We start from the raw sequence: 115,343 nt of genomic DNA, 5'->3' as shown, positions 1-115,343 counted from the left end.
TCAGACTTTTGTAAGGTCTAAAGGAAAATCCTTCGGGCTTGCATATTTTAACAAACCCTAACCAGTTAATTCAATGAGTGATTTAGAAAACAAGAATCAGGAAACGGCCGCAAAGAAGCGCCCTTACAACCTGAGAGAAAAAAAAGAGAAAAATGCTGCTTACCGTTCGTTGATTCGTCCGGAATTGGCAGATGAATTGTATGACAGGATCTTGAATATCGTTGTAGTGCAGAAGAAGTACAAAGATCCCGATTACTCGGCTAAAGATTTGGCTAAAGAGTTGAAAACCAACACTCGCTATTTGTCAGCTGTAGTAAATTCTCGTTTTGGTATGAACTATTCATGCCTGTTGAATGAGTACAGAGTAAAAGATGCCAAGCATTTATTGACGGACAAGAGATATGCCGACAAGAATGTAGAAGAAATTAGCACTATGGTAGGCTTTGCCAACCGTCAGTCTTTTTACGCTGCATTTTATAAGAATGTAGGTGAAACTCCTAACGGATATCGTAAAAAACACGCAGATAAGAAACAATAATTCTGCGTTGAAGAATGCATAGATTAAGGAAATATTCCGAGGCGTTTGTTTCGGGATACTTCCTTTTCGTCTTTTTTAATACCAACTCTATATCTCCCGACACATGAAGAAACAACTAATGGCATGTGCCGCTTTTGCACTATTGACAGCTTGTAGCGGCTCAAAGACAACAACTGCCGAGGCAGATAAATTTGATTATACAGTGGAACAATTTGCAGATTTACAGATTCTACGTTACCGGGTTCCCGGTTTCGAAAACTTATCGCTCCAACAGAAAGAGCTGGTGTATTATCTTACGGAAGCTGCTTTGCAGGGCCGTGATATTCTGTTTGACCAAAACGGAAAGTATAACTTGCGGATTCGCCGTACGTTGGAAGCGGTTTATAAAGGATATGGAGGAGACAAAAATGCATCTGATTTCAAGGCGATGGAAGTCTACCTTAAACGTGTATGGTTCTCCAACGGCATTCATCATCATTATGGTACTGAGAAATTCGTACCGGGCTTTACTCCTGAATTCTTCAGGCAGGCTGTGTTGGGCGTGGATGCTTCTACACTGCCATTGGCTGAGGGGCAAACCGCAGAACAATTGTGTGATGAATTATCTCCCGTTATTTTCGATCCTGCGGTTATGCCGAAACGTGTGAATCAGGCAGCAGGAGAGGACTTGGTGCTGACTTCGGCTTGTAATTATTATGACGGCGTGACGCAAAAAGAGGCCGAGGACTTCTATAATGCAATAAAGAATCCGAACGATGAAACACCTGTTTCTTACGGGCTGAATAGCCGTCTGGTGAAAGAGAATGGCAAGATACAGGAGAAGGTATGGAAAGTGGGTGGTTTGTATGGACCGGCTATTGATAAAATCGTATATTGGTTGAAGAAAGCTGAAACTGTGGCTGAAAACCAGGAACAGAAAGCGGTCATCACCAAACTGATAGAGTATTACGAAACCGGTGACTTAAAAACATTCGATGATTATGCCATCTTGTGGGTGAAAGACTTGAATTCCCTTGTGGACTTTGTCAATGGTTTTACTGAGAGCTATGGCGACCCGCTGGGAATGAAAGCAAGTTGGGAATCGTTGGTGAACTTTAAGGATTTGGAAGCCACGCATCGCACGGAGATTATCAGCGGCAATGCGCAGTGGTTTGAAGATCATTCTCCGGTAGACAAGCAGTTCAAGAAAGATGAGGTGAAGGGTGTTTCTGCCAAGGTGATTACTGCTGCCATCCTGGCAGGTGATCTGTATCCGGCAACGGCTATCGGTATCAATCTACCCAACTCTAACTGGATACGCAGCCATCATGGCTCCAAATCAGTTACTATCGGCAACATTACGGATGCTTATAATAAGGCGGCTCATGGCAACGGATTTAATGAAGAATTTGTGTACAGCGATGCTGAATTGAAATTAATAGATAATTATGCCGACCTTACCGGTGAACTTCACACGGACTTGCACGAATGTCTGGGACATGGTTCCGGCAAGTTGCTTCCGGGCGTCGATCCGGATGCTTTGAAGGCTTACGGTTCTACGATTGAGGAAGCACGAGCCGATTTGTTTGGTTTGTACTATGTGGCCGATCCTAAATTGGTAGAGCTGGGACTGACACCCAATGCAGATGCTTACAAAGCCGAATACTATACTTATCTGATGAATGGTCTGATGACACAGTTGGTTCGCATCGAGCCGGGCAATAATGTGGAGGAGGCTCATATGCGTAACCGTCAGCTTATTGCTCGCTGGGTATTTGAGAAGGGGGCGGCTGATAAAGTTGTAGAGATGGTGAAGAAAGATGGTAAGACTTATGTTGTAGTGAACGATTATGAAAAGTTGCGTGAACTCTTCGGTGAGTTACTGTCCGAAATTCAACGAATCAAGTCTACAGGTGACTATCAGGCTGCCCATGACATCGTGGAAAGCTATGCCGTGAAGGTAGATCCTGTCTTGCATACAGAAATTCTGGAACGTTATAAGAAGTTGAATCTGGCTCCGTATAAGGGATTTGTAAATCCGAAGTATGAAGCTGTGACAGATGTGAATGGTAAGATAACTGATGTAAAAGTGACTTATGACGAGGGTTATGCGGAGCAGATGTTGCGTTACAGCAAGGATTATTCTAATCTTCCATCTGTTAATAATTAACTGTATCAAAAGTCACTCTTTTATGGATTTACATGAACAACTGAAAGATATAAAAACTCAGCTCCGTCTCTCTATGAACGGAGCTGTGTCTCAAAGTATGCGTGAGAAAGGGTTGGTCTACAAGCTGAACTTCGGTGTAGAACTTCCCCGTATCAAGATGATTGCCGAAGGATATGAAAAAGATCATTCTTTGGCACAAGCCCTGTGGAAAGAGGATATCCGCGAATGCAAGATTCTGGCAGGACTGTTGCAACCGATAGATAGTTTTTTTCCGGAAATTGCTGATATTTGGGTAGAGAGCATTCAGAATATCGAGATAGCGGAACTTACTTCTATGAACCTGTTTCAGCATCTTCCTTATGCTCCTGCTAAATCTTTCCAGTGGATTGCAGACGAGCGGGAGTATATACAGACATGCGGTTTCCTCACCATCGCCCGCTTGCTGATGAAGAAAGGTGATATGAATGAACGCACTGCAAACGAGTTTCTTGATCAGGCGGTTTGCGCCTTCTTGACAGGTTCCTACCACGTGCGGAATGCTGTAATGGCAGCCATTCGCCGTTTTATGCAGCACAGCGAAGAACATGCTTTCCGCGTATGCCGTCGGGTGGAAGAGATGGAGCATGCAGAAACGGAAATCGAACAATTGCTTTATAATCTCGTAAGATATGAAGTGGAATAAAATATGAAGTGTGAAGTATAAAGTATACAGTATCATGACGCAACCAGTTAATACCTTTATACTTCATACTTTATATCTTATACTTTCTCCCTTCCCTCTTCCTATCACTTTATTTTTAATTTTTTTCCCTTTCTCATTTGCTTTCCGCAAAAAAGGCTTAACTTTGTTGGCTGTAAAAAACTGCGCCGCCAAAAAATGGAAAGTCAGAATGTGAAAGATACGGTAAAGCAGATATTCACTGAATATCTCAACGCGAACGGGCATCGCAAGACTCCCGAACGCTATGCCATACTCGATACTATCTACTCCATCGAAGGACATTTCGACATCGATACACTCTATTCGCTGATGGCCGACCAGGAAAATTTCCGTGTAAGCCGCGCGACTCTTTACAATACTATTATCCTTCTCATCAATGCCCGTCTGGTCATCAAACACCAGTTCGGAAATTCTTCCCAATACGAAAAGAGTTATAATCGTGATACGCATCACCACCAGATCTGCACACAGTGCGGCAAGGTGACCGAGTTCCAGAACGAGGAGTTGCAGCACGCCATTGGGAATACCAAATTAAGTCGGTTCAGTTTGTCGCACTATTCACTTTATCTATATGGATTGTGCAGCAAGTGCGACCGGGCCAATAAACGTAAGAAGAAAAGTAATAACCATAAGAAAGAAAAATGAAAGTAGATGTTCTATTAGGATTACAATGGGGCGACGAAGGCAAAGGCAAAGTCGTTGACGTGTTAACTCCGAGATACGATGTCGTAGCTCGTTTCCAGGGCGGACCGAATGCCGGACATACGCTCGAGTTCGAAGGGCAGAAGTATGTGCTCCGTTCTATTCCCTCGGGAATTTTTCAAGGTGACAAGGTGAATATTATCGGTAACGGCGTGGTGCTCGACCCGGCTCTCTTCAAAGCAGAAGCAGAAGCGCTGGAAGCATCCGGCCATAACCTGAAAGAGCGCTTGCATATCTCAAAGAAAGCGCACCTTATCTTGCCTACCCACCGCATATTGGATGCTGCTTACGAGGCTGCGAAAGGTGATGCCAAAGTAGGTACAACAGGTAAAGGTATCGGTCCGACTTATACTGATAAGGTAAGCCGTAACGGTCTGCGTGTAGGTGATATTCTGCATAACTTTGAACAGAAATATGCTGAAGCCAAAGCACGCCATGAGCAAATATTGGAAGGCTTGAACTATGAGTACGACCTGACAGAGTTGGAAAAGACCTGGTTGGAAGGTATAGAATACCTGAAACAATTCCCGTTGGTGGACAGCGAGCATGAAATAAACAACTTGCTGAACAGTGGAAAGACTGTGCTTTGTGAAGGTGCGCAGGGTACGATGCTGGATGTTGATTTCGGTTCTTATCCGTTTGTAACCTCTTCCAATACAATTTGTGCAGGCGCTTGCACCGGTTTGGGTGTGGCTCCTAATAAGATTGGTGAGGTTTATGGTATCTTCAAAGCATACTGTACACGTGTGGGTGCCGGTCCGTTCCCGACAGAACTTTTTGACAAGACGGGTGATCAGATTTGTACGCTGGGACATGAATTCGGTTCGGTAACAGGACGTAAGCGTCGTTGCGGATGGATCGACTTGGTTGCGTTGAAGTATGCCATTATGGTAGACGGCGTTACCAAATTGATTATGATGAAGAGCGACGTGCTCGATTCATTTGAGACTATCAAAGCTTGCGTGGCTTATAAGATGAATGGCGAAGAAATCGATTACTTCCCGTATGATATCAATGAAGGCATTGAGCCGGTTTATGTTGAGTTGCCCGGTTGGGAAACCGACATGACGAGAATGCAGAGCGAAGATGAATTCCCCGAAGAATTCAATGCCTATCTGACGTTCCTGGAAGAACAACTTGGTGTACCCATCAAGATTGTTTCCGTAGGTCCCGACCGTGGACAGACTATCGAACGCTATACAGAGGAATAGTAAATTGTTATAAGGCTGCCCAAGAAAGTTTTGCTATTGGGCGGGCGAATATTTTTTCGCCCCTACAGGCAATGTCATAGCGCTTGTAGGGGCGAAAAACGTTTCAATCGGATACACAAAGTTATTCCTTTTTAGACAAACTATTAGTAACCAATCCGTATACTTATGATGAAAACACCTATTATTTTATCTCTCCTGTTTGCAGTCTCCTTTCTGCCTGCAAAGGCGCAGACCTACGAACCGTCTGCCGAAAATCTGAAAGCCCGTCAAGAGTTTCAGGACAATAAGTTCGGAATCTTTCTGCATTGGGGCTTGTATTGCATGTTGGCCACCGGAGAATGGACCATGACCAACAATAATCTGAACTACAAAGAATATGCGAAACTGGCAGGTGGCTTTTATCCTTCCCGATTCAATGCTGCCGAATGGGTGAGTGCCATCAAAGCATCCGGAGCTAAGTATATCTGTTTCACAAGCCGTCATCATGAAGGTTTTTCCATGTTTCATACCAAATACTCTGATTATAACATAGTAGATGCCACTCCTTTCAAACGTGATATTGTGAAAGAACTGGCAGATGAATGCCATAAGCAAGGTATCCGGCTTCATTTCTATTATTCCCATATCGACTGGTATCGTGAGGATGCCCCATGGGGACGCACAGGGCGCGGAACCGGACGACCTAATCCGAAAGGAGATTGGAAGAGTTATTATACTTTCATGAATAACCAACTGACAGAGTTGTTAACGAATTACGGCCCGATAGGTGCCATCTGGTTTGACGGTTGGTGGGATCAGGATGCAAATCCGGATTTTGACTGGCAACTTCCCGAACAGTATGCCATGATACATCGCCTGCAACCCGCTTGTCTGGTTGGTAATAACCATCATCAGACACCTTTCCCCGGTGAAGACATACAGATTTTTGAACGTGATTTACCGGGTGAGAACAGAGCCGGACTTTCAGGGCAAGATGTCAGTCATTTACCACTGGAAACCTGTGAAACTATGAATGGGATGTGGGGATATAAAATTACTGACCAGAACTATAAATCTACGAAGACTTTGATACGCTATCTGGTAAAGGCTGCCGGAAAGGATGCAAACCTGCTGATGAATATCGGTCCTCAGCCGGACGGATGCTTGCCGGAAGTTTCTGTTCAACGCTTGAAAGAAATGGGAGAGTGGATGAAAGTTTATGGTGAGACCATTTATGGTACGCGTGGCGGCATCGTTTCTCCGCACGACTGGGGAGTGACAACACAAAAAGGGAATCGTCTTTTTGTTCATATCCTGAACTTGAAGGATAATGCATTGTACTTGCCTTTGGATGGAAAAATGGTGAAGAAAGCGTTCTTGTTTAAGGATCAATCTCCTGTGCGTGTCGCCCGTGCCGGACAGGGAATTGTGTTGCAATTATCGGAAGCTCCTGTAGATACGGATTATGTGGTAGAGTTACAACTTGTTGGGCAATAGTCCTTTTTCGCTAATTCTTCCTAAAAGATAAGGGAAACTGTAGTAAAGCTCACAGTTTCCCTTTATTTTTGGCAAACAATTTGTATTGTATATAACAAACGACACATTTTTAATTACTAAAAACAGAAAAAGAATATGGAAGGAATGATAGGAATACAATGGATTATCTTTATTGGTATAGCTGTAGTAAGCTGGCTGGTGCAAATGAACTTGCAGAACAAGTTCAAGAAATACTCCAAAATCCCTACCGGTAACGGAATGACGGGCCGAGATGTTGCCCTCCAGATGTTGCATGACAATGGAATCTATGATGTTCAAGTGACACATACGCCGGGACAACTGACAGACCACTATAATCCTGCCAATAAGACAGTGAATCTGAGTGAAGGTGTATACGAAAGTAACAGTATCATGGCTGCTGCCGTTGCTGCTCACGAATGCGGACACGCTGTGCAGCATGCGCGTGCTTATGCTCCGTTGACGATGCGTAGTAAGTTGGTTCCGGTAGTATCATTCGCTTCACAGTGGATGACTTGGTTGTTGCTGGGTGGTATTTTGCTGCTGAACACATTCCCGCAGTTATTGCTGGCAGGTATCATTTTGTTTGCCATGACTACGTTGTTCAGCTTCATTACTTTGCCGGTGGAAATTGATGCCAGCAAACGGGCTTTGGTATGGTTGAGCCGTTCGGGCATTACGAACTCCTACAATCATAAGCAAGCCGAAGACGCACTTCGTTCTGCTGCTTATACGTATGTAGTGGCTGCATTGGGTTCATTGGCAACGCTGATTTACTATATCATGATATTTATGGGACGCAGAGATTAATCTTCGTCTTTATATATAAGCTAAAAAGCAGACCGTCTGTTCCATGTGAATAGACGGTCTGTTTTATAGAAAACAACCTCATCTCTTTTCTTATTTCGATAAAAACCTGTAACTTTGCACTTCGTTTTTAAAAGTAATTGAAACTATTATGGCAGCAAAACCAAGTATTCCCAAAGGAACCCGTGACTTTTCGCCGGTAGAAATGGCGAAGCGTAACTATATATTCAACACCATCCGTGATGTATACCACCTTTATGGCTTTCAGCAGATTGAAACACCTGCAATGGAAATGCTTTCCACACTGATGGGAAAGTATGGTGAAGAAGGTGATAAACTTCTGTTTAAGATACAGAATTCTGGTGACTATTTTTCTGGACTGACTGATGAAGAATTACTGAGTCGCAATGCTACCAAGCTTGCCAGTAAGTTCTGTGAGAAAGGATTGCGCTATGATCTCACTGTGCCGTTTGCACGATACGTGGTGATGCACCGTGATGAAATAACGTTCCCTTTCAAACGCTATCAGATACAACCCGTTTGGCGAGCCGACCGTCCGCAGAAGGGACGTTATCGTGAGTTTTATCAATGCGATGCTGACGTGGTGGGCAGTGATTCTCTGCTGAATGAAGTGGAATTGATGCAGATTGTCGATACCGTCTTCACCCATTTTGGTATCCGCGTTTGTATTAAGATTAATAACCGTAAGATTCTGACAGGTATTGCCGAAATAATTGGTGAAGCTGACAAGATAGTAGATATTACCGTAGCCATTGATAAACTGGACAAAATCGGTTTGGAGAATGTGAATGCAGAACTGAAAGAAAAAGGTATCAGCGATGAGGCTATTGCCAAGCTGCAACCTATCATCCTGCTAAACGGTACGAACGAAGAAAAGCTGGCCACTCTGAAAGAAGTGCTTGCCGGAAGTGAAATCGGTCAGAAGGGCGTGGAAGAGAGCGAGTTCATATTGAAAACCCTTGCTGTTTTCGGTTTGAAAAATGAATTGGAACTAGACTTGACGCTTGCCCGCGGTCTGAACTATTATACAGGTGCTATTTTTGAGGTGAAAGCGTTGGATGTACAAATAGGAAGTATCACAGGTGGTGGCCGTTATGATAATCTGACGGGTGTGTTTGGTATGGCAGGTATATCTGGTGTGGGCATCTCTTTTGGGGCCGACCGTATCTTTGATGTACTGAATCAGCTCGATCTTTATCCGAAAGAAGCGGTAAACAGTACACAACTTTTATTTATCAACTTTGGTGAGAAAGAAGCTGCCTTCTCATTGAATGTACTTGCTAAGGTACGTGCAGAAGGTATCCGTGCTGAAATCTTCCCGGACTCATCTAAAATGAAGAAACAGATGGGGTATGCTAACTCTAAGAACATCCCATTTGTGGCACTGGTGGGTGAGAACGAAATGAATGAAAACAAGGTGACACTAAAAAATATGGAAACCGGTGAACAGAGCCTTGTCACGGCCGAAGAATTGATACAAACTTTAAAGAAATAAAAACTTCATCAAAGAGTAAACCCTTTGTAATCCATCTTGGTTATCTTTGTGGTATTAACCTAACAAAGATAACTATTATGGATGTTTTAGAACCGAAGTATTATGCAGCCATCGGTATGGTGATGACGTTAATAGCCGTAATATTCCTTTTCCTGATGGGGAGTGCTTTGGTACACTCTACCAAGAGTTTCTGGCAGGGATATTCTACGGAGTTAAGTTGTGACCTGGATTTGGATGTCGAATAGACAGACTTAACGTTCCGATTTTATGGAGTTAACTTCTTGTAAATGAGAACTTAATTCCCTGTAGACAAGAAGTTAGCTTCTTGTTATAGTTGTTCTCTTGCCCAGGCAATCATCAATTCATTACGGTCTGATAGCCACGCTAACTGATAGAGTTGGCGAACTACATCCAACCATGCCTGGCTACGGTGTTCCTCATTATCTCCTACGTCTGTTTTACCTCCGTTTTTATAATATTGGGTGCGGTTTGTACTGCAAATGCGGGCATATCTTCCGGTGTTTGGCTTTAAGTCGGCATTTCTCAGGTGCAGATAAAATTCCAGTTGTTCGTTGGTGCAATGTTTGTCTACAGGCATTTTTGTACTGTCTGCCACGTATACGGTTACTCCATCTTTAAAAATGTATGGTTCATAGAAGCCTTTGGTGTACATATCCTCATATACTACTCCCTGCACTGGGAATTGGGCGCCCGATTGACGTTTAATGAATTCGGCAAGTTTATATAGATATGTGGTATCTGTACTTTGTTTCACTTCCCAGCAGGTAGTGGCAATCCATGTGGCAAGTTGTTCTGCACTTGGATTCAGTAGATAAACCAATCCGCGTTTAGGTACTCCTTTTTTTGTATCTTTTCCGGTGTGGTACTCATAGAGTTTCACTGGATATCCTTCCCAACCGGGAATATTTGTGTGTTCACTGATTAGCTTTTGTGCCATATAGGCTGATGAGAGAACTTTGCGGCAACGTTCCACCAACAATGGAAATCCATCTTTTAAAAAAGTTTTTGGCAGGGAATTTAAGGTTATTTCAGCAGGAACGGATACCATTGAGTCAGAAGTAGGAGCAAGTATTACCTGACGATAGGGAGTTAATGCCGATTTTAGCTCATCCCATACGGTCTGATATAAATCACTATTCTGGCTAACCCCTTTATCATCGTAATAATAGACGTATCCGGATTGACTACCTCCCCATTTTTTCTCTTCGCAACGAATATTTAAAGTTATCTGAGATAAGTTCTCATTTATGGGTTTGATGATGAAGTTCAAAGTTCTCCGTTCATTTATTCTGAATACTTTCTTTGCCTCAATAGGTTTCTGAGCTTGTATGAAACCAGCCTGTTTATCCAGTGATAAAATGAAATACTCATCATTCTGTACGAAGTCAATAACCCTGTCAAAGAGGATAGACTCACTGGCATTTATATAGATTGTTTTGACAAGCTTTTCCGATTCTTGGGCAATGGTGGTCAAACTGATAAATGATAATAGTAGTAACCAGAGAAAGTTCTTGTGTTTCATATCGTTGAGGTTTTTAAGATTGCTTCTTGATATATACAAATTTCGGTATTAATTCCGAATAAAGCAAGATTTCTTCTGATTGTTTTTATGGTGCTTTGTGTGAATTATCTTCGTTTCACTACACTCACATATACTAATAATATGACATTCATCATCAGCGCATAAATAATGGCCGGTATAGCAATAATGTCATTATTGAATATGAACGGACTACTTGCGATAGCGATACTCTGCGCAGCATTCTGCATACCTATTTCAATAATGAGTGTACGCTGTTCTTTTCGATTCAGTTTCATCAGGCGGGAGATTAAATATCCGCCACCCATAGCGAGTAATATCATCATTGTGATGCATAATCCTAATCGGCCAATCTGTGCGGCAATCGTTTCGTGATGTTGGATGAAAAAGATAGTAGCCAATAAAATCAGTGCAGGGAAAGCCATTTTGGATAATATTTTGTGTATGCGTTCGGCAACTTTAGGGCAGAAGCATTTTGTCAGAACACCTGTTGCAATCGGGAACAGCATGAGTAGTAAATTTTGGACGATGAGGCTACCAATCGGTAAATGTATGGTTATTCCGCTGTTATCTCCGGCAATCTGAGTAGCAAACTCCATAATGACGGGGAGGGTGAATAACGTGATAATGCTGCTGAGTGCAGTCAGTGATACGGACAATGCCACATCGCCTTTGGCTATCATGGAGAATATATTAGAGGAACTGCCACCGGGGGAACAAGTAATCAGCACCAATCCGATAAAAAATAAAGGCTCCAGATGAAACAAGTGACCTAATGCCAATGCCAATGCAGGCAGCAAAACTATCTGTCCCAGTAATCCTGCGATTACAGGATAGGGGCGTTGGCGAAATAATTTAAAATCTTTAATTTCAAGCGTAAGTCCCAGTTCAAACATTAATAAAGTGAGAATGGGCAAAACAATCCATACTGCATTCATGTTCTAAAATCGTTTTTTGAAGCTGCAAAGATAATGCAAATCAAAAGCAGAACTTTCGTGCTTGCATGAAAAAGTTGTGCTGAAATGCCGCTTATCTTCTCTAAAGATAATGGAATATTGTCTTACTCTTTGCCAAATTGGCAGTTTTACACTGACAGAAGTCCAGCTTTGCCGTTTGGCACGCTTTTCGTAATTTGTTTTACGTCTCGTCAAAAGTGAGACAAGACATTACTATAATATATAAAATGTATAACATAATAAAAAAACAAAAGAACTATGAACATTAAACCATTGGCAGACAGAGTGCTGATACTCCCTGCACCTGCAGAAGAAAAGACAATTGGCGGTATCATTATTCCGGATACAGCAAAAGAGAAACCTTTGAAAGGTGAAGTTGTGGCAGTTGGTCACGGTACGAAAGATGAAGAAATGGTATTGAAGACGGGTGACACTGTTTTGTATGGCAAATATGCTGGTACAGAACTGGAAGTTGAAGGTACTAAATATCTCATCATGCGTCAAAGTGACGTACTCGCTGTGTTAGGTTAATATAGTAATTGTAAAATCATAAAATTGTAAATATCATTATGGCAAAAGAAATATTATTCAATATCGATGCCCGCGACCAATTGAAAAAAGGTATCGATACACTGGCAAATGCTGTGAAAGTAACTCTCGGCCCGAAAGGTCGTAACGTGATTATCGAAAAGAAATTCGGTGCTCCTCATATCACGAAAGACGGTGTGACTGTAGCTAAGGAAGTGGAACTGTCTGATGCATACCAAAACACAGGTGCACAGCTGGTGAAAGAAGTGGCATCCAAGACTGGTGACGATGCTGGTGACGGTACTACTACCGCTACTGTATTGGCACAGGCTATTGTGGCTGAAGGTTTGAAGAACGTAACTGCTGGTGCAAGTCCGATGGATATCAAACGTGGTATTGACAAGGCTGTTGCCAAAGTGGTTGAGTCTATTAAGTCACAAGCTGAAAAAGTAGGTGACAATTATGATAAGATTGAGCAGGTTGCTTCTGTTTCTGCCAACAATGATCCGATTATCGGTAAACTGATTGCTGACGCTATGCGGAAAGTTTCTAAGGATGGTGTAATCACTATTGAAGAAGCTAAAGGTACTGACACTACCATTGGTGTAGTAGAAGGTATGCAATTTGACCGTGGGTATCTTTCTGCTTACTTCGTTACCAACACGGAGAAAATGGAATGCGAAATGGAAAAACCGTATATCCTGATTTATGACAAGAAGATTTCTAACCTGAAAGATTTCTTGCCTATTCTGGAACCTGCCGTACAAACTGGTCGTCCTCTGTTGGTAATTGCAGAAGATGTAGATAGCGAAGCTTTGACTACGTTGGTTGTAAACCGTCTGCGTTCTCAGTTGAAGATTTGTGCTGTAAAAGCTCCGGGCTTCGGCGACCGTCGCAAGGAAATGTTGGAAGATATTGCCGTATTGACCGGTGGTGTAGTTATCAGCGAAGAAAAGGGTTTGAAACTGGAACAGGCTACCATCGAAATGTTGGGTACTGCTGACAAGATAACTGTTTCTAAGGATAACACTACTATCGTAAACGGTGCCGGTGACAAACAAAATATCAAGGAACGTTGCGAACAAATCAAGGCTCAGATTGCTGCTACAAAGTCCGATTATGACAAAGAAAAATTGCAGGAACGTCTGGCTAAGTTGTCGGGTGGTGTTGCAGTTCTTTACGTTGGTGCTGCTTCTGAAGTTGAAATGAAAGAGAAGAAAGACCGTGTAGATGATGCTTTGCGTGCAACTCGTGCTGCTATTGAAGAAGGTATCGTACCGGGTGGTGGTGTGGCTTACATCCGTGCGCTTGATGTGCTGGAAGGCTTCAAGGGCGACAACATCGACGAAACTACAGGTGTTGACATCATCAAACGTGCTATCGAAGAGCCGCTGCGTCAGATTGTTGCCAATGCAGGCAAGGAAGGTGCTGTTGTAGTGCAGAAAGTGCGTGAAGGTAAAGGTGACTATGGTTACAATGCTCGTACTGATGTTTATGAAAACTTGCACGCTGCAGGTGTGGTTGACCCTGCCAAGGTGGCCCGCGTAGCTTTGGAAAATGCAGCTTCTATCGCTGGTATGTTCCTGACTACCGAATGTGTAATTGTCGAAAAGAAGGAAGATAAACCTGAAATGCCAATGGGTGCTCCCGGCATGGGCGGCATGGGTGGTATGATGTAATACCTGTTTTCCCTGAATATATAATATACTAAAGACCACAGCATCTCTCTTTTATGAGAGGGCTGTGGTCTTTTTTTCTGTTTATTGGTCAGTATTTTCTCATATTTTCTGTATGTTATTACGAAACTGTTACAATTTTGATTAAAAAAGATATCTTTTGTTTGTTTTCTGTGTTTTATAAATAAAAAGTGATACCTTTAGGGTGAGAATAGATAACCTAAACAAATCACCAATCAATTATTTAACCTTTTTAATGACGAAAAGAGATGAACAAAAGCGACATCGGCCTGAACGCAGGCAAAGTTTGGAGGTTGCTTAGCAATTATGCCAAATGGGACTATGGGACTTTGAAGAGAAAGTCCGGGCTGAAGGACAAAGAACTGGGAGCCGCCTTGGGATGGTTAGCTTGTGAAGACAAGATTGTATTGCACCAGGAGAACGAAGAGCTCTACATTTTTTTGGGCGTGAATGTTTATATCGGGTAACAAACGAAAAAACCGATTGAAAGCTTGAATGAAGGCGAGGATTTCCAAAAATCCTCGCCTCTTTGCTTTTTAGCTAACAGATTATTTTGTTCCTTTGCACATTCTTAGAAAAGTCAATCAATATAATTATGAGAAGTTTTGCTTCAGACAACAATTCCGGTGTGCATCCATTAGTGATGGAAGCTTTGAACCGGGCAAACCAAAATCATGCGGTAGGTTATGGTGACGACCCTTGGACAGAGGAAGCTGTTCGTAAAATAAAAGAGACATTTACTCCTGATTGTGAACCGTTGTTCGTTTTCAATGGAACGGGCAGTAATGCCGTAGCTTTGCAGTTGGCAACGCGCCCTTACAATTTAATCCTTTGTGCGGAGACAGCACATATATATGTGGACGAATGTGGTGCGCCTGCACGCATGACAGGATGCCAGATACGAACCATTGCAACCTCTGATGGCAAACTTACCCCTGAACTGGTGCGCCCATATCTGAAGAATTTTGGTGAACAACATCATTCCCAACCGGGAGCAATTTATATTTCTCAATGCTCGGAATTGGGCACTATATATACTCCGGAAGAACTGAAAGCTTTGACTACTCTGGCGCATGAATATAGAATGTACGTGCATATGGACGGAGCACGCCTGGCCAATGCTTGTGTGGCTTTGAATCTTAGTTTTAAGGAACTGACAGCAGATTGTGGCATTGATATTCTTAGTTTCGGCGGAACGAAGAACGGGTTGATGCTGGGCGAAAGCGTGATTATTTTCAATCCAGATTTAAAGAAGGAAGCACTTTACGTGCGGAAACAATCGGCACAACTGGCCTCCAAGTTGCGATACCTTTCCTGTCAGTTCACGGCATATCTGACGAATGAACTCTGGAAGAAAAATGCGACGCATGCCAATGAGATGGCGCAGAAACTGTACGAAGGTCTGAAAGCATTGCCCGGAATACATTTCACTCAAAAGATGGAGAGCAATCAGTTGTTCCTGACTATGCCTCGCCCGGCAATTGATAAACTGATGAAATCTTATTTCTTTTACTTTTGGAATGAAGCGGAAAATGAAATTCGCTTCGTGACTTCTTTTGATACGACGGAAGAGGATATTCAATCCTTGTTGCAGGCGGTGAAAGAGGCTTTATAATATAGTAAAGATACCCTTTGGCAATAAGTAAAAAGCCCCGGACCTTCGCAGGCATGGAGCTTTGGTCTGAAACTTTCTCCCTTGGGGGTGGGAGAAAGTTTACTGAAAACAAACCGATTGAATATTTACCTTAAATACCTTTGCATGATAACCTTTAACTAACCTTTTCTATAATAACTATGTGTATGGATTACATCCCTACCGCTTCGAGAACTGGTACAAAAGTGTAGCCTTTCCGTTTCAGCGTCTTAATCATTTTGTTCAGATACCCGTTGTAGAATTTGTCCGTGCGGCGGTCATCCGTACCAAAATGTATCAGTATCAGATGTCCGTTCAGACCTTCCTTTTTCTCTACTTCCATAACCTTGTCATAGATGAATTTACTGCTCCGGTATTTCTGTCCCATGTCCGGGGTAGTGTAATCAGCATTGGTCATGGTGCCGGGGGTGTAGTTGATAACCTGGATACCCATATTTTTTGCCCATGCGGCAATTTCTTTATTATAATATTCGTAGGGTGGGATATAGACGGGAACGTCTTTATACTCGATGCCTGCTTTGCGCAGAACTTCGTAACTTTTCAGCATATCCTGTTCAAACTCCTCACGAGTCACTAACAGTGAGTCGCGGTTTTCCCACGGCATATACAATAAATGTCCATAACTATGGCTGCCTACTAAGTGCCCTTCTTTGCGTAGGCGCTTTACTACATCAGGATAAAGCTCATAAAATTCACCAGTGAAGAAGAAACCACCTTTAATGCCATGCTTTTTCAATGTACTGATGATGGCATCTGCACCGTCAGCCTTATCGGCAGCAGTGAAGACGAGTGTTATCTGTTTCTTTGATGGGTCGGTACGGATAATGCCTCCGTTTACATATACATTCTTATCGCCCTGGATACCTGCTTGCTTCATTCCATCTTTTTGCATGGCAGAGAGATAATAAGTGAGACAAGCTGTTCCGTCCATAGTCGGTTCATTCGTGGAATAATCGTGGATGGCGTCATGATAAACCATCAGGTCGGGCTGGAAGCGTTCGTAATCCTGACCGGGAGTGCCGGGGATACCTGTCATGTTCACTCCACGCAGGCTTTCGAAAATGGTACGGTAAACCGGGCCGTCCACTACGCCGCCTGTAGTATTTCCTACACCTGCATTGAGTAATGAAGAGTGCGGCTGCGAGGGATAATCTCCATAAAGAGGAAGTTCCACAATCATACTAGTGCCCCAGGGATTGCAACCGAATAACCAATCGAGCATGGCGGCTTCCATTTCTTTGTAAGTTTCGTCGCCTGTTGTTTCGCGATACAGACGACATTGCGTCAGCATGGCAGTGGTCAGATTGTTGGAACACCAAGTATAGGGGATGCCGTGCATGAAGGGACTTTCGACAGCTTTTTCATAAGTACGGACGATGCCTGCACGCATGTTACGGATAAATTCTTTACTGAGACGGTCGTTGTTTACGGTTGCCAGGTGGTAGTGTCCCATGTTCATGAATGGATACCATTGATAATGGCGCGCACTGTCGGCACCCATCCACGGAGTGACGGGTTCTCGGCGTCCGTATTCAACGGCTTGTTCCAGGTATTTTAAATCTCCGGTGCTTTTGAAAAGTTCCATGGCACCGAGTTCCATATCATCTACCCAGTTATCTTCTTCATAGATATAGGGTGACTTGACGGATGCTGTCTGACAGGCGCCCGGTTTCTTTACACCTTCCTGATAGGCTGCATCAGCCTTCGCACCGATTTCAGCAGCAAATTCAGGATAAAAATCTTTCAAGAGGCGCGCGCCGAGGGCGAAGCAGGAAGCAAATTTGCCTGCTGTGCTGGCTACACCGGTAGTGGCATTCATAAATTGACCACGCACCTGAGGCTCGCCGCTACAGAAATAAACGGGGCGTCCCTTACCCGGTCCGTAACCGTAATCCACCTCATCTTTGTTGGGCAGGCGCATGCCGGCATGGTCACGGTCGTCAGCAATCTGGTTGTACAATTCGCCGGGAGCCGGATTCATGCGGTTCAGCCAGTCGAGGCCCCACTTTATTTCGTCTACGATGTCAGGAACACCGTTGGCGCCGGGAAGTCCGGCTGCATCGTAGAAGTCACCGAAAGATTCCGGATTTTCCTGATAGGCAAACATCATCTGGTAGATGGTATTTGCGGAAGTAGTGGTGTATTGCAGGTAATCGGTAGCATCGTGCCAGCCACCGCGGACGTCGATCTGCTGTCCTGTCTTGGTGGGGTGATACAGGATATAGCCGTCATGCACATGGCAACTGTCTTTCAGGAAAGGGTTGTAGCCGCAACGCTGCTGGCGCATGTAGTTCAGCAGGAAGTCGGCGGTGCCGTTGTACACGTGGTTGTTGATAGGGAAATTGGGAGAAACGGCTTTGCCTGCTTTTAAATAGTAAGTTCCCGGTTGATTGAAGTCGCTGAAATTCAGACGATAGGTACTTTTCATGAGGCCCATCTTTCCGGTTGCCTTGGTGGAGGTGAAAGTGCGGACAGTTTGTCCGGTGAAAGCATCTACCAGTGCATACTCTTGTATGTCAGCTGGTTCTTCGCTCATGAACACTGCCACTTTTACAGCTTGCGGCAAGTAGCCAAGTTGGTTAATACGTATCCATGCATCTGCTTTTACTTGCAGAGCGATGAAGGTGAGTGCTACCGTAAGTAGCCAATGGTTACTTTTCATAATAAGTCAATATATTAAGGTTGGGGGAAATCTGCTCTCTGTAACTGCATTATTCAAATACAAATAAAGTGTTTTCTGCTTATTTTAGGAACTTTTAGTAGAAATAATTAATTGATGTTATGCGTCGTTTACATTCTTTTGAATTTTAAGTAGTGTTAATGAGGATAGTATGAAAGGGGTAATTTATTGTGTATCTTCATGTTGTAGTTTGTAATACTTCTTTTTAATTTTCGTTTACGTATTTTAGTATTCAAAAAGTGGGCTTGGTGCGTTATTTGTGATAGGGTATATAAGAAAAAACTAAAATTATAGACTATGGCTTATATAGATTATTATCAAGTCCTTGGGGTGGACAAGAAGGCAAGTCAGGATGATATAAAGAAAGCGTTCCGCAAGTTGGCACGCAAGTATCATCCCGACCTGAACCCGAACGACTCTACTGCCAAGGATAAGTTTCAGGCAATTAATGAAGCGAACGAAGTGCTGAGCGATCCTGAAAAGCGTAAGAAGTACGATGAGTACGGTGAGCACTGGAAGCATGCCGATGAGTTTGAAGCTCAGAAGCGAGCCCGACAGGAGGCGGGTGCCGGTGGTTTCGGTGGTTTTGGAGGTGGCGGTTTCGGAGGTTCGGGCGCAGGATATGGCTCGGACGGCAACGGTAGTTACTGGTATTCGTCCGACGGACAAGAGTTCTCCGGAAGTGCCGGTGGCGGTTTCTCTGACTTTTTCGAGTCCATGTTCGGACATCGGGGACGTAGTGGAGGCGCTAATGCCGGTTTCCGTGGGCAGGATTATCATGCAGACTTAAACCTGTCTCTCCGCGATGCGGCACAAACCCACAAACAGGTTCTGACCGTGAACGGAAAGAATGTGCGTATCACCATTCCTGCCGGAGTGGCAAACGGACAAGTTATCAAGTTGAAAGGTTACGGTGGCGAAGGTGTGAACGGCGGGCCTGCCGGTGACTTGTATATCACGTTTGTGATTGCGGATGACCCGGTGTTCAAACGTCTGGGTGATGACTTGTACGTGGATGTCCCCATCAATCTTTATACCGCTCTTTTGGGAGGTGACCAGTTGGTGGACACTTTGAACGGACAGGTGAAACTGAAAGTGAAACCTGAAACCCAGAATGGCACGAAAGCCCGTCTGAAAGGTAAGGGATTCCCTGTATATAAGAAAGAAGGACAGTTCGGTGACCTCATTGTGACTTATTCCGTGAAACTACCGACGAACTTGACGGAAGAACAGAAAGAGTTGTTCCGTAAACTTCAAAGTATGAACTAAAAGGAGGTAGCACCATGCAGAACGAATTAATCATAGTCAGCGAATATTGTCGCAAATGCCACATCGAACCGTCATTTATTGACTTGTTGCAGGAAGGTGGGTTGATAGATGTAACGACCGAAGACGGTGAACGCTATCTGACGTTCACCCAACTGCCGGACGTGGAACGTTACAGCCGCATGTATTATGACTTATCCATCAATATGGAAGGAATCGATGCCATTCATCATCTGTTGCAGCGTATGGAAGAGATGCAACGGGAACTTCATGAGTTGCGTAGCCAGTTGAGGCTTTTCAGATGATATCTGAAAAGAATATTCTTTTACGAAAAGCAAATATCCAACCCAGGTCGTATATTTAGGGTAGTTCAGTCGTATACTTAGGGTACCTCAGTCATATACTGAGATATCCTAAGTATACGACTGAGATAGCCCCTATTTATATGCGCTCATAATCAAATTGTTACATTTTGTTGTTTAGTTGGTAATAAATTTAGGCAAATAGACAAAAACACTTCACTCATTTCGGAGCAGTAATGAATTTAATTCTATTGAAATGCCGATTTTTTATATAAGCATCTTCTTTCCGAAGAAGAAAGGAGAGAGGTGTGCTTTATCCAGACAGAATGCTATGAGAATGCTACCGTACAGGGTGGTGGCTGTGGCGGTGCAGAGAAAGCATATTCCTGTCGGGTCGAACGAAAAGAAAGGCAGAAAGAGTTTGGACAGTGCGGTAAAGACAGGGGAGAAAAGAAGAATAGGCAATGTGTTCTTTCCGATAAACAGGGAAGCCTGTTTCACTGTATGGGGAAGATGTTTGTAGATGTACAGCGAGAAGCTGATGACCAGTCCGGTGATTAATATTCCTCCTAAAGTGCCTCTGTTCAGATTTTCCGGCTGACTGCACAGAAAGATCAGAGGGATAATGGCAAGAAAAGAAGAGGGAAAACAAGACAGGAACGAACGTTTGCCTAGATGGATAGCGGTGCCTGCCATGAAATAGAAAGCATTGGCAAATGTCAGCAAATGAAAGACGTAGGAGAAAAGTAGAAGAAGACCGCCTGTTACCAACAGACGGATAAATGGAGTTGCCCGGAAATAAGTATGCACGAAATAATGGGTTGTACCACATAATATGAATGTGTGTAGATACCAGTAAGGCCCAATGGGATCAAGCAGCACTTTGCTGAATAGAACTGAGGCGCTGATTTCTTTTATCCCGTCCCAAACGGGAAACAGCGTAGACATGCAGGCATAACTGATTTCCATAATGGCGTATGGAATGAATATCCATGCCATCGCTTTCAGAAAAACTTTCGGCTTTTTATGCACATTAATCAGATAACCCGAAATCAACAGAAAGGCGGGCATATGGAAAGTATATACGATGCTTTTGACGTACGGATACTTACCTCCTATATAGCTCAGGTGGAAAATGACCATAAGTATGATAAACAGGCATTTCAGATAGTCCAGCTCCTGGATACGGTTCCTCATAATTGTATCAGATAAAAGCATGAGGTACAGAAATAATTGCGAAGATGGGGTATCGAACTGATGAGGCGTGGCAACTTACGCGGTTTAAGGTGAAATTTCTGTTCGTAATGCGGATTGATAAACCAGAATTGTTTGTGAAGAATTCGATAGCGGGAGGTGCAGAGAAGTTTCTCGAATAGTTCGATACTTGTCCGGCATTCCCGTATGTCGAGAAGTTCCTTGATGCGTGCCTGGCTTTCGCCGAAGCGGTGCAGTAAACCACTGTAGGCACCTGCGGGTAATAAATGGATGAAAGGCAGACGTGAAACACACCTGTTCCGGCAAATCTGCTGATGCCCGCCAAAAGGCATTTGCCAAGCGGGAAAGCTGATGAAGAGGATTCCACCGGGAGCGAGGAAACACTTAATATGCTCCAGAAAGCGTTGTTTTCCGGAGATGTGCTCTATGACATCGTGAATCAGTACGATGTCGAACGCTTCTTCCAAATGTGTAATTTGAAAAATATCCGAAGCAATGAAAGTGGCGGGTATTCCTTCTTCCTGGAAGAATTGGCGGGCTTGCCGAATGCGATTTTCGGATAAATCAATCCCTGTAACCCGACAGCCGAGGCAGGCAAAGGGTAGCAGGTTTCCTCCTTCGCCACAACCGATTTCAAGAATCCGGCTTTGGGGAGTGACGGAGGTGAATCGGCGAATGTAGGGAAGGAAATGAAGTTCACTGGTCGCTGCCAGTTCCTGAAAGTAGGTCTTTCTGTTTTCGTGTCTTTGTTGCATACGTTTAGTTATTGTTTTGATGCAACAAAGTTAAGCTTGTACGAGCAGGGAAAGAAAAAAAACGGATGACATTCGGAAAATGTAATCTGTTGTAAATGAGTGAAATGTTGTAATGAGTTATGACATTTTACTCTTCTTCCGTCTCTTCTGTTTCCATTTTTAGCTTCAATCGGCGTTTGCGTTGGGCAACGATGCCGGTGTCGGTGTTGCCGAAGCAGAGGGCAATGGCAAAAGTGCTTAATCCGGCAGAAGCGAGGCAGGAATAAAGCAAATCTGCTTCCGTCAGTTTGGGGTATTGACTTTGCAGTTGGCTGATGTAATCTCCATAGATTTCGAAGATGACTTGTTTCAACTCGACCTGTTCCTTTTCGGTCATCACTTTGATGTTCTTCTTCTCCTTGCTGTTTTGGGCGGCAAGAGTGTCAAGACGACGGGAAATGGGAGTGCGACGGAAGGAAACGCTGCGCAACTGGCTGATTTGTTCTTCCATTTGTTGAAGCATGTGCTCTTTCTCGTGGCTTTCGGAGTATAGGTTCCCTTTTAGCAAAGTTATTTTCTCGCGGAGATTTTTCAGTTCGTTCTCGTATTCCAGCCGGATGATACGTCTCCGTTTCCGGAGAGTTTGCACGATAAGCAGGAAGATGAAGGCGGCGGTTACGAACACTAAAATGCCTAAGCCGATGTAGAAATGCTGTTTCTCTTTTACCATGCGCACTTTCATTTCGGCTTCGTGCCGGTAAGACAGTTTTTCCAGTTCGGTGGTTTTCTGTTGGGCGTAGATGGTGTCTGCACTCATGGTGTAGGCAAGCAGGTGTTCGTAGGCTTTCTGATGGTTGTCGAGGTGTGATTCCAATTGGGCACTATAAAAGTAAGCCGGCAGCCGTGCATCCATTTCCGGGCAGGCTATTCCTTTCTTATAATAGTAACGGGCGGAGTCTGCGTCGCCTTTCATGCGGTATACCTCACCCAGAACGGCATATTGTTTTGATGGAGATTGGCCTGCGGGGGTATAGCGGATGGCAAGCTGTATGTAGTGGGCTACCGAGTCCCATTGTCTCAGACGCTGGTGTACGTATTCAAAGTGGCTGTACAGTTCGTAGAGCATGGCGGAGTCGTTTACGGCATGTGCCAGACGCAGGGCTTTTCTTTGTAGCCGTTCTCCGTTTAAGGAGTCCTGCATGTGGTTCAGGGCACTCCCCATACAGTTGAGCCGGTTGCTCATGGCGGCGGTATCTTTCAGGATAGAGTCGCAAATGTAGGCCTGATGAAGCATATCATATGCTTTGTCGAATACGCGGTCCCACAGATACATTACTCCTAAATTGTAACATATTACGGATCGTTTGCTCAAGTCTTCCACCTCCGGAAGCACCTGGTAGTAGATTGCCATGGCTTTTTCCGGTTGCTTGTTCTTTTGCAGTTCGATGGCTTCATTGATGCGGTCGTCTATACTCTTTTGGGGACGCAGACCACACGAGATGAGGCATGATAATAATAGTAGAATAGTAAACAGCTTCATAAGACTGTGTATTAAAGTATGCTTGCCTTTATTGCTGGCAGCATGGACAATAGTAGACACTGCCGCCCAGATAGGCTTCTTTTATGATTCGTGAACCGCATTGCGGACAGGGCTTCGTATAGGTATTCTTGGAAAGCCGGGTTATGTACTTACCGGGAATTCCGTAGAAGTCTTTTTCCGTATCGCGTACTCCTTTTTCTATCATATCCGCCAGCGTGCCTTTGACAGCATGAAAAAGCTGTTCCTTATCTTCGGCGGACAAGGTGCTGATTTTTCGTTTGGGATGGATGCGGGCATTGTACAGAATATCCTGCAATACACCGTTGCCCAGTCCCGGAATACGTTGTTCCGTAGCCAGCAATGCTTTCACCGAAATGTCTTTCCCGATACCTGCAATCATGCTTTCAAAGAAAGGAAAGTCGAAACGGTCTTCCATCGGGGAGGTTTTTTCCATGCCGCCACGGTAGTAGATATTATCAAATTCTCCTTTAAAAGCATAGATGGCGCCATACATAGCCACTGTGAAGACGAGATAGGTGTCATCTTCAAAAGCGATGAGTAACTGAAATTTAGTAGGACATTTCTCTGTGGCGGTGTAATATTTCATATGGGTACCGTCACCGATGGCCAGATGGGTATCTTCATTGAAACGGATGTCGATGAAAGAGCCATAACCATTGACAGATTCTATGGCTTTTCCTATCAGGAGCTCCGGATATTTTGTTGCGTCTCCATTGAACCAGGCAAAGCGGTGCGGACTGGTGGCGTTTATTACATCGGCAACGATCTTGTCTTTCAATACGTCTGTAGCCTGGCGGCTAATGGTAGTAGATTCAGGAATTTCTATCATAGCTGTCTAATTTTAGTTTTGACAAATGTACACGAAAAAATCTGATTCACAGACATGCAGCATTATTTTTTTGATTATTTATTCGTTTGCATATCCAAACTTTCCTATCTTTGCGGCGTGAAACTACAAACTTCGAAAATATCCGCGTAATAACAGCCTGGTAATTCTTCTCTCAGGCTGGACTATTCTGTTTTGTTCGACATACTTCATGTCTCGAACAAATTTTTTGCACCCTTTTATTTGAAAACTTTACGGAGAGCATTTCTCTGTAATGATTCAATCTATGTATTATTTAAAAACAAAGAAATATGAAAACGAATATTATAGTAAGACAAACAACAGAAGCGGATTATCCTATCGTATATAATTTGATAAAGACGGCTTTTGAAACTGCCGAACACAGAGACGGCACCGAACAGGACTTTGCCGTAGACCTACGCAATGGCGGAAATTATCTTCCGGAACTGGACTTAGTGGCAGAACTTGACGGGCACCTGGCAGGGCACATCATGTTTACAAAAACGTATGTCGCCCAACCGGATGGCAGCAAGTATGACGTTCTGATGGTAGCTCCACTATCCGTGTTGCTGGAATATCGCAACAAGGGTGTTGGCTCTACACTGATGAAAGAAGGTTTCCGCATTGCCGAAGCGTCAGGCTACGGGGCGGCTTTCCTGTTGGGTGATCCCAGTTATTATCAGAGATTCGGCTATAAGCCATCTTACCTGTATGGCATCGGTCACGAAATTTATCCGGCTGAATACCTTCTGGCTAGAGAAATCATTTCCGGCGCTTTGAAGGACGTTACAGGGACAGTTAATATGTAGTTTACAAACATTTTATATACGAAATATCATGAGTAAAGAAGATATGTTAATCACAGAATTTGATTTTACACTAATTGCCAATTATTTTTCAGCTTTAGACCGTCAGGGACCGGGCGGAAAAGAAGAAACACTGAAAGCCCTGAGCTTTATTACCGACCTTCCCGCCAAACCTAGAATAGCGGATTTAGGGTGTGGAACAGGCTTTCAAACGTCTGTTCTGGCTTCCAGTATGGATTGCTCTGTTATCGCGATGGATCTGCTGCCCGAAATGGTGGAAGGTGTGAAAGCAAGAATCAAGCGGGATAACCTGGAAGATAAAGTCACCGCATTGGTAGGCTCGATGACAGAGTTGCCTTTCCGTCCGAATGAATTCGATGTCTTTTGGGCGGAAGGTTCCATCTATAATATCGGCTTTGAAAAGGGATTGACCGAATGGAGAAAGTTTATCAAGCCCGGAGGTTATGTCGCCGTTTCAGAATGTTGCTGGCTGACGAACAAGCGTCCGGACGATATGGATTACTTCCTTCAAAACTTTCCCGAAATAGACAATGTATCGGAAAAACTGCGGATTATGGAGCAGGCGGGTTATCTTCCGGTAGCACATTTTGTATTGCCGGAATATTGCTGGGTTATCAACTATTATGCCCAGATGGAAACCCGTATGCGGGACTTTCTGGAAGAGAATAACAACAGCATGGCGGCGCAGAAGTTTGTTGATTTGATGAAGAAAGATATTCTTGTCTATGAGCGGCATAAAGAGTATTTTGGTTATGTGTTCTTTATAGGACAGAAATGTGATTAAACAAAACGAGAAGAAAAAATGAATAATTTATTGTTATATGGCTGGAACGATAGTCTGTTCCGGCAGAAACAGTCGACGCCTTTTAGCGGCTTGCCTCACGGGCGGGTTACGGTTACTCATAAGACTTGCTATGAGGTGGTGGCTGAAGACGGCTTATATCTCTGCGAATTGTCGGGAAATATTCTTTATGGCAGAATGCCGAACGAATATCCCTGCACCGGAGATTGGGTGATTTTTCAACCGACGAATGAGGGAAGAGGCATTGTTATGGATGTTTTGCCACGCAGCCGGACGCTTTGCCGCAAAAAGAGCGGCACTGTGTCGGACAAGCAAATGATAGCCGTCCATGTGGATAAGGCGTTTATAGTGCAAAGTCTGGATGCAAACTTCAACGTGCGGAGGGCGGAGCGTTTCATGATTCAGGTGCTGGAAGAAGATATTCAGCCTGTACTGATTCTGACGAAGGCCGACCTGGGATTTAATGAACAGGAAATTGCCGACTCGCTGAAGCATCTGGTAGGGAAAGCACAGGTGTTTACGACTTCCATTCATGCACCGGAAACGATAGAGGCATTGCGCCGGTCTATCGGAAAGGGGGAAACGATTGTATTTATCGGTTCGTCCGGTGTGGGGAAGAGTTCTCTGGTTAATGCCCTGTGTGGGAAGGAAGTGCTGGAAACATCTTTTATCAGTGACTCCACAGGCAAGGGGCGGCATACTTCTACAAGGCGTGAAATGGTGTTGCTTGAACATTCGGGCGTATTGATTGATACTCCGGGAGTCAGGGAATTCGGCATCACTTCCGGCAGTGCTGATGTGCTGTCGTCCATGCTGGATATTTCTGATTTGGAAGGAACGTGCCGTTTTGTGGATTGCACCCATACCAATGAACCCGGTTGTGCTGTGATAGGGGCTGTTGCAAATGGCACTTTGGAACAGGGTGTATACGAAAGCTATCTGAAGCTGCGCAGGGAGGCCCGGTATTTCTCTACCTCAGAGCATGAAAGGAAGGGACAGGAAAAGACGCTTTCGAAGGTACTGAAACATTATGCCAAGAATTATAAGAAGGATAGGTAATTCGAAACCTATGGAAAGATAAGTCTCTGACTTGTATAAACTAAGAAGGCTGTCTCTTCACTTTTGGTGGTGGGAGACAGCCTTCTTTTTCTTATTCGTCAGTCAATTACTTGCGATAACTTTCCAGTTCCTCAGTTTTGAACTTGCGGATGAAGTTGAAGTGTTTTTCTACTTCTGCTTCTGCATAGTTCAGATAAACAACGGATGATTTAGCAAACAGTTCGGGAGCTTTGGTCGCATCCTGAATGAGAAGATGGGACATCACGCATACAGCCGCCATTTCGTAAAGGCGACGGGCAACGAAGTCCAGTAATTCCTGGTTCTGTGCTTCCTTCACTGCATTGGTGGTTGCCTCAAATTTATTCGTCATTTCTTTCAGGCGGTCCATCAACGGCTGCATTTCTTCGCTGCAAGGAATTGTTTCATAATCGCGGAGAGTAGCGGCATATGAACCGTTGGTTACGTAACGGATAGCAGCTACAGTCTGCAACTGTGTAGTACCTTCATAAATGCTCGTGATACGGGCGTCGCGGTAGATACGTTGGCAAGCATATTCTAACATGAAACCGGAACCCCCATGAATTTGGATACAGTCGTAAGCGTTCTGGTTGGCATATTCGGAATTCATACCTTTTGCCAGCGGAGTGAAGGCATCGGCAAGTTTGGAATATTTTTTCTGTTCCTGGCGTTCTTCCGGAGTCAGCTTGCGTTCGCGGGAGATATCTTCCAATGCTTTGTAGATGTCTACGTAACGGGAAGTTTGGTATAACAGGGCGCGGCCTGCATCCAACTTAGCTTTCATGATAGCCAACATGTCATATACTGCCGGAAATTCGATGATAGCTTTGCCGAACTGTTTACGGTCTTTAGCATAAGCCAGCCCTTCATTGTAAGCTGCCTGAGACAAACCTACCGATTGTGCAGCAATACCCAGACGGGCACCGTTCATCAATGCCATTACGTATTTAATCAAACCGAGCTTGCGGTCACCGCAAAGTTCGCATTTTGCATTCTTATAAACAAGTTCGCAAGTGGGAGAGCCGTGGATACCGAGCTTATTTTCGATGCGGCGTACGTCTACACCACCTTCGCGCTTGTCGTAGATGAACATGGAAAGACCGCGGCCATCCTTTGTTCCTTCTTCCGAACGGGCCAATACGAGGTGCAGGTCAGCGTCACCATTCGTGATGAAACGTTTCACACCATTCAGGCGCCAGCAATTTTCTTTCTCGTCGAAAGTAGCTTTCAGCATTACGCTCTGCAAGTCGGAACCTGCATCGGGTTCAGTCAAGTCCATTGACATGGTTTCGCCGGCACAGATGCGCGGAATGAAACGGCTGTGCTGATCTTCGTTACCGAATTCGTACAGCGTCTCGATACAATCCTGCAAAGACCAGATGTTACCGAAACCGGCATCGGCAGCAGCCACGATTTCAGCACACATGGTGTACGGAGTGATGGGGAAGTTCAATCCACCGAAACGGCGGGGCATGGTCATACCGTTCAGTCCGGCTTTCACCATGGCGTCAAGATTCTGTCTCGTGCCGCTGGCATATTCCACGCGGCCGTTGGCACAGTGGGGACCTTCTTCGTCCACGCCTTCGGCATTGGGGTTGATAATCTCTCCGGTGATTTCTCCGGTGATTTCGAGCACCTTATCATAAGAGTCCATCGCGTCCGAGTAGTCCTGCGGAGCGTAGTCAAATTTGTCTTTATCTTCGTATCCGCGCTCTTTCAGCTCGCAGATACGTTCCATCATCGGGTTGTTCAGTTGGAACTTCAATTCAGGAACTTCGGTATAAAAATTAGCCATAGCTTACTTACTGTTCTGTTTGTAGTACTTAATCATTTTCGGAATCACTTCTTCCACCGTGCCGTTGATTACATAGTCGGCGATGGTGTTAATCGGAGCATTCTCATCATTGTTGACAGAGATGATAATGCCGCTCTCCTGCATACCGGCGATGTGCTGAATTTGTCCGGAGATACCGCAAGCGATATAAAGTTTCGGACGCACCGTAATACCAGTCTGACCAATCTGACGGTCGTGGTCGCAGAAACCGGCATCGACGGCTGCACGGCTGCCGCCTACTTCGGCGTGGAGTTCCTTAGCCAGTTCGAACAGCATATCGAAGTTCTCACGGCTACCCATACCGTAACCACCGGCTACGACAATCGGAGCGCCTTTCAGGTTGTGTTTTGCTTTTTCCACGTGGCGGTCGATGACTTTCACTACATAATCCGTAGTGGGTACATACTTGGCAACGTTGTGGTTGATAACTTCACCCTGATAGTTGGCATTGAGGATTTCTTTCTTCATCACACCTTCGCGAACAGTTGCCATCTGCGGACGGTGTTCGGGGTTGACAATGGTTGCCACGATGTTACCACCGAAGGCGGGGCGAATCTGATACAACAGGTTTTCATACGTTACGCCTGCTTTCTTGTCTTCGTGCTCGCCGATTTCCAGTGAAGTACAGTCGGCAGTCAGTCCGCTGGTCAGTGCGGAAGAAACGCGCGGACCAAGGTCGCGACCGATAACGGTGGCACCCATAAGGCAGATTTGCGGTTTTTCTTCCTTGAACAGGTTGATGAGTGCGGAAGAGTGGGGCAGTGAAGTATAGGGGAACAAGCCCGGAGCATCGAAGATGTGAAGACGGTCGACGCCGAAAGGCAATACCTGTTTTTCGATACCTGCAAGATTGGTGCCGGCAACCACGGCTTCCAGTTGGCAGCCCAGTTGATTAGCTAACTTGCGTCCTTTTGTAAGGAGTTCGAGACTTACTTCGGCAACTACGGTGCCTTCAATCTCACAATATACAAATACGTTATTCATAACTTTTATCCGATGGTGTGGTTAGCTAACAATTCAACAATAAGGTCTTCTACATCCTGGTCGCTTCCGGTCAGCGTGCGGCTTTCCTTGGCTTGGAAGGAGATGTTCTGAATGGCTTTCACTTTGGTGGGCGAGCCACTGAGGCCGCATTGTTCCAGGTCGCCGTTGACGTCGGCCACACTCCATTCGGTGATGTTCAGATAAGGATACTTCTCGTAGAGGTCGGCATAGGGCAGGGCAGCGCCTTCTTTGGTGATGGCGGCTTTCTCCTGTGCGCCGAGGGCGCGTTTGTACTTCTGAATCAGTTTGGCGTTGCGCGGACGGCAGGGGGCTGCGCTTCCGTTTACGGTGATGACGATGGGCAGCGGGCCTTCTACGGTTTCCACGCCTCCGTCGATATGGCGTTTCACAACAACGCGTCCGGTGGTCTTTTCAACGTTCAGGATTTCTTCGGCATAAGTAATCTGCGTCAGACCGAGTTTTTCGGCAACTTGCGGGCCTACCTGGGCTGTGTCGCCGTCGATGGCTTGGCGTCCGCCGATGATGATGTCATACTCGCCTATCTTCTTGATGGCAGTGGCAAGAGCGTACGAAGTGGCAAGGGTATCTGCACCGGCAAAAGCACGGTCGGTCAACAGATAACCATTGTCGGCGCCGCGGAACAGTCCTTCGCGAATTACTTCGGCTGCGCGTCCCGGTCCCATAGTAAGGATGGTTACGGTGGAGCCCGGATGTGCATCTTTCAGTCGGAGGGCTTGCTCGAGAGCGTTCAAGTCTTCGGGGTTGAAGATGGCGGGGAGTGCCGCGCGGTTAATGGTGCCGTCGGCTTTCATGGCATCTTTCCCAACATTGCGTGTGTCGGGAACTTGTTTAGCCAATACTACGATTTTCAAACTCATGTTATTAATATTTAGTATTAGTATTTCTCAATGTGTCAGCGCCGGGAATAGGAGTAGGAGGTCATAAAGTCCAGCTACTGAAATTGTCCGGTTAACTAATTATCAGCGTGCAAAATTAGTCAAACTGTTTGTTCTGACAAGAAATGAGGGCAAAAAATGCACATACGGAGAGGTTTTGAGCAAAAGAAAGAGCATAAGTAGAGGGGTTTGCCGTCAAAAACACCCTGTTAGTTGAATTCATTTTCTTCGTTTCGGACTGACGATTACATTTGCCACAGTAACAAAAACAGGTATTGCCATGAAAGAAACTTTGAAAGATATAACAGAAGTGCTGAATATATTTCTCCTCATCACACTGGAAGAAATGAACAGTATCCGCCTGATGAATCGGCCGGACACTAAATACTGCTTCCGTGGAAGGTGAGTTCCGCACCTACGATGGCTTGAAGAACGTAGAACGCTGGGCGGTAGGTGAGGGATACAAGTTCAAGTTCTAAGGAAATAGTTTATTACTCTCAATAAAATAAAACGATGAAAGAAAATAATAGGATGAAACGTATTGGAAGATTATGTGTTTATGTGGTGTGCTTCTGCCTGTGTGCCGTTTCTTGCGGCACCGATAATGTGTTTGATGAATGGGGAGAGAATGGAACGGGTGGTGGAAACACTCCCGGTGGAAGTACTGGAGGTTCGGATGATTCGGGAACATTACTCGACTTTGATATTTCGTGGGCCGACATATCGGATGATTCATACGTTGAAATAGCCGAAACGGTTGTTACCGATAAATCGGATGATGAATATGATGACTTTGTGGAAAACTCAACGTTTGCTTCTGCCATACAGATAGATTATTCGAACGGTTCGGCAGTGGTGACAGGCTCCGTCAGCGGGGTCACGGTAACCACAAACGGGGCACATGTCACGGTAAACTCATCCGTGGCAGGCGTGGAGTATGTACTCAGCGGTTCTGCCTCGAACGGTTCGTTCAAGGCATACAGCGACAAGAAATTCAAACTCACCCTTGCAGGCGTATCACTGACTAGTGGTAGTGGGGCGGCTATTAATATCCAGTCCGGCAAACGCGTCTTTGTGGAACTGAAAGAGGGAACGGAGAATAGCCTGACGGATGCTTCTTCTTATTCCACCGTGAGCGGTGAAGATGAAAAGGCGTGCTTCTTCAGTGAGGGGCAGCTCATCTTTAGCGGTACGGGTGCATTGACTGTAACGGGTAATTATAAGCATGGCATTTGCAGTGACGATTACATCCGTCTGCGCAGTGGAAGCCGTATCACGGTTGCCTCTGCCGTGAAGGATGGCATCCATACGAATGATAAAATCATCATCGGCGGCGGCACACTTACAGTGACAGCTTCCAGCGATGGCTTGGAGTGTGAAGAAGGATTTATCGATATCCGTGGCGGAGTGGTTACCGTCACTTCGGCAGATGATGCTATCGTGGCTTCTTATGAAGATACCGATGCAAGCATCACACCTTATATTAAAGTCAGCGGCGGCCTGCTGAAACTCTCCACTTTCGGTGAGAAAGGCATGGGACTGAAAGCGACGGGAGACATCATCGTGACGGGCGGCATTCTGAAAGCGGAAGTCAAGGGAACTGCATCGAAAGCTATTAAAGCGGACGGAAATGTTTCTCTTACAGGCGGTCAGATGATATTGCTGACTTCCGGCACAGGTTTATACGAAGATAATGATTTAAGTTCTGCCGCAGGCATCAAGTGCGACGGGAATATGACGGTAATTGGCGCCACTCTCTTTATCAAAAGCACTGGAGCTGCTGGTAAAGGCATCAACTGCGACGGCAGCCTGAGCATCGACAACAGTACGGTGAAGATAATTACAACCGGGAAACAGTATGTATATAACCGTCTGGATTCTTCCGCGAAAGGTATCAAGGCGGATGGCAACCTGACCATCAATTCCGGTACTATTTGGGTGAAGACTCCTGGCGGTGAAGGGAGCGAGGGCATTGAGAGCAAGAGCATCCTTACCGTTAATGGCGGAGATGTCAGCGTCTATTCTTACGACGACTGTATGAATGCTTCCAAAAGTATCGTCATCAATGGCGGCAATATCTATTGTTATAGTAGCGGAAATGATGGTGTCGATTCTAACGGTACGCTGACCATTACCGGAGGTACGATTGTCTCCATCGGTACTTCTTCTCCTGAAGAAGGTTTCGATTGCGACCAGAATACCTTTAAGATAACGGGCGGAACTATTCTTGGCATTGGTGGCGGCACCAGTACACCGACGTCCAGTGTCTGTACACAGCGCACGGTTATCTATGGCGGTACGGGCAGTAGCGGCACGCTTCTCAGTATCCTGGGGGCGGACGGTGCACATGTGATGTCCTACACCATACCTCGGTCTTACTCGCAAATGACGTTGTTGTTCAGCAGCGCGAAACTGGCGTCGGGCACCAGCTATACAATTTATACAGGCGGTTCGGTGAGTGGCGGCACAGCCTTCTACGGACTGACCACCGGCAGTAGTTATACGGCAGGTACACAGGTAGCGACTTTCACACCCAGCAGTATGGTGACATCGGTGGGTAATATTTCTTCCGGTGGTCCCGGAGGTGGCGGTTGGCATTGGTAATGAGGATTTTGCCGATAAAAAAGCCTTGTCCGTCTATTTCTTTTGTACGTTAATTGAAAGACTTTTATTTTTGCCATGACATCCCCAAAACGGAAACCATACATGAAGAAAGCAATCTCCCGTACCACTTTTAAGCGCTATCTGCCGGAAATGATGATATACGTTGCCGTATGGCTTATCGTGCTTATGGTGCCGGTGGTGAACAACTTCTTCGAACTCCTGTCGGGCAAGGTGGAGGTGATGCGATGGAAAGGTATTTTGCTTCTATGGCTCAATGTATTACCTTTCTTCCTTCTTTTCATGGTGAACAATCGCGTGCTTGCTCCCTTCCTTTTCCTGAAACAGAAAATTGTGGCATATGTGCTGGCAGCAATCTTATTATCTACCGTCACTTTCTGGGTGGTAGGGATGATTTCGCCCAACCATCCCGGAATACAGCGGCAGAAAGTGGAGCAGAGAATGCGTGAACGGGGAATGGATGCTCCCGGGTCACGTGAGCGTCCTGCCCCGCGGCATTCCGACTTCCAGCGTCCACCCTTCGGAGATATGCCTTTCTTTGTTCCTTTATTCCGGGGGCCTTTTCTGGGGCGTATGTTGATTGCCTTGCTCATGTTCAGTTTCAACATTGCCGTCAAACTGTTCTTCAAATCCATGCGCGATCAGGAAGCCATGAAAGAGTTGGAGCATAACAACCTGCAAACTGAGTTGGAATATCTGAAATACCAGATAAACCCGCATTTCTTTATGAATACCCTTAACAACATACATGCACTGGTGGACATTGATACAGAGAAAGCTAAACAAACCATCGTGGAGCTTTCGCGCTTGATGCGCTATGTGCTCTATGAGGCGAACAACCGCACTATATTGCTTGCCAAGGAAGTGCAATTCCTGAATCATTACGTAGAACTGATGCGTATACGCTACACGGATAAGGTGCGGATAGATGTATCTCTTCCTACTGATACGGGCGAGGTGCAAGTGCCACCCCTGTTGTTCGTTTCGTTTGTGGAGAATGCTTTCAAGCATGGTGTCAGCTACCAGCAGGTATCGTTCGTGTCAGTCTGTTTGCAGGTGATGGGTGATGAGGTGCTTTTCTATTGTTCCAACAGTAACTATAACAAGTCCGAAGACCAGCATCACGGCATTGGGCTTGATAATATCCGCAAGCGCTTGCGCCTGTTGTTTGGCGACCGTTATGATTTGTCTATCGATGAAACGGCCGATTGCTTCAAAGTGCAGTTGTCCCTTCCGGTGAGTTATTAAAAAGAATGGAGGTATGTATGATAAATTGTATAACTATTGATGACGAGCCGTTGGCTCTTGCCCAACTGACGGGATATATCTCCTGTATACCTTTTCTTAATCTTATAGCTTCCTGCCAGGATGCTTTCGAGGCCATGAGTGTACTTTCCGTGCAGAAGGTAGACCTGCTCTTTGTCGACATCAACATGCCCGACCTGAATGGAATGGACTTTGTGCGCTCACTGGCGGAGAAGCCTCTAATCATCTTCACTACCGCTTACTCAGAGTATGCTGTGGAAGGCTTCAAGGTAGATGCTATTGATTATCTGTTGAAACCGTTCGGTTTTCAGGATTTCCTGAAAGCGGTGGATAAAGCGCATAAATGGTGGAATTTCCGTACCAAAGAGCATACCGTTGCGGCTCCGGCGGTATCAGTCTCTCCCGAACTGTCTTTCAGTGACGGTACGCTCTTTGTGAAGAGTGACTATCGTGTCACACGTATCAATTTCATTGACATAAAGTATATAGAAGGAATGAGCGAATATGTGCGCATCTTTATAGAAGGGGAATCGAAACCTATTATGCCTTTGCTCAGCATGAAGCGTCTGGAAGAGACTTTGCCTGCATCCCAGTTCATGCGGGTGCATCGTTCTTATATCGTCAATCTGAAAAAAATAACGGAAGTCTCCCGTTTGCGCATCGTTTTTGGAGAAACATATATTCCGGTAGGAGAGAATTACAAGGATAAGTTTGCGGAATATATTAATAGCAGGATGATGAAATGAGATTAGTGATTAGAGGCTAGTGATAAGTGATTAGTAGCTGCGCTATTACACCGCATGGTACTAATCACTTATCACTAACCTCTAATCACTTATTTAATTCCCAGCTTCTTCAACAGCGCCTTAGGCACTGCATCTTTGTGTACCAGAACGTTGATAGTCTTATAAGCAACGAAGGGCTTAGAAGCATACCAAGTGCCTTTGTATTTGTTGTTGGTACCCCAGGAGTTTTTCACCATGTAGTATTCCTTACCGTTCTGATCTTTGGCGATACCGTAGATAAGCATGCCGTGGTCATCAGTTGTTTCCCAATTGTCGAATGCTGTTTGGCGCATTTCTTGAGTAACAGTGATTTCCGGCAACGGACGAGAAGTCAGTTCTTTGCGCTTGTCTGCGGCAGTAAGACCAGTCCAGCGTGCCATGTCAGAACCTGTGAGTTCTGCGCCACGGTCAGCATCAGGCATTACAGCGATACCGTCACGGGTGAAACCGCTTTCGCTGACGTCGCTCCCCCAAGCTACGGTGTAACCGTTGTTGACAGCATTGTCGATAACAGACATGAATTCCATTAAAGGCAGGTTGTAAGAAAGGCCATTGCGCCAGTTGTCCTGGATTTCGATGTTCATCTGAGTATAGAACGGGTGATGAGTGAATGAAGTCAGAGATACGTAATCATCCGGGTTGATGCCGAGAGATTCGGCAAAAGTCTTCGGAGTATATTCTTTACCTTGGTAAGTGAAAGTTTCGGGGCATTTGCCGAGGTAAGTATCATAGATAGAGCACAAGCCTTTCTTCCATACCGGAGTCAGTTTGGTCAGTTTGCCTTTGGCAATAGCGTTTACGTAAGCACCGGCCACGGCATCCAGCTCGTTGTGTACCGGCAGCGTGTCACCGTACATAATGCCTGGCATAGCTTCCTGCGGAACAAGACCATAGTTTTTCAGGCAGAACATGATGTCGTAGAAGCTTCCACCGGGTGAGAAAGAACTGTCGCCGTGATAGCGTACGTAGTTCACGCCGCGGTCCATCATTGTGTGGTGTACTACAAACATTTCTGATAAATCATACTCTCCCTTGCCCATGCGCAGCAATTCACTTTCGAGGAAACCAAGTGCCGAGAAGCTCCAGCATGTGCTCGAACGGTTTTGGTTTTTAACAGACGTAATCGGGTTTTCTTTAACGGTAGTGAAGATAAAGCCTTCTTCCGTCTTCGGAGTGTCTTGTGCTGACACATTGAAACTTAATAAGCCTAAAGTGGCAATAAGTATTGACTTTTTCATCATGATTAAATTGATTTTAATTGATTGTTACTGGCACAAAGATAGGGAGATTTCGGAAACAAAAGCTATCTTTGGAGCGTTAATTCAGATAATTATGGAGAAAAAGATACATATCAACCCCAAAACTGGATTGGTTCTTGAAGGTGGCGGCATGCGCGGAGTGTTCACTTGCGGCGTGCTGGACAACTTTATGGACCGTGGCATCCGCTTCCCCTATACTATCGGAGTGAGCGCCGGAGCGTGCAACGGACTTTCTTATATGTCCGGTCAGCGCGGCCGTGCCAAGTACAGTAACATTGATTTGCTGGAGAAGTATCAGTACATCGGTCTGAAATATTTGTTGAAGAAACGCAATATTATGGATTTCGACCTGTTGTTCCAGGAGTTTCCCGAACACATTCTACCCTATAATTATGAGGCGTATTTCTGTTCTCCGGAACGTTATGAAATGGTTACCACAAACTGTGTGACAGGTGAGGCTAATTATTTCGAGGAGAAACAGGATAAAGACCGGGTGATTGACATTGTGCGTGCTTCAAGTAGTCTGCCTTTTGTATGTCCCATTGCTTATGTGGATGACGTGCCGATGCTCGACGGCGGTATTGTGGATAGCATCCCCCTGATGCGTGCGCGGAATGAGGGCTTTACTCATAATGTGGTAGTGCTTACCCGTAACCACGGTTATCGCAAAGAAGCGAAAGATATACATGTGCCGTCTTTTCTTTATCGGAAATATCCGAAGATGCGTGAAGCGTTGAGTTGCCGTTGCCGTGTGTACAATGAACAACTGGAACTGGTGGAGCGCATGGAAGAGGCGGGAGAGATTACCGTAATCCGTCCGCAGAAGCCTGTGGTGGTAGACCGCATCGAGCGGGATATTCAGAAGCTGACCGATTTGTATGAGGAAGGTTATGCGTGCGCGGCGAAGTATGATTTTCAGTGATTAATCAGGATATTGTAAACGCATTGCCAAATAATGATTGCCATAAAGTGGCAATCATTATTTGGCAATGCGTTTCTTTATTCTTATCTTTGTCGGACTACAAACTTTAGGAGGTCTGATATGAACAATCCATTTGTAACCAACGGTTATGTTTCTCCGAAGTATTTCTGCGATCGGGAAACAGAGACTAAAGATATTACTACGTTGTTGCTTAACGGAAATAACATAGCGCTTATTTCTCCCCGTCGTTATGGAAAGACGGATTTGATTCGTCATTGTTTTTCCCAACCTGAGGTGGCGGAACACTATTATACTTTTATAGTAGATATTTATGCTACCCGTTCGTTACGTGATTTCGTGAATAAGTTTGGAAAGGTTATTCTGGATGCTTTGAAGCCACGGGGACGTAAAGTCTGGGAGATTTTTGTGAATGCTATTGCTTCTTTACAGGCAGGTATCACTTATGATATAGGTGGAGTTCCTTCCTGGAACATAGGACTTGGTGACATAACCAATCCTGCCGCTTCTCTTGATGAGATATTCCATTATTTGCAGCATGCCGACCGTCCCTGCCTGATAGCTATTGATGAATTTCAGCAGATAGGGAAGTATCCGGAAGATACCATTGAGGCTACATTACGTACCTATGTGCAATATTGCAGTAATGCTCGCTTCGTCTTTTCCGGCTCACAGCGTCATTTGATGGGGACTATTTTCACCTCTCCCTCACGGCCGTTTTACCAGAGTGTCACTATTATGAATTTGCCTCCTATCCCTCTTGAAAAGTATACAGAGTTTGCCATCCGTCATTTTCGGGAACATAAAAAGGTACTTTTGTCCGAGGTGGTGAATGTGCTTTACGACCGTTTTCGTGGCGGAACTTTCTATTTGCAGAAAATAATGAATATCCTTTTTCTGAAAACTCCTGAGGGAGCTACATGTGGTATGGAAATGATAGAAGACGCTATCAACTACATTGTTAACTTCACGGCAGATACTTATGCCGAATTACTATATCAACTGCCCGAAAAACAAAAACAGGTGCTGATTGCCATTAATCGGGAAGGACAGGCGCGCAATGTAGTTTCCGGTGCCTTTTCTAAACGTCATGGATTGGTATCTCCCAGTTCTGTGCGCTCAGCGTTGGCAGGATTGCTTGATAAGGATTTCATCACAAAAGAGCGTGACTCTTATCAGGTGTACGACCTGTTCTTTAGTATATGGTTATCTAAAGAGGAGCATTAATTCATAAGCGTACGAAAATTACACAAAAAATAAAACTTCTCCGGCATTTGTAAGTTCAGTGCCGGATTGAATGGGATTCAGTATACGACTGAATAGGGTTCAGTCGTATACTCATCCCTATTCAGTCGTATACTGATTATACCCCCTCTCAGAATATATTCCAGACGGTCTTCGGGAAAATATACAATGGAGGTAAAATTATCTACATTTCTCTGTTTAATAATAGCTAACCTTTACGTTACTAACCTCTACGCTTCCTGAATAGCTATTAATAGACCACGGATTTTTCTGCATCCCATAGATGCGGTTTGTGTAGGCCACATTATCGTTGATGTAAACCACGCAAATCGAGTTGTCCGTACAGATTGTTACATTATATACATTGTCGGAAGGGGTGGGGAACAGATAACCGTCTATTCCGTCAATGAAACCTTTGCCTTCATCTCCCTCTTCCTCGAAGTTTATCTTCCGCTTGTTATTGTTATCTTCCGGGTTCACTACGATAGTGTAGTACTTTTTAGAGTCAGTACCACGCACCAGAGAAATACCGAATCTATCCGCATTGCTTGCCGTCTTTACTGTAAATGAAATCTTGTTGCATACATTCAGGCGATTGAAAAGCACATACGCATTGTCTGTCAATGTGTAGCTATCGTTACTTTCGGACACTCCGTTACTCTTTTCCATGACCTTAACGGAGGAGCCAGTTGTGTATTTCCGGCTGATACCTTCTATCAGTCCCAAAGACAGTGTTCCGTCTTCATGCTGGATGATTTTGTGCGCAACCAGGCTGCCTGCCCATTCAGGTTCATTGGGAGAAGCACCGACTGCGGTGTTGTCGTTGCCCGAGCGGGTGGGGCACCATCCCCAGATATATCGGTTGGTACCATCCGAAGCTGTTTTCCCGGCATAGAAACCACGGGAATCGAGGAAACCCTCGTGGTCATCGGGCCAGATACCGGCATCATTTGCCGTGGTGGCTTTCAATTCGTCGAGGGTGCGTCCTTTGAAGTATTGCACCTTACGTACGGCTGCATGCATTTCCGAATAAACCAAGTACCACCAGTCTCCCATTTTGAAGACGTCGGGACATTCGTAGAAGCGGTCCCACATCATGGTCATGAATACGCCTGCATGTTCCCAGGTTTTCATATCCGCAGAGGTATATTCCGCCAATACGCCTTTGCCGCTCTTCACGGTGGAAACAAGCATGTGATACTTCCCGTCTTCTCCCTCAAATACAAAGGGGTCGCGGAAATCGTTCTTGCTGTATCCGTCGGTGTCGCCTTTCAGATAGAAAGTGCGGTTTTTGGTCCACGTCTTGAAGTCGGGGGAGGTGGCGTACATTACGACCTGTCCATTCTGGGATGAAGTGGGTTGATACTTGTTGCCCGTGTAGAAGGTGTAATACAAACGGTCCGAAGGATTATAAATAGTGCTTCCCGTTCCGATGGCGGCATCCTGTTCCGCCAGTCCGCCGCAGGAAATCAGTTCGCCCATAGAGGCGTATGAGGCGGCGTCTTTGGTACTTACCGCCCATATAGGGTGGTAAGTACCTGCCTGGTTCGGGCGGTATTCTTGTAGATACATGATTTTGAAGTCTCCTGCCTGTGCGTCGTAAAACGGCATCGGGTCGCCTACATAACCTACATAAGGTTTGTAGTACGTATCGAAATTCATTGCATCCGTCGAAGTAAAATGGGTGGCTGTTCCGTCCCAGTCCTTTTGAGTCAAGACCGGATCGTTGTCATCATTGCAGCTGCTGAAGGAAGCAACCATCATTGCAGCCAGTGTAAGTGAATATATCATTGTTTTCATATATTAGTTTTTTATTTACTCGTTAAATAGTTGATTGCGTTCTCTGTCAGTCTGCCCACATTGCCGTGATACTTATCTGCTGAAGCGTCTACGCCGTAAGCATACCAGTCATAGCATCCCGAACCAATACATATGATGCCGCCTCTGGTGCCCTCTGCCGGGTATTCCCATGCTACGATGGCTCCGTCACCACCATAACCCAGGTCGATGCCGCCGTGGTTTGTTCTCCAGATTTCATTAGTGGCATAGCCGCCCCAGTCGGAACCGATGTGCCATTGTGCCGTACTGTTGGTAGTCCGGTAACCGGCATCGAAAGTGTAAACCTTGTCCGTTTCGCCACTGTTCATTATCAAGTTCTGATAGAGTGCGTGAGATTCGTGTCCCTGAATGAAGAAGTTCCAGGCTCCACCGGTTATTTCACCGCTTTCTTCCGATTGTCCCCAACAGTTGTTAGGATTGTTACCGTCTTTGGTGGCACCCAGTTTGGCGGCATAATAGGTAGCGTAGCGGGTGAGCAACAGATTCATGCCGTTGTTGTACAGTTCTTTCATCTTCACCAGTGCATTGACTGCCGCAGGGGCTGCATTATCAAATTTATCCATATTGTCAATGCCGCCGTCTATGTGCAAGTGCCACCACATGAGTTCGCATTCGCTCAGGTCAACTCGTCCTGCCTGCACATCCGCAAAGGAGATGTACTGTGCGTTGGCAACATTGTTCAGCATCCAGGTGGCTGCCTCTTTTTCTTCCGGGTTCAGTTCATCCAGTGTTGCTGCCAGACCTACATATACGGCACTTGGAGCATCGGTCGGGATAACCGTAACCGTATAAACGGCAGTTGCAGTATTGTATGAAACGGTGAATTCCACAGGGTTGGTAAAGTCGACCGCTTGGCCGGATGCCGGCATAACTACCGCTCCTGCCGAAGTGGTGATTACAGGAACCAGGTTTCTTACATCAACCGTACTGGGGATGCGTACGGTGATTGTGCGCTTGCTTTGGTCAATCACTCCGGCATAAGCATCATTCAGTTTGAATGAGAGAATTCTGGCTTCGTCATGCTTGATGTTGATCGTAAAGTCCAGAAAAACATCTCCGTTGGTCACTTTTATCACTTGCGGGAACGAGAAGTTCAGCACATCGCCCACCTTCACCGAAGCTACGGCGCCTTCGGACACTTCAATGCCCGTGACTTTCATTGCATCCGTATCATATACCTCGGGAACTGCCACGGTTATGGTCTTGTTTGTCCGATCGATTGTTCCTGCATAATTCTCATCCAGCTCAAAAGCGGTCAGCCATGTGTCACCGTCCAGTTGAAGGTTGGATTTATTGTCATCGCTGCATCCCGGGAGGGTGAACACCAGTGTAGTGCCCAAGAGAAGCATATTTAGTTTATTCAATATTGATTTCATGATATTCTTGTTTTTAAAAGGTTACCAGTTACCGCAGTTCTGTGAATAGTTACCATTGCTGGCGCTCATCTGTGCAAACGGAATAGGCAGATACTCATTCTTGTTTTTGGTGAATGCCGCATTGGTATAGATGGTGCAGTCGGCAGCTTCTTCTGCATAGAACTTGTTCAATACTTCTGCCGCTTCTCCCCATCTCACGAGGTCGAAGAAACGCTCCGATTCCAAAGCCAGTTCCACACGGCGTTCAAACTTCAGCAATTTCAGTGCATCCGCCTGCGAATAACTTCCCGTATAGGGCTGCACGTTGAAGCGTACACCATATTCCATTTCGTAGTCGGCAATAGCTGCCGTGCTTTGTTTGGCACGGTTGCGCACTTCGTTTATCAGGCCGATGGCTTCGTCAATGCGGCCGTCATTCAGTTGAATCAGTGCTTCGGCACGCATCAACAGTACGTCTGAGTAGCGCAGAACGATACGGTTCATCGGAGAACCCCACCAGGAACCCTTAATCAGATAACCGCCATCGGGGTCTACATTGTGTTTCAAGGTGACATAGTAGCCGTAAAGTCCGTTGCTACGGCTCCAGGTGGTCGATTCGTCCATCATATACTTTTTGTTGAATTCATAAGGGAATCCGGGCATACCTACCGTGAGGAAAAGGCGCGGGTCGGCATAATCGGATTGTGAATTGTAATCACGACTGTTGAAAGCATCCAGCAACGGATATCCGTTAGCGTCTGTCCTGAAGGCGTTCACCAGGTTCTGGCTGGGCTTGTAGAAGTCGCAACCGCCATCGGTGACACCTGGAATATTGGGGACAATCAGACCGTAAGACCAGTTACAGTTACCGTTTTTGGTACCGTCATTCATGGAGTATTGCATGGCCCACAGAGATTCAACGCCATTCTCGTACTGAGGTTCCGGACGAAAGTTATTGTGGAAGTCCGATTCCAGCCCGTAACCACCTGCTGACATGATGGCTTTGTCTGTGTACTGCACTACTTTCACCAAGTCTTCTGTGCTGATACTCGTCACTTCATGGTTGGCGGCGTTATCCTGATGATAGGCTTTGTAGAGATAGGTTTTAGCCAGATAAGCTGCTGCAGCTGCTTTGGCGGGACGTCCCTTGTCGGCCTGCTTCACGGGGAGGTTGTCATAAGCGAACTGGAAGTCGTCGGCAATCTGCTGCCAGCCTTCGTCGTTGTTATAGACAGTATTGGAGAGATAATTATATTCTTCCGGCGACAGATTGGCGTCGTTGGCAAATACAATCTTCTTGTACAGGCGTTTCAGGAGGAAGTGTCCGTGGGCACGCAGGAATCTCATCTCGGCGATGCGCTGTTGTTTCAGTGAATAGGTGCTTTCGTCCACTTGTTCCAGAAGTTGCAGGGCTGTGTTGACGCGTGAGATACAGTTGTACAAGCGTTGCCACATGTCACTGATGTTCCATGCCGTAGTCATGATGCCCTGCGAGATGTCCAGTGCATGGAATACGTCACCGTCTTCCGTACCGTTTCCACCTTTGTAGGCATCGTCCGAGCGTACGTCATAGTTCCACATGGAGAAAGAAGAGTTGATATCTTCGGCGGTAATCCACACGGCGTAGGCGGAGATTACCAGATTGTCGATGTATGCCGGGTCTTTCAGTTGTTCGTCACTGATGGTTCCCTGGGGGAGCTGGTCTTCCAGGAAATCTGTGCAACTGCCGCACATCAGGGAAAGACCTAAAACTGCTGTATATATTAATTTTCTCATAAGTAATTGATTTATTGATTTAGAAACCTACGTTAACTCCGAAAGTCAGATTCATCGGGATGGGGTAGCCATAGTTGGCATTCTCCGGGTCTACTCCGGTAAATTCCTTACTCTTGATGGTCAGCACATTCTGGGCACTAACATAGAAGCGCAGACGGTCCATTTTCAGCTTTTGGGAGAAGGCTTTCGGAACATTGTAACCTATCTGTATATTACGCAGTTTCAGGAAAGAGCCATTCTCTACGAAATAAGTTGAAACACGTTTCTCGTTGTTTATATCGCTGCGTGATAATGCAGGAATATCAGAATTCGGGTTAGTCGGAGACCAGGCATCAAGCACCCGTTTACCCTTGTTCAGGAAACCGATGTTGAGGCCGCTCCAAAGGTCTGTTTCTTTCTTCAGGTCACTGATTACGTCTACTCCCTGAACACCTTGCCAGAACATGGTGAGGTCGAAGTTCTTGTATTCAAGATAGATATTCAGACCATAGCTGAATGCAGGCGTCGGGTCGTATATCCATTTCTGGTCTTTCTCGTTGATGATGCCGTTATTGTCCAGGTCGCGCCAGCGGATACGTCCCACTCCGGCACCTTCCTGGGTGGCATGGTTGTCAACTTCCTCTTGCGATTTGAAGATGCCGTCGGCCACATAACCCACCTGCGAACCGTTGGCATGACCGATAACGCTTTGTACACCGTTACCGCCGAAAGTACCGTTGGCTGCTACAGTGGCAGGCAGTTTGGTGATTTCATTCCGGTAGGTGGAGACATTGGCATTCAGGTCATATTTCAATCCGAATGAAGTCTGGTTGCGATAACCGAGGTTGAACTCTACACCCATGTTCTTCATCTCTCCGGCATTGATCCATTGGTTGCTGCCTTCACCCATGGCTGCGATACCTGCCATTTGCACCAGGATGTTTGTTGTTTTTTTATAGAACCAGTCGAACGAGCCGTACAAGCTTTGTTTAAGCAGAGAGAAATCGAGCCCCAGATTGGTCTGTGTAGTTGTTTCCCATTTGATGTTGTCATTGCCAATCTGGTTACGCTTGAAACCGGATTGAAGAATGCTTCCGCCATTGGTTCCGGCAATGTCGTAAGAAGTACCGTAACTCTGACCGCCTGATTCCGTCACACCATAGTTGGGAACGTAAATCGTGTAACGGGCGATATTGGAGATTTCCTGGTTACCGGTCTGTCCCCATGAGCCACGGACCTTCAAATCGTCTATCCAGGTGAGATTCTGCATGAACTTCTCACGGTTCAGACGCCATCCCAGTGACACGGAAGGGAAAGTGGCGTAGCGGTTATTTTTGCCGAAACGTGAAGAACCATCGCGGCGAACCGTTACAGAGAACAGATATTTATCATCATATGTATAGTTCAGTTTTCCGAAGAAAGAAACCAGAGAATAACCTTCGCCGGCGCCGTATGACTGGGCAGTACCCGAACCGGCATCCGGCCACATATAGTCGGGAGTGAGGATGGCGTAATCTTCTTTATAACCGGAGAAGTGAATATCATCTTCCCGATTCAGCTCCATACCGATCATGGCATCGCCACGGTGCTTGCCGATTTCCAGGTTATAGGTAGCGATGGCATTCCACATCCATTTCGTCCAATGTTCTTGTTTGGCTTCCACGGCATTCTTGTCATTTGCCACATTGCCTTCGGTAATCGGGTAAGTGAAGATGCGTTGCGATTTTTGTGCATAGTCCAATCCGAATGTGGAACGTACATTGAACCCTTTGAAAGGATTCAGGTTGATGTAGGCGTCACCAAACATACGCCAGTAAGTATAGCGGTTATCAGAGTTACGTTCCAGACGTGCCACCGGGTTTTCACGGTCGGGGTATCCGCCCACCGGACCTGCATATTCTCCGTTAATGTCACGGACCGGCAGTGAAGGGTTGAACTGCAATACATTTTGCAGGAATCCACCCGGTGCCTGTACTTCCGAAGTACGGTTCAGTGTGAAGTGCTCTCCCACGGTCAACACTTTACCAATCAGATTATAACTGGAGTTCATGCGGGCAGAGAAACGTTCAAAGTCACTGTCCTTGATGATACCCAGATTCTTGTAATATCCCAGAGAGAAGAAAGAGGAACCTTTCTCCGAACCGTTACTTACAGATACATTGTATTGCTGAATCACACCTGTGCGTGTCGTTTCATCAAACCAATCCGTATCGGCAGCCGGAACCGTATTGGCAGAATCCAGATACTTGGACATGCTGATACCGTTCAGTTGGGGATAGCCGTTAGTATCATAACCCCAGTTGTATTTGTAACCCAGTGCATTGGTGTTAGGGTCCTGTCCTTCGTTCACGTAAGCCTGCCACATGGCGCGGCCATATTCTTCTGCATTCAGCACTTCCATCTTATTGGTGTACATGGAAGCGGCGACGGATGCGTCGAAGTTGATTTTTACTTGTCCTTCTTTACCTTTCTTAGTGGTGATGATGATGACACCGTTTGCAGCGCGCGAACCGTAGATGGAGGCTGAGGCTGCATCCTTCAATACCTGGATAGACTCGATGTCGTTGCCATTCAGCTCGTGCATACCCGATTTGGTGGGTACACCGTCTATAATATAAAGAGGATCATTGTTGTTCAGGGTTCCTATACCACGGATGCGTACCGTGGTGTTTCCACTGGGATTACCGTCGGCTGTGATGTTCATACCGGGTACACGTCCTTGCAAAGCCTTTATCGGATTGTTTTCGTTTTGTTTGGCAATTTCGTCCATGCTGACTACGGAGATGGCTCCCGTCAGGTCGGCCTTGCGTTGGGTGGTGTAGCCGGTAACTACAATTTCCTGTAGCATTTCGGATTCTTCTTCCAGAGTGATACTCAATGAGGCTTGCGCCTTTACATTCACTGTCTTGAAGCCTATATAAGAAATCGTAAGTTCCGAACCCTGGGCTACGGATAATGTGAATTCGCCATCGATATTGGTAATGGTACCATTGGCGGTCTGATTGGTTTCTATCACAGTTGCACCGATGATTGGCTCTCCATCGGTCTTAGAAACCACTTTTCCCTGTACGGTCAGGCGTTGAGCCTGTACAAGCGTGCACATAAGAAGAAAAAGTGCAAATAGAAGTGATTTTTTTATGCCTTCCATGTTTTTAGATTTTAATTTAATAGTTTACTTTGTTTGTAATCGCAATGGATTACCTCTCAAAACTGGCTTTCCCGAGTCATGTTTTGATGGTGCAAATAAAAGGAATTAAATGAAAAGATACTGTAATTTATGTTTCATAAGCTCGCAAATTTGTAACAAGATGGTGGTGAGGTATCATTTTTACCAGCTTATGAAACATAAATTACAGGCTTTCTTCCTGATATTCGCTTCCTTTGCAAAGTGCTTTCCCGGGCAACTAATTATTAACTGTTTTTTTAATACCAAGAAACATCATGAATCTAAAAAACTATTTGTTAACAGCACGATGGACTTTCGCCTTTATAATAGGTACTGTATGGTCTGTCTTCTCGTGCCAGGCTATTAATCCTCCTTTCGTGATTAAACATTTAGGCGACGGACAGAGCATTGTCCAGATTGAGAATCAAAAGAAATTCCTGTTGCTTCCCGTAGAAGAAGCTTCTCCGGAAGCCAAACTCTATATGATTGCAGACAATGACGTGGTGCGCAACATGAACGTCCGTCTGGCTATCAATAAAGTAGATTATTTTGTTCCGGTAGATCTTTCCGGATTTGATAATAAATCACTCTCCTTTAATTTCCAACTCATTCCTGATACGGCTATTTGCTGGAATGAGATGAAACTTTCCGATACTTTCGATACTGCCAATCGTGAAGACTTCCGTCCGCTCTATCACTTTACACCCCAATATGGGTGGATGAACGATCCGAATGGAATGGTCTATAAGGATGGTGTGTATCACCTGTTTTATCAATATAACCCGTATGGTTCCATGTGGGGAAATATGCATTGGGGACATGCCACCAGTACCGACCTTGTGTCTTGGGAGCACCAGCCGGTAGCTATTGCACCTGATGCATTGGGCACTATATTTAGTGGTTCTTGCGTAGTGGATAAGGATAATACCGCAGGTTTCGGTGCCGGAGCCATCATTGCTTTCTATACCTCGGCAAGTGACCGCCAGGTGCAGAGCATGGCTTATAGTCTTGACAATGGGAAAACCTTCAAGAAGTATGCACGCAATCCGATACTGACTTCCACCCAACGCGACTTCCGCGACCCGAAAGTATTCTGGCACGATGCCACCGACAAGTGGATCATGGTGCTTGCCGTAGGTCAGGAAATGCAGTTCTACTCTTCTGTCAACCTGAAAGACTGGACCTATGAAAGTAGTTTCGGTGAGGGTCAGGGTGCTCATGGCGGTGTCTGGGAGTGTCCCGATCTGATTGAATTGCCCATTGAAGGCACTGAACTGAAAAAGTGGGTATTGATTTGCAACATCAACCCCGGAGGACCTTTTGGCGGTAGTGCTACCCAATATTTTGTAGGAACATTCGACGGAAAGAACTTTGTGAACGAATCTCCGAAAATGACAAAGTGGATGGACTGGGGAAAAGACCACTATGCTACCGTAACCTGGAGCAATGCTCCCGAAGGACGTCATATAGCCTTGGCATGGATGAGCAACTGGCAGTATGCCAACGATGTGCCGACTACGCAATACCGCAGTGGCAACTCTGTTCCCCGCGACTTGAGTCTTTATACTTCGGACGGCGAGACTTATCTGAAGTCATCCCCTTCACGGGAACTCCTGACGTTACGCGGAAAAGGTGAGAAAAAGCGTTCTTTCAAAGTAGACCGTACCTATAATATGGATAAACTTCTTGCCGATAATACCGGTACGTATGAAATAGAAATGACTATCAAGAACAGAAATGCGGAAGTTATTGGTTTCCAACTTTTCAATTCAAAAGGGGAAGAAGTTGATATCTACTATAATTTGGTAGAGAAGAAGTTTGCAATGGATCGTGCCAAAAGCGGAATCGTATCGTTCAGTCCGGACTTCCCTGTGGTAACGTTCGCTCCGATAGAAGATAACTATGAGATGAAGCTACGTATCTTCGTAGATAAGTCCAGTATCGAAATATTCGGTGACGACGGACGTCTGGCGATGACAAACCTGATATTTCCTTCGGAACCTTATAACCGTATCAGCTTCTATGCTAAAGGTGGAAGCTACACGGTAAGTTCATTTCAGGTTTATAAACTGAAATAGCTAAACTTTAAGATACTACCATTTGTGATGAAACCACATTCGTAAGATTGTTCTGTTTTTCCTCTTCCCCGTATCCGGTCCGTATCAACTCCGTATCATCTCCGTAGCTATAGAACCGAATTTGCTACGGCCTTGGTACGGAGTTGATACGGACCGGGTACGGGAAGACCTTTAAATTGTTCTGTTTCTCTTTTATTCCTCTATTTCAATCGTATATTTTCCTCTAAATGTTTCTTCGGGTTGCAAATGCTGCATCCAATCCTTATTTTTATATTCACCTGTGTAGTGAGCTCTGTCACACCGCCCATACCACGGCTCTATGCAGACGAACGGAGCGTTCTTTCCCGGTGGTGACCACAATCCTACCACAGGGGCATCAAAATGCAGGCTAAGGTAAGGTTTCTTCTCCTTATTATATAGTGTCACCCGTCTCACCTGACTATCTTCCAGTATTAGCGCATCCTTATCAAATGTATGTGTATTCAGCGGCAAGAGCTCATCGGTCAGTTTCAAGGGATATTGCGTGTCCGGATCGGCACAGCCTTTTTCGGAAATCAGGATATATTTCAATCCGCTTTTCTTGTTGAAACCGAAGAATCCCCGTTCCTGAGTTTCAGCATCGAAATCCGGGTAATAGAATGCCGGATGTGCACCTATCTGGAAATGCATTTCCTTTTCTCCGGTATTCTTCACTTCCCACATGACGTCGATTTTCTTGTCACGGATGCGGTAACCGATTTCGAGGCAGAACGGGAAAGGATATTTCTTCAGCGTTTCTTCGTTGCTGACTAGTTGATAACGCAGTTCGTCATTCTGTTCTAAGATTAATTTGAATTCCATGTCGCGGGCAAAACCATGTTGTGTGAGAACATAAGTAGAGCCTTCATTCCGGTATTCGTTTTCCCATACGCTACCTACAATCGGGAAGAGTACAGGTGAGTGACGTTTCCAGAATTCCGGTTCTGCCTGCCATAGGTATTCCTTTGCGTTGGCAAAAATGCTGCATAGTTCTGCTCCATGTGCAGAGACTTCAATGCTGAGTCGTCCATTAAAGAGTGTTTCCATCTTGTTGTTTAAAAAGTTTCTTTGTATAATCTCCCACAAAAGTAGACAAAAAGACAGATAATAGCTCTCAAATAGGCTTAAAAAAGAGCTTCGTATCATAATTGCTACTCTTTGTAACAAAAGTGATACCCTATTGTCTTAAGATTCGCTTCCTTTGCAGCGTGCTTTCCCGAGCAGGAATATACTTAAATTAATACCATAGAACAATGAAATCTAATTCTTCGTTATCTAAGCTTATCCCGGTGATGCTCTGTTTCTTCGCCATGGGATTCGTCGATCTGGTGGGCATCGCCTCCAATTATGTAAAAGCCGATTTAGGTCTGACAGACTCACAGGCCAACATTTTCCCTTCGCTGGTTTTCTTTTGGTTCTTGATTTTCTCTGTACCGACGGGTATGTTGATGAGCCGTATCGGACAGAAAAAGACGGTACTCCTCAGTTTGGTGGTGACATTCGCTTCTCTTTTGTTACCCGTTTTCGGTGATAGTTATATGTTGATGCTACTTTCTTTCTCTTTATTAGGTATCGGCAATGCATTGATGCAGACTTCACTGAATCCGCTGCTCTCTAATATTGTCAGGGGTGACCGGCTGGCAAGTAGCCTTACCTTTGGGCAGTTTATAAAGGCAATTGCTTCTTTCCTTGCACCTTACATTGCCATGTGGGGGGCTACGCAGGCCATTCCGTCTTTCGGTATGGGTTGGCGCGTGCTGTTCCCTATTTATATGGTGATAGCTGTGATTGCAGTTTTGTTGTTAGGACAGACGCAAATCGCCGAAGAGAAAGAAGAAGGAAAGCCTTCTACATTTGGTCAGTGTCTGGCTTTGTTGGGCAAACCGTTCATCTTACTTTCTTTCATTGGCATCATGTGCCATGTGGGAATTGATGTCGGTACGAATACTACCGCTCCTAAAATACTGATGGAACGTCTGGGCATGGGACTGGATGATGCCGCATTTGCTACGAGTCTCTATTTCATTTTCCGTACGGCAGGCTGCTTCACTGGTTCTTTTATCCTGCGGAAGATGAATGCGAAATCGTTCTTTGCTATCAGTAGTTTCCTGATGTTGATTGCAATGATCGGACTTTTTGCTTTCCATTCCAAAACAACTATTTATATTTGCATAGCGTTGATAGGTTTCGGTAACTCGAATATCTTTTCGATTGTCTTCTCGCAGGCGTTGCTGTATATGCCGGGCAAGAAGAACGAAGTTTCCGGTCTGATGATTATGGGACTTTTCGGCGGAACCGTATTTCCGTTAGCAATGGGACTGGCAAGCGATGCGGTAGGACAGAGCGGTGCGGTAGCGGTAATGACTGTCGGAGTGCTATATCTGCTGTATTATACTTTGAAGATTAAAAAATAACTTTATATCTAACCATAATTCATAATTATATCGAGTATCATGAATAAAATCATCGTAGGAATGGGTGAAGCACTTTGGGATGTGCTGCCCGAAGGAAAGAAAATAGGCGGTGCGCCTGCCAACTTTGCATATCATGTTTCACAGTTTGGTTTCGACAGCCGTGTGGTGAGTGCCGTGGGGCGTGATGCTGACGGTCAAGAAATACTGGATGTATTTGCCCAAAAGAAGCTGGCTTGCCAGATAGAGCAGGTGGATTATCCTACAGGTACGGTGCAGGTAACTCTGGATGCTGTGGGGGTTCCTTGCTATGAGATCAAAGAAGGCGTGGCATGGGATAACATTCCTTTTACGGACGAACTGAAACGTCTGGCTCTTTCCACCCGTGCCGTTTGTTTCGGTTCGCTGGCACAGCGCAGTGCGGTGAGTCGTGCCACTATCCAGCGTTTTCTGGATATGATGCCCGACGGGGATGAGCAGATTAAGATTTTCGATATCAATCTCCGCCAGGGGTTCTATACGAAAGAGATACTTTGCGAGTCTATGCGCCGTTGCAACATTCTTAAAATCAATGATGAGGAGTTGGTGACTATCAGCCGTATCTTCGGCTATCCGGGGATTGACTTGCAGGATAAATGCTGGATACTCCTGGCTAAATATAATCTGAAAATGTTGATTCTGACTTGCGGCACGAACGGCAGTTATGTGTTTACTCCGGGCGTTGTGTCTTTCCAGGATACACCACGGGTTCCGGTTGCCGATACCGTTGGTGCGGGAGATTCATTTACTGCGGCTTTCACGTCTGCCATACTTAGCGGAAAGCCGGTGCCTGAGGCTCATAAGTTGGCGGTGGAAGTTTCTGCCTATGTTTGTACACAGAGCGGGGCTATGCCAGAGTTGCCGGCTGCTTTTAAGAGTCGGTTGGAGTGAGCTTTCGAATGATTCAGTAATATCGTCTTCTCCTTTATCATTACTGTTCGGATGAGGTGATGATAAAGGAGATTGAGTTATAGAGGCATTGTGTAACATACAATGCCTGCTTTCTTCCAACTTCCTTCTATACCATATTCCTTTTTGTCTTCTGTAGTGTAGCAATAATCATTCTCATTCTCGGCTTCGTAAAGAGGAATGGCACCGTCTACGGGTGAAGCATATACATATCCCAGTTCTTTTTCCAGTTTCCATCCGTCCTCTGTTTGCAATGGTTCTAAGGATAAACGCTGTTTGGCGCCGTTACTATATACATACAGAGGCACGGTATTACTTCTTTTTTGTTGGTAGATAGAGCAAATTGCTCCTTCGTATTTTCTGCTGGAGCTTGTTGCATTTTCCAAATAGGATGTGTAGTATGTGTGGTTTTTCCCATCCCATGCTTGAAGCAGCGCAGTGGTAGAAACTGATGATAACTTTTGGTTAGAAATATATTCTTTCATGGCATTTTTTACTTGCTCTCTTTTGGTTGCATCTTCTATCATTTCATAAATAGGAAGTACTTTGTCCTGAGTGATTTTAGTTAAGGTATAATTCTCTTCATTGAACGACTTCCACCAGGTGTCAATGTCTGCGGCTGTTGGCTGTGAAGGCAATAAGGCAGTATCTCCTCCATAAAATTCGAATATAAGTTGTCCTCCTATGCTTTGTGCCACTTCTTCTTCCCAGCCGCCGACGACACTTCCGGTAAAGAGACCTTGCTGGGCTATTTTTGTCAAAGCACTAAGTAAGGTGATTCTTGCAATGTCGGCAGCCGATGTTGCTGTAGGTACTGTTGTCCGGTAAAGTCCTCTGAATCTTGTTCCTATGCAGATGTCCACTAAGATGTGTGTGCCATATTTTTTTATGATTTTTTCTGCCGTCAGGCTTTTCACATCATTTTCAAACTCTTGGGTAAGGTATCTGTATTTATATTTATCCAAGGTATAGAAAAATGAAAAGTACCAGCGCTCTGCTGTAAATAGCCGTTCGCTGGAAGCGAAAGAATATTGTGAAGAATGGCCGTAGTCAGATTCGAACTCTTTATGCTTGAGAATGGTACCGATTGATAAAGCATTTCTGGAATTTATGTCTCCCAGTACCAGGTTCTTGGTAATGTCAGTAAGGAACGTTGCTGCATTCTCTCCAGCGTAGTCTCTGGGTTCGGAAGAATTTGCCCGCATACGATAGATGTCAAATATATCGCTGTTTTCTAACTTTTCCAGATCAATTATGGGGGCTTTTATTGCCTCGGGGCTTAAGTGGTCAGCGGTAACATCGTAACCTGCACCCAGAATTTGTTTCATACTTGCCGGATAGGCTTTGAAAATGACTTCCTTGTCGGGGATAGCTTTGAATTCATAAAAGTCAGAAGAAGTGTTATCTTCCGGATTGAAATCTGAATCCGATGAGCATGCATATAACATGCAGATCATAATGCTGAAATAGAATAGATTCTTCATAAGATAATAGTTTTCTTGTAGTTATCTTGTATGTGTTGACAAAAGTAGCAGAAGTATTTGATAGGGCAATGGGAACACGCTTTTTTCTTTGAGAAAAATGCCACATGAAACCCTTTCCCATGTTGGAGTCGCCACAGGCATGTATTGAAGGTAGGATGATATGGTATGTTCGTTAGGGGTGGTTATGAAGTCTTTATAAAAGAGGCAATCACGGGGATTAGTTTCTTGCGGAAGCGGAAATAGTTTATCCGCAAGGCGGAATTGGGCTCTTTATTGCGCAGATAATAAACCTACATCACTGCGCAAAGCTCCTCCACCTGTTTCTCAAAACTATCCCTCATCTTTGCCTTATTTTTCACCACACTCCGATGATTATAAATCGTCTGCGGAGAATAGAACAGGAGGGTTGCTATCCTGGAACTATCCTTAATCCCCATCCGTATTAGAGCAAATATCCGAAGTTCTGTAGTCAGTATTTCCCCCCGCTTGGGCATAATCTCTTCTCCTTCGCGCAACAGGGAATTGAATTCCTTTATAAAGTTAGGATACAGATTCAGGAAAGCCGTATCGAAGTTTACGAAGAACTCCTTGGCATCTGTATCCGAAAGTTTGGTTGCATTGGCCAGTCTCAGTAAATCATCCGTTTGCTTTGCCTTTACTTTGCGCTTCACTAAATCCTGATATTTATTCAGTTTATCTATATAGGCGGCACATAAATCCATAAACAGACTCACATACTCTTCGCGCGTATGATTCGTATCTACCAACGCTTTATTCAGATGTTGCAGTTCCTGGTTCATATCCGCCAATATCTTTCTCCGCTTATGCAACTGGTTCATCTGTCGGTAAATATAAATCAGGGAAACCACCAGTCCGATAGACAAGAGACTGATACATATCAGCGACCATTGCAATCTTTGACTTTTGATAAGATTCTGTTCCTGATATGAAAGCACGATGGAAGGGAACTTCCTCGCTATTTCGAGCATACGGAGGCGGTTGTTGTAGAACATAGCATCTTCCAGAGAATGGTTTAAATAGCGGTTGGCGCGTGAAACTTCTCCACTTCTGTTCTTGAAGATGTATAGAGCCAGTTCCTGTAAAGCGAGATTCTCTTTCAGCGGGCATACCTGGTCGGAGATGGCGGCCATTATCAGGTAATTTTCATATTCTTCCCAATTATTGGTTTGTGAGTATACCAATGCCAGTCCGTAAGTCACCATAGCATACAACCGGACATTGACAGGCAACCCTTCCAGTGCCTTTTTATAGCAATCTTCCGCTTCGGCATACCTGCGGTGGCGATAGAGATTTTCACCTTTCCAATAATGATGCAGCGGTGAACTGGCAGGCAGAACACTGATAAGGGAATCCTGATAAAGCATTTCCTTTTCATAATAACGGGGAGCATATACTTTATCGTTGGAATATTCGGCCCACATACTGTAAGCCCACTCATAAGCGGTATAATATTCTATCCGCAATGCGTCGTCCAGTGTACGGCTATCTATCTGTTTCAGGTTTTGAATGGATTCACTGAAATACCCCGAAGTGGAGAGGAGTATGGAACGGTGAATGATGCTCAGGTTACGATAGGCAGGATTGGAAAGTTTCATGGCCACTTCTTCTTCCCGGTCTACGTAGAGCATCGCCGAATCGAAACGGTACGTATAATATTCCTCATAAATGGCGTTGTACAACCGGAAACGCTCATCATCTCCCATAGCCGGATAGAGTAAATGCTTGAGGCTGTCAATTCGTACCTCCTTCTGATGTGAATATTGGCTGCGCAGTTTCAGGGCAGCTTCCAGCTCTCCGGACAAGTCAACTTTGTTCGCAGCACGGAAAGGCAGGAGTACGAATAACAGAAATAATCCCGATAATAAGCATTTCTTCATAGGGTGTATTCATTAAAAGTAGACAAACACAAAGATATTAAAAGTTTCCGGTAAACGGGTACATCTACTTGCTTTTCTAAAATAGGTGTTGGTAAGTGATTTATTATAAGTGGTTTATTGTTCGTATGCCTCTCCTGCCAATCTACTTGGCGGCTACTTGTAGAAACAGTACGTTATTATACCCCCTAACTTTGCCCTCGTTGAAAGACAAAGGGTGAAATCCTCTCCGGTTCCTTCTTCTGAATGTTTAATTTTAAATCAATGAATATTATGAAAGTCAATCTCTTTTCTTGCGTCATGTCGGCGATTCTTCTATTCGCTTCTTCTGCAATGGCAAGTAATCTGGTGGAAGTAAACGACACCATTAGTACAAAGAAATCGGAAGGCAGCGAACGCAATGTGATGCTGAATGCTTCGGATGCCAACAAACCCCGTGAAATCCAAATCGGACTCCCCAGTGAAGATGTGAATGTATATGAGAACGGGCTGCCTGCCGTATATTCTTCGGCTGTGCATAAGCTGTCTACCCATTGGCGCAGTGATGCCAGCTTGGGCGAAGTAGGATTAATGAATCCGTCTGAATCGGCCATCACTACCGGAAACATCGCTTATTCGGTGAACGCTTTCTCCAAGTTGGGGCAGAAAGAATTTAAAGGAGTACTGAATTACCACACCAACCACTTCGGTTGGCAAAATGTGGATATGAATGTATCCGGTGGCATTGGCGACCGTTGGCTTTATACAGCCGGCATTTATCAGAACTTCGATCCGGGCAGCTTCGCCCCTAAGTTCGAGAACTTTAGCGACCGCACCCAACTCTATCATGCAGGGCTGACCCGACTGTTCAATAATAACCGTGGAAAGTTCTCCGTTATCTATAAGTTCTCAAAAAGTAGTGCACTTGGTTCGATGATTAATGCAGCCCCGTTCATTTATGTGGGAGATGGCAGTGTGAAGGAAATTCCGGGTTTCAAGTTAGGAACTTCTTCGTATGCCCCCGAAGGCGGACGCTTTCAGTACATGGATGTGATGGACGGAAAGATGAAGAGCGGACGCTTCGGCGATTTCACCGATAATAAGGCGCACGAAGTAGCTATGTTGTTCGACTATACCTTCCGCAATAACCTGAACTGGACACTTAATGCCAAGTTTATGAATGCTCCCGAAGCCAATTATGTAGACTTCGGCGGTAGCAATATCAGCGAAGTAACGGTGGCAGACGGTCTTTTTATGGACGGTTCTAAAGATGCTTACACCGGATTGGTGGAAGGAAGACGCACTTGGTTACATTTTGGAAAAGTGAAGAACGTCCTGCTCACTTCCGAACTGAAAAAGAAAGTAGGCAATCACGATATGAGATTAGGATTGAACGAATGGTACTATCATTTGGATTATCATTCTTCCTCTTTCCAATGGATAGGCACCGTCACCGAATACCCGCAGATACTGGACCGTCGGGAAGCCGACGGAAGTACCGATAAGTTCAGAGGCTTCAATGAACTAAGTCCGGAATATACCAAAGGATATGAAAACAAACTGGCTGCCTACTTCACGGACAATTGGCAGATAAGCCCGAAATTCAACGTTTATTACGGTGCCCGTCTGGAATACTACCGCATGTCTGCCGACCAGATACCTTACGGACGTTATGCAGGTTTCCACATTGGCGATACTCACCAATATACAGATAATGAAGGCAACGTCCTCTCCACAGAAAAGATAGAACCGCATAAAGTGGTGAAAGATAAGCTGAATTATGCAGCAACCGCACAATTCACTTATAAGATAACGAAGAACTTTGGTCTTACAGCCGATGGAACCATTGCCACCCGTTTTCCTCGCATCAACGAATATGCCGGAACAGGTCCCACTGAGGAACAGTACAAGCGTGTCACCATTCCTTTGCTGCGTGGCGGACTGTTCTATCAGAATAACTGGATGAATTTGACTTCCATGATTACATATATCTCCAAGTCGAACAACATCGACCAGCAGAACGTAACGAAACCCGGTACGACGCAATCTAAAACCACCTTGCTGATATATGATATCAAGACTCTGGGTTGGACCACCTCGGCGGAAATTAATCCGTTCAAAGGTTTCCACCTGCACGCCCTGTTCACTTACCAGAAGCCGACTTATAACAACTATTTCATCAAATCCCCCTTTGAAGGAGTGCCCGACCTGAATGCCAACGGCAACATCGTGAAAGAAATTCCGCAGGTACTTGCTGAAATAGATCCCAGCTACAACATTACTCCCGACCTGCGCGTATGGCTCAGCTTCCGCTATTTTGGAAAGACGTATGCCAATCTGACCAATGCCCTCTACTTCAACGGCCGTTGGGAAACCTTCGGCGGCGTGAACTGGAAGGTGAACAAGCATCTCTCCTTGGGAGCTACGGTTGTGAACTTCCTGAATCAGAAGGGTGCCAGCGGCACTATCAACGGTGCCGAACTGTTGAGCAAGGAAGAAGCCGGAAAGTTCAAGGATCACTATATGAGCGGTAATTATTTACGCCCGCTCACTCTGGAATTCAGCGCAAGTCTTTCATTCTAAATTATATTTAATCTATTTTTGTAACTAAATTCATCGTACACCATGAAAAATTTACTTGTAACTCTCTTTGCATTCGCATCCCTGACGTATGCCCATGCAGCGGAAAAAGAAACTATCCGCATTTCTACGGACAACACCGACCTGGTGCTCCAGGTAGGCGAAAACGGTCGCTTGTATCAAACGTATCTGGGCGAGAAACTCTTGTACCAGCAGGATTTGCAGAACTTCCGTTGGAATATACATGCCGGGTCGGACGGCAGCGTGAGCAAGCGCGGCTGGGAAGTGTATAGCGGTTCCGGCAATGAAGATTACTTTGAACCTGCCATCGCCATCACTCATAATGACGGCAATCCGTCGACGATTCTTTATTACGTTTCTTCCTCGTCCAAGCCTGTAGAAGGTGGTACGGAAACCGTGATAAACCTGCGCGATAACCAGTATCCGGTAGACGTGGCACTGCATTATGTGGCCTATCCCAAAGAGAACGTCATCAAGACGTGGAGCGAGATAAAGCATCAGGAGAAGAAACCTGTCATGCTCTCCACCTATGCCTCCACCATGCTTTACTTCAATAATTCCAGCTATTACCTGACCGAGTTCAGCAGTGACTGGGCAAAAGAAGCGCAGATGAGCAGTCAGCAATTGCAGTTTGGCAAGAAAGTGATTGACACGAAGCTGGGAAGCCGTGCTGCCATGCACACCCATCCCTTCTTTGAAGTAGGACTGGACCAACCGGTGAACGAACACCAGGGCGATGTCTTGATGGGTACACTGGGCTGGACGGGCAACTTCCGTTTCACTTTCGAAGTGGACAATGTGGGTAATCTCCGCGTAATCCCTGCCATCAATCCTTATGCATCGAACTATGAACTGAAACCGAATGAAGTGTTCGCTACTCCCGAATTCATTTTCACTTTGAGCCATGATGGTGCCTCGCAAGGCAGTCGCAATCTGCATGAATGGGCACGCAACTACAGTCTGAAAGATGGTAAAGGCAGCCGTCTGACCCTTTTGAATAACTGGGAAAATACAGGTTTCAATTTCAATCAGGAGATACTTGCCGAGTTGATGAAGGAAGCCAAGCATTTGGGAGTGGATATGTTCCTGTTGGACGACGGCTGGTTTGCCAATAAATATCCGCGTAAGAATGACCATGCCGGTTTGGGCGATTGGGAAGTAACTCATGATAAACTGCCCGGTGGTATTCCCGCCTTAGTAAAAGCTGCCAAAGATGCGGATGTGAAGTTCGGCATCTGGATTGAACCGGAAATGGTGAACCCCAAGAGCGAACTCTTTGAGAAACATCCGGATTGGGCCATTCAACTGCCTAACCGCGAAACGTATTATTACCGCAATCAGTTGGTACTGGATCTTAGCAACCCGAAAGTGCAGGATTATGTATATGGTGTTGTAGAAAACATTATGCAGGAAAATCCCGATGTCGCTTTCTTCAAGTGGGATTGCAACAGCCCCATCACCAATATCTATTCCGCTTATCTGAAAGACAAACAGGGACAACTTTATATAGACCATGTGCGTGGTATATACAACGTTCTGAAACGTGTAAAGGCGAATTATCCCAATGTACCGATGATGCTTTGCTCCGGTGGCGGTGCGCGGTGCGATTATGAAGCATTGAAGTACTTCACAGAGTTCTGGTGCAGTGACAATACCGATCCGGTGGAACGTATTTATATCCAATGGGGCTTCTCCCAGTTCTTTCCCGCAAAGGCTATGGATGCCCATGTGACGAGCTGGAACAAGGCGACTTCCATAAAGTTCCGTACCGATGTGGCCTCCATGTGCAAGCTTGGTTTCGATATTGGTCTGAAAGAACTTACTGCTGATGAACTGACTTATTGCCAGACAGCGGTAGCCAACTGGAAACGTCTCCAGAATGCCATTATGGACGGTGACCAGTATCGTTTGGTCTCTCCGTACGAAGGTAATCACATGGCACTGAACTATGTAAGTAAAGATACAAACAAAGCGGTTCTGTTTGCTTATGACATTCATCCGCGCTTCCAAGAAAAGCTGATGGCGGTGAAATTGCAAGGTTTGGACCCGAACAAACAGTATAAAGTGGAGGAAATCAATCTGATGCCTGCTGCAACTTCCGGATTGGTAGCTAATGGCAAAGTATATTCCGGTGATTACCTGATGAAAGTCGGTCTGGAGGTATTTGGTTTAGGACAAACTCAGAGTCGTGTGATTGAGCTGACTGCTCAATGATAGGCTACTGAATCAGATAGCTAACTCTCCGCTTTTGCCTTATCATTTCTCCTCTTCTGCCTTATAAATTATCAAGTGTTGACTATTGTCAGCCGATATGTTGGCAGTTGTCGGTAAACTTGTTGACGGTAGTCAGTAAGTATGTTGACAACTGTCAACACTTGATAATCCTGTTGCTTTAACGGGATAACTCACTATGCAAAACAGATAAACGCTTAGTTATCTTTCATTCAGAAAGCCATGCGTTTTCACTTGATAAGAGGTGCCCTTTCTGCTCTACCCCAATTGAATTTCTATCGAATAAGGAGCTTTTTGAACGAAACAGGTAACAATACATCTGATATTTTTTTATATTTGCGATACTAATACCCTAAAAAATATGGATGATATCGCTATTTGTTGTATGTCGGGTGGATATAAGAATGTGTTCACGCATGGCGTTCTGAGAGCTTTTGAGGAGAAAGGAATAAGGGCGAAAGCGTATGCATCCTGCTCTTCTTCCGTCTTGATAGCAGCCTTTGCAGCATTTAATAAAGTGAGTGCATTAGACCTTTCCTTGTGGAGCGACGGATATGCAACGAGTCAGGCCGAAGGTAACCAAAGCGGTGCCATGCTGCAATCTATTCAACGACTATCGACAGAGATTAAAAACAATCTGTGGGGCTCGCAAGCCGCCCGTTTGTTAGTGGCAACCAGTTTTGTGAAAACAGAAGAAGCTGCCCAAGTCACTCAATCGGGCGGAGCCAGACGTCTGGGACAAATGCTGCTGATAAACGCCCTGCGTCATAAACCGGAATGGAAAAACCGGAATCTCGAATTGCAGATGTTTGATACTCATTCGGATGAACGGACCGCGCTACTGACCAAAGAAAATCTGAATGAAGTGGCCTATGCCACCACCCGCATGCTTCACGCCTGGAACATTCCCGCATTTATCAACAATAAACCGTACATAGACGGTAGTTATACTTCCATTTGTCCCGTTGTTCCTCTTGCCGAATTGGGATACAAAGAGATAATCTGCATCTGCACAGAAAAAGAAAAAGTGACTTTTGATCTCTTCTCAGACGAAGAAATCCCTGCCCGGATTAATGACTCCACCATCCGTTTTATAAAGCCTGACTATGATTTGAAAGAGATGGGAGTCGATTTCTATACCATTGCAGGCAATGGACTGGAAGATGTCTATAATTACGGTCGTGAAAAAGGACTGAGTTTCTGATTTCTCTATGATACTTAAAACAACGGAAAAGATAATGAGAAGATACAATGTTTACTTGTTGCTAACTTTACTCTCCCTCTTCGGACTGGTAGCCTCATGCGCTCGCCATGAGCCCCGTTTCCGTATCGGGGTATCCCAGTGCAGCGACGATGAGTGGCGCCATCAGATGAATAACGAGTTGCTCCGTGAGGCGCTCTTCTATGATGAAGTGGAAATCGACATCCGCACCGTGAAGGATGATAATGTCCGTCAGATAGAGGACATTCGCAATTTCATAGAGGAAGGGGTGGATTTATTAGTCATTGCCCCCAATGAAGCCGCCCCCATCACCCCGGTAGTGGAAGAAGCATATGACCGCGGCATCCCTGTCATTGTCTTCGACCGCAAGATACTTTCCGATAAATACACCGCTTATATAGGTGCCGACAATTATGAATTAGGAAAAGCCATCGGGCATTATGTGGCTAATATGCTTCATGGACAAGGTAATGTAGTGGAGATATCCGGCCTGACTGGTTCCACGTCGGCGATGGACCGCCATCAGGGCTTTGTTTCCGCCATTTCCCCTTACCCTGGCATTAAGCTCTTGGCTCGTGAAGATGCCGGATGGTTGCGCTCCGAGGCAGGACAGAAAATGGACACGCTGCTGACGCACTTCCCTCAGATAGATGTGGTGTATGCGCAGAATGACCGGATGGCTGCAGGCGCTTATACTGTTGCCCGACAGAAAGGTAGGGCAGGAGAGATGCGTTTCATTGGTACGGATGCTCTGCCCGGGGAAGGTTATGGTGTGGAACAAGTGCTGAAAGGCGAACTGGATGCCACATTTATTTATCCCACCGGTGGTGACCGGGTGATACAGATAGCAATGGACATTCTGAATAAACGCGACTTCCCGCGCGAAACGATATTAAATACCTCTGTTGTGGACAGTACCAATGCCCAGATTATGCAGATGCAGACCACGCATATCTCCACCCTTGACGGAAAAATAGAGACGCTGAACGGAAAGATGAATCATTATCTTGACCGTTACGCCACGCAACAGGTGGTGCTGTTCGGTAGTCTGTTGGTGCTGTTGCTGGTTATCGGCCTGTTGGTTGCCGTTTATCTTTCGCTGCGCACTAAGAACCGCTTGAATCGGGAACTCTCCCGGCAGAAGGAGAAGCTGGAAGAACAGAAGCAACAGTTGACGCAACAGAAGGAGCAACTTATCCAGCAAAAGGAGCAGTTGGAACAACTTTCCCATGAATTGGAAGCAGCCACTCACGCCAAACTAGTGTTTTTTACCAATGTTTCTCATGATTTCCGTACTCCGCTGACTCTGATTGCTGACCCCATCAATCAACTTCTCGACGACAAGTCCCTCGGAGAGCGTTCACACCAGTTACTGGAATTGATGAAGAAGAACGTTAATATCCTTCTTCGCCTCGTCAATCAAATTCTTGATTTTCGCAAGGTGGAGAACGGGCGTATGGAGCTACACTTAGAACCTTTCGATTTATTAAGCAACTTCCGTGGTTGGAACGATTCTTTCCGTATGGCTCTGCTGAAAAAACATATATCTTTCTCCTTCGAGGCCACGCCCGGCATGGATTTCCGCATCATGGCGGACTGCGAGAAAATGGAGCGTATCTACTTCAACCTGTTGTCCAATGCCGTGAAATATACTCCCGAGAATGGAAAGATAACTGTGACATTGAAAGCTGATGCTACGAGTCTGCATTTCTCCGTCTTCAATTCCGGCAGCCACATTTCTTCCAAAGAAGTGGATGCCATCTTTGAGCGTTTCTATCAGATAGATGGTCATCAGGCAGGCACAGGCATCGGGCTGGCTCTTGTCCGCGCTTTTGTAGAGATGCATGGCGGACAAATCACTGCGCAGAGTGATGAGAAGGGAACGACATTTACCATCCTTCTTCCGGCTCAGAGTATTTCTCAATATCATCCTACCGTGGTGACACTGCCTGTCGAAGAGGCGGAAGTTTCCTCTACTTTGGTAGAAAGTGAGTTGTCGGTTGATGAAGAAGAGGTAGGAGCAACGGGGCGTCCCACAGTGTTGGTTATTGATGATAATGCCGATATTCGCCACTATGTGAAGACGTTGCTTACCGAAGAATATCATGTACTGGACGCACCGGAAGCAGCTACAGGCATACGCCTTGCCATGAAGTATGTTCCCGATGTGATTGTTTCTGATGTAATGATGCCCGGTATGGATGGCGTGGAGTGTTGCCGCCGCCTGAAAACCGAGTTACAGACTTGTCATATCCCTGTTATCCTTCTCACTGCCTGCTCGCTCGACGAACAACGCATCCAGGGATACAATGGAGGGGCGGACTCTTATATATCCAAACCTTTCAATTCGCAGTTGCTCTTGTCTCGCATTCGCAATCTGATAGACTCCCGCCGTCAGCTTCGCCAGTTCTTCGGCGATAATCAAACGTTGGCGAAAGAGAATATCTGTGATATGGACAAGGATTTCGTTTCCCGGTTCAAGACTCTTGTGGAAGGAAAAATGAGAGACCCGGAAATGAATGTGGAAGATTTGGGTAAGGAGATGGGATTGAGTCGTGTGCAGCTTTACCGTAAATTGAAGTCACTCACCAACTATGCGCCCAATGAACTACTGCGTCAGGCACGTCTCAAAAAGGCAGCTTCTTTGCTTGCATCTTCGGAGATGACGATTGCGGAGATTGCTTATGAGGTTGGTTTCTCTTCTCCCTCTTATTTCACGAAGTGTTACAAGGAGCAATTCGGAGAAAGTCCGACGGATTTCTTAAAGAGAAAGAATTTGTAGATGTAAGAGGGTAGGAAACAATAATTATTGCCTACTTTTGCAGTCTGAAAAAGGAATAGACATTTTATGAAATACAATCTTTGTTGCATTGGATATATTACTTTGGATAAAGTAGTTACTCCGAAAAAGACAGTGCACATGCCGGGGGGAACATCTTTCTATTTTGCACATGCCATTAAACATCTGAGTACAGAAGGATTCCAACTTGTCACTGCTTTGGCGGATAGCGAGATGTCGGTGGTGGACGATTTGAGAAAACAAGACATTGAAGTCAAAGTGCTTCCTAGTGCCCGTTCCATCTGCTTTGAGAATATCTATGGTGAGGATACCAACGAACGGAAACAACGGGTGACAGCAAAAGCAGACCCTTTTACTGTTGAAAGTTTGCAGGATGTGAATGCTAGCATTTACCACTTGGGTAGTCTGTTGGCGGATGATTTCTCGTTGGAGGTCATTAAATCTCTTGCGGGCAAAGGTTTGCTTTCTCTTGATGTGCAAGGCTATTTGCGTGAGGTGCAGGGTGAAGAAGTGCTGGCGGTGGACTGGACTGAAAAGGAGGAAGCTCTGAAGTATATCCATATCCTGAAAGCCAATGAACATGAGATGGAAGTGCTTACGCAGTGCGCAGACCCTTATGATGCTGCACTCAAACTGGCTGCTTGGGGTGTGAAGGAAGTTTTATTGACCTTAGGAGATAAAGGCTCGCTTATTTACGCGGATAATCGTTTTTATGAAATTCCTGCCTATCCGGTAGAGAACGTGGCAGATGCCACCGGCTGTGGGGATACGTATATGGCTGGTTATTTGTATATGCGTAATAAAGGCGCTTCTTATCAGGAGGCCGGTTGCTTTGCTGCCGCTATGTGTTCGGTGAAGTTGCAAAGCTATGGTCCGTTCAGTGGAACGGAAGAGGAAGTTCTGGAACTGATAGGAACAGTTATCAGTCAATAATATCAATCAAATAGTATCTCAAATTCTGCTCCTGGGGAGGAGGGAAATTTGAGATACTACAGTTTACAACAATACTTGCTTATTTCAACATCTGCGGCAAGTTTTCCCTTCCCCAGAAGTAATAGACAGCCAGACCTATCCAGCTAGTCAGCAATACAAGGATGGCAACCAATAGTTTTTTCACTCCATCCACATTCCATCTCATAATTTCGAGTACAGCCTTTATGGCAAGTACTACACCGATAACCCAAATAATAAATCCAATCATAATGTTTGTTATTTTAATTTGATTTAGAAACAAATAAAGGCTACAACCGGTTCGCGGTGCAGCCTTTATTTCTTAGAGTTTATTATTTCTTATTTCAATTATTGAAATTATTCAGCTTCTGCACCCCAGTTACCCTTAGACAGACGCTTGTAGCTGTTGTAACGCCACTTAGCATTGTCTTCGGCAGCCTGGAACAACTCAGCAGCTTCTGTAGGATATTGCTTCAACATAGAAGAGTAACGAACTTCACCCTTCAGGAAGTCTTGGAAGCCAGCCCAATCTGGTTCTTTGCTATCCAATTGGAACGGATTCTTGCCTTCAGCTTCCAAAGCCGGGTTGTAACGCCACAAGTGCCAGTAACCGCACTTAACAGCTTTTTCTTCCTCAGCTTGGCTCTTACCCATACCCAACTTCAAGCCGTGGTTGATACACGGAGCATAAGCGATGATGAGTGACGGTCCGGGATATGCTTCAGCTTCGCGGATTGCTTTCAGAGTTTGAGCCTGGTCAGCACCCATAGCAATCTGTGCTACGTAAACATAACCGTAAGTAGTAGCCATCAGACCGAGGTCTTTCTTGCGTACACGCTTACCGGCAGCAGCAAACTTAGCGATAGCACCCACCGGAGTAGCCTTAGAAGACTGACCACCTGTGTTAGAGTAAACCTCAGTATCCAGAACCAGGATGTTAACGTCCTTACCGCTGGCGATTACATGGTCGAGACCACCGTAACCAATATCGTAAGAAGCACCGTCACCACCAATGATCCACTGGCTGCGTTTTACCAAATATTGAGTCAAGCCTTTCAGTTCCTTGCTAACAGGGCAGCCGGCAGCAATGCCTTGCTCGATGATAGCCTCAATCTGAGGTGCAAGTTCTTTAGTCTTGTCTGCATCGTACATGTTTTCAATCCATGCTTTCAATACTTCTTTAGCTTCGGCAGGAGCATTTTCGCCTTCTAGAATCTGGTTGAACAGTTTCACGATACGGTCGCGCATCTTTTCATTAGCGAGTTCCATACCTAAACCAAACTCACAGAAGTCTTCGAACAGTGAGTTAGCCCATGCAGGACCGTGACCCTTTTCGTTCGTAGTATAAGGAGTAGAAGGTACTGAACCGGAGTAGATAGAAGAACAGCCTGTTGCATTAGCCACCATTTCGCGGTCACCGAATAACTGAGTAATCAACTTCACATACGGAGTTTCACCACAACCGGAGCAAGCGCCTGAGAACTCGAACAACGGAGTAGCGAACTGAGAGTTCTTCACGTTGGCCTTGATGTCAACCAGATGTTGTTTGCTTGCTACCTTCTCAGCACAGTAATCCCAGTTAGGAACTTGGTTCAACTGGCTTTCCAGATGCTTCATGGTCAAAGCCTTGCCACCCTTCTTCGGATTACCCGGACAAATGTCGGCACAGTTACCGCAACCCAGACAGTCGAGAACGTCAACCTGGATACGGAATGTCATGCCGTCGAATGCCTTACCTACAGCTTTCAGCATTTCGAAGTTTGCACCCTTCTGCTCTTCAGCATCCAGAACGAACGGACGGATAGAAGCGTGAGGACAAACATAAGCACACTTGTTACACTGGATACAGTTTTCAGCATTCCATTCGGGAACGAAAGCAGCTACACCGCGTTTTTCGTATTTAGAAGTTCCCTGATACCAAGTACCGTCTTCGATGCCTTTGAATGCAGATACCGGCAACAAGTCACCATCCTGTGCATTGATTGGACGAACTACTTCGTTGATGAATGCCGGGTCATTGTTGGTAGCCTTAGCGTCGTCAGCCAGGTTAGCCCAAGCCGGATCAACAGCCAAAGTCTTGTATTCACCACCACGGTCAACGGCAGCATAGTTCTTGTTTACAATATCTTCACCCTTCTTGCCGTAAGACTTAACGATGAATTTCTTCATCTGTTCTACAGCCAGGTCAACAGGAATTACCCCTGTGATACGGAAGAATGCTGATTGCAGGATAGTGTTGGTACGGTTGCCCAAACCAATTTCCTGTGCAATCTGAGTTGCATTGATATAGTATACTGAAATGTTATTCTGAGCGAAGTATTTCTTAACCTTGTTAGGCAGATTCTTAGCCAGCTCTTCACCTTCCCAGATGGTGTTCAACAAGAACGAACCATTCTTACGCAGACCACGGGTTACATCGTACATGTGCAGGTAAGCCTGAACGTGGCAAGCCACAAAGTTAGGAGTATTTACCAAATAAGTGGAACGAATCGGAGTATCACCGAAACGCAAGTGAGAACAAGTGAAACCACCTGACTTCTTAGAGTCGTAAGAGAAGTAAGCCTGACAGTGTTTGTCGGTGTTGTCACCGATGATTTTCACAGAGTTCTTGTTAGCACCTACTGTACCGTCAGCACCCAAACCGTAGAATTTAGCTTCGAACATACCTGCGCCACCCAATGCGATTTCTTCTTCCTGAGGAAGTGAAGTGAAGGTTACGTCGTCCACGATACCGATAGTGAAGTGGTTCTTCGGCATCGGCATAGCCAGATTCTTGAATACAGCGATGATTTGAGCAGGAGTAGTATCCTTAGAACCCAAACCGTAACGGCCACCTACGATTACAGGAGCATCAGCTGCACCGTAATAGCAGTCTTTTACATCGAGGTACAACGGTTCGCCGTTAGCACCCGGTTCTTTCGTACGGTCAAGAACTGCAATAGTCTTGGCAGTCTTAGGTACAGCAGCAAGGAAGTGTTTAGCAGAGAACGGGCGATACAAGTGTACGGCAACCATACCTACTTTTTCACCGTTAGCTACCAAGTGGTCGATAGCTTCGCGAGCAGCTTCCGTTACAGACCCCATAGCGATAATCACGCGTTCTGCATCTTCGGCACCGTAGTAATCGAACAAACCGTATTTACGACCTGTAATCTTAGACAGTTCATTCATGTATTCTTCTACAATAGCAGGAACTGCTTCGTAATAGTTATTGCAAGACTCACGATGTTGGAAGAAGTGGTCGGGGTTTTCAGCCATACCACGTGCAACCGGGCTTGTCGGATTCAGTGCGCGGGCACGGAATTCAGCCAAAGCTTTCTGATCAATCAGCGGAGCGAGGTCGTCGTTCTCCAGCATTTCAATTTTCTGGATTTCGTGAGAAGTACGGAAACCATCGAAGAAGTTAACGAACGGTACACGAGCTTTGATAGTTGCCAGGTGAGCAACACCGGACAAGTCCATAACTTCCTGTACGGAACCTTCTGCCAACATAGCGAAACCGGTCATGCGGGTAGACATAACATCCTGGTGGTCACCAAAGATACACAAAGCATGAGAAGCCAGCGTACGTGCAGATACGTGGAACACACAAGGCAGGAATTCACCGGCAATCTTGTACATGTTCGGAATCATCAGCAACAACCCCTGGGAAGCGGTGTAAGTAGTTGTCAGTGCACCGGCTTGTAATGAACCGTGAACAGCACCTGCAGCGCCGCCTTCCGATTGCATTTCCTGTACCAATACTGTTTCGCCGAAGATGTTTTTGCGTCCTGCGGCAGACCATTCGTCTACGTACTCAGCCATCGTAGAAGAGGGAGTGATGGGGTAGATAGCAGCTACTTCAGAGAACATATACGAGATATGCGCAGCAGCCTGGTTACCATCACAAGTAATGAATTTCTTCTGTTTAGTCATAACTAAATTGAATTATTATTAAGTGAATAAATCTCAATATAAAAAGCCGAACATCCAGAGTGGTATCTGGTTACCCCGTCCTATCTCAGCCTTATGCAGGGCGTAGGTTACGCCGGGGTTGTTCTTTATCTTCATACCTTCCGGACAAATCTTGAAAGGCATCACATCGTCCACCAGGAACGATATATTCTTGTCGCCTTTGTTCACTTTATGGTCTTTCCACAAGGTGTTGGCGAAGAAAGTATCTAGTACGTCTTGTTCTTCCACTTTCACGGGATAGATGGAATACATCAGGTTGGAGTTATGCATCATTATCTTTGATGGTTTCTTGGGGAATTCTTCTCCCTTGGGATATACCATATTAATAAGGCGTGCATCTGCCAGATATTTGATGTAGTTCATCACCGTAGCACGGGAAGTCTGTATGTCGTTTGCCAACTGGCTTACGTTCGGGGCTTTCGGTCCGTCCACTGCCAGCATATAGAGCAGTTTCTTTATTTTCGGAAGATATTTCAGTTCGATTTGCTTGACAAGTAGTATGTCTACTTCTACCATCATATTCATGGTTTTCAACAGATTTTCCGAGAAGTTGCGCTTCTCCAGAAAGAAAGGATAGAAACCATGATGCAGGTAATCCTGCAAGTAATCCAACGGACGTACTTTGGAGAGGATACCTTTGGCTATCTGCTCATGATTGCTCAGAATCTCTTCCAGCGTATAAGCGCGGAACTTCATTCCGGTTTGCAGGTTCAGATATTCACGGAAAGAGAAACCACGGAGGTTGTAGCTTTTCACAATGTCCCGCAGTTCCAGATTCTCTTCTTTCAGTCGCATTACGGACGAACCGGTGAATACGATTTTGAGATTTGGGAAACGGTCGTAGCACATACGCAACTCCCGGCTCCAGTCCGGATGCTTGAATACCTGGTCTATCAACAACACTTTTCCACCGCGGCGCTGAAATTCATAAGCGAAATCAACGATGCTGAAATAGGAAAAATAAAAATTGTTCATGTTGATGAAAAGGCAGGAGCGGTCGGTACCGAATTTCTCTTTAGCGTATTGCAACAGAAACGTGGTTTTACCTACACCACGCGTTCCTTTAATACCGATGAGACGGTCGTTCCAGTTAATCTCGTCCATGAGGTCACGGCGAACAGGGGCATTGGTATGCTCAACAAGATAGGCGTGTGTGCGGTAGAATGCTTCCATGCTGTTAAATTCGGTTTATCGGGCGACAAATATACGTCTTTTTTATAGAATTGCAAAGTAGAGATGGCAAATATTATGTAAATTTGCACCCTCAAACCTAATTAAGAACAATATATTGTATGAAACTCTACGTATTTAACCCTGACACAGACATGGCAATGGCTAACAATGAGGAGAATTATATGGCTCCCGCTTCTGCTCGCCGCATGGCTCAGGATCTTGCTATATTACCTATCTGGTATGCTCAGCCCGGCAGTGCAGTGCTTGCCCCTTCAGCCTATAACGCTGATTTTCTGCAGAGGATGAAGAATGTGTTTTCGCTCTCTGTGCAGTTGGTTACCGAACCGGAGTTACCTGATTACGCAGATTCTCAGATTATGCCGTGGGGATGGAATCCGGCTTTTCGTAAGCGTATGCTGAAAGGCGGTATTGCAGTACGGAAGCTGCTGACGACGGATGATCTTAGTGAATATCGTGGGTTATCTTCCCGTGTCCACACCATATTCCTTTGTCTCATTTTCGATGTTCATAAAGTGGACTATGTTTGTGGAAAACACCGTCTGGTAGAAGGGAACGGAAAGGAGGTGTTTTCTGATGTGGTAGCTAAAGGCTTCGGTGGAAGTTATGTGTTTAAGTCGATATGGTCGGGTAGCGGAAAGGGATTGCGCTGGTGTCGCCGCGGACTTACTAAAGCTACCGCCGATTGGTGTAAACGTGAACTGAATGAACATGGGGCTATCATTGTAGAGCCTATATATGATAAGGTGGGGGATTTTGCTATGGAATTTTACTCTGACGGCCAGGGAAAGATACTTTTCACCGGTTATTCACGGTTCATTACCAACGAACAGGGGGCTTATCACGGCAATATCCTGATTTCGGATGTGGAGGTAGAGCAGTGGTTGCGGCAATATGTCCCTTTGCAGGCAGTGGTAAATATACGTGAGTGCTTACAGAAAGGTCTTGAGACTATTTATGGTGAATCGTACACAGGACCTTTGGGCGTGGATATGATGGTTTGCCGGCAGGAAGGCGAACATCCGTATGCCATCCATCCACATGTTGAGGTCAACGTGCGCATGACGATGGGGATTGTTGCGCATCAACTTTACAAAAATTTTGTTACTCCAGACAGTGAGGGCTTTTTTTCTATTGATTATTACTCTTCTAATGAAGCGCTACGGACACAGCATGAGCAGGATACAAAAGATTATCCTCTGATAGTGGAGAACGGTAGAGTGTCTTCCGGTTATCTGGCTTTGACGCCGATAACTCCTCAAAGCAGGTATAGAGCTTACATGCGGATATAGCCGGAACTTTAAGATTTATCTGCACGCTTCGCTCTCGTTGCCGCAACGGTCCACGGCAGTGACTGCAAAGTATTTCTTTGCAGTCCACAAACGAACGGGAGCATAAGTGTATTCCGTTCCTTGTACACGCTGAGCAATGATATTCTCCGGATTGGATGTATCTACCGGATGGGTATCCGAACCATAGATGACGTAAGTCGGTACATTGCGCTTATCATTATCCATGGAAGGCATCCAGCTCAGATGGATATATCCATCCGGTTGCCGGGCGACAATGAGATTAGTGGGAGTTGTTGGCGGCACATTGTCTATCCAGGGCATGGCGGGTTGCAGGGCAGGGGCGGTGTAGAAGTCCTCTTCTAAAGCGTCATACAATCCTTGCGTATTGTCCATCAGGTATTTCACACGATAGTGGGCTTGTCCTGCCAGTTTATGGGCACGGATAAAGTTCATCTGGCGTTCCACCTCGTCCAGCGTCCAGTTGCCTTCGCTGGAATCAAGGAAATAGATGCCCAGACCGGGAATGATTTGACGCCCGTTGCTCTGTTCCTGCCAGTCAAGGACGAAAGGATAAAAATGATTGCCACGAAAATAGAGCATTGGATATATCTGGTCCTGAATGCCTTCACCCAGCCAGCCTTGTGCATCTTGGTAAACGGTATGGAAAGCATTCCAACCGCGAGAGGGGTAACGGGAAGTATCACGATATTTGCCTACGGGACAGGTGCTTACTTTCACCCACGGCTTCAGGGCTTTCACACCTTTATAGAGATGGCGGACAATTTCGGTGATATTATCCCTGCGCCATTGGGCAAGGTCACGGCCTTTGCCATATTTGCGAAAATCGTAAGTGTCGGGAAAGCGCGGAGCATTCTCCGGATAGCGCAGGTAGTCGAAGTGAACACCATCCACATCGTAGTTCATCACTACTTCGCGAACGAGGTTCATCAGGTATTCTTTCGTTTCCGGGTGTCCGGGATTGAGGAAATATTCCCGTTTGTAAGGCACACAGATAGAGGATTTCTTTTGGGTTACGGATTCTTTACCCAAAGAAGTAACATGTTTGCGGTTACCCAGCGGAATAGCTACCATCCAGGCATGACATTCCATTCCACGCTTGTGGCATTCTTCCACAGCGAAAGTCAACGGGTCGTATCCGGGATCTCCACCGATCTTTCCGGTCAGGATGGAGTTGAAAGGCTCTATCTTTGAACGGTAGAGCACGTCACCGCGTGTACGTGTCTGAAACAGAACGGTATTGAAGTTGGCGGCTTTCAGTCGGTCCAGTATTTCGATAAGTTCTGCTTTCTGCTTCCGGATGCCTTCGGGGGTGGTGGCGCGGGAGCGGGGCCAGTCCAGTCCATAGACGGCAGTCACCCAGGCGGCACGTACCTCGTATTTGGGCGGATGGGCAGGTGTTTCGCCGCCGGATTGAGCAGCAAGAGGCAGGATAAATGTTATGAATAGTATAGTAAGTAATAGCTGTTTCATGATATGATGAATTTATATATCTGTCATTTACTTCTTTTTTTCTGTTATTTTTAGCGGCGAAGATAAGTAAAACACTTGAGAAAGTTGTGCAGTTTCCTTAGAAACTGTTACATTTGTGACCATTAAAATTAATCAATTGACACGCCATGATTACATTTACACTCTGCCTGCTGGCGTTGATAGCTGGCTATTTTCTTTACGGGCGTTTTGTCGAACGGATTTTCGGTCCGGACGATCGCAAGACACCTGCTCTGACTAAGGCTGACGGGGTGGACTATATTCCTCTGCCTACCTGGAAAATTTTCATGATACAATTTCTCAACATTGCCGGATTAGGACCTATCTTCGGTGCTATCATGGGAGCCAAATTTGGAACCGCATCTTATCTGTGGATTGTGCTCGGCAGTATCTTTGCCGGTGCTGTACACGATTATCTGGCGGGCATGCTCTCCCTGCGTAATGGTGGCGAAAGCCTGCCGGAGATTATAGGCCGTTATCTGGGAATGACTACCAAACAGGTGATGCGTGGTTTCACCGTGCTGCTGATGATATTGGTGGGAGCCGTTTTCGTAGCCGGTCCTGCCGGATTGTTGGCTAAGCTCACACCTGCCTATATGGACGCTACTTTTTGGATTATCGTAGTGTTCGTCTATTATATTCTTGCCACCCTGTTGCCTGTTGATAAGATTATCGGCAAGATATATCCGGTTTTTGCTGCCGCACTGCTGTTTATGGCTGTGGGCATATTGGTGATGCTCTATGTGAAGCATCCCGCCTTGCCGGAAATCTGGGATGGATTGCAGAACACGCATCCCGATGCTGCTGCACTTCCCATCTTTCCTATGATGTTTGTCAGTATTGCCTGTGGTGCTATCAGTGGTTTCCATGCCACGCAAAGCCCGCTGATGGCACGTTGTATGACAAGCGAACGCTACGGTCGCCCCGTGTTCTATGGCGCCATGATTACCGAAGGTATTGTTGCCCTGATATGGGCTGCCGCCGCCACTTACTTCTTTCATGAAAATGGAATGGGTGAGAATAACGCTGCTGTAGTGGTAGATGCCATCACCAAAAACTGGCTCGGAGTTGTGGGCGGTGTGCTTGCCATACTGGGTGTGATTGCAGCTCCCATCACCAGTGGTGACACTGCTTTTCGCTCCGCCCGTCTCATTGTGGCGGACTTTCTGGGGATGGAACAAAAATCTATGCGCCGCCGTTTATATATATGTATTCCGATGTTTCTCGTCGCTATCGGCCTGTTACTTTACAGTCTGCGCGACAAAGAGGGCTTTGACATGATTTGGCGCTACTTCGCATGGACTAACCAGACATTATCCGTCTTTACGCTTTGGGCGATAACGGTCTATCTGGTGCGTGAGAAGAAAGGACACTATTATTATGTGACCTATCTTCCGGCTATATTTATGACGGCTGTTTGTACAACATATATCTGTATAGCTCCCGAAGGCTTCGGGATGGGCTCTGGATTCGTTTCTAGTATTGCTATACTGTCTGCCTCGATAGCTGTAATCTGGTTCAATATTTGGTATTTCAAGACAACTAAAAAAAATTAGGTAATGAAGAAATTCAAGAAATCTACAAGCATCACGCTTGCCCTGCTTATTTATGTGAGTGCCACGGCAGCCTATTTCCTGCCTCGTAACACGGTCATCAGCGATACGGAGAAGTACGTCACGGTTGCGGCGTCCTACGTCATCGTATTTATTCTTTGGTTTGTGTTGCGCAAAAAGGAAGAGTTGCAGCGGAGACGTCGTGAAGAAGATGAAAAGTATAATAACACCAAAAACTAATAAGTAACAATGAAAAGATTAGCATTACTCGTATGTCTGCTCGTAGCCACAGTGGCTGCTCAGGCGCAGTTTGAAAAAGGAAAGTGGATTTTGAATCCTTCGATTTCAGGTTTAGGTCTGTCACACAATACGGATACGGACAAAACCTCTTTCGGCATTGAAGCCAAAGGCGGTGCGTTCCTGTTGGATAATGTAGCATTGCTGATACATGCAGGTGCTGCCTGGAACAATGGCGGTTCGGATACGGATATCTATACCCTTGGTGTAGGCGGTCGTTATTATTTCAGCAATATAGGTGTATATCTGGGTGCCGACGTCAATGTGGACCGTTGGGACTGGGGAACAAGCGACGACACCAAGTTCTCATTTGGAGCAGAAGCGGGCTATGCCTTCTTCCTGACGAAGACGGTGACGCTTGAGCCTGCAGTGTATTGGAATGTGAATGGCGACCGTTCGGTATTTGGGTTGAAAGTAGGCTTCGGCTTCTACTTCTAAAGCCGAAACACAGGCGCATTCGGTGCGAAAGCTAATGCGTTCCACCATAGAGAACTTTTCGTCCCTCCATAAGGAACCTTTCGTCCCTCCATAAGGGGACGCAAAGTTCCTTATGGAGGGACGAATTAGTTTTCGCTACTTAATTCCTTAGGCGCTTAACTCAAGTTGTCTATCTGTTATACTTATCTGGGTAACTTTTCTTGTAGAAATTGTCCCGTATAGCTTGCCGCGCATTTCGCCACTTCTTCCGGTGTGCCTGCTGCAACAAGATTTCCACCTTTGTCGCCACCTTCCGGACCGAGATCTATCACATAGTCGGCACATTTAATGACGTCCATGTTATGCTCGATGATAACGATGGAGTGCCCGCGAAGTATCAGGGCATCAAATGCTTCCAGCAGTTTGCGTATGTCGTGGAAGTGCAATCCCGTGGTTGGTTCGTCGAAGATGAACATGGTAGGGTCCGCCTTTTCCTGACTGAGATAGTAAGCCAGCTTCACGCGTTGGTTTTCACCACCGGAAAGGGTGGAGGAGGACTGTCCCAGTTTGATATAGCCCAATCCCACATCCTGTAGTGGAGCGAGCTTTTTCACGATTTTCTTCTGTCCGTGCTTGGTGAAGAACTCCACAGCCTGGTTGACGGTCATTTCCAGCACATCATATATGTTGACGTCGTGGAACTTCACTTCCAGCGTATCGGCTTTGAAGCGTTTGCCGTGACATGTCTCACATTCCAGTACAAGATCGGCCATGAACTGCATCTCTACGGTGATGGTTCCATCTCCCTTACACTCTTCGCAACGTCCACCCTCACTGTTGAATGAGAAATGCCCGGCGCTGTAACCCATCTGTTTGGCAAGCGGTTGCTCTGCCCACAGTTTGCGGATTTCGTCGTAAGCTTTAAGGTAAGTCACCGGGTTTGAACGGCTGGATTTACCGATAGGGTTCTGGTCTACGAATTCCACATTTCGCAGATTTTGAAGATCGCCACCGATAGAGGCGAATTCGCCTGGGCGCTCACTACATTCATCCAGTTCGCGCTTCAGGGCACGGAAAAAGATGTCGCGTACCAACGTACTTTTTCCTGAACCACTGACACCGGTCACCACGGTCATCACGTTCAGTGGAAAACGTACATTTACACCTTTCAGATTGTTCTCTCGTGCTCCGGTCAGTTCAATATAGTTGTTCCACGGGCGGCGATGCTCCGGAACGGGAATCTCTTCCTCGCCCAGCAGATAGCGGACGGTGTAACTGTCACTACCCGGTTGCAAATCCTTCATGTCTCCCTGGTAAACCACTTGTCCACCCAGGCGTCCGGCTTTCGGACCGATATCTATAATGTAATCCGCTGCACGGATAATCTCTTCATCATGCTCCACGATGACCACCGTATTGCCCAGTTGCTGTAATTGGCGCAGCACATGTATCAGTTTGTCGGTATCACGGCTATGTAGTCCGATACTCGGCTCATCGAGAATATAAAGCGAACCTACCAGGCTGCTACCCAATGATGTGGCAAGATTGATGCGCTGGCTCTCACCACCCGAAAGCGAATTGCTGAGGCGGTTCAGCGTCAGGTATCCTAAACCTACGTCGAGCAGGAAGCGGATGCGGCTATTGATTTCCGTCAGAATGCGGGTGGCAACTTCCGTATCATGTTTATCCAGTTTCAGGTTATCGAAGAAGGTCTTCAATTCTGTAATGGGCAGGTCCACAAGCTCGGAAATGTTACGTCCACCCACCCGTACATAACCGGCTTCAGGTTTCAGACGAGTGCCGTGGCACTTTGGACAAAGTGTTTTGCCACGGTAACGAGCCAGCATCACGCGGTATTGTATCTTGTACTGATTTTCTTGTACCATCTTAAAGAAGGCATTGATTCCCTGAAAGTAAGGGGTGCCTTCCCATAACATCCGGCGTTGTTCGTCCGTCAACTCGAAATAGGGAGTGAAGATAGGGAGTCCCGCTTTCTCGGCGCCACGTATCACCATGTCTTTCCATTCACCCATCACCTCGCCACGCCAGCACACCACGGCGCCGTCATAGACAGATAGCGAACGGTTGGGCACCACCAAGTGCTCGTCGATGCCGATAACCTTACCGAAACCTTCGCACTCAGGGCAGGCTCCGATGGGGGAGTTGAAAGAGAACATCTGGTCGTTCGGTTCTTCAAAAGTGATCCCATCGGCTTCGAACTTCGTGCTGAAACGGTAGAGGCTGGTCGTTCCATCGGTCTGATAGAAGCGCAGCAGACAGGCACCGTCCCCCTCGTACATAGCTGTTTCGGCAGAATCTGTCAGACGACTGATTGCATCTTTCTCTTTAGATGCCACCATACGGTCTATCAGTAGGAAAACCATATCGTTTTCTTTCGGCTGGTATTCGTCGATACGTACCATCTCGCCGTTCACTTCGAGGCGGTTGAAACCCTGTTTCATATCAATGTCCAGTTGTTGCTTCATCGTGCGTCCTTCGCGCAGCAATATCGGAGCCAGCACAGTATATCTTGTTCCTTCCGGATAGCTCAACATACAGTTTACAATATCCTCGGTGGAATGTTTTTTTACTTCTTCTCCGCTTACGGGACTGAATGTTCGTCCGATGCGGGCATACAGCAAACGCAGGTATTCGTAGATCTCAGTAGAGGTACCGACTGTGGAACGCGGATTGCGGCTGCTCACCTTCTGCTCAATAGCGATGGCAGGCGGAATTCCCTTTATAAAGTCACATTCCGGCTTACTCATACGTCCCAGGAACTGACGGGCATAACTGCTGAGGCTTTCTACATAGCGGCGTTGACCCTCGGCATACAGCGTGTCGAACGCCAGGGATGATTTGCCCGAGCCGGATAGTCCGGTGATGACGACAAGCCTGTTACGGGGAATTTCTACGTCTATATTTTTCAGGTTATTGACGCGTGCGCCTTTGATAAGTATGGAGTTGTTTTTTGTCATAATCAGAGTCACTAAAGTGAATTACAAGCTACAAAGATAATCACTGTCGTTCAAATATGTACAATGATTGGCAGGTTAAGATTTGTTATACTTTTAAATAGTTACTGATATACAAGCAGGAAAAGCATTATTTTTATGCGATTTTTTTAAAACAAATATCCTTATGCGATACCCCCGATTATGCTTCTATGCAACTTTGGTATGCTTGTTCTGTTGTTTCGAGACAATCATCGGACAAGAGACCATTGATTTGAAGTCATTTGCCGACAGTGCACGAAAAGCTGCTGGCAAACCGGATTTTCTTCCTTTGGGCACGCGTTTTCTGGAATTGGCGAAAGAACAGAAAGACACGACACAGATTGCTGATGCTTATGCTTGTATTGCGAGCCACTATTATGATTTGGGCAATATTGACAGCTTGCGTCTGATTACCTACGAATACATGGACTGGGCAGACCGTTGCCACCGCAATACCGATCGCTATCAGGCATGGCGGCAGTATATTCAGCGGATGACGGAGAAAGGTATGCAGGAGGAGGCAATGCGGGAAACGGAATTGCTGTCCAAGGATGCCGAGAAACGGAAAGATAAATATGGTATGGCATCCGGTGAAATGTGTATAGGTTATAATCACCGTATATTCGGCCAGAATGTAAAACTTTGTCTGGAATACTATGATAGTGCTTTGAAACACTTTGAGGAGGGTAAATACTATCGTGATGCTTACGTTGTCTCTCTTAATATCATTCAAACCTATTTGGCGCGTCAGGCTTATGCTGATGCCATTCCTTATCTGGATAGGCTGGAACAATTGAAGAAAACCACCGAAAATAAAAATTACGGGATAGGAGCGGCTTTGCATATGCGTTATTATCAGTTTCGTGTCATTGGCGCTTTAGGAACAAAAGGCAAAGCAGCCGCAGAATCTTATGTGAAAGAAGCTGATACTTATTACCGTAAGCATAAAGAAGATATTTCTCCTGAGAGTTGGTTTGGTTACAAACTTATGTGTAGCCAGATACTAGGAGATATACGTACTGCTGTATCCTACATGGATTCGCTGATTGATTATCAGAACTCACTGGGAAATTATTATCCAGGCAATTATCGTCAGAAAGCCATTATGCTGGAACAGATTGGAAATTATAAGGAAGCTTGCCGTGCCTTTGCTGAGTATGGCCAGCTGAATGATTCTGTCCGTACAGCAGAAATGGATGAGCAATTGAACAAATATACCGCTCAGTTTGAGGTAGACCGTCTGAAGATGGAAAAACTGGAACTGAGTGATAAGATGAATCGCGAACGCCTGGTGCTTGTATTTACAGCAAGTTGCGTAATTTTGATACTGCTTTTACTGGTCACTTATCTTTATGTTCGCACCCTTTCCATGAATCGGAAATTGGATGCTGCCCGTAAGGAAATACAGAAGATGAGCCGTATCAAGAGTTCGTTCATTCAACACGTCACTCACGAATTGCGTACTCCGCTTAATTCTGTGGTAGGTTTCTCTGCTCTACTTGCCGAAGAAGGGTTGAATGTTGAAGAAGCCCGTGAATATTCCGAACAGGTGGAGAGAAACAGTGCGTATCTGCTGGGTTTGATAGATAATATCATTGATATAGCCGATATGGATTCGCAGACAGCGGATATGCCTAAAGAAGCGGTTGATGTCAATGCTTGTTGTCTTGAATGTGTGGATACATTCGGTGGCAAACAGAAAGAAGGGGTGGAAATGCAGTGGATACCATCTCCGGAAGCTCCTGTGGTTCTGACTGTTCGTGCCTGGATGAAGCGTGTGCTTTCTCTTTTGCTGGACAATGCTGTGAAGTTTACAGAAAAAGGTGTCATCAGTTTGCGGTGTGAGGAAGACAAAGCCCATAACCTTGTGCGCCTTATTTTAGAAGATACAGGTATCGGTATCGATTCGCAATATAGAGATACTGTGTTCGAACGCTTCTTTAAAGTGGATACCTTTACCCCTGGTACTGGTCTGGGACTTTCCATCGCCCGTCAGGTAATGGATATTGTGAACGGAAAAATTTATCTGGATGCTGCCTATACCAAAGGTACCCGTGTCATTGTAGAATGGCCTATCAATAGCAATCACTAAAAATAATTAGACTTTAAGAATGAAACTGAGAACCTTTTTATGCGTATGTGCCTTGCTCCTTTCTTTGGGAGTTGCGGCGCAATCACAATCTGAGAGATATCCTAAACGTGAATTTCGTGCGGCATGGATACAAGCCGTTAACGGACAGTTCCGCGGAGTTCCTACCGAAAAGCTGAAGCAAACTCTGATAAATCAGTTGAACTCCTTGCAAGAAGCTGGTATCAACGCCATTATTTTTCAGGTGCGCCCCGAAGCAGACGCATTGTACGCTTCGCAATATGAACCGTGGAGTCGTTTTCTGACAGGTGTGCAAGGCGAGGCTCCGAAGCCTTACTGGGATCCGATGCAATTTATGATTGAAGAATGTCATAAACGGTGTATGGAGTTTCATGCCTGGATTAATCCTTATCGTGTGAAGACTTCTTTGAAAAACGAACTTTCTCCTATTCATATCTATAGGAAGCATCCCGAATGGTTTGTAACTTATGGCGATCAGCTCTATTTCGATCCGGCATTGCCCGAAAGTCGCAATCATATCTGCAAGGTGGTGACTGATATTGTATCCCGTTATGATGTGGATGCTATTCACATGGATGATTATTTTTACCCCTATCCTAAACCGGGAGTCGACTTTCCGGACGATGCCAGTTTTGCCCGTTATGGCGGTGGTTTCTCCAATAAAGCAGACTGGCGGCGCAGTAATGTCAATGTATTGATAAAGAAAATACACGAGACGGTGCGTGAACTGAAGCCATGGGTTAAATTCGGTGTTTCTCCATTCGGCATCTATCGCAATGAGAAAAGTGATCCGCTAGGTAGCAAAACCAATGGATTGCAGAACTATGACGACCTTTATGCCGACGTACTCCTTTGGGCTCGTGAAGGCTGGATAGACTATAACATTCCGCAAATATATTGGCATATTGGCCATCCGGCAGCTGATTATGAGACATTGGTGAAGTGGTGGGCGAAGAATACGGAGAATCGTCCTTTGTTCATCGGGCAATCTGTTATGAATACGGTGCAGAATGCTGATCCACAGAATCCATCCATAAATCAATTACCCCGCAAGATGGCGTTGCAGCGTGCTTATCAGACGATTGGCGGAAGCTGCCAGTGGCCTGCCAGCGCTGTGGTGGAGAATGCCGGGAAGTATCGTGACGCTCTGATTGCTGAATATCATAAGTATCCTGCTCTACCGCCTGTATTCGAATTCATGGATAATGAGGCACCGTCCAAAGTGCGTAAGGTGAAACCTGTGTGGACAGCCGATGGGTACATCCTGTTCTGGACAGAGCCGAAGTATAAGGATGAAATGAATCGTGCCGTACAATATGTAGTCTACCGTTTCGATGCTAAAGAGAAAGTGGACATCAGTAATCCTGCTCATATCATAGCCATTACGCGGGATAACTTCTATAAGTTGCCATATGAGGATGGCAAGACTAAATACCGTTATGTGGTGACGGCACTCGACCGACTGCATAATGAATCAAAAACAGTGGCTAAAAAGGTGAAATTATAAGGAAGATATATCAAAGTGTTGCTTTATCCGGGCGAATAAACATTTGCTCGAATAAAGCACACTCTTTTAATACAGTATCAGTCCTGCTATTCCACAGGCTATAATCATCACAATCGGATTGACTTTATACTTTCTGGTTCCCACAAAAGCCACCAGGAAGATGATGCAACTGATAATAAATGCGTACATATCTTCCTTAGGCGAACTGAAGTTTTCTGTATTCATCAGTACTAGTGCCGCTGACGCCAAAAGCCCTACCACAGCCGGACGCAGTCCGCTGAATACTGCCTCTACTGCGGGATGTTTCTGGTATTTTAGAAAGAATTTACTGATAGCCAGCATCAATATGAACGAAGGAAATACTACAGCAACCGTAGCAATAATGGAACCCCACACATTTCCCGTAGCCGTGAAGCCTACATATGTTGCCGAATTGATTCCGATAGGTCCCGGTGTCATCTGGCTGATAGCCACAATATCCGTAAACTCCTGAGGCGACAGCCATCCGTAGCGGGTGACTACTTCACCCTGTATCATTGAAAGCATGGCGTATCCACCGCCAAAACCAAACAGTCCTATTTTGAAGAAGGTATAAAACAACTGGAAATAAAGCATGGAAACAGTTATTAGTTATTAATTATTAGTTGTTGATGCGCAGCCAATTTTTAATTTTCAATTCTCAATTTTTAATTTACGAACGGCGTAGCCTTCCGTAAAAGTATCCTCCCACTCCGGCAATGATGATGACCCAGATAGGAGAGAAGCCGAACAACCAGATAATCAGGGCAGATACCACAGGTATCCAGATGTTGTAGCGGCTAATCTTAGCAGATTTCGCCATGCTGAATGTAGGAGCTGCTATAAGTGCGACTACTGCCGGACGAATCCCTTTGAAGATACGTTCTACAATCACATTATCCTTGAAGTTATGGAAGAACATCGCTATGGCAAGTATAATGAAGAAAGAAGGCAGAATTGTGCCTAAAGTAGTGACTAAACTTCCACGAAAGCCCCGTAACTTATATCCGATAAAAATGGAAATATTAACCGCAAGGATACCGGGCGTTGATTGGGAAATAGCGAGTAAATCAATAAAGTCGTCTTTGGCAATCCATTTCCGTTTATCTACAATTTCTTCCTCTATCAGTGGTACCATCGCGTAACCGCCTCCGATAGTGAAAACTCCTATTTTGGAAAAGAGGCCGAACGCCTCAAGGTAAATATTCATGTTCTCTTATTTATCATCATTATTATCTTCTTTTTGTTTCGCATATTGGCTCGGACTGACATTGAAATGTTTCTTGAATACTTCACGGAAGTACTTCGCATCGCTGAATCCTGTCATTTCTGCAACTTCTGTTATGCTGTGCTGTTGCTCTTTCAGTAACTGTGCTGCACGTTTCAGACGAATCAGTCGGATATAATCCGCCGGGGCCTGGTCGGTCAGAGCTTTTATTTTATTATAGAAACTGGTGCGACTCATATTCAGCAGGGCACAGAGCATTTCTACATTGAGGGCGGCATTATCTATATTCTCCTCTACATTCTTCTTGACGGAAGATATGAATTTCCAGTCAAGATCGGTGGAGCAGTTGAGACAAGTAGCGTCATCTTCTTCATCTTCCAGATTGGCATATTTGTGCCGTAGCAAGGAACGGTTGGTGAGTATGTTGGCAATTGTAGCACGAAGAATACCTATATTGAAAGGTTTCACTATATACTCGTCCGCTCCGGTCTTCAGCCCTTCAATGATGTTCCGGTCATTATTCAGTGCCGTAAGTAATATGATAGGAATATGTGACGTTTCAATATCATTCTTTAATATATGACACAATTCATCTCCACGCATTTCGGGCATCATAATATCCGAAATAATCATGTCGGGCATATATTCTTTGACTATATCAAGCGCCGGTTTACCATCATTGCATACTTGTATATTATAGCTGTCCGATAATGTATTACGCAGATATTCCCTCAACTCATCATTGTCTTCAACGATGAGAATTTTCGGAAGGTCGCCATTCTGTTGCTGCTGTTGGGCACTTTCGTAAACGGTGCTGGGCGGAATATTCTTAGGCACTCCCGATTCTGCATAAACCACCTTTTCACTTCCCGGCTTCGGAGTGTGAATCGCTTTGCGATAATGCTTCTCTCCCTTAGGGAATGTAACCTTGATACAAGAACCCTTACCTTCGGTACTACTGAAGTTTATCTTTCCCTTGTGCATATGGACAAGTTTCCATACCAATAACAACCCGATGCCGCTACCTGTGACTTTTGAATTAATGGCATTGCTGCCCCGGAAATGTATTTTGAAGAGCTTCTTTTGTTCGGAAGCCGGAATACCGATACCCGTATCTTTTACTTCCACGCTCCAGCTATCTTCTGTTTCGGCGGTAAAAATATGTACGCTACCACCCTCCGGAGTATATTTCAGGGCATTGGATATCAGATTCTTCAGAATAGAGTCCATCTTGTCCTTGTCGAGCCAGATATTCATGTATCGGAAGTTACTTTCGTAAGTCAGGCTCACCCGCTTCACATCAGCGTATGCCCGGAAAGCATTTATCATTTCCTCCATATACGTACTCAATTCGTACTCTGATACATATAACGAACCGGAATATGTGTCCGCCCGTTCAAAGTTAATCAGATTGGTGGTCAATCTCAGCAAGGCATTCACATTGCGTATGGCGGTATTCATATTGCTGCGTCCGTCCGGAGTCAGGTTCTCCTTTTCATAAAGCTCTTCCAGGGGCGCTTTTATCAGTGTCAGCGGAGTGCGGATATCATGCGCTGTATTGATAAAGAAGCGTATCTTTTCATCCGAAGCTTTTCGCTGTTTACGTAAGATGATGACGCGCAATGCGATAATGGCAATTGCTGCAACGACCGCCGCATAAAATAGCAATGCCCACAGACTGAGCCAGATGGGTTGCTCTATTACGATATCCATACTACGTTCTTCGAGAACAACCCGACGGTCTTCACTGGAGATGGTACGCACTCGTAATGTATATTTCCCGGGATTCAGATTGGTGAACCGAATCAGGCAATCCTTTTCCGGGCGGCTCCATCCGTCATAGAAACCATCCAGTTTCCATGAATACAGGAGCAGCGACGGGTAATCGTAATTGATAGAAGATACTTTTAGAGAAAATATATTTTGGTTATATTTCAGTTTCAGCGTTTTTGTTTCATCTATATCCATTTCCAGTGGTGAACTCTCATCTCCCGGATAAACAGTCTGATAGAATACCCGCAAGTCACTGAATACCATCTGATACTTATAATTGCGCGGAATCATCATATCTTTATCAAATTCTATCGCCCCGTCCGTACTTCCGAGGATGAAATCTCCATTCTTACGAAGTGTACCTGATGTTGAGTTGAAGTGGTCACTCTTTAAACCCTGTTCTTTGGTCCAGTTATGGAATACCTTTGCTGTCGGATAGTAACTGGTCAGACTGTTTTCGGTACTTAGCAGAATGTTTTTATCTCCGTCCGAAAGAATAGTATATATGTTATTGGAAATAAGGGCGCAATTGTCCTTATGGAAATGCTCGAATGATTTCTTTTTATGGTTATAGATAAGTAGTCCGGAGTTGCTGGTTCCTATATACAACAGACCGTCTTTATCTTGATAAAGTGCATTGATGTAGAAAGATTCTATCGGCATCGCTATATATTGATACTTACCGGTTTCCTTATCCAGTAGATTTAAACCTGTGGCAGTGCCTATCCACATGTGTTGTTCGTCCTTTTCTTTGATATCCGTGATGCCATTCAAACCGGGATATAGGCGTATTTCTTTAGTCTGGAAATTGATTTGTTTTAAGTTGTAATAACCACCCGACCAGATACTACCATCGGATGATTTCATTATGGAACGTATATATTTGTCGGGCCGGATATCAGACCCACTGAAAGTGGCGGGAGTGAAAAACTCAGCCTTCATCCGATTTTTGTCTATCTGGTAAATACCGGAACTATATCCGCCTGCCCAAATGATGCCCGGTGAAATTTCGCACAAAGAAATGAACACATGATTCTTTGTCAGGCTGGTATTGTCGAATACACTGAGGAATGAGTGCCACTGTTGGTTTTTTGTAACATAGAGACTAATACCGTTGTTAGTGGCAAACCACAAGTCACCATCATAGTCTTCAACAATGGCATTCACTTGGTCATTAATGAGCGATTGCTTGTTACCAACAGAATGTTTAATCCATTGGTAACTGGTATATTGATTGTTGCGTACCGTGATGCCGATGGGATAGTTTGCCATCCAGATACGGTCGCCATCTACATAGAAATCATAAATACTATTGCCGTTCATGGCATTATAACTGTTATAATCGGCCACAATATAAGGCTCACATTTGTAAGTTTCTACATTCATCTTATATACACCGGCACCGTCTGTAGCTATCAATATTTCCTTGTCATTGAAGGCTTTGATACGGGTGATGCTGACATCTTCCAGGCCGGCATTGAGCTTGATGGTCTGATGGAGGTTCATGTCATACGCATAGACACCTCTCTGAAAGGTTCCTACAAAAAGTTTGCGACTCTCTTTGTGAAAGTATAATTCATTGACCTGCATCTTCAGGTTATCCAGCTTTTCACAAGGAGAAAGGCTGAGGATATTATCTTTTAATTCAGCATGATGTATACCGTCGTCCGTACCGATGAAATAGTGTTCGGGGTCAATCTGTTCGATGTCCGTAATGCTTTCACCAATCTGGTTCTTGATGACGGTGGTCTTTCCGCTTTGGGTATCATATAGGTACAATGCCTCTTCATAGCACAACCATACTACGTTGTTGGTGTCAATGAAACCATAGCTTACGGGAGAAGGATTCCCTTTCACCACTTCGTCCGGCAACTTGTATACGAACTGGAAGCGGTCGTGTTTGCTATCATAACGGAACACTCTTCCTTTTTTACCTATTTCCCACAGAGTTCCGTCCACACCTACGTAAAGCCAACTCAGATTTAACATTGAGTTTACTTCTATATCGCTGTCTATCAGCCGATATTGCTTGAAGTCTTTTCCGTCATAGCGGTCGATGCCGTTATGCGTAAGAAACCACATGTAACCTTTCGGACCTTTCTGGATGGCATATACCCTGCGATTGCTCAAACCATCTTCTACGCCAAGATATTTGTATGTTTGGGCGATACAGAGGGAAGATATATATATGAATAAAAAGGAAAGAACAAATTTTCTCATAACAGTTACGGTCGTTTGTTATTGGGGGCATTTGTGAAATTAACGCAAAATTATGCATTTTGTTTGATAAAAGCAAAATGAAAGCAGAATAATAATGGTCTATTTCTCTGATAGTTTGCACGAAAAAAGGCGCAAGTTGTAAAATGTAACCTGCGCCTTTGCTTTACTTGAATATTCGTAGAAACTACTTAGTCTTCTCTTCTATCCATTTGCGTGCATTGACGAAGGCTTCCATCCACGGGGTGATTTGGTCGCTATGCAGGCGTTCTGCCGGATAACAACCGTTTTGCCACGGGAAGATTGCGCGTTCCAAGTGAGGCATGAGTGCCAGATGACGTCCGTCGGCGCTTGCTATAGCAGCTACCGAGAAGTCCGAACCGTTCGGGTTGGCGGGATACTCATCATAGCTATACTTGGCCACTACATTGTATTTGTCTTCGTCGTATGGCAAAGAGAATTTACCTTCACCATGAGCCACCCAGATACCGAGTTTGCTGCCGCTCAACGAACCGAACATTATGCTGCGGTTAGTCGGGATGGTAAGGCCAAGGAATCTGGACTCGAATTTGTGAGATTCGTTATGCAACATCTTACCTTGTTTTTTATGCTCAGGAGTGATGAGATTAAGTTCCATCATTAACTGACAACCGTTGCAGACACCCAGTGAAAGCGTGTCTTCGCGTGCATAATACTTGTCAAGTGCCTCTTTGGCTTTCGGGTTGAAGAGGAAAGCGCCTGCCCAACCTTTGGCAGAACCCAGTACGTCGGAATTAGAGAAACCACCACAGTAAACTATCATGTTCACATCTTCCAGGGTTTCGCGTCCGCTGATAAGGTCGGTCATAGTTACGTCTTTCACATCAAAACCTGCAAGGTAAAGAGAGTAAGCCATTTCACGTTCACCGTTCGTGCCTTTCTCACGGATGATGGCTGCGCGGATACCAGTCGGTGTACGACGGTTCGGGTCGATGCCATATTGTGAGAATTTGCCTTTGAATCCCGGCATGAAAGCGAATTCAAGCGGTTGCATCTTATAGTTCTCAAAACGCTTCTTGGCACAACCGTTCATAGACTGTTTGCGGTCGAGCAGGTAAGAAGTAGAATACCATACGTCGCGCATATAGTCGATGCCGAACTGATAAGTGGCATCATCTTTAGTGATGAGGATGTGGCGTTCGTCGGTCGGTTTACCAATTTTCACGAAGCCTACACCGGCATCTTCCAATATTTGTTTCACCTGGTCTTTGTGTTTGTCGCTCACCTGGATAACGATACCCGGGTTCTCGGCAAACAGAAGTTTCACGAGGTCATGTTCCTTCATCTTGTCGAGGCTGATTTCCATACCGCCTTCTACATTGGCGAAGCACATTTCCAGCAGGGTAGTGATAAGACCACCAGCTGATATGTCGTGACCGGCAAGAATCAGGCCTTTGTTCACCAGTTCCTGTACGGCAAGGAAAGCGTCGCGGAAATATTCGGCATCCTGCACTGTAGGCACTTCGTCGCCCACCTTGCCCAATGATTGTGCAAAGGCAGAGCCACCCAACTTCAAGGTGTCGAAACTAAAGTCGATATGATAAATCGTAGTTTTTTCATCGTTTACAAGAACGGGAGAAACTACTTTCTTCACATCCGAAACTTCGCCACCTGCGGAAACGATTACGGTTCCCGGAGAGATTACCTTGCTGCCGTCGGGATATTTCTGTGTCATGGACAAAGAGTCTTTTCCGGTAGGCACGTTGATTTGCAGTGCGCAGCAGAAGTCGCTCAAGGCTTTTACAGCTGTGTAGAGACGGGCATCTTCACCTTCTTGTGAGCGGCAAGGCCACATCCAGTTGGCAGAGAGGGAAATGCTGTCCATTCCTTCGGCCATTGGGGCCCATACAAGGTTGGTCAATGCTTCACTCACAGAAAGTACAGAACCAGCAGCCGGGTCGGCAAGCGCAGCCTGTGGGGCATGTCCCAGTGAAGTGGCTATACCTTTCTCACCACGATAGTCGAGGGCTACCACACCGCAGTCGCTCAAAGGCAACTGCAATTCGCCCTGGCATTGCTGGCGGGCAATCTTACCCGTTACAGAACGGTCCACCTTGTTGGTCAACCAGTCCTTGCAGGCTACAGCTTCCAGTTGCAATACATTTGTCAGGTACTCGTGCAACTTGGATTGCTCGTATTTAGGCATTTCGTAGTGACGTTCTACGGTTTTATCTACCATGTAAGTCTTGGGAGACGAACCGAACATCTGTTCAACGGCGAGGTCGAACGGACGTACACCGTCAGCTTGCTGGAAAGCAAAGCGATGGTCGCCAGTAGTTTCACCTACCACGTACATCGGGGCACGTTCGCGTTCAGCTACTTTACGCACATGTTCGATGGCTTCTTCCTGAATGAGCAAGCCCATGCGTTCCTGGCTTTCGTTGGCAATGATTTCTTTGGCGGAGAGAGTCTTGTCGCCGATAGGCAACTTACTCATGTCAATCACACCACCACATTCTTCCACCAATTCGGAAAGGCAGTTTACGTGTCCTGCCGAACCGTGATCGTGGATGGATACCACAGGGTTGGTTTCTTCTTCGCAGAGGGCACGCACCACGTTGTAGGCGCGTTTCTGCATTTCGGCATTGGCGCGCTGCACGGCGTTCAGCTCGATACCGCTACTGTAGCGTCCGGTATCTACAGAAGATACGGAGCCACCACCCAAACCGATGCGATAGTTATCACCACCGATAACGACTACCTTGTTTCCGGCTTCGGGAGTGCCTTTCAAGCAGTCACGCTTTGCACCATAACCTACACCACCAGCAAGCATGATAACTTTGTCATATCCGTAAACCTCTTCTCTTTCTTTATGTTCGAAGGTCAGCACGGAACCGCAGATCAAGGGCTGACCGAACTTGTTACCGAAGTCGCTGGCACCATTGGACGCTTTAATCAAAATTTGTTCCGGAGTTTGGTACAGCCATTGGCGTACAGGCAGTATTTCTTCCCAGGGGCGTCCTTCGTCGGTGCGTGGGTAAGAAGTCATGTAGACAGCAGTTCCGGCAATGGGCCAAGAGCCTTTGCCACCGCCCATACGGTCGCGGATTTCACCACCTGTACCGGTAGATGCACCATTAAAGGGCTCTACGGTTGTCGGGAAATTGTGTGTTTCGGCTTTCAGCGAGATAACGCTCTTGATGTCTTTCACCTGGAAGAAATCGGGTTTGGAGTGGTCTACAGGTGCAAACTGTTCAATCACCGGACCTTCGGCAAAGGCTACGTTATCTTTGTACGCTGAAATAATCTTATTGGGATTCTCTTGGGTCGTTTTCTTAATCATCTGAAAGAGGGAAGACTCTTGTTCTACACCGTCGATGATGAATGTTCCGCCAAAGATTTTATGGCGACAGTGCTCGGAGTTGATTTGAGCGAAGCCGAATACTTCAGAGTCCGTCAGTTTCCGACCGAGGTCATTCTCTACTTTCTTGAGATAGTCCATCTCTTCTTTAGAGAGCGCCAGACCTTCTTTTTCATTGTAAGCTTCCAAGTCCTCTATGTGAATGATTGGTTCCGGCTTACGGTTGGTGGTGAACACTTCCTGGTCGAGACCTTTGTACATGCGTTGCAGCATTGGGTCGTGGTCGGCATTCTCATCTTTTACGGGGAAGTACTCCTCGATGCGGATGATACCGTCGAGCCCCATGTTCTGGGTGATTTCTACGGCATTCGTACTCCAAGGGGTAATCATTTCGCGGCGCGGGCCTACGAAATGTCCTTTCAGGTTGTCTTCACTTTCGGTAGTGGCTTCTCCAAAAAGCCAGCAGAGTTTGTCGATGTCTGCTTGAGGGAGTGCGTGCTCGCATTCTACGGCTATCACGCTTTTGGATGGGGTTCTGAAAAAAAGAATCATACTGAATATTTATGATTTATGATTTATGATTTATGCTTAGGGCACTCCGGAAAAGGCAGGGAAGCGTTTACGGGAGATACCGGCTTTTTTTCTTTGGCGCAAAGATACATAAAATCGTTGGGGGAGAGAAAGAAAAGGAAATAAAAAACGCATGCAGATTTGCTTGCATGCGTTTTTATCGGGAATCCTTATTGTTTTACTTCACTTTATCCGGGAAAGGGTGGTTGTACCAATCGTAATCCGGATTGGTTATCCATAGTTCGAAATTCTCAAAAGACTGACGGAGATTGTTACCCTCTAATGGAAAACTGAACTCACCGGGAATTCTCATAATCCAGCAGAAATTGCCTTTGGCTCTGAATGGGGTATTCGGGGATGCAACCACTCCGCCAATGGTGGATGTGTCAAACAAGTCGGTTGCTTTTCCATTGATCTGGTGGATTTCCATACGTTTGCCTTGTGTTGCATTGCAAGTGATGAAGAAGTTCAATTTGTCTAAAGTCAATTTGGATTCTTCCACACTGTTCTCTTTGAAATGAATGGTTACGGTGAATGCTTTAGGATTGAATTCAGCATTCTTATAAGTACCTACGATGGGAGTGCCGGTATAACCAGCAAAAGCATGCGCATGGTCGAATAGGGGGATAACCGCTAAAGTTTGTCCTTGTTCTGTGCCGTTGGCATTGGTCTTGAACATATTTTCTGTGAAGTTATTACTCGTATCATATTGGATACTGTTAATGTCGCCGGCAATAAGTTCGTCCAGTTGTACTGCTGCGGCAATGCGTTTGCTGGCTCCAATGGCAGCAAGTTTACATTTAAGAGTGGCTTGGGTTACATAGTTGCCTGTAACCTTCAGTCTAGCTTCGGTAACCAATACGATATCGTTCATGTCGTAATCGCCAAAGTTGGGCCACAGGTCTTCAAAGGCGTAGGTATACTGACCTAAAGTATATTCTTTGTCTTTGTCCGGTTCTTCCGGGGTACCCCCTTCTTCTGGATTGTAGGCGGGAGCACAATCGGATCCTGTTGTCTTCACCCCTGCGTTGGCGGCAGCCTTTGTATTACCCCAACGGGCGTTGTCTTCCAGATGAATGTTTTCCGGTTTTTTCCCATTGTTGTGGTCACATACGACGAATACTCTGTTTTCAATATTGGGAATTTTATTATTGCGACTGTTTATTACTGTTGCATTCGTTAATTTTACGACAGCCCATTTGCCGTCATCATCTCCCTCAATTTCGCAATCATTTTTAAATTCTAAAGTTTCTTCAATTTCTAAAAGAGAGTTCTTTTCTATTTCTAAAGTGGCTTTTTGCATCCACATTGTTTCGGTAAAAACGTATCCCCTTTCTTTTATTTCAAGTGGTGAGTCATCCTTTCCGTTACCATCCAATTCAATTCTTTTGGCGTGAAGGCATCCATAGTTGTCTATCTCACCACCATTTTTAATGGTGAGTGTTCCACTCACTGTCATAGTGGCATAATTCTCTATTTCAAATTCATCTTTAACAGTGAAGTCGCCTAAGCATTGAATAGAGCCCGCCGCTTCTCCTCCGGACTGTTCTTTGCTTAAAATGATAAATTTGGCATTTTTATGGTTCTGAAATGCGTTCTTTTCCGAAATGTTTAATATTCCTGCAATATAAATTAGGCCACCTTCCATGATATTAATATTGTCATTCAAGTTAACCATATTTCCGGCAGAAACTTTATATTTTTCATCTTTATTTATCTTTGTGATGTCGGCTGTTAACTCTTTCGCTTTATCCCAATCTTTTAGGTCGTTATCACTGCGTGTAGTTATGCTGGGAGTACGGGTGGACATGATTGTGTTGTCAGACTCTCCCAGATGTAATGTTACTTTCTTATTGACTATCGGGACATTGCATTCCAATGTCATTTGGCTGCCATCTGTGTAGTGCAATGTTTGGGTTACGGTCACTATTGTATCACTGGCAGGTAGTGTGATTTCTTTGTTATAAGGGTGGTTGGAACTGGCTGTGCCAATGGCTACAGGCAAACTTCCTTCGTCTGCTCCTTGCGGATAGATAGAGATAGTGTAAGTGTGGACTGTATTATTGCCGATACTCACATGAACGGCAACCTCAGCAGTAGTTGACCACAGAAAATCTGAGGGAATAGTAAGATCAGTGATATTTCCGTTGTCTGGCTCGTTGTCTGGCTTGCTGTCAGGATTATATACGTCATTGTTCATACAACTGACAAGTGCAAGTAGTGTAATGAATAAGAGACTCTTTAATTGATGAGTTGTTTTCATAAGCATGTTTTTTCTGTTTGTATTAATTGACGATACAAAGATAACGTAAATCTTGATATAAAACTACGAGAACTTGATTTTTTTATTCTTTTTAGTTGGTGATTTGATGAGATCTATACAGATTTATTCTGTACTTGACTTTTAAAACAGTTAGATAAACCTCCGTAATCTATGTTTATTTTTACAGCGTCAAACTAAAATATGGAAAAAATATGAAGATAGCTTTCTGGGTGCAGATCAGAATTCATTCTCCCGCGAAAGGCTTTTCACCTCTACGCATGTACAATATGTCTAATAACCGTCTATAGTTTGTCACTTTATTGCTTTAGTTGTGTAAAGTATTAGGTGTTTTATGATAATCAGTCGAAAAAACGTTAACACAATTGGTTCGTCTCACAAAAAAGTACGATATTTGCAGCCATGATTGAAATAAGGACCATATTCGATATATTATGGAAGGGCTTTATTATCGGGGTAGTTGTGTCTGCACCGTTGGGGCCTGTCGGCGTGCTGTGCATTCAGCGTACGCTGAACAAGGGGCGTTGGTATGGTTTTATAACGGGTCTGGGAGCTTCGTTGAGTGACATTGCCTACGCCTTGCTGACAGGATACGGAATGAGCTTCGTATTCGATTACGTCAATAAAAATATTTTTTATTTGCAGTTGTTCGGAAGCATCATGCTGTTGGCATTTGGCATTTACACGTTCCGCAGTAATCCTGTATCGTCTATCCGTCCTGTTTCTACTAATAAAGGTTCCTATTTCCATAACTTCATAACGGCATTTGCCGTCACACTATCTAATCCACTTATTATTTTCCTGTTTATCGGACTCTTTGCACGCTTTGCCTTTGTTAGCGAAGGGGTGTTGGTGTTTGAGGCGGTCACCGGATACCTGGCTATTGCACTGGGAGCATTGGCATGGTGGTTCGGCATTACTTTCTTTGTGAATAAAGTCCGTACGCAATTCAACCTGCGCGGCATCTGGATATTGAACCGTATCATCGGCGGCATTGTCATTGTTGTGTCTGTGTTTGGGTTGGTATTTACGCTGATGGGCGAGTCACTTTACTGACAAGAAACATAAAATCATGAAGATAGCACAACAATTAAAAGCGAGGAATATCGCAGAATACCTTATATATATGTGGCAGGTGGAAGACTTGATACGTGCCAACGGGTGCGATATCGATAAAATCCGCGAAAGTATTATCTCCCGTTATCCTGAAGAAGAACGCCCTGCGTTGGAAGAATGGTACGGTAATCTGATTGATATGATGCGTATCGAAGGCGTGAAGGAGAAAGGACATCTGCAAATCAATCGTAACGTAGTGATAAACCTGACGGAGTTGCATGGCGAATTGCTGGCATCACCTAAATATCCTTATTATAGTGCGGCTTATTTCAAGGCACTGCCCTTTATTGTAGAGTTGCGCCAAAAGAACGGAAAGAAAGATGAACCGGAACTGGAAACATGTTTCGAAGCCTTGTATGGTGTTTTGCTGCTGCGTTTGCAGAAGAAAGAAATCACGCTGGGAACGGCGAAGGCAATAGAGGCTATCAGCAGTTTCATATCTTTGCTTGCCAACTATAATGAAAAGGATAAGAAGGGGGAGTTGAAGCTGGAGGAGTGACGAAGTGATAAGGTGATAGAATGACTTCAATCGTGAATCGTAATTAATTGAATCTAAATATAGAGATGAGAATATTAGTAACCGGAGCCAACGGGCAACTTGGCAACGAGATGCAAGTTCTTGCAAAAGAGAATCCGCAACACACTTATTTTTTTACTGACGTACAGGAATTGGATATCTGTGACGAACAAGCTGTGCGGGCATGCATTGCCGACAATCAGATTGATGTAGTGGTGAATTGTGCCGCTTTTACGGCGGTTGATAAGGCGGAAGATAACAAAGAACTATGCCGCAAACTGAATGAGGAAGCTCCGGGAATACTGGCACGTGCTGCACAGGCCAATGCTGCGGCAATGATACAAGTCTCTACAGACTATGTATTCGATGGTACAGCACATATACCTTATAAAGAAGATTGTACCCCATGTCCTAATTCCGTTTATGGTTTCACTAAATTGGGAGGAGAGAAGGAAGTCATGCAGAACTGTGAAAAAGCGATGGTGATTCGTACTGCCTGGTTATACTCTATCTATGGAAACAACTTTGTAAAAACGATGATTCGTCTGGGACGTGAACGTGAATCTTTAGGGGTTGTTTTCGACCAGATTGGTACACCGACATATGCGAAAGACCTGGCGGTTGCCATTTATGCGGCCATTAATCAGGGAATTGTACCGGGCATTTATCATTTTAGTGATGAGGGCGTATGTTCCTGGTATGACTTTACGGTTGCTATTCACCGCATTGCAGGCATTACGACTTGCAAAGTAAGTCCGTTGCATACGGATGAATATCCGGCAAAGGCACCTCGTCCGCATTATTCGGTTTTGGATAAAACAAAGATAAAGAGGACATTCGGCATTGAAGTCCCGCATTGGGAAGAGAGCCTTGCAGAATGTATTAAGAAGCTTGAGGGATGAGTTCGAAGAAAACTCAACGCCAAAGCAATTAGTAAAAATAAAAATAGTAATAACGATAACGACGAATGAACCAAGAAATTCAGAGAAGACGAACCTTTGCGATTATCGCGCATCCGGATGCCGGTAAGACGTCATTGACTGAAAAGCTATTGCTTTTCGGTGGACAGATTCAGGTGGCTGGTGCCGTAAAAAGCAATAAGATAAAGAAAACGGCTACATCCGACTGGATGGATATAGAGAAGCAACGTGGTATATCTGTAACCACTTCCGTGATGGAGTTCGATTACAAAGATTATAAGATTAATATCCTCGACACTCCCGGTCACCAGGACTTTGCCGAAGATACTTACCGCACGCTGACCGCTGTAGATAGCGTTATCATCGTAGTGGACGGTGCAAAGGGTGTGGAAACGCAGACGCGTAAGCTGATGGAAGTCTGCCGCATGCGTAATACGCCGGTAATCATCTTCGTCAATAAGATGGACCGTGAAGCGAAAGACCCTTTTGACTTGCTGGATGAATTGGAGGAAGAACTTTCCATCCATGTGCGTCCGTTGACGTGGCCTATCGAGAGCGGTGTCCGCTTCAAGGGGGTTTATAATATCTATGAGCAGAATTTGAATCTTTTCCAACCTTCCAAGCAGGTGGTTACGGAGAAGGTAGTGGTAGATATCAATACCGAGGAACTGGACAAGCAAATCGGTGCACAATTGGCGGAAAAGTTGCGTGGTGAGTTGGAATTGATAGACGGGGTTTATCCTGAATTTGATAAAGAAGACTATCTGAAAGGAGAGTTGGCTCCGGTATTCTTCGGTTCGGCACTGAATAACTTCGGTGTGCAGGAATTGCTGGATTGCTTTGTGGAGGTAGCTCCAAGCCCCCGTCCCGTACAGGCGGAAGAACGTGAAGTAGAACCGGATGAACCGAAGTTCACCGGATTTATCTTTAAAATAACGGCGAATATCGACCCGAACCATCGTTCCTGTATTGCATTCTGCAAGATTTGCTCAGGCAAATTCACGCGTAATGCACCGTATCTGCATGTGCGTCACGGAAAAACAATGCGTTTTTCTTCGCCCACACAGTTTATGGCACAGCGTAAGACGACGGTTGACGAGGCTTGGGCAGGTGATATCATCGGCTTGCCGGATAACGGGAGTTTTAAGATTGGTGATACGCTGACGGAAGGGGAGATGCTTCATTTCCGTGGTTTACCCAGTTTCTCGCCGGAAATGTTCAAGTATATAGAGAATGCTGATCCGATGAAGCAGAAACAACTTGCCAAGGGTGTAGACCAGTTGATGGACGAAGGTGTGGCACAGTTGTTTATCAATCAATTCAACGGGCGGAAGATTATCGGTACGGTAGGGCAGTTGCAGTTCGAGGTTATTCAGTATCGTTTGGAGAACGAATACAGTGCGAAGTGCCGCTGGGAACCGTTGAGTTTGTATAAGGCTTGCTGGATAGAGAGTGATGACCAAGAAGAACTGGAGGCATTCAAGAAACGTAAGTATCAGTATATGGCGAAAGACCGCGAAGGGAGGGACGTCTTCCTGGCTGATAGCGGATACGTGCTGCAAATGGCGCAGATGGACTTCAAACATATTAAGTTCCATTTCACGAGCGAGTTCTAAAAAGCCTCTGTTATGTGAGGCTGTATCGCGAAACTCACCACAGATTACACAGGTTTCCACAGATTATCTATCTTTAATTTTAATCTGTGTCAATCCGTGTAATTTGTGGTGAGTTTCGATATATCCACTTCTTTTTTAGCCCTTTACTATGGTCAGCACAAATTGCCGTAAATAAACTTGTTGCTCTTCGGCACTCACATTCGTGAAACGTATAAATTTCACAGGAGTGTTTTGCAAGTCAGCCGTTAATCTGCTTTCCTTTTGTTTCAGATTTATGCTCTTCCATTCTTTACCGTCCGTAGAGATTTCAAGATGTCCCCATGTACAAGGGATATCCTTACCAAAGTTGATTTGTATGCTCTCTCCCGGATAAGCATTGTCCAGTTCGATTTCAACACTGTTTCCGGCTGCCCATTTCACAACTTCGTTGGCAGGAGAAATGAGGATACGATTGGCTTTTACCTGCAATGGCAAGTTCTTTATTTGTTCTACGTTGCTGATTAGTCGGTGAGGCATGTAGTCGGCAGTAGCATCCAGTTGGGTTCCATTCTTTTGATTGTAGCGTTTGGTAACGGTTGCAAAAGTCTGGTCTATCAATGGTTTTATTACTTTTGTAGCGGTCTTCACTCCCGGCTGATAAGGGTTCTGATTGTAGGTCTGGTCTACATCGAACATCAGTTGCTGCAAGGCTTTCACATGCTTATACTTCCGTATGAAATCAGAATGTGAACCACTTTCCCGGCTTTCTACCATCTTCAATACTGCTTCTCCGGTTTCGGCCAACAGTTTAAACTGATGCAACCAGGGGGTGATTTCTGTAATCAGGGGCTTGTTTTCTTTATTCGCAAGCAGGATATCGGCGGATTCTTTCATTTGTTCGAAAGTCTTTTGCAAGGCTTCGATGTCTTCTTTATCGTAACTGCCATTGTTTATATAGCTTTTGAGGAACCGTTCGGCAACAGGTTGGATGTCCTGTGATTCTTCGCGACGGTATTTATGTCCGTTGACACCCAGGTCGGCATTGTGGGTGGCAAAACATTCTAGTTCTTCGGCAGCGTCCGGCAGAATGGCGTGGATGGCATCTTTCCAAGTCTGCATGGCGTCATATTTAGCCGGATTCCATGCATAGCTTGCTACGCTGTAAATGGCTATTTTGGAGGCTTCGGCATGCTCCATCGGGTTGGTGACGAAGCCGGACATCGCGTTGGCAATCGTGGTGTCGTTGCCATAAACCGGGCCGAGAAGCAGGTGGTCGCGCACGTAGTCGGACACGGGGAAGTTCCACCAGATGTATGCCGGGCGTTTGATGCGTTCGTTAATCCAGGTGATGCCGTCGCGGGTAATGTCGGATACTACACGGTCTCCTGTCCACATAATCTGAATAGAGGGATTCAGTTGCTCGCCCAGCGTAGTGAGGTAGTTGCCATTAGGGTTCGACCAACTTTTGTTGTACTCCGTGGGACACATGATGAGTGGGTTGACATCGGGCTTGGTCTGCACAAAGTGCTCGTCGATGTAGTTCAGCAGTTCCGCTTGCTTTTGGGGATTGGTGCCTTCACCGGATATATCATCAAAGAATACGGCAAAGGAACGGACACCAAGTTGGTACATCTTCTCAAACTTGGAGAGCAGGAGGTTGCGGTCTTCCGGATTCCACTTAATATCTTGTCCCGGATGAATGGCCCATACGAAGTCGACTTCGTTTTCGTTGGCCACTGTTACCAGCTCCTGCAATTGGGTGGCTTCTTTTTCGGGATAGGGCAGGCGCCAGTTGGGGGCGCTATGATACGGGTCGTCTTTGGGACCGTATATATAGGTATTCATTTTGTTCTTGCCATAGAACTCGAGTTGGCTGAGGCGTGCCCGGTGGCTCCAGGGAGTTCCGTAGAAACCTTCTACCACACCGCGGCGACGCACGGAAGGATAGTCTTTTATTTCCACTTCGGGCAGCCTGCCGTCTTTTATCAGTTGCGCAAAAGTTTGCAGGGCATAGTAGGTGCCCCGTTCATCGGCTCCTGCCAGTACGATTTCCTTTTCGTTGACAGAGAGGTAGTAACCTTCGTCGTGATCGGGAATGAGGCGACTGTATTTGCGCACGCTTTTGTCTCCTTTTTCTCCTATGTAAATGCGGAGTCCTTCGCGGGTGCTTTGTTTACCCGCAAGCAGGTCCTTCAACACCTTTACTGCATGAGGGTTTGCTTCTTTCTCGCCATCTATCTGGTAGATGGCGGGCAGACTGATGTTGCTGTCCCGCGTAATGAACTCTTGCGGAGAGGGTTGCAGACTCATGTCCTGTGCAAATAAAGCGGCGGCACATAAGAGGCCGGCTCCCAATAAAGAAATCTTTTTGTTTTTCATAAGTAGTAATAATGAGGGCTCGTTGCCATGATTTATATGATTGTACAAAGAAATACAAATTTATCACATAAAACAATTTTGTGGGTAAAAGCTTTGCATTCTGTCTTTATTGTGGGGAGAATGCTTTATCTTTGTGCTCCGAATAAAATAAACACATCGAACAATGATGAAACCTATGCATTTCTTTTTCTCCTTGTTTTTCCTGCTGATTTTGACAGCCTGTTCAAGTCCTGCCAATCCAACTCTATTGAATTATGAACAATCCCTTGTCCGTGCCGACTCGCTGGCGAATATCGGTGCGGCCGATAGTGCTCATGCCGTACGTTTGTTGGCGGATTTGCACCGGGAATATGATCGGGTAAAAGAGCTCTCCGGTGGAAAGCGCGTCCGCTTGATGCCTGCCGACAAGCGGAAGCAATTCTTCCTGGGGGCATTTACTGCGTTGATGATAGGTCTGAACGTATGGCTCTCCATAAGAGATATCAAGTTCTCGACCGACCGTAAGCACCGCCGCTATCTTATTGATTTGAGCGAGAATGAACAACGTCTGCGCAACAATGAACTGGAAAAAAATGAATTGCAAGAGTGTCTGAAGGAGATGTCGCTGACGGATGAGGAACGGGAGGAAGTACACCGGTCATTGACGAATCTTATGGTGCACGGCAATCTGCTGTGTGATGAAAACGAGTCCCTTCGTACACGTCTTAAGGATTATGAAAATCGCCCTTTACCCCGCGAAGCGGAATTGCTGAAGGAACGGAACGAACGCATCAGTCTGCTTGATAGTCAGGTACAGACTCTTACCTCCACATTGATAGACCGTGACGATGTGGTGGAACGCCTGCGTCGCCAGCCCAAATTTCTTTCCGATAAAGACTGGGAACACTTGTCTCAGCTCGCTGACCGTGTGTACGATGGTTTCACCCGGCGGCTCACTGAACGTTTCCCTTCGTTGACCCCTGCCGACCTGCAACTTTGCCTGCTGATGCGTCTGCGTTTCACGAATGCGCAGGTGGCTACGCTTATTGCGGTGTCGCCGGCTTCGGTTTCGCAACAGAAGTTCCGGTTGAAGAAGAGGCTGGTGCAGGAGGACGGGGAGTTGTTTAAGAATGGGGAGACGGTGGATGTGGTTATTGGGGAGTGCTGATACCTGATGTATTGCGATGCGTTTATTTCGTACTTTAAGTTTATATCTTATCGGTTCTTTTTCTTTACGAATATTTCCCGAAAAACTTCACCTTGCGGAGGGCTTTCGTTTCACTCGCTGAATGAACGTGATTCAGTCAGGGACTGAAAGCCTTTCACTCAGGGACTGAATGTCTTTCAGTCCCTGAGTCATTGTACCCCCTCTCAGAAGGTGTTCAGAAAGGGGGTATGGGAAAGGCGGCAGACATGAAATGAAAGTGGTAAAAAATACGGATATTAATCTTGCGTTTGCCTCTAATTGTTGCTAGAACAGATGTTTTTTCATCTATTTGGGAGTTATATTTTCTAAACCGGCAATAAATATGGGAATAAATTGTTAATTTTGTACGTATATAATTGATAATGAATTGTAGGAAATAAAAGATATTTAAGACATTAAATATATGAATAAGCAACAGCTTGCAAATAAAATATGGGAATCGGAATGTGCTTGAAAATCGACGCGCAGAATACGGCAAGCAAATCAAATCTGCCTGCTTGGATAAAATGTTTGTATAACGAAACAAATCAATAAAATGGAAGAAAAGGAAAAGAGCAATATCATTATTTATCAGAGTGAGGACGGGCAGACACACATAGAAGTGCGGATGGACGAAGACACCGTATGGTTAACCCAACAACAAATGAGCGACCTTTACCAAACATCTCGAACAAATGTGGTAGAACATATTAAGCACATTTATGAAGATAGTGAACTTGTAGAAGAAGCAACCTGTCGGAAAATCCGACAAGTTCGGCAAGAAGGAACACGCATGGTTGAAAGAGAAATACCTCACTATAATCTTGATATGATAATATCTTTAGGATATCGAATAAATTCAATTCAAGCCACTCATTTTCGTCAATGGGCAACGGCACGTCTTAAAGAATATATCATCAAGGGCTTCACTATGGATGATGAACGATTGAAACAAACGGGTGGTGGTGGTTATTGGAAAGAACTGCTCGACCGCATACGCGACATTCGTTCGTCAGAAAAAGTGATGTACCGGCAGGTTCTTGACATTTATGCTACGGCGGTTGACTATGACCCACATTCTGATGTATCCATCGAATTCTTCAAAATAGTGCAAAACAAACTGCATTTTGCCGCTCATGGGCATACTGCCGCCGAAGTGATTTATGAACGGGCGGATGCGGACCAACACATGATGGGACTGACCTCTTTCAAGGGAGACCATCCTACATTGCGCGATGCAAAAATAGCGAAGAATTACTTAAGCGAAGAAGAATTGAAAGTTCTGAATAATTTAGTTTCCGGATATTTCGATTTTGCCGAAGTGCAAGCTATGAAGCATCGGACTATGTATATGAAAGACTATATTCAGCATCTTGACGCAATCCTTTCTTCTACGGGAGGACAACTCTTGAATGGTAGTGGAACTGTCAGTCATGAGCAAGCTATGGAAAAAGCAGAAAGGGAATATAGACAGTTTGATGTCCGTACACTTTCTCCCGTAGAGCAAGCCTATTTGGATAATATAAGGATTTTGAACAAAAAGGTTAAAGGAAAGAAATGAGTGGCTTTCGTTGGGCTTGTAAGGATGCAAACAAGAAAAGGGACTTATAAGAATGAAGACGATAGATAAACGTTTTTTACTCTTTTCTTTGCAAATAATCGCAAAAACAGGCCGCTTTGCGGTGGGTGTTTGTTTCAGTCTCTGACTTATTGTATCCCCCACACACGCACACACCTCTCAGGAGGTGTTCTGGAGGGGGAGGTGGGTTGTTGGCATGAGGTATGGATGGAAAAAATGCGGAAATAAATTATGATTTTCGGGAAAAATGCAGGTTCTATTTACTTTAGTCTAACATAATCCATCCTGCCCAATATATGGGGTCTGTTTTTATAGAACGTATGTACCGCTGTGCATTATAGAAAGCATCATGCTTGGATTGTCCTGAAAGAAGATTGGCATAGAATTTATTCATCATAGCCATTGTGGTCTGGTCATCTACTTCTGTCAGACTCATTACGATGGTCTGTACGCCTGCCATTTTGAATGCTCGTTGCAATCCGAATACTCCTTCACTGGTCACTTCGCCTTGTCCGGTATGGCAGGCGGAAAGAACAACCAAGTCTGCGCCCCGCAAATCCATGTCTTTAATCTCTTGAGATTTTAGAATACCATCTTCTACCTCTTCAGGAATGCGGTTGCCTTTCCATGCACGATTTCCACCGGACAACACTAACCCAGAACGCCATAAAGACATATCTACTTGGTTTAGATTTAGTTCGTCTTGCATCAGAATAGGCTTGAAATAATCTTTCTTCTTGGCATCTTCATCCGGATAGAAGAATCCGTGTGTGGCAAGATGAATAATATTGTATTCTTGTCCGGACAAGGCTTTAAAGGATTCCTCGTTTCCGCTATTACCTTTAAAAATGTTGGCGGCAATATGTTTTTTCTCCAACAAATCCTTTATGTATTCCACTTCTTGCAGTGTATTGCCAAGCTGAATCCACTTATGTCCTCTGATAGAATCTTCCAGCAAACCTCTGGAGGTGGAGAAGAGGCCTGTATTGTTTCCTTGCTGATATTTGGAACTTTCGTTTCTCATATCGCTATCTGCCATATCATAATTTAGCCCACCGTACAATGCTGCTTTTTTATACTTTATGGGCGTTTTTTTTAAAGCCAGTTCACGGGTGGAGGACAGACGGTGCATGTGATAAATGTCGCTCATTGTTTTTCCGTCATCGATGATGAGAGATTCTAATGGAATCTGGTGGAGTACACCACTTGCAGAGAAGTAAACATTGTTGTTGGTGGATAAGATGTTTTCCGCAATAAATCTCCATATATGGTTATATAGTCGATGCAAATCAAGAGATAAGGAATCACTTTGTTGTATCTTGTGTATTCCGATTTTTAACAATTCTTCCGTTGCTATTTGTACTATTAAGGGATTTTCCAAATCCTTTTTGGTGATAATGGCTGCATAAGAAATCACATCATTCTCATATCTATCGTCTGAATAACTGATAAACTCTATGGATACATCATTTGCTGATAAATTTTCTTTTATTTCTTGTAGTGAAATTTGATAGTTTGATATAATTGATGAAGAATTTTTATATAATAGCGATGACTGTTCTATGTTGAGAACAAGCCCTTTCAGCAATAGGCATCCTTCATAGATAATGGACTTGATAGATTTTAGATATTCGGTTTCATGTAACTCTTTTAAATAAAAGCCGTCGTTTATTAATTCTTGATAAAAAGAGTATGCCGCTTTACTGTATTCTAATCTGTCGTCGTTGTTGAGCGATGTCAATTGTTTTTTTAATATTGTTTTGAGTAATTCGTGTTCTCTCTTTACCGTTTGAATATATAAGGAATACTTGTTACAAAAAAGATATTCACTTCTTAATAAATCCAATTGTTTGAGATTTTCTATACTTCTTCTCTCTGGAAGGTTATCGAAGATTGCTAACGATTCTTCGTGGTAGTATATGGCATTTTGGCAATCGTCTTTATCTGTATAGTATTCAGCTAACTGCATTAATGTGCTCGCTATTTGATATTGATTGGCAACTGAATCTCTTCTTAAAGCATTTAATCGACTTTCAATCAGTTTCTTATTGCCTTTAGATACTAACGAAAAATAAACTTTGTTATCTAATACTGTATTGTTCCTTTTAAATATTGTAATTGCTTTTTGACGTAATAAAGCAGATGCTTTTTGTTGTCTGTTTTCTGCTAAATAGAAAGATAAGTGGGCGATGGACTTGGCGTATTCTACATGATTGTCACCATAGATTCTCTCTGCAATGTTTGAACACTCTTTAAAATATTTAATAGCAATATCAAGATGTCCCAGCCAACCATGATTGTAAGCTAAATTGCTAAGTGCTGTGATATAATCTTGGCAGTTTTCTCCAAAAACGTCTTTGGCTAAAGTACATACGTTCTCACTAATCTTGATAGACTCAGCAAATTCTTCAATAAAGTTATAATATAGGCCTAAATCATTCAGCATATATATATAATCCGGATTCTTTTCTCCAAACATTTCTTTGCATGTTATAAGGGCTTGTTTGGTAGATTGAATGGCAAGGTGGTTTTTGCCAAGGCACGCATAAGATTTACCTAACCATTTATGGGCAGTGGCAATATATAACTGGTTTTTATTTTCTACAAAAATAGGTAAGGCTTCTTTTTCTAAATCAATGGTCTTTTCATATTGTTTAAGATGAAAATGACATGCAGCAAGATTGTGGAGAGATACCGCATATTGCATACTTGTAGCTCCCAGTATTTTTTTTCTGATTGTTATGGCTTTTTCAATATGTCTTATGGCTGATTTATAATCTTTCAAATTTGTTTCAATGGTTCCTATATAGTGTGAAATAGTCCCATAAACCAAGTCAGTGGTATCCTTATATTGGGTTATTGCTTCTTTAAGATGAGAATGAGCCTCTTCGACGTGATCGTAAACATCTTGTTTCATATCTAATTCATAAAGAGCAATACCGATGAGTGCGTGGTTAAAGGCAATAATATTTAAGTCGAATTCAGGTTCTTTGTCAATCATAGCTTGGGCAAGACTGGCAAACTGTAGCATTTGCTGATATTCATTTTGAGCGAACATTTGTTCTGCACTCCTTACGTAAAATGTAATAGAATCTTCCTTGCTATAACTTTGCTGATTATTCTGTGACATAATATTGCCGGAAAATGTTATAAAAAGGAGTAAGATGACAGTACTTTTTATACTATGGAAATTTGAATAATACATTTACTTCAGGCTTTTAATTGTTTTTTCCGCTTCATTCTTATAAACTCCATTTGAATAAATGATTTCTTCAAACAATAGCATGGCTTTATCTTTCTCATGATTACCTAAATAGCTTATTGCCAAATACCAATTAGCCTGTTGCCAATATTCAGAACCTTCTCCATCGTTGACTAACTGTTCAAGCAATTCTATTGCTTCAGGCAGTTCCTTAGTCTCTATAAGGCAAATAGCCTTGTAGATTAAGAAATTCTTGTCAACACTTTGCATCGTATTGAACTCTTGTAAAGCAACCTGATATTCTCCCTTATGATAAGCATTCATGGCAGATATTAGTTCAGGGGAAATAGAATCGTTTCCTCGTGATGCTAACTCTTGGTCGTATTCCAATGGAGTATAATAGGTGGTGAATACACTATCCATTATACGGTTGTTGTGGTATATGTTCAGTGAAAATACAAGTGCAAAGACAGCCGTAATGGAAGCGATTGGAATCAAGAATCTTCTAATCTTACTTCTCCTTTTCATATTAGCAGCGAATGCCCTCAATGTTTCAATGTCTTGCATGTCTTTTTCGTGCCCTACTTGTCTGATTGTCCTTGCAATCAAATCTTCTATATCTTTTTTCTGTGTCTCCATTTTATATCAGTCCTTTTTTATGGAATGCAGCGAAAACAGCATTCCGCAGTTTGGTGAAACATCTAACTTTGGTGCTCTTGGCAACGTCGGCATTATTTAGCCCTGTTAATTCTGCAAGTATTTCCATGGAATAGCGTTGCCAGTAGAAACCGAATAATATCTTGCGGCAATTGTCGTTCTCCATATCTTTCACTAACTTGTATATTTCTTCTTGTCGTTCTATGGTTATAGCATCATTGTCATCGTCTGTAATGTCAAGGCTGCTACCGCATCCTATTATCTCATAATTAGGAAAAGATTCTTCCGGACTTCTCTTGCGTAGCAGGTCGATGGACTTGTTCTTTCCTATCTGGTTGATGTAAGTCTGTAAGGAACAAGTCAGTTGTTGAAGTTTGCCGGATGAAATGTTGTTGTATAAAGCAATAAAGGAATCATTGTAGATTTCTTCTCTTTCTTCTTCTCTTATCATGGGGAAGGTGACACGATTATGTGCAAAGAAGCTGACTCTCAGTTCGGAATAGATACGGCTGACTTCTCGATTGTCTTGTATGTGGAATATAATGTCTTCTTTCATGGTTCAGAGGGCATAAGAGGATTCAATCATTGGAATTTGCTTTGAGGAGAGGCGTTGGGATTGCTCCCATATCTTGGGAAAACAAGCCCTGTTCCATTTCTCTGCTTTTTTCAGCACACAATAGAAAGAATAGGATAAGGTACCATAATAGCTATTTCCTACTTTAATTTCAAAGTTGCGCTGAAAAGGTTGGCAGGCGCTAATGATGCAAATAGGTGATAAATCGCTTTGTTGCATAAGTCTTGTCTTTCTTTCTATTTGTTTGCAGTCGGGGGCTATATAGAAAGGATTGGAGGAAAAAATAACATTGGTTCCACGAATGGGAGCATCGTCATCTTCTACGTATTCTTCTATGCGGCTGGCTGTTCCGCTGTGGCAGGCATCGAAAGTTACCAATGCAGAGCCGCTGATACCTATTTTCTGCCTGATGTTGGTCAAGAACTTTTCAAGCTCGTCATCACGCAGATGATTTTCTCCTTCATAAATGCCTTTCTTGTATGTGGAACGGGCATCATAGGGAATAAGTGCTTCGTCCAGTCCGTCTGCTTCATCGTTGTTATCATCTTCCATTTGTTGTCCGTGGCAGGAAAAGTGCAGGCAAACGTCGTCTCCGGCTTTGATCAGCTTAATGAGGTGCTGCAATGCTTGGGTAATGTTCTTCTTGGTGGCTTGTTTGTCTGCCAATGTATTGATGTGGAAGCCCAATCTTTTGAGCTGTGGTAGTAACATCTGCAAATCATTATTGCTGTGGATATTGTTCCAACCGGATTCTTCGGGGTAGTTGGCGATAGCGACAATCAAAGCATACTTCTGTTGCGCTTGACAGCAGAGCACGCATGATAGTAATAGGCAGATTACAGAAAGATGCTTCATTTCGATTCACTTATTGATAGCAAAAATAATGATTAACTTTTATAAATCTTGGTTTTGTGACTTTGTTTTTTCAGTTTTTGTTGTGCAATCTTTAAACTAATTGCGAAAAAAGTTCTTTTGGATGTTTACCTTTTCTATTCCTTCTACGATAAACAAGTGAAGAGTAAATAGTAGTCATTAATAGTAGGAGTAAATAGTATGGTATTTATAACTGTGGCTAATTCAAAGCGAATATTGAGCAAAATAGACTTGAAGAAGTTGAACTTGGCTGGTAAAATTTATGATAGTCCAATTTATTTCTTCAATAAAAGGGAAGAACAATCTTTGTTGGCATATAAAGAGCTTTTGATGAATCCTGAAAGATTTGTGAAAGAGGTTTATCAGAAAGCAGAAATAAGAGACTCTTATATGTATGTATATGAGGGTGAAACTCCATGTTATCATAAAACGAAAGATTGTGAACGACTGACTGCTGAGTTCTGTAATTTTCTGATTCCAAAAGAAATTAAAGAACGAGGAACAGGAACGGTACGACGGTTTCGTGCTTGGTTCAAGAGTAACAGGTCTCTTCTTGAAGGAAAAGAGGAGGTGTTTGAAATGCGCGTTAGTGCTGCTTTTGGTGTGCGGTTGAGGATAGAAGAATTAGCTCCTCGGAAGAATTCGGGAGTTATAGCTATGAATAATTGGAGTTTGGAAGAATTGGAAAGTAGGATAAGTGAGATGCTAAAGCAGGCAAGACAATATTATTATCAATCTTCTAAAAATACAGCCATTCTGAAGCAGTATGGAAAACTTGCCTATCTGGGGAATTCTCCGAATCAGATAATAAATAATAGAACGGGATATTCGGATGCAGAAGTGAAAACTTTCCTTCGTGATTATGAAGAAAAATTCAAACAGCCGATAATTGCCATGTTGTATGATTATTATCGTATGAAGTTTAATCCGGAACTGGCTTTGGGTGTCAAATTGTTAGAGCAATTGGGATTTAGGGCATGCCATTCTTGTTTCTTTTAATTTTTGCAGGTCGTGATGTTTACCTTCTTGTTTTCTACACGATAAACAAGTGAATAACATAGAAAGCCATGAATAGTAGTTGGAATGCAGAAGAATCATGCATTGAATTAACAATGAGGGTCGAAGAATTAAACTATACTATTTATGGCTGCACGAATACACTTCGTGCTTTGAATGGAATTTGTAGTGATACACGTTCCATTTGTAAAAAAAGTGAAAGTATTAATTATTAAAACATAAATAGTATGAGCTTATTTGATTATTTTAGAAAACGTCAGGAGCTATCCGTAGGAGCTCCTGTAATGACAGAAGAAATTGTTGAGAATGGAAATCGGGAAACAGATGAAATGGAATCAGCCGGGAATGGCAGTTCTGCAGTGCTAATTAATTATGGTACTGGCATGCCTATTGATTTAATCTATAGTTTCCTAAAGGAAGACTACGAGACGAAAGGTTATGATGACGCATTGTCTAATCCGGATGTCTCGTATAAGGAAATGAATAAGTCTATGATTCGTAGTAATCTGGAAATAAAGTTTCGTCAAGTAAAACTGAAATACACGGATAATCTGCGCAATTTGGATTTCCATATAAAATCTCGCTCTGAGGCTGGTCTAGTTGATCTTGTTAAACAACTTGAAATGGAAAAAGAGATGTTGCTTCAACATGTAGAAGAATTGGATAGGATGGAACGGGATTTTCAGGGAAACGTGCCTTATATGACGGGGATGCTTCTTTCTTATGAAAGAGGTTTTCTGAAGGGGCTTGGCGCATTGTCATTAGAACAAATAAAGTTTGGTGTATCGCCGTTAACACAAATAAAAAAGGAGGATTAATTATGAAATGGTGGATACAGTTGGGGTGTTTTCTCACCGGTTGGAATCGTGAAATATTGTTGCAGTGCAGTGAAGCAAGTTTTAAGTATCTGAAGAAATATACAGCGGCATTGCTGATATTGATTGTTTTGTGGGGTTTTACGGGGTTCTGTTTTGCCCAGCGTTATGTACATGCGCCTTTATGGGGATGTGTCTTGTCGTCTGTTATTTTTATTGTTATAGTGATTCAGATAGAGAGGCAGATAATATTGACTGTGGGAACAAGTAAATCCATTTTCTTTTTCCGCTTTTTCATAGCGGTTATAATGGCAGTCTTGGGATCTTCTATTTTAGACCAAGTGATATTTGGTGAGGATATAAAGAGAAAGATGGTGGAAATTACGGATAGGCAAGTTGTAGAATTATTGCCTTCAAGATTGAAGGTTATTGATAACAAACTCAATGAACTTCAATTAAATATTGATTCTTTGGAAAGTAAGACTGCCATGTTGAATGAAGAAATAGCAAAAAATCCCGTGATAAAAGCTATAACTACAACTACTCAGTATAAAAATGTATTGCAAGAAGATGGTACGTACAAGAAAATACCTGAGACTACAGTTTCATCGGTTTTGGTGGCAAACCCACGGACTAAGCAGGTTGAAATGAATAACCTTAATTTGAGCAGACTACGGGAACAGCAGGATGAATTTGTACAGAGGAAGATGGGAGTAGAAGATAGCTTGCGTAAGGAATTGTCAACCAATATCGGCTTTTTGGAAGAATTGAGGGCTATGCTGGAGATTATCCTTACTCGGACGGAAGCCATGATTTTCTATATTATCATTTTCTTGTTTTTGATATCCTTGGAGTTATTTGTGGTAGCAGGTAAGTTGGGCGATAAGAAATGTGATTATGAGCTGATTGTAGAACATCAGTTGAATGTGAAAATTGCGGCTTTAAATGAATTGGTTAAGAATGTGTATTTGACTAAAAAAAACGTTTGATGGATATTTATGCGGATGGGGCAACTACGGTGGAGCAGGCATTTTCCGAAGCCGATGATATATTGACGGTAGCCACTAAGAGTAGTGCCGAAATCATTATGATAGAAAGGATTGTAAACCGGGACTTCTGCGATGTGCAAACAGGGATGAAAGATGGCGGTGGGGCTATTATGTCCGTAAGGCGTGCTAATGGTGAACATCGTATAGAAAAGGCTATTTGGGATGCTTTGAACTCTCCTTTGCTGAATAATGTGGATATTGAAAAGGCGAATAAGTTGCTTTACATCATCTACTCCTGTGAGAAAAACCCGGTAGTGATTTCTGAACTCCCTGAGGTGGATGAGTTCATGGATGATTTATCACTGGATATAGAGGTTCTGTGGGGCTTGTATTCGGACAATACTTTGGAAGATGATGTGAAAGTTGTGATTATCGCTACGGGCTTTGATGATGAACGTCTTGACTAAACCTCTTCCAAGGATAAAGTGGATGTCGCGAAATAGGAACGGCTGGATACGCTGATGAAACTGTATTATGGTGAAAGAAGGACACGGAAGAAGGAACTTGTGCAAGAACATGAAAATGATTCTTGTGAGGATATTGCGGATGCGGCAACAGAAGAAGCGGCAGATACAGTGTCAGCAGATGCTGAACCGGTAGAAGAGAATGAGAATATTCAAGCAACATCAGAGAAGAATTTAGGTCGGACACCTCCTTTATTGGAACTTTTGAAAAGAAAGTTAGAGACTTTTATGGATGAAACGATGTAGAGAGGAAAACAGAGTGCTTGTAGAGACTGTCTTGAATGCCACTCTTCATTATCAGTGCTTTACGTCCTATACTTGTAGAGATTACCACAAAAAGATTGTTTATCTCGCTTTATTGCCTTTTCTTCATTGTAGAGACGTGCTTTTTGCAAGTTGTTGTTTTTAAGTGGTTTATGTAAAATGGTTGTAGATACCATTTTCTTGTTTTCCCTTGTTTCTAGCCCTAACTTTGCAACATCGAATTTGAGAAAAGCGGATGGCTGAATCGTTGAGGCCTCACGATGAAAACTTCCGCTTCTCGGGTGAGACAAGAGAAATCAGATATACATTATTAATTAATCATTTAAAAACATTATTATTATGGCATTTTACAAGAAATTTCAATCGAAACTGAATGATTTGTGGTATCCGAAAGCAATTACTACCGGTACACCTATTACTACTGACAAGGTAGCGGACAAACTGTCCTTGCTCTCTACTGTCACCCGCGGTGACACATTTGCTGTGCTGAAAAACCTGGGAGGCGTAATGGCTGACTATATGGCCATGGGACGTACGGTGAAGATTGAGGGCGTAGGAACTTTCTACTATACAGCTGCTACGAACAAGAGGGGAGTTGCCACGTCTGATGAGGTGAACTCCGGACAGATTAATGGCATACGTGTACGTTTCATTCCCGAGGTGAAACGTAACAGCGGCAAGCAGGTTACCACCCGCTCTATGGTGGATGTTGATGTTGACTGGACGGATCTAGAGAAGCTTGCCAATGGCAGCACTACTGGTGGCAACACTGGGGGTGGCAATCAAGGCGGCTCCGGTGAAGGTGGCTTAGAAGAAGATCCGTTAGGATAACCTTCCCCGGTGCTTCGTTAACCTCCGTTTTGGAGCATCCGACTTGTGATAATCAGTTCCCGTACAGCCCCTTCCGGCAGTACGGGAACTTTTGTTTTAGCATCTTTTATCATTTTTTTCTGCCTTTCTTCTATAAATATTCGCTAATTTCGGACGATTTTTCGTAAAACAGGCCGAATAACTAATAATTTATAATATGGGAAATATCAATACAGCGCTTATGCTGATGGTGGTAGGTATGGTAACAGTGTTCTGTATCCTGCTGATTGTAATCTACTTAGGTAAAGGACTTATCCTTCTGGTTAACAAGTATGCCCCCGAAGAGGTGGTGCCGGATAAGAAAGGTGCGCAAGGTCCCGCAGCGATTCCCGGAAATATATTGGCTGCTATCAGTGCCGCTGTAACGGTGGTGACACAGGGCAAGGGTAAAGTAGCTAAAGTCGAGAAAATAAAATGATAATCTTTTAATAAAAAACACACACCTATTTTATTTGATATGAAAAAAGAAATTAAGTTCAGCTTGGTGTTCAGGGACATGTGGCAGAGTGCCGGAAAATATGTGCCCCGCGTAGACCAGCTGGTGAAGGTTGCTCCCGCTATTGTTGAGATGGGCTGTTTTGCCCGCGTAGAAACGAACGGCGGAGGTTTTGAACAGGTAAATTTATTGTTTGGTGAGAATCCTAATAAAGCTGTACGTGCATGGACGAAGCCGTTCCACGAAGCTGGCATACAAACTCACATGCTGGACCGTGCACTGAATGGTCTTCGCATGAGCCCCGTGCCTGCTGATGTGCGTAAATTGTTCTATAAAGTAAAGAAAGTACAGGGAACGGATATCACACGTACGTTTTGCGGATTGAACGATACCCGTAACATTATTCCTTCCATTGCTTACGCTAAAGAAGCCGGAATGATTTCCCAGTGTTCGCTCTGTATCACCCATTCGCCCATCCATACAGTAGAATACTACACCAATATGGCGTTAGAGCTCATCAAGGCGGGTGCCGATGAAATCTGTATCAAAGATATGGCAGGTATCGGACGTCCGGTATCGTTGGGCAAGATTGTAGCTAATATCAAGGCTGCACATCCCGAAATCCCTATCCAGTATCATAGCCATGCAGGCCCGGGCTTCAATATGGCAAGCATCCTCGAAGTATGTGAGGCAGGTTGCGACTACATCGACGTAGGCATGGAACCGCTTTCCTGGGGTACGGGACACGCCGACTTGCTGAGTGTGCAGGCGATGCTGAAAGACGCAGGTTTCCAGGTGCCGGAAGTGAATATGGAGGCATACATGAAAGTGCGCGCCCTCATTCAGGAATTTATGGACGATTTCCTCGGTTTGTACATCAGCCCGAAGAACCGCTTGATGAACTCCCTGCTGATCGGTCCGGGACTTCCGGGCGGTATGATGGGTAGCCTTATGGCCGACCTGGAATCCAATCTGGAATCTATCAATAAATATAAGGCAAAACGCAATCTGCCCTTCATGACGCAGGATCAATTGCTTATCAAACTGTTCAATGAAGTGGCTTACGTATGGCCGCGTGTGGGTTATCCCCCGTTGGTGACTCCGTTCAGCCAGTACGTCAAGAACTTGGCTATGATGAACGTGATTGCGATGGAGAAAGGCAAGGAACGCTGGGGTATGATTGCCGATGATATCTGGGATATGCTGCTGGGCAAGGCAGGTAAGTTGCCGGGCACGCTGGCTCCCGAACTTATAGAGAAAGCCGAACGCGAAGGCCGTAAGTTCTTCACAGGCAATCCCCAGGATAACTATCCGGATGCACTCGACAAGTATCGCAAGATGATGAAAGAGAACAAATGGGACTTGGGCGAGGACGATGAAGAACTCTTCGAATACGCCATGCATCCGGCACAATACGAGGCTTATAAGAGCGGTAAAGCAAAAGAAGACTTCTTGGCAGACGTTGAGAAGCGGAAAGCGGAACTTAACAAGTCCCCGTTGGATGACGCCAAACCGAAAACCCTCACCGTACAGGTGGACGGACAGGCTTACCGCGTGACGGTGGCTTACGGTGACATCGACCTGCCCGCAGATGCTACGGCCAAAGTGGAAGCTCCCGTAGGTGAAGGACAAGATGTTCCGGCTCCTCTGGAAGGCAAATTCTTCCTGACGAAGAATGCACAGGAAACTCCGGTGAAGGTAGGCGATAAGGTGAAGAAGGGTGATCTGCTTTGCTACATTGAAGCCATGAAGACGTACAATGCCATCCGTGCCGACTTTGACGGAACAATTACGGCTATTTGTGCCACTCCGGGGGACACTGTTTCAGAAGATGATGTATTAATGAAGATAGGATAAACAGCGATGGAAGAAATATTTGCAAAACTCTATGATATGACGGCGTTCAGCAATATCATTGCCGACCCGTCGTTTCTGGTGATGTATGCCATTGCTTTCATTCTGCTGTATTTGGGTATCAAGAAGCACTACGAACCGTTGTTGCTGGTGCCCATCGCTTTTGGTGTACTTATCGCCAACTTTCCCGGTGGCGATATGGGTGTCATTCAGGCAGACCAGGATGGAATGGTAATGGTAAATGGGGTATTGAAGAACATCTGGGAAATGCCGTTGCATGAAATTGCACATGACTTGGGATTGATGAACTTCA

The 115,343-nt window shown here is 44.8% G+C and carries 86 protein-coding genes (1 of these 86 only partly in view); 53 read left to right on the top strand and 33 right to left on the bottom strand.

Going from position 1 to position 115,343, the window contains the following annotated elements; translation table 11 throughout:
• Positions 1–73 precede the first annotated feature (73 nt).
• The 9 genes from HMPREF9447_RS26720 to HMPREF9447_RS28865 all read left to right on the top strand — a co-directional run bounded on the left by HMPREF9447_RS26720 (position 74) and on the right by HMPREF9447_RS28865 (position 9,383).
• Positions 74–538 carry a helix-turn-helix domain-containing protein gene (locus HMPREF9447_RS26720; protein WP_009132774.1) on the top strand — a complete coding sequence of 155 codons (465 nt, stop codon included), beginning with the start codon at positions 74–76 and terminating at the stop codon, positions 536–538.
• Between the two features lie 103 nt (positions 539–641).
• Positions 642–2,687 carry a dipeptidyl-peptidase 3 family protein gene (locus HMPREF9447_RS26715; RefSeq protein ID WP_009132773.1) on the top strand — a complete coding sequence of 682 codons (2,046 nt, stop codon included), beginning with the start codon at positions 642–644 and terminating at the stop codon, positions 2,685–2,687.
• Positions 2,688–2,709: 22 nt separating this feature from the next.
• Positions 2,710–3,369 (top strand): DNA alkylation repair protein, encoded by a 660-nt coding sequence (locus HMPREF9447_RS26710; protein ID WP_009132772.1) that lies wholly within the window; start codon positions 2,710–2,712, stop codon positions 3,367–3,369.
• 195 nt (positions 3,370–3,564) lie between these two features.
• Positions 3,565–4,053: a Fur family transcriptional regulator gene (locus HMPREF9447_RS26705; protein WP_009132770.1), complete on the top strand. Its 489-nt coding sequence runs from the start codon at positions 3,565–3,567 to the stop codon at positions 4,051–4,053.
• A complete protein-coding gene (locus HMPREF9447_RS26700; protein ID WP_009132769.1) occupies positions 4,050–5,321 on the top strand; it encodes an adenylosuccinate synthase in 1,272 nt (423 codons plus the stop codon). Before HMPREF9447_RS26705 ends, HMPREF9447_RS26700 begins: the two co-directional genes overlap by 4 nt.
• A gap of 168 nt (positions 5,322–5,489) precedes the next feature.
• Entirely contained in the window at positions 5,490–6,797 is a 1,308-nt protein-coding gene (locus tag HMPREF9447_RS26695; protein WP_394330311.1) for an alpha-L-fucosidase, read from the top strand.
• A gap of 135 nt (positions 6,798–6,932) precedes the next feature.
• Positions 6,933–7,625, top strand: coding sequence for a zinc metallopeptidase (locus tag HMPREF9447_RS26690; protein ID WP_009132767.1), 693 nt, complete (start codon positions 6,933–6,935; stop codon positions 7,623–7,625).
• Positions 7,626–7,773: 148 nt separating this feature from the next.
• Positions 7,774–9,138, top strand: a complete 1,365-nt coding sequence (gene hisS, locus HMPREF9447_RS26685) for a histidine--tRNA ligase (protein ID WP_009132766.1) — start codon at positions 7,774–7,776, stop codon at positions 9,136–9,138.
• 77 nt (positions 9,139–9,215) lie between these two features.
• Positions 9,216–9,383: a hypothetical protein gene (locus HMPREF9447_RS28865; protein ID WP_009132765.1), complete on the top strand. Its 168-nt coding sequence runs from the start codon at positions 9,216–9,218 to the stop codon at positions 9,381–9,383.
• Positions 9,384–9,466: 83 nt separating this feature from the next.
• Here HMPREF9447_RS28865 and HMPREF9447_RS26680 read toward each other — a convergent pair whose 3' ends face one another.
• Complete coding sequence (locus HMPREF9447_RS26680; RefSeq protein ID WP_009132764.1) at positions 9,467–10,681, bottom strand: hypothetical protein; 1,215 nt, start codon at positions 10,679–10,681, stop codon at positions 9,467–9,469.
• A gap of 104 nt (positions 10,682–10,785) precedes the next feature.
• Positions 10,786–11,637 (bottom strand): bile acid:sodium symporter family protein, encoded by an 852-nt coding sequence (locus HMPREF9447_RS26675; RefSeq protein WP_009132763.1) that lies wholly within the window; start codon positions 11,635–11,637, stop codon positions 10,786–10,788.
• Positions 11,638–11,913: 276 nt separating this feature from the next.
• Between HMPREF9447_RS26675 and HMPREF9447_RS26670 the strand changes: the two genes are divergently transcribed.
• The 4 genes from HMPREF9447_RS26670 (at position 11,914) to HMPREF9447_RS26655 (ending at position 15,495) form a co-directional block, all read left to right on the top strand.
• The gene (locus tag HMPREF9447_RS26670; protein WP_005780804.1) at positions 11,914–12,186 is read left to right on the top strand and encodes a co-chaperone GroES; all 273 of its coding nucleotides are present in this window, start codon (positions 11,914–11,916) and stop codon (positions 12,184–12,186) included.
• Between the two features lie 38 nt (positions 12,187–12,224).
• Complete coding sequence (groL, locus tag HMPREF9447_RS26665) at positions 12,225–13,862, top strand: chaperonin GroEL (RefSeq protein ID WP_009132762.1); 1,638 nt, start codon at positions 12,225–12,227, stop codon at positions 13,860–13,862.
• Between the two features lie 266 nt (positions 13,863–14,128).
• Complete coding sequence (locus HMPREF9447_RS26660) at positions 14,129–14,347, top strand: winged helix-turn-helix domain-containing protein (RefSeq protein ID WP_009132761.1); 219 nt, start codon at positions 14,129–14,131, stop codon at positions 14,345–14,347.
• A 128-nt stretch (positions 14,348–14,475) separates the two neighbouring features.
• On the top strand, positions 14,476–15,495 hold the full coding sequence (locus tag HMPREF9447_RS26655) for a threonine aldolase family protein (protein ID WP_009132760.1): 1,020 nt from the start codon (positions 14,476–14,478) through the stop codon (positions 15,493–15,495).
• 190 nt (positions 15,496–15,685) lie between these two features.
• On the opposite strand, the gene HMPREF9447_RS26650 is transcribed toward HMPREF9447_RS26655, so the two are convergent.
• Positions 15,686–18,196, bottom strand: coding sequence for a glycoside hydrolase family 9 protein (locus HMPREF9447_RS26650; RefSeq protein WP_009132759.1), 2,511 nt, complete (start codon positions 18,194–18,196; stop codon positions 15,686–15,688).
• Between the two features lie 315 nt (positions 18,197–18,511).
• Between HMPREF9447_RS26650 and HMPREF9447_RS26645 the strand changes: the two genes are divergently transcribed.
• Positions 18,512–19,483: a DnaJ C-terminal domain-containing protein gene (locus HMPREF9447_RS26645; protein ID WP_009132758.1), complete on the top strand. Its 972-nt coding sequence runs from the start codon at positions 18,512–18,514 to the stop codon at positions 19,481–19,483.
• 14 nt (positions 19,484–19,497) lie between these two features.
• On the top strand, positions 19,498–19,785 hold the full coding sequence (locus HMPREF9447_RS26640) for a chaperone modulator CbpM (RefSeq protein WP_009132757.1): 288 nt from the start codon (positions 19,498–19,500) through the stop codon (positions 19,783–19,785).
• A gap of 264 nt (positions 19,786–20,049) precedes the next feature.
• Here the strand turns inward: HMPREF9447_RS26640 and HMPREF9447_RS26635 are convergent, their stop codons facing one another.
• From HMPREF9447_RS26635 to HMPREF9447_RS26620, 4 genes are all read right to left on the bottom strand, one after another.
• Positions 20,050–20,979 (bottom strand): acyltransferase family protein, encoded by a 930-nt coding sequence (locus tag HMPREF9447_RS26635; RefSeq protein WP_009132756.1) that lies wholly within the window; start codon positions 20,977–20,979, stop codon positions 20,050–20,052.
• Positions 20,976–21,752 (bottom strand): class I SAM-dependent methyltransferase, encoded by a 777-nt coding sequence (locus HMPREF9447_RS26630; protein ID WP_009132755.1) that lies wholly within the window; start codon positions 21,750–21,752, stop codon positions 20,976–20,978. The genes HMPREF9447_RS26635 and HMPREF9447_RS26630 overlap by 4 nt, the downstream gene beginning before the upstream one ends.
• Positions 21,753–21,879: 127 nt before the next feature.
• Positions 21,880–23,271 (bottom strand): hypothetical protein, encoded by a 1,392-nt coding sequence (locus tag HMPREF9447_RS26625; protein WP_009132754.1) that lies wholly within the window; start codon positions 23,269–23,271, stop codon positions 21,880–21,882.
• Between the two features lie 28 nt (positions 23,272–23,299).
• Entirely contained in the window at positions 23,300–24,121 is an 822-nt protein-coding gene (locus HMPREF9447_RS26620; RefSeq protein WP_009132753.1) for an endonuclease VIII, read from the bottom strand.
• A gap of 308 nt (positions 24,122–24,429) precedes the next feature.
• Here HMPREF9447_RS26620 and HMPREF9447_RS26615 point away from each other — a divergent pair, with 308 nt between their 5' ends.
• Genes HMPREF9447_RS26615 through rsgA form a run of 3 tightly spaced genes read left to right on the top strand, consistent with a single transcriptional unit; the run spans position 24,430 to position 26,827 of the window.
• Positions 24,430–24,948, top strand: coding sequence for a GNAT family N-acetyltransferase (locus HMPREF9447_RS26615; RefSeq protein ID WP_009132752.1), 519 nt, complete (start codon positions 24,430–24,432; stop codon positions 24,946–24,948).
• A gap of 28 nt (positions 24,949–24,976) precedes the next feature.
• Positions 24,977–25,750 (top strand): class I SAM-dependent methyltransferase, encoded by a 774-nt coding sequence (locus HMPREF9447_RS26610; RefSeq protein ID WP_044138764.1) that lies wholly within the window; start codon positions 24,977–24,979, stop codon positions 25,748–25,750.
• A gap of 18 nt (positions 25,751–25,768) precedes the next feature.
• A complete protein-coding gene (gene rsgA, locus HMPREF9447_RS26605; protein WP_009132750.1) occupies positions 25,769–26,827 on the top strand; it encodes a ribosome small subunit-dependent GTPase A in 1,059 nt (352 codons plus the stop codon).
• Positions 26,828–26,933: 106 nt separating this feature from the next.
• Here the strand turns inward: rsgA and HMPREF9447_RS26600 are convergent, their stop codons facing one another.
• Genes HMPREF9447_RS26600 through HMPREF9447_RS26590 form a run of 3 tightly spaced genes read right to left on the bottom strand, consistent with a single transcriptional unit; the run spans position 26,934 to position 30,562 of the window.
• Positions 26,934–28,640 (bottom strand): acyl-CoA dehydrogenase family protein, encoded by a 1,707-nt coding sequence (locus tag HMPREF9447_RS26600; RefSeq protein ID WP_009132749.1) that lies wholly within the window; start codon positions 28,638–28,640, stop codon positions 26,934–26,936.
• Between the two features lie 3 nt (positions 28,641–28,643).
• Complete coding sequence (locus HMPREF9447_RS26595) at positions 28,644–29,663, bottom strand: electron transfer flavoprotein subunit alpha/FixB family protein (RefSeq protein WP_009132748.1); 1,020 nt, start codon at positions 29,661–29,663, stop codon at positions 28,644–28,646.
• Positions 29,664–29,668: 5 nt separating this feature from the next.
• The gene (locus HMPREF9447_RS26590) at positions 29,669–30,562 is read right to left on the bottom strand and encodes an electron transfer flavoprotein subunit beta/FixA family protein (RefSeq protein ID WP_009132747.1); all 894 of its coding nucleotides are present in this window, start codon (positions 30,560–30,562) and stop codon (positions 29,669–29,671) included.
• Between the two features lie 298 nt (positions 30,563–30,860).
• On the opposite strand from HMPREF9447_RS26590, the gene HMPREF9447_RS29300 reads away from it, so the two are divergent.
• From HMPREF9447_RS29300 to HMPREF9447_RS26575, 4 genes are all read left to right on the top strand, one after another.
• On the top strand, positions 30,861–30,986 hold the full coding sequence (locus HMPREF9447_RS29300; RefSeq protein ID WP_009132746.1) for a hypothetical protein: 126 nt from the start codon (positions 30,861–30,863) through the stop codon (positions 30,984–30,986).
• A gap of 125 nt (positions 30,987–31,111) precedes the next feature.
• On the top strand, positions 31,112–33,184 hold the full coding sequence (locus HMPREF9447_RS26585) for a carbohydrate-binding domain-containing protein (protein WP_081589818.1): 2,073 nt from the start codon (positions 31,112–31,114) through the stop codon (positions 33,182–33,184).
• A gap of 102 nt (positions 33,185–33,286) precedes the next feature.
• Positions 33,287–34,450: a sensor histidine kinase gene (locus HMPREF9447_RS26580; RefSeq protein ID WP_009132744.1), complete on the top strand. Its 1,164-nt coding sequence runs from the start codon at positions 33,287–33,289 to the stop codon at positions 34,448–34,450.
• Positions 34,451–34,467: 17 nt separating this feature from the next.
• Positions 34,468–35,214, top strand: a complete 747-nt coding sequence (locus HMPREF9447_RS26575; RefSeq protein ID WP_009132743.1) for a LytR/AlgR family response regulator transcription factor — start codon at positions 34,468–34,470, stop codon at positions 35,212–35,214.
• Positions 35,215–35,303: 89 nt separating this feature from the next.
• Here the strand turns inward: HMPREF9447_RS26575 and HMPREF9447_RS26570 are convergent, their stop codons facing one another.
• Positions 35,304–36,491 (bottom strand): C1 family peptidase, encoded by a 1,188-nt coding sequence (locus HMPREF9447_RS26570; RefSeq protein ID WP_044138789.1) that lies wholly within the window; start codon positions 36,489–36,491, stop codon positions 35,304–35,306.
• Between the two features lie 94 nt (positions 36,492–36,585).
• Between HMPREF9447_RS26570 and HMPREF9447_RS26565 the strand changes: the two genes are divergently transcribed.
• Together HMPREF9447_RS26565 and HMPREF9447_RS26560 are read left to right on the top strand one after the other, a co-directional pair.
• On the top strand, positions 36,586–37,434 hold the full coding sequence (locus HMPREF9447_RS26565; protein WP_009132741.1) for a patatin-like phospholipase family protein: 849 nt from the start codon (positions 36,586–36,588) through the stop codon (positions 37,432–37,434).
• A 120-nt stretch (positions 37,435–37,554) separates the two neighbouring features.
• A complete protein-coding gene (locus HMPREF9447_RS26560) occupies positions 37,555–38,679 on the top strand; it encodes an AAA family ATPase (RefSeq protein ID WP_044138762.1) in 1,125 nt (374 codons plus the stop codon).
• Positions 38,680–38,895: 216 nt separating this feature from the next.
• Here the strand turns inward: HMPREF9447_RS26560 and HMPREF9447_RS26555 are convergent, their stop codons facing one another.
• The 4 genes from HMPREF9447_RS26555 to HMPREF9447_RS26540 are packed head-to-tail and all read right to left on the bottom strand — an operon-like array spanning position 38,896 to position 46,749.
• Positions 38,896–40,497, bottom strand: a complete 1,602-nt coding sequence (locus HMPREF9447_RS26555; protein ID WP_009132739.1) for a glycoside hydrolase domain-containing protein — start codon at positions 40,495–40,497, stop codon at positions 38,896–38,898.
• Positions 40,498–40,508: 11 nt separating this feature from the next.
• Positions 40,509–41,912 carry a DUF4960 domain-containing protein gene (locus tag HMPREF9447_RS26550; RefSeq protein ID WP_009132738.1) on the bottom strand — a complete coding sequence of 468 codons (1,404 nt, stop codon included), beginning with the start codon at positions 41,910–41,912 and terminating at the stop codon, positions 40,509–40,511.
• A 21-nt stretch (positions 41,913–41,933) separates the two neighbouring features.
• The gene (locus HMPREF9447_RS26545; RefSeq protein WP_009132737.1) at positions 41,934–43,667 is read right to left on the bottom strand and encodes a RagB/SusD family nutrient uptake outer membrane protein; all 1,734 of its coding nucleotides are present in this window, start codon (positions 43,665–43,667) and stop codon (positions 41,934–41,936) included.
• A gap of 19 nt (positions 43,668–43,686) precedes the next feature.
• Positions 43,687–46,749: a SusC/RagA family TonB-linked outer membrane protein gene (locus HMPREF9447_RS26540; protein ID WP_374937437.1), complete on the bottom strand. Its 3,063-nt coding sequence runs from the start codon at positions 46,747–46,749 to the stop codon at positions 43,687–43,689.
• Between the two features lie 338 nt (positions 46,750–47,087).
• Here HMPREF9447_RS26540 and HMPREF9447_RS26535 point away from each other — a divergent pair, with 338 nt between their 5' ends.
• Complete coding sequence (locus HMPREF9447_RS26535; protein ID WP_009132735.1) at positions 47,088–48,890, top strand: GH32 C-terminal domain-containing protein; 1,803 nt, start codon at positions 47,088–47,090, stop codon at positions 48,888–48,890.
• Positions 48,891–49,082: 192 nt separating this feature from the next.
• On the opposite strand, the gene HMPREF9447_RS26530 is transcribed toward HMPREF9447_RS26535, so the two are convergent.
• Positions 49,083–49,955 (bottom strand): aldose 1-epimerase family protein, encoded by an 873-nt coding sequence (locus HMPREF9447_RS26530; protein ID WP_009132734.1) that lies wholly within the window; start codon positions 49,953–49,955, stop codon positions 49,083–49,085.
• A 206-nt stretch (positions 49,956–50,161) separates the two neighbouring features.
• Between HMPREF9447_RS26530 and HMPREF9447_RS26525 the strand changes: the two genes are divergently transcribed.
• Together HMPREF9447_RS26525 and HMPREF9447_RS26520 are read left to right on the top strand one after the other, a co-directional pair.
• Complete coding sequence (locus HMPREF9447_RS26525) at positions 50,162–51,322, top strand: MFS transporter (RefSeq protein ID WP_009132733.1); 1,161 nt, start codon at positions 50,162–50,164, stop codon at positions 51,320–51,322.
• A 39-nt stretch (positions 51,323–51,361) separates the two neighbouring features.
• A complete protein-coding gene (locus HMPREF9447_RS26520; RefSeq protein ID WP_009132732.1) occupies positions 51,362–52,249 on the top strand; it encodes a carbohydrate kinase family protein in 888 nt (295 codons plus the stop codon).
• 77 nt (positions 52,250–52,326) lie between these two features.
• Here the strand turns inward: HMPREF9447_RS26520 and HMPREF9447_RS26515 are convergent, their stop codons facing one another.
• Positions 52,327–53,751: an MACPF domain-containing protein gene (locus tag HMPREF9447_RS26515; protein ID WP_009132731.1), complete on the bottom strand. Its 1,425-nt coding sequence runs from the start codon at positions 53,749–53,751 to the stop codon at positions 52,327–52,329.
• 290 nt (positions 53,752–54,041) lie between these two features.
• On the bottom strand, positions 54,042–55,649 hold the full coding sequence (locus tag HMPREF9447_RS26510) for a DUF6377 domain-containing protein (RefSeq protein ID WP_009132730.1): 1,608 nt from the start codon (positions 55,647–55,649) through the stop codon (positions 54,042–54,044).
• A gap of 270 nt (positions 55,650–55,919) precedes the next feature.
• On the opposite strand from HMPREF9447_RS26510, the gene HMPREF9447_RS26505 reads away from it, so the two are divergent.
• The 5 genes from HMPREF9447_RS26505 (at position 55,920) to HMPREF9447_RS26485 (ending at position 65,413) form a co-directional block, all read left to right on the top strand.
• Positions 55,920–58,208, top strand: a complete 2,289-nt coding sequence (locus HMPREF9447_RS26505; protein ID WP_009132729.1) for a TonB-dependent receptor — start codon at positions 55,920–55,922, stop codon at positions 58,206–58,208.
• Between the two features lie 42 nt (positions 58,209–58,250).
• Positions 58,251–60,440 (top strand): alpha-galactosidase, encoded by a 2,190-nt coding sequence (locus HMPREF9447_RS26500; RefSeq protein ID WP_009132728.1) that lies wholly within the window; start codon positions 58,251–58,253, stop codon positions 60,438–60,440.
• A 379-nt stretch (positions 60,441–60,819) separates the two neighbouring features.
• On the top strand, positions 60,820–61,662 hold the full coding sequence (locus tag HMPREF9447_RS26495) for a patatin-like phospholipase domain-containing protein (RefSeq protein ID WP_009132727.1): 843 nt from the start codon (positions 60,820–60,822) through the stop codon (positions 61,660–61,662).
• 34 nt (positions 61,663–61,696) lie between these two features.
• Positions 61,697–64,462: a substrate-binding domain-containing protein gene (locus HMPREF9447_RS26490; protein ID WP_009132726.1), complete on the top strand. Its 2,766-nt coding sequence runs from the start codon at positions 61,697–61,699 to the stop codon at positions 64,460–64,462.
• Between the two features lie 66 nt (positions 64,463–64,528).
• Positions 64,529–65,413, top strand: a complete 885-nt coding sequence (locus HMPREF9447_RS26485; RefSeq protein ID WP_009132725.1) for a PfkB family carbohydrate kinase — start codon at positions 64,529–64,531, stop codon at positions 65,411–65,413.
• A 79-nt stretch (positions 65,414–65,492) separates the two neighbouring features.
• On the opposite strand, the gene HMPREF9447_RS26480 is transcribed toward HMPREF9447_RS26485, so the two are convergent.
• The 3 genes from HMPREF9447_RS26480 to HMPREF9447_RS26470 form a co-directional block, all read right to left on the bottom strand.
• A complete protein-coding gene (locus HMPREF9447_RS26480; protein ID WP_009132724.1) occupies positions 65,493–65,681 on the bottom strand; it encodes a hypothetical protein in 189 nt (62 codons plus the stop codon).
• Positions 65,682–65,788: 107 nt separating this feature from the next.
• Positions 65,789–69,346 (bottom strand): pyruvate:ferredoxin (flavodoxin) oxidoreductase, encoded by a 3,558-nt coding sequence (gene nifJ / locus HMPREF9447_RS26475; protein ID WP_009132723.1) that lies wholly within the window; start codon positions 69,344–69,346, stop codon positions 65,789–65,791.
• 33 nt (positions 69,347–69,379) lie between these two features.
• Positions 69,380–70,558, bottom strand: a complete 1,179-nt coding sequence (locus HMPREF9447_RS26470; protein ID WP_009132722.1) for an ATP-binding protein — start codon at positions 70,556–70,558, stop codon at positions 69,380–69,382.
• Between the two features lie 119 nt (positions 70,559–70,677).
• Here HMPREF9447_RS26470 and HMPREF9447_RS26465 point away from each other — a divergent pair, with 119 nt between their 5' ends.
• Complete coding sequence (locus tag HMPREF9447_RS26465; protein ID WP_009132721.1) at positions 70,678–71,868, top strand: hypothetical protein; 1,191 nt, start codon at positions 70,678–70,680, stop codon at positions 71,866–71,868.
• A gap of 15 nt (positions 71,869–71,883) precedes the next feature.
• On the opposite strand, the gene HMPREF9447_RS26460 is transcribed toward HMPREF9447_RS26465, so the two are convergent.
• Positions 71,884–73,359 carry a glycoside hydrolase family 10 protein gene (locus HMPREF9447_RS26460; RefSeq protein WP_009132720.1) on the bottom strand — a complete coding sequence of 492 codons (1,476 nt, stop codon included), beginning with the start codon at positions 73,357–73,359 and terminating at the stop codon, positions 71,884–71,886.
• 146 nt (positions 73,360–73,505) lie between these two features.
• Between HMPREF9447_RS26460 and HMPREF9447_RS26455 the strand changes: the two genes are divergently transcribed.
• The 3 genes from HMPREF9447_RS26455 to HMPREF9447_RS26445 are packed head-to-tail and all read left to right on the top strand — an operon-like array spanning position 73,506 to position 75,665.
• Positions 73,506–74,933: a carbon starvation CstA family protein gene (locus HMPREF9447_RS26455; RefSeq protein WP_009132719.1), complete on the top strand. Its 1,428-nt coding sequence runs from the start codon at positions 73,506–73,508 to the stop codon at positions 74,931–74,933.
• 3 nt (positions 74,934–74,936) lie between these two features.
• Complete coding sequence (locus HMPREF9447_RS26450; protein ID WP_009132718.1) at positions 74,937–75,170, top strand: hypothetical protein; 234 nt, start codon at positions 74,937–74,939, stop codon at positions 75,168–75,170.
• A 9-nt stretch (positions 75,171–75,179) separates the two neighbouring features.
• Positions 75,180–75,665 (top strand): outer membrane beta-barrel protein, encoded by a 486-nt coding sequence (locus tag HMPREF9447_RS26445; RefSeq protein ID WP_009132717.1) that lies wholly within the window; start codon positions 75,180–75,182, stop codon positions 75,663–75,665.
• A 182-nt stretch (positions 75,666–75,847) separates the two neighbouring features.
• Here the strand turns inward: HMPREF9447_RS26445 and uvrA are convergent, their stop codons facing one another.
• The gene (gene uvrA / locus HMPREF9447_RS26440) at positions 75,848–78,622 is read right to left on the bottom strand and encodes an excinuclease ABC subunit UvrA (RefSeq protein WP_009132716.1); all 2,775 of its coding nucleotides are present in this window, start codon (positions 78,620–78,622) and stop codon (positions 75,848–75,850) included.
• 163 nt (positions 78,623–78,785) lie between these two features.
• On the opposite strand from uvrA, the gene HMPREF9447_RS26435 reads away from it, so the two are divergent.
• Both HMPREF9447_RS26435 and HMPREF9447_RS26430 read left to right on the top strand, forming a co-directional pair.
• Positions 78,786–80,732, top strand: coding sequence for a sensor histidine kinase (locus HMPREF9447_RS26435; RefSeq protein WP_009132715.1), 1,947 nt, complete (start codon positions 78,786–78,788; stop codon positions 80,730–80,732).
• Between the two features lie 19 nt (positions 80,733–80,751).
• The gene (locus tag HMPREF9447_RS26430; protein ID WP_009132714.1) at positions 80,752–82,257 is read left to right on the top strand and encodes a glycoside hydrolase family 10 protein; all 1,506 of its coding nucleotides are present in this window, start codon (positions 80,752–80,754) and stop codon (positions 82,255–82,257) included.
• 66 nt (positions 82,258–82,323) lie between these two features.
• On the opposite strand, the gene HMPREF9447_RS26425 is transcribed toward HMPREF9447_RS26430, so the two are convergent.
• The 5 genes from HMPREF9447_RS26425 to HMPREF9447_RS26405 form a co-directional block, all read right to left on the bottom strand.
• Positions 82,324–82,872, bottom strand: a complete 549-nt coding sequence (locus HMPREF9447_RS26425) for a chromate transporter (RefSeq protein WP_009132713.1) — start codon at positions 82,870–82,872, stop codon at positions 82,324–82,326.
• Between the two features lie 76 nt (positions 82,873–82,948).
• Entirely contained in the window at positions 82,949–83,485 is a 537-nt protein-coding gene (locus tag HMPREF9447_RS26420) for a chromate transporter (RefSeq protein ID WP_009132712.1), read from the bottom strand.
• 6 nt (positions 83,486–83,491) lie between these two features.
• Positions 83,492–87,496 carry a hybrid sensor histidine kinase/response regulator transcription factor gene (locus HMPREF9447_RS26415; RefSeq protein ID WP_009132711.1) on the bottom strand — a complete coding sequence of 1,335 codons (4,005 nt, stop codon included), beginning with the start codon at positions 87,494–87,496 and terminating at the stop codon, positions 83,492–83,494.
• 184 nt (positions 87,497–87,680) lie between these two features.
• Positions 87,681–91,385 carry a phosphoribosylformylglycinamidine synthase gene (purL, locus tag HMPREF9447_RS26410; RefSeq protein ID WP_009132710.1) on the bottom strand — a complete coding sequence of 1,235 codons (3,705 nt, stop codon included), beginning with the start codon at positions 91,383–91,385 and terminating at the stop codon, positions 87,681–87,683.
• A gap of 196 nt (positions 91,386–91,581) precedes the next feature.
• A complete protein-coding gene (locus HMPREF9447_RS26405; RefSeq protein WP_009132709.1) occupies positions 91,582–93,666 on the bottom strand; it encodes an LruC domain-containing protein in 2,085 nt (694 codons plus the stop codon).
• Between the two features lie 420 nt (positions 93,667–94,086).
• On the opposite strand from HMPREF9447_RS26405, the gene HMPREF9447_RS26400 reads away from it, so the two are divergent.
• The 4 genes from HMPREF9447_RS26400 to HMPREF9447_RS26385 all read left to right on the top strand — a co-directional run bounded on the left by HMPREF9447_RS26400 (position 94,087) and on the right by HMPREF9447_RS26385 (position 97,853).
• A complete protein-coding gene (locus HMPREF9447_RS26400) occupies positions 94,087–94,740 on the top strand; it encodes a LysE family translocator (protein WP_007664434.1) in 654 nt (217 codons plus the stop codon).
• A gap of 16 nt (positions 94,741–94,756) precedes the next feature.
• Positions 94,757–95,299 (top strand): DUF4924 family protein, encoded by a 543-nt coding sequence (locus HMPREF9447_RS26395; protein ID WP_009132708.1) that lies wholly within the window; start codon positions 94,757–94,759, stop codon positions 95,297–95,299.
• Positions 95,300–95,364: 65 nt separating this feature from the next.
• Positions 95,365–96,219 (top strand): dTDP-4-dehydrorhamnose reductase, encoded by an 855-nt coding sequence (gene rfbD / locus HMPREF9447_RS26390; RefSeq protein ID WP_009132707.1) that lies wholly within the window; start codon positions 95,365–95,367, stop codon positions 96,217–96,219.
• Positions 96,220–96,284: 65 nt separating this feature from the next.
• Complete coding sequence (locus tag HMPREF9447_RS26385; protein WP_009132706.1) at positions 96,285–97,853, top strand: peptide chain release factor 3; 1,569 nt, start codon at positions 96,285–96,287, stop codon at positions 97,851–97,853.
• A 135-nt stretch (positions 97,854–97,988) separates the two neighbouring features.
• Here the strand turns inward: HMPREF9447_RS26385 and HMPREF9447_RS26380 are convergent, their stop codons facing one another.
• Positions 97,989–100,211, bottom strand: a complete 2,223-nt coding sequence (locus tag HMPREF9447_RS26380) for a beta-N-acetylglucosaminidase (RefSeq protein ID WP_044138760.1) — start codon at positions 100,209–100,211, stop codon at positions 97,989–97,991.
• 166 nt (positions 100,212–100,377) lie between these two features.
• On the opposite strand from HMPREF9447_RS26380, the gene HMPREF9447_RS26375 reads away from it, so the two are divergent.
• Both HMPREF9447_RS26375 and HMPREF9447_RS26370 read left to right on the top strand, forming a co-directional pair.
• Positions 100,378–101,358, top strand: coding sequence for a helix-turn-helix transcriptional regulator (locus tag HMPREF9447_RS26375; RefSeq protein WP_044138781.1), 981 nt, complete (start codon positions 100,378–100,380; stop codon positions 101,356–101,358).
• A 574-nt stretch (positions 101,359–101,932) separates the two neighbouring features.
• Positions 101,933–102,937: a virulence RhuM family protein gene (locus tag HMPREF9447_RS26370; protein WP_009132703.1), complete on the top strand. Its 1,005-nt coding sequence runs from the start codon at positions 101,933–101,935 to the stop codon at positions 102,935–102,937.
• A 283-nt stretch (positions 102,938–103,220) separates the two neighbouring features.
• Here HMPREF9447_RS26370 and HMPREF9447_RS26365 read toward each other — a convergent pair whose 3' ends face one another.
• The 4 genes from HMPREF9447_RS26365 to HMPREF9447_RS26350 form a co-directional block, all read right to left on the bottom strand.
• Positions 103,221–106,085 carry a CHAT domain-containing protein gene (locus HMPREF9447_RS26365; protein WP_167549139.1) on the bottom strand — a complete coding sequence of 955 codons (2,865 nt, stop codon included), beginning with the start codon at positions 106,083–106,085 and terminating at the stop codon, positions 103,221–103,223.
• 75 nt (positions 106,086–106,160) lie between these two features.
• Entirely contained in the window at positions 106,161–106,796 is a 636-nt protein-coding gene (locus HMPREF9447_RS26360; protein ID WP_009132701.1) for a tetratricopeptide repeat protein, read from the bottom strand.
• Between the two features lies 1 nt (position 106,797).
• Positions 106,798–107,370: a hypothetical protein gene (locus HMPREF9447_RS26355; RefSeq protein WP_009132700.1), complete on the bottom strand. Its 573-nt coding sequence runs from the start codon at positions 107,368–107,370 to the stop codon at positions 106,798–106,800.
• 3 nt (positions 107,371–107,373) lie between these two features.
• The gene (locus tag HMPREF9447_RS26350; RefSeq protein WP_009132699.1) at positions 107,374–108,243 is read right to left on the bottom strand and encodes a caspase family protein; all 870 of its coding nucleotides are present in this window, start codon (positions 108,241–108,243) and stop codon (positions 107,374–107,376) included.
• A gap of 198 nt (positions 108,244–108,441) precedes the next feature.
• Here HMPREF9447_RS26350 and HMPREF9447_RS26345 point away from each other — a divergent pair, with 198 nt between their 5' ends.
• The 9 genes from HMPREF9447_RS26345 to HMPREF9447_RS26310 all read left to right on the top strand — a co-directional run.
• Positions 108,442–109,260, top strand: a complete 819-nt coding sequence (locus tag HMPREF9447_RS26345) for a hypothetical protein (protein ID WP_009132698.1) — start codon at positions 108,442–108,444, stop codon at positions 109,258–109,260.
• Between the two features lie 245 nt (positions 109,261–109,505).
• Positions 109,506–110,096: a hypothetical protein gene (locus HMPREF9447_RS26340; protein ID WP_009132696.1), complete on the top strand. Its 591-nt coding sequence runs from the start codon at positions 109,506–109,508 to the stop codon at positions 110,094–110,096.
• Positions 110,097–110,098: 2 nt separating this feature from the next.
• Positions 110,099–111,082: a DUF4407 domain-containing protein gene (locus HMPREF9447_RS26335; protein WP_009132695.1), complete on the top strand. Its 984-nt coding sequence runs from the start codon at positions 110,099–110,101 to the stop codon at positions 111,080–111,082.
• Positions 111,082–111,549 carry an FtsZ/tubulin family protein gene (locus HMPREF9447_RS26330; RefSeq protein ID WP_009132694.1) on the top strand — a complete coding sequence of 156 codons (468 nt, stop codon included), beginning with the start codon at positions 111,082–111,084 and terminating at the stop codon, positions 111,547–111,549. The genes HMPREF9447_RS26335 and HMPREF9447_RS26330 overlap by 1 nt, the downstream gene beginning before the upstream one ends.
• Positions 111,550–111,603: 54 nt before the next feature.
• Positions 111,604–111,852 (top strand): hypothetical protein, encoded by a 249-nt coding sequence (locus HMPREF9447_RS27545; RefSeq protein ID WP_009132693.1) that lies wholly within the window; start codon positions 111,604–111,606, stop codon positions 111,850–111,852.
• 357 nt (positions 111,853–112,209) lie between these two features.
• Positions 112,210–112,701: an HU family DNA-binding protein gene (locus HMPREF9447_RS26325; RefSeq protein ID WP_009132692.1), complete on the top strand. Its 492-nt coding sequence runs from the start codon at positions 112,210–112,212 to the stop codon at positions 112,699–112,701.
• A 196-nt stretch (positions 112,702–112,897) separates the two neighbouring features.
• Positions 112,898–113,158 (top strand): OadG family protein, encoded by a 261-nt coding sequence (locus HMPREF9447_RS26320; protein WP_009132690.1) that lies wholly within the window; start codon positions 112,898–112,900, stop codon positions 113,156–113,158.
• Between the two features lie 39 nt (positions 113,159–113,197).
• Positions 113,198–115,033 carry a biotin/lipoyl-containing protein gene (locus HMPREF9447_RS26315; protein WP_009132689.1) on the top strand — a complete coding sequence of 612 codons (1,836 nt, stop codon included), beginning with the start codon at positions 113,198–113,200 and terminating at the stop codon, positions 115,031–115,033.
• Positions 115,034–115,039: 6 nt separating this feature from the next.
• On the top strand, positions 115,040–115,343 hold the start of the coding sequence (locus HMPREF9447_RS26310) for a sodium ion-translocating decarboxylase subunit beta (protein WP_009132688.1). Its footprint extends 932 nt past the window's final position; only the first 304 of its 1,236 coding nucleotides appear in the window; the start codon lies at positions 115,040–115,042; its stop codon lies off the right edge, out of view.

The organism is Bacteroides oleiciplenus YIT 12058 (assembly GCF_000315485.1).
GTDB lineage: Bacteria > Bacteroidota > Bacteroidia > Bacteroidales > Bacteroidaceae > Bacteroides > Bacteroides oleiciplenus.
Note: the sequence above shows the minus strand (reverse complement) of the source record. Positions and strands in the feature narration are given on the sequence as shown.

What these genes read in the sequence shown, in the direction of transcription:
- HMPREF9447_RS26720 (WP_009132774.1), top strand. Translation starts at nt 74, where the DNA reads ATGAGTGATTTAGAAAACAAGAATCAGGAAACGGCCGCAAAGAAGCGC.
- HMPREF9447_RS26715 (WP_009132773.1), top strand. Translation starts at nt 642, where the DNA reads ATGAAGAAACAACTAATGGCATGTGCCGCTTTTGCACTATTGACAGCT.
- HMPREF9447_RS26710 (WP_009132772.1), top strand. Translation starts at nt 2,710, where the DNA reads ATGGATTTACATGAACAACTGAAAGATATAAAAACTCAGCTCCGTCTC.
- HMPREF9447_RS26705 (WP_009132770.1), top strand. Translation starts at nt 3,565, where the DNA reads ATGGAAAGTCAGAATGTGAAAGATACGGTAAAGCAGATATTCACTGAA.
- HMPREF9447_RS26700 (WP_009132769.1), top strand. Translation starts at nt 4,050, where the DNA reads ATGAAAGTAGATGTTCTATTAGGATTACAATGGGGCGACGAAGGCAAA.
- HMPREF9447_RS26695 (WP_394330311.1), top strand. Translation starts at nt 5,490, where the DNA reads ATGAAAACACCTATTATTTTATCTCTCCTGTTTGCAGTCTCCTTTCTG.
- HMPREF9447_RS26690 (WP_009132767.1), top strand. Translation starts at nt 6,933, where the DNA reads ATGGAAGGAATGATAGGAATACAATGGATTATCTTTATTGGTATAGCT.
- hisS (WP_009132766.1), top strand. Translation starts at nt 7,774, where the DNA reads ATGGCAGCAAAACCAAGTATTCCCAAAGGAACCCGTGACTTTTCGCCG.
- HMPREF9447_RS28865 (WP_009132765.1), top strand. Translation starts at nt 9,216, where the DNA reads ATGGATGTTTTAGAACCGAAGTATTATGCAGCCATCGGTATGGTGATG.
- HMPREF9447_RS26680 (WP_009132764.1), bottom strand. Translation starts at nt 10,681, where the DNA reads ATGAAACACAAGAACTTTCTCTGGTTACTACTATTATCATTTATCAGT.
- HMPREF9447_RS26675 (WP_009132763.1), bottom strand. Translation starts at nt 11,637, where the DNA reads ATGAATGCAGTATGGATTGTTTTGCCCATTCTCACTTTATTAATGTTT.
- HMPREF9447_RS26670 (WP_005780804.1), top strand. Translation starts at nt 11,914, where the DNA reads ATGAACATTAAACCATTGGCAGACAGAGTGCTGATACTCCCTGCACCT.
- groL (WP_009132762.1), top strand. Translation starts at nt 12,225, where the DNA reads ATGGCAAAAGAAATATTATTCAATATCGATGCCCGCGACCAATTGAAA.
- HMPREF9447_RS26660 (WP_009132761.1), top strand. Translation starts at nt 14,129, where the DNA reads ATGAACAAAAGCGACATCGGCCTGAACGCAGGCAAAGTTTGGAGGTTG.
- HMPREF9447_RS26655 (WP_009132760.1), top strand. Translation starts at nt 14,476, where the DNA reads ATGAGAAGTTTTGCTTCAGACAACAATTCCGGTGTGCATCCATTAGTG.
- HMPREF9447_RS26650 (WP_009132759.1), bottom strand. Translation starts at nt 18,196, where the DNA reads ATGAAAAGTAACCATTGGCTACTTACGGTAGCACTCACCTTCATCGCT.
- HMPREF9447_RS26645 (WP_009132758.1), top strand. Translation starts at nt 18,512, where the DNA reads ATGGCTTATATAGATTATTATCAAGTCCTTGGGGTGGACAAGAAGGCA.
- HMPREF9447_RS26640 (WP_009132757.1), top strand. Translation starts at nt 19,498, where the DNA reads ATGCAGAACGAATTAATCATAGTCAGCGAATATTGTCGCAAATGCCAC.
- HMPREF9447_RS26635 (WP_009132756.1), bottom strand. Translation starts at nt 20,979, where the DNA reads ATGAGGAACCGTATCCAGGAGCTGGACTATCTGAAATGCCTGTTTATC.
- HMPREF9447_RS26630 (WP_009132755.1), bottom strand. Translation starts at nt 21,752, where the DNA reads ATGCAACAAAGACACGAAAACAGAAAGACCTACTTTCAGGAACTGGCA.
- HMPREF9447_RS26625 (WP_009132754.1), bottom strand. Translation starts at nt 23,271, where the DNA reads ATGAAGCTGTTTACTATTCTACTATTATTATCATGCCTCATCTCGTGT.
- HMPREF9447_RS26620 (WP_009132753.1), bottom strand. Translation starts at nt 24,121, where the DNA reads ATGATAGAAATTCCTGAATCTACTACCATTAGCCGCCAGGCTACAGAC.
- HMPREF9447_RS26615 (WP_009132752.1), top strand. Translation starts at nt 24,430, where the DNA reads ATGAAAACGAATATTATAGTAAGACAAACAACAGAAGCGGATTATCCT.
- HMPREF9447_RS26610 (WP_044138764.1), top strand. Translation starts at nt 24,977, where the DNA reads ATGAGTAAAGAAGATATGTTAATCACAGAATTTGATTTTACACTAATT.
- rsgA (WP_009132750.1), top strand. Translation starts at nt 25,769, where the DNA reads ATGAATAATTTATTGTTATATGGCTGGAACGATAGTCTGTTCCGGCAG.
- HMPREF9447_RS26600 (WP_009132749.1), bottom strand. Translation starts at nt 28,640, where the DNA reads ATGGCTAATTTTTATACCGAAGTTCCTGAATTGAAGTTCCAACTGAAC.
- HMPREF9447_RS26595 (WP_009132748.1), bottom strand. Translation starts at nt 29,663, where the DNA reads ATGAATAACGTATTTGTATATTGTGAGATTGAAGGCACCGTAGTTGCC.
- HMPREF9447_RS26590 (WP_009132747.1), bottom strand. Translation starts at nt 30,562, where the DNA reads ATGAGTTTGAAAATCGTAGTATTGGCTAAACAAGTTCCCGACACACGC.
- HMPREF9447_RS29300 (WP_009132746.1), top strand. Translation starts at nt 30,861, where the DNA reads ATGAAAGAAACTTTGAAAGATATAACAGAAGTGCTGAATATATTTCTC.
- HMPREF9447_RS26585 (WP_081589818.1), top strand. Translation starts at nt 31,112, where the DNA reads ATGAAACGTATTGGAAGATTATGTGTTTATGTGGTGTGCTTCTGCCTG.
- HMPREF9447_RS26580 (WP_009132744.1), top strand. Translation starts at nt 33,287, where the DNA reads ATGAAGAAAGCAATCTCCCGTACCACTTTTAAGCGCTATCTGCCGGAA.
- HMPREF9447_RS26575 (WP_009132743.1), top strand. Translation starts at nt 34,468, where the DNA reads ATGATAAATTGTATAACTATTGATGACGAGCCGTTGGCTCTTGCCCAA.
- HMPREF9447_RS26570 (WP_044138789.1), bottom strand. Translation starts at nt 36,491, where the DNA reads ATGAAAAAGTCAATACTTATTGCCACTTTAGGCTTATTAAGTTTCAAT.
- HMPREF9447_RS26565 (WP_009132741.1), top strand. Translation starts at nt 36,586, where the DNA reads ATGGAGAAAAAGATACATATCAACCCCAAAACTGGATTGGTTCTTGAA.
- HMPREF9447_RS26560 (WP_044138762.1), top strand. Translation starts at nt 37,555, where the DNA reads ATGAACAATCCATTTGTAACCAACGGTTATGTTTCTCCGAAGTATTTC.
- HMPREF9447_RS26555 (WP_009132739.1), bottom strand. Translation starts at nt 40,497, where the DNA reads ATGAAAACAATGATATATTCACTTACACTGGCTGCAATGATGGTTGCT.
- HMPREF9447_RS26550 (WP_009132738.1), bottom strand. Translation starts at nt 41,912, where the DNA reads ATGAAATCAATATTGAATAAACTAAATATGCTTCTCTTGGGCACTACA.
- HMPREF9447_RS26545 (WP_009132737.1), bottom strand. Translation starts at nt 43,667, where the DNA reads ATGAGAAAATTAATATATACAGCAGTTTTAGGTCTTTCCCTGATGTGC.
- HMPREF9447_RS26540 (WP_374937437.1), bottom strand. Translation starts at nt 46,749, where the DNA reads ATGTGCACGCTTGTACAGGCTCAACGCCTGACCGTACAGGGAAAAGTG.
- HMPREF9447_RS26535 (WP_009132735.1), top strand. Translation starts at nt 47,088, where the DNA reads ATGAATCTAAAAAACTATTTGTTAACAGCACGATGGACTTTCGCCTTT.
- HMPREF9447_RS26530 (WP_009132734.1), bottom strand. Translation starts at nt 49,955, where the DNA reads ATGGAAACACTCTTTAATGGACGACTCAGCATTGAAGTCTCTGCACAT.
- HMPREF9447_RS26525 (WP_009132733.1), top strand. Translation starts at nt 50,162, where the DNA reads ATGAAATCTAATTCTTCGTTATCTAAGCTTATCCCGGTGATGCTCTGT.
- HMPREF9447_RS26520 (WP_009132732.1), top strand. Translation starts at nt 51,362, where the DNA reads ATGAATAAAATCATCGTAGGAATGGGTGAAGCACTTTGGGATGTGCTG.
- HMPREF9447_RS26515 (WP_009132731.1), bottom strand. Translation starts at nt 53,751, where the DNA reads ATGAAGAATCTATTCTATTTCAGCATTATGATCTGCATGTTATATGCA.
- HMPREF9447_RS26510 (WP_009132730.1), bottom strand. Translation starts at nt 55,649, where the DNA reads ATGAAGAAATGCTTATTATCGGGATTATTTCTGTTATTCGTACTCCTG.
- HMPREF9447_RS26505 (WP_009132729.1), top strand. Translation starts at nt 55,920, where the DNA reads ATGAAAGTCAATCTCTTTTCTTGCGTCATGTCGGCGATTCTTCTATTC.
- HMPREF9447_RS26500 (WP_009132728.1), top strand. Translation starts at nt 58,251, where the DNA reads ATGAAAAATTTACTTGTAACTCTCTTTGCATTCGCATCCCTGACGTAT.
- HMPREF9447_RS26495 (WP_009132727.1), top strand. Translation starts at nt 60,820, where the DNA reads ATGGATGATATCGCTATTTGTTGTATGTCGGGTGGATATAAGAATGTG.
- HMPREF9447_RS26490 (WP_009132726.1), top strand. Translation starts at nt 61,697, where the DNA reads ATGAGAAGATACAATGTTTACTTGTTGCTAACTTTACTCTCCCTCTTC.
- HMPREF9447_RS26485 (WP_009132725.1), top strand. Translation starts at nt 64,529, where the DNA reads ATGAAATACAATCTTTGTTGCATTGGATATATTACTTTGGATAAAGTA.
- HMPREF9447_RS26480 (WP_009132724.1), bottom strand. Translation starts at nt 65,681, where the DNA reads ATGATTGGATTTATTATTTGGGTTATCGGTGTAGTACTTGCCATAAAG.
- nifJ (WP_009132723.1), bottom strand. Translation starts at nt 69,346, where the DNA reads ATGACTAAACAGAAGAAATTCATTACTTGTGATGGTAACCAGGCTGCT.
- HMPREF9447_RS26470 (WP_009132722.1), bottom strand. Translation starts at nt 70,558, where the DNA reads ATGGAAGCATTCTACCGCACACACGCCTATCTTGTTGAGCATACCAAT.
- HMPREF9447_RS26465 (WP_009132721.1), top strand. Translation starts at nt 70,678, where the DNA reads ATGAAACTCTACGTATTTAACCCTGACACAGACATGGCAATGGCTAAC.
- HMPREF9447_RS26460 (WP_009132720.1), bottom strand. Translation starts at nt 73,359, where the DNA reads ATGAAACAGCTATTACTTACTATACTATTCATAACATTTATCCTGCCT.
- HMPREF9447_RS26455 (WP_009132719.1), top strand. Translation starts at nt 73,506, where the DNA reads ATGATTACATTTACACTCTGCCTGCTGGCGTTGATAGCTGGCTATTTT.
- HMPREF9447_RS26450 (WP_009132718.1), top strand. Translation starts at nt 74,937, where the DNA reads ATGAAGAAATTCAAGAAATCTACAAGCATCACGCTTGCCCTGCTTATT.
- HMPREF9447_RS26445 (WP_009132717.1), top strand. Translation starts at nt 75,180, where the DNA reads ATGAAAAGATTAGCATTACTCGTATGTCTGCTCGTAGCCACAGTGGCT.
- uvrA (WP_009132716.1), bottom strand. Translation starts at nt 78,622, where the DNA reads ATGACAAAAAACAACTCCATACTTATCAAAGGCGCACGCGTCAATAAC.
- HMPREF9447_RS26435 (WP_009132715.1), top strand. Translation starts at nt 78,786, where the DNA reads ATGCGATACCCCCGATTATGCTTCTATGCAACTTTGGTATGCTTGTTC.
- HMPREF9447_RS26430 (WP_009132714.1), top strand. Translation starts at nt 80,752, where the DNA reads ATGAAACTGAGAACCTTTTTATGCGTATGTGCCTTGCTCCTTTCTTTG.
- HMPREF9447_RS26425 (WP_009132713.1), bottom strand. Translation starts at nt 82,872, where the DNA reads ATGCTTTATTTCCAGTTGTTTTATACCTTCTTCAAAATAGGACTGTTT.
- HMPREF9447_RS26420 (WP_009132712.1), bottom strand. Translation starts at nt 83,485, where the DNA reads ATGAATATTTACCTTGAGGCGTTCGGCCTCTTTTCCAAAATAGGAGTT.
- HMPREF9447_RS26415 (WP_009132711.1), bottom strand. Translation starts at nt 87,496, where the DNA reads ATGAGAAAATTTGTTCTTTCCTTTTTATTCATATATATATCTTCCCTC.
- purL (WP_009132710.1), bottom strand. Translation starts at nt 91,385, where the DNA reads ATGATTCTTTTTTTCAGAACCCCATCCAAAAGCGTGATAGCCGTAGAA.
- HMPREF9447_RS26405 (WP_009132709.1), bottom strand. Translation starts at nt 93,666, where the DNA reads ATGAAAACAACTCATCAATTAAAGAGTCTCTTATTCATTACACTACTT.
- HMPREF9447_RS26400 (WP_007664434.1), top strand. Translation starts at nt 94,087, where the DNA reads ATGATTGAAATAAGGACCATATTCGATATATTATGGAAGGGCTTTATT.
- HMPREF9447_RS26395 (WP_009132708.1), top strand. Translation starts at nt 94,757, where the DNA reads ATGAAGATAGCACAACAATTAAAAGCGAGGAATATCGCAGAATACCTT.
- rfbD (WP_009132707.1), top strand. Translation starts at nt 95,365, where the DNA reads ATGAGAATATTAGTAACCGGAGCCAACGGGCAACTTGGCAACGAGATG.
- HMPREF9447_RS26385 (WP_009132706.1), top strand. Translation starts at nt 96,285, where the DNA reads ATGAACCAAGAAATTCAGAGAAGACGAACCTTTGCGATTATCGCGCAT.
- HMPREF9447_RS26380 (WP_044138760.1), bottom strand. Translation starts at nt 100,211, where the DNA reads ATGAAAAACAAAAAGATTTCTTTATTGGGAGCCGGCCTCTTATGTGCC.
- HMPREF9447_RS26375 (WP_044138781.1), top strand. Translation starts at nt 100,378, where the DNA reads ATGAAACCTATGCATTTCTTTTTCTCCTTGTTTTTCCTGCTGATTTTG.
- HMPREF9447_RS26370 (WP_009132703.1), top strand. Translation starts at nt 101,933, where the DNA reads ATGGAAGAAAAGGAAAAGAGCAATATCATTATTTATCAGAGTGAGGAC.
- HMPREF9447_RS26365 (WP_167549139.1), bottom strand. Translation starts at nt 106,085, where the DNA reads ATGTCACAGAATAATCAGCAAAGTTATAGCAAGGAAGATTCTATTACA.
- HMPREF9447_RS26360 (WP_009132701.1), bottom strand. Translation starts at nt 106,796, where the DNA reads ATGGAGACACAGAAAAAAGATATAGAAGATTTGATTGCAAGGACAATC.
- HMPREF9447_RS26355 (WP_009132700.1), bottom strand. Translation starts at nt 107,370, where the DNA reads ATGAAAGAAGACATTATATTCCACATACAAGACAATCGAGAAGTCAGC.
- HMPREF9447_RS26350 (WP_009132699.1), bottom strand. Translation starts at nt 108,243, where the DNA reads ATGAAGCATCTTTCTGTAATCTGCCTATTACTATCATGCGTGCTCTGC.
- HMPREF9447_RS26345 (WP_009132698.1), top strand. Translation starts at nt 108,442, where the DNA reads ATGGTATTTATAACTGTGGCTAATTCAAAGCGAATATTGAGCAAAATA.
- HMPREF9447_RS26340 (WP_009132696.1), top strand. Translation starts at nt 109,506, where the DNA reads ATGAGCTTATTTGATTATTTTAGAAAACGTCAGGAGCTATCCGTAGGA.
- HMPREF9447_RS26335 (WP_009132695.1), top strand. Translation starts at nt 110,099, where the DNA reads ATGAAATGGTGGATACAGTTGGGGTGTTTTCTCACCGGTTGGAATCGT.
- HMPREF9447_RS26330 (WP_009132694.1), top strand. Translation starts at nt 111,082, where the DNA reads ATGGATATTTATGCGGATGGGGCAACTACGGTGGAGCAGGCATTTTCC.
- HMPREF9447_RS27545 (WP_009132693.1), top strand. Translation starts at nt 111,604, where the DNA reads ATGAAACTGTATTATGGTGAAAGAAGGACACGGAAGAAGGAACTTGTG.
- HMPREF9447_RS26325 (WP_009132692.1), top strand. Translation starts at nt 112,210, where the DNA reads ATGGCATTTTACAAGAAATTTCAATCGAAACTGAATGATTTGTGGTAT.
- HMPREF9447_RS26320 (WP_009132690.1), top strand. Translation starts at nt 112,898, where the DNA reads ATGGGAAATATCAATACAGCGCTTATGCTGATGGTGGTAGGTATGGTA.
- HMPREF9447_RS26315 (WP_009132689.1), top strand. Translation starts at nt 113,198, where the DNA reads ATGAAAAAAGAAATTAAGTTCAGCTTGGTGTTCAGGGACATGTGGCAG.